The 96,426-nt window shown below is 30.5% G+C and carries 86 protein-coding genes and 1 riboswitch; of the genes, 3 read left to right on the plus strand and 83 right to left on the minus strand.

What is annotated here, in order from left to right; translation table 11 throughout:
- Positions 1-322: HAD-IIB family hydrolase (locus tag CLCHR_RS05560; RefSeq protein ID WP_139376213.1), on the plus strand; the 322-nt coding region annotated here is incomplete at its 5' end.
- A 661-nt stretch (positions 323-983) separates the two neighbouring features.
- On the opposite strand, the gene CLCHR_RS05565 is transcribed toward CLCHR_RS05560, so the two are convergent.
- Positions 984-2,030: a DNA polymerase IV gene (locus tag CLCHR_RS05565; protein WP_079438712.1), complete on the minus strand. Its 1,047-nt coding sequence runs from the start codon at positions 2,028-2,030 to the stop codon at positions 984-986.
- A gap of 283 nt (positions 2,031-2,313) precedes the next feature.
- Here CLCHR_RS05565 and CLCHR_RS05570 point away from each other — a divergent pair, with 283 nt between their 5' ends.
- Positions 2,314-2,745: a hypothetical protein gene (locus tag CLCHR_RS05570; protein ID WP_079438713.1), complete on the plus strand. Its 432-nt coding sequence runs from the start codon at positions 2,314-2,316 to the stop codon at positions 2,743-2,745.
- A gap of 678 nt (positions 2,746-3,423) precedes the next feature.
- Here the strand turns inward: CLCHR_RS05570 and CLCHR_RS05575 are convergent.
- The 31 genes from CLCHR_RS05575 to CLCHR_RS05725 all read right to left on the minus strand — a co-directional run bounded on the left by CLCHR_RS05575 (position 3,424) and on the right by CLCHR_RS05725 (position 34,504).
- Positions 3,424-6,027 carry a calcium-translocating P-type ATPase, SERCA-type gene (locus CLCHR_RS05575; protein WP_079438714.1) on the minus strand — a complete coding sequence of 868 codons (2,604 nt, stop codon included), beginning with the start codon at positions 6,025-6,027 and terminating at the stop codon, positions 3,424-3,426.
- Positions 6,028-6,751: 724 nt separating this feature from the next.
- Positions 6,752-8,398: a putative manganese-dependent inorganic diphosphatase gene (locus CLCHR_RS05580; RefSeq protein WP_079438715.1), complete on the minus strand. Its 1,647-nt coding sequence runs from the start codon at positions 8,396-8,398 to the stop codon at positions 6,752-6,754.
- Positions 8,399-9,033: 635 nt separating this feature from the next.
- A complete protein-coding gene (locus CLCHR_RS05585) occupies positions 9,034-9,801 on the minus strand; it encodes a flagellar hook-basal body complex protein (protein ID WP_079438716.1) in 768 nt (255 codons plus the stop codon).
- Positions 9,802-9,827: 26 nt separating this feature from the next.
- Entirely contained in the window at positions 9,828-10,601 is a 774-nt protein-coding gene (locus CLCHR_RS05590; protein ID WP_079438717.1) for a flagellar basal-body rod protein FlgG, read from the minus strand.
- Positions 10,602-10,796: 195 nt separating this feature from the next.
- A complete protein-coding gene (locus tag CLCHR_RS05595; protein ID WP_079438718.1) occupies positions 10,797-11,396 on the minus strand; it encodes a hypothetical protein in 600 nt (199 codons plus the stop codon).
- Between the two features lie 44 nt (positions 11,397-11,440).
- Positions 11,441-12,169, minus strand: coding sequence for a FliA/WhiG family RNA polymerase sigma factor (locus tag CLCHR_RS05600; protein WP_079438719.1), 729 nt, complete (start codon positions 12,167-12,169; stop codon positions 11,441-11,443).
- A gap of 338 nt (positions 12,170-12,507) precedes the next feature.
- Complete coding sequence (locus CLCHR_RS05605; protein WP_139376214.1) at positions 12,508-13,149, minus strand: flagellar brake protein; 642 nt, start codon at positions 13,147-13,149, stop codon at positions 12,508-12,510.
- A gap of 11 nt (positions 13,150-13,160) precedes the next feature.
- On the minus strand, positions 13,161-14,015 hold the full coding sequence (locus CLCHR_RS05610; RefSeq protein WP_079438720.1) for a MinD/ParA family protein: 855 nt from the start codon (positions 14,013-14,015) through the stop codon (positions 13,161-13,163).
- On the minus strand, positions 14,009-15,316 hold the full coding sequence (gene flhF, locus CLCHR_RS05615) for a flagellar biosynthesis GTPase FlhF (RefSeq protein ID WP_079438721.1): 1,308 nt from the start codon (positions 15,314-15,316) through the stop codon (positions 14,009-14,011). The genes CLCHR_RS05610 and flhF overlap by 7 nt, the downstream gene beginning before the upstream one ends.
- Positions 15,317-17,383: a flagellar biosynthesis protein FlhA gene (flhA, locus tag CLCHR_RS05620; protein WP_079438722.1), complete on the minus strand. Its 2,067-nt coding sequence runs from the start codon at positions 17,381-17,383 to the stop codon at positions 15,317-15,319.
- Between the two features lie 90 nt (positions 17,384-17,473).
- Positions 17,474-19,318: a fused FliR family export protein/FlhB family type III secretion system protein gene (locus tag CLCHR_RS05625; RefSeq protein WP_079438723.1), complete on the minus strand. Its 1,845-nt coding sequence runs from the start codon at positions 19,316-19,318 to the stop codon at positions 17,474-17,476.
- A 14-nt stretch (positions 19,319-19,332) separates the two neighbouring features.
- Positions 19,333-19,602 carry a flagellar biosynthesis protein FliQ gene (fliQ, locus tag CLCHR_RS05630; protein ID WP_079438724.1) on the minus strand — a complete coding sequence of 90 codons (270 nt, stop codon included), beginning with the start codon at positions 19,600-19,602 and terminating at the stop codon, positions 19,333-19,335.
- A gap of 11 nt (positions 19,603-19,613) precedes the next feature.
- Entirely contained in the window at positions 19,614-20,393 is a 780-nt protein-coding gene (fliP, locus tag CLCHR_RS05635; RefSeq protein ID WP_079438725.1) for a flagellar type III secretion system pore protein FliP, read from the minus strand.
- Positions 20,380-20,781, minus strand: a complete 402-nt coding sequence (locus CLCHR_RS05640) for a FliO/MopB family protein (RefSeq protein ID WP_079438726.1) — start codon at positions 20,779-20,781, stop codon at positions 20,380-20,382. Before CLCHR_RS05640 ends, fliP begins: the two co-directional genes overlap by 14 nt.
- A 9-nt stretch (positions 20,782-20,790) precedes the next feature.
- Positions 20,791-21,276, minus strand: coding sequence for a flagellar basal body-associated FliL family protein (locus tag CLCHR_RS05645; protein WP_079438727.1), 486 nt, complete (start codon positions 21,274-21,276; stop codon positions 20,791-20,793).
- Between the two features lie 90 nt (positions 21,277-21,366).
- Positions 21,367-21,558: a flagellar FlbD family protein gene (locus tag CLCHR_RS05650; RefSeq protein ID WP_079438728.1), complete on the minus strand. Its 192-nt coding sequence runs from the start codon at positions 21,556-21,558 to the stop codon at positions 21,367-21,369.
- A 229-nt stretch (positions 21,559-21,787) separates the two neighbouring features.
- A complete protein-coding gene (locus tag CLCHR_RS05655) occupies positions 21,788-22,834 on the minus strand; it encodes a flagellar hook-basal body complex protein (protein WP_079438729.1) in 1,047 nt (348 codons plus the stop codon).
- Between the two features lie 79 nt (positions 22,835-22,913).
- On the minus strand, positions 22,914-23,309 hold the full coding sequence (locus CLCHR_RS05660) for a flagellar biosynthesis protein (protein ID WP_079438730.1): 396 nt from the start codon (positions 23,307-23,309) through the stop codon (positions 22,914-22,916).
- Positions 23,310-24,311, minus strand: a complete 1,002-nt coding sequence (locus CLCHR_RS05665) for a flagellar hook capping FlgD N-terminal domain-containing protein (protein WP_242965993.1) — start codon at positions 24,309-24,311, stop codon at positions 23,310-23,312.
- Between the two features lie 12 nt (positions 24,312-24,323).
- Positions 24,324-25,661 carry a flagellar hook-length control protein FliK gene (locus tag CLCHR_RS05670; protein WP_079438731.1) on the minus strand — a complete coding sequence of 446 codons (1,338 nt, stop codon included), beginning with the start codon at positions 25,659-25,661 and terminating at the stop codon, positions 24,324-24,326.
- A 62-nt stretch (positions 25,662-25,723) separates the two neighbouring features.
- Positions 25,724-26,161, minus strand: a complete 438-nt coding sequence (gene fliJ, locus CLCHR_RS05675) for a flagellar export protein FliJ (RefSeq protein WP_079438732.1) — start codon at positions 26,159-26,161, stop codon at positions 25,724-25,726.
- Positions 26,162-26,250: 89 nt separating this feature from the next.
- The gene (gene fliI / locus CLCHR_RS05680) at positions 26,251-27,567 is read right to left on the minus strand and encodes a flagellar protein export ATPase FliI (protein ID WP_079438733.1); all 1,317 of its coding nucleotides are present in this window, start codon (positions 27,565-27,567) and stop codon (positions 26,251-26,253) included.
- Between the two features lie 28 nt (positions 27,568-27,595).
- Entirely contained in the window at positions 27,596-28,381 is a 786-nt protein-coding gene (locus CLCHR_RS05685) for a FliH/SctL family protein (protein WP_079438734.1), read from the minus strand.
- Complete coding sequence (gene fliG, locus CLCHR_RS05690; RefSeq protein ID WP_079438735.1) at positions 28,365-29,381, minus strand: flagellar motor switch protein FliG; 1,017 nt, start codon at positions 29,379-29,381, stop codon at positions 28,365-28,367. The genes CLCHR_RS05685 and fliG overlap by 17 nt, the downstream gene beginning before the upstream one ends.
- A 5-nt stretch (positions 29,382-29,386) precedes the next feature.
- A complete protein-coding gene (gene fliF, locus CLCHR_RS05695) occupies positions 29,387-30,952 on the minus strand; it encodes a flagellar basal-body MS-ring/collar protein FliF (protein WP_079438736.1) in 1,566 nt (521 codons plus the stop codon).
- A gap of 21 nt (positions 30,953-30,973) precedes the next feature.
- Positions 30,974-31,291 (minus strand): flagellar hook-basal body complex protein FliE, encoded by a 318-nt coding sequence (gene fliE, locus CLCHR_RS05700; protein ID WP_079438737.1) that lies wholly within the window; start codon positions 31,289-31,291, stop codon positions 30,974-30,976.
- 13 nt (positions 31,292-31,304) lie between these two features.
- Positions 31,305-31,712 (minus strand): flagellar basal body rod protein FlgC, encoded by a 408-nt coding sequence (gene flgC / locus CLCHR_RS05705; protein WP_079438738.1) that lies wholly within the window; start codon positions 31,710-31,712, stop codon positions 31,305-31,307.
- A 94-nt stretch (positions 31,713-31,806) separates the two neighbouring features.
- The gene (gene flgB / locus CLCHR_RS05710) at positions 31,807-32,205 is read right to left on the minus strand and encodes a flagellar basal body rod protein FlgB (RefSeq protein ID WP_079438739.1); all 399 of its coding nucleotides are present in this window, start codon (positions 32,203-32,205) and stop codon (positions 31,807-31,809) included.
- Positions 32,206-32,634: 429 nt separating this feature from the next.
- Positions 32,635-32,724: riboswitch (cyclic di-GMP riboswitch) on the minus strand.
- A gap of 218 nt (positions 32,725-32,942) precedes the next feature.
- On the minus strand, positions 32,943-33,779 hold the full coding sequence (locus CLCHR_RS05715) for a flagellin (RefSeq protein WP_079438740.1): 837 nt from the start codon (positions 33,777-33,779) through the stop codon (positions 32,943-32,945).
- 33 nt (positions 33,780-33,812) lie between these two features.
- Positions 33,813-33,998, minus strand: coding sequence for a YjfB family protein (locus CLCHR_RS05720; protein WP_079438741.1), 186 nt, complete (start codon positions 33,996-33,998; stop codon positions 33,813-33,815).
- Between the two features lie 266 nt (positions 33,999-34,264).
- On the minus strand, positions 34,265-34,504 hold the full coding sequence (locus CLCHR_RS05725) for a hypothetical protein (RefSeq protein ID WP_079438742.1): 240 nt from the start codon (positions 34,502-34,504) through the stop codon (positions 34,265-34,267).
- Between the two features lie 218 nt (positions 34,505-34,722).
- Between CLCHR_RS05725 and CLCHR_RS25130 the strand changes: the two genes are divergently transcribed.
- Entirely contained in the window at positions 34,723-34,932 is a 210-nt protein-coding gene (locus tag CLCHR_RS25130) for a hypothetical protein (protein WP_242965994.1), read from the plus strand.
- A gap of 901 nt (positions 34,933-35,833) precedes the next feature.
- On the opposite strand, the gene CLCHR_RS05735 is transcribed toward CLCHR_RS25130, so the two are convergent.
- The 51 genes from CLCHR_RS05735 to CLCHR_RS05980 all read right to left on the minus strand — a co-directional run bounded on the left by CLCHR_RS05735 (position 35,834) and on the right by CLCHR_RS05980 (position 96,205).
- Positions 35,834-36,685 carry a LicD family protein gene (locus tag CLCHR_RS05735; protein ID WP_079438743.1) on the minus strand — a complete coding sequence of 284 codons (852 nt, stop codon included), beginning with the start codon at positions 36,683-36,685 and terminating at the stop codon, positions 35,834-35,836.
- Positions 36,686-36,705: 20 nt separating this feature from the next.
- Positions 36,706-37,950, minus strand: coding sequence for a WcbI family polysaccharide biosynthesis putative acetyltransferase (locus CLCHR_RS05740; protein WP_079438744.1), 1,245 nt, complete (start codon positions 37,948-37,950; stop codon positions 36,706-36,708).
- 24 nt (positions 37,951-37,974) lie between these two features.
- Positions 37,975-39,909, minus strand: a complete 1,935-nt coding sequence (locus CLCHR_RS05745) for a polysaccharide pyruvyl transferase family protein (protein WP_079438745.1) — start codon at positions 39,907-39,909, stop codon at positions 37,975-37,977.
- A 6-nt stretch (positions 39,910-39,915) separates the two neighbouring features.
- Complete coding sequence (locus CLCHR_RS05750) at positions 39,916-41,445, minus strand: CDP-glycerol glycerophosphotransferase family protein (RefSeq protein ID WP_079438746.1); 1,530 nt, start codon at positions 41,443-41,445, stop codon at positions 39,916-39,918.
- A 92-nt stretch (positions 41,446-41,537) separates the two neighbouring features.
- A complete protein-coding gene (locus CLCHR_RS05755; RefSeq protein ID WP_079438747.1) occupies positions 41,538-42,620 on the minus strand; it encodes an acyltransferase in 1,083 nt (360 codons plus the stop codon).
- A gap of 64 nt (positions 42,621-42,684) precedes the next feature.
- Entirely contained in the window at positions 42,685-43,764 is a 1,080-nt protein-coding gene (locus tag CLCHR_RS05760; protein WP_169896764.1) for a glycosyltransferase family 32 protein, read from the minus strand.
- Between the two features lie 20 nt (positions 43,765-43,784).
- Positions 43,785-44,858, minus strand: a complete 1,074-nt coding sequence (locus tag CLCHR_RS05765; RefSeq protein ID WP_079438749.1) for an NAD-dependent epimerase/dehydratase family protein — start codon at positions 44,856-44,858, stop codon at positions 43,785-43,787.
- 9 nt (positions 44,859-44,867) lie between these two features.
- Entirely contained in the window at positions 44,868-45,593 is a 726-nt protein-coding gene (locus CLCHR_RS05770; RefSeq protein ID WP_079438750.1) for an IspD/TarI family cytidylyltransferase, read from the minus strand.
- Between the two features lie 4 nt (positions 45,594-45,597).
- A complete protein-coding gene (locus CLCHR_RS05775) occupies positions 45,598-47,097 on the minus strand; it encodes a CDP-glycerol glycerophosphotransferase family protein (RefSeq protein ID WP_079438751.1) in 1,500 nt (499 codons plus the stop codon).
- A 359-nt stretch (positions 47,098-47,456) separates the two neighbouring features.
- The gene (locus CLCHR_RS05780; RefSeq protein WP_169896765.1) at positions 47,457-49,340 is read right to left on the minus strand and encodes a TPR domain-containing glycosyltransferase; all 1,884 of its coding nucleotides are present in this window, start codon (positions 49,338-49,340) and stop codon (positions 47,457-47,459) included.
- 114 nt (positions 49,341-49,454) lie between these two features.
- The gene (locus CLCHR_RS25420) at positions 49,455-51,086 is read right to left on the minus strand and encodes a flagellin N-terminal helical domain-containing protein (RefSeq protein ID WP_079438753.1); all 1,632 of its coding nucleotides are present in this window, start codon (positions 51,084-51,086) and stop codon (positions 49,455-49,457) included.
- A 254-nt stretch (positions 51,087-51,340) separates the two neighbouring features.
- Positions 51,341-51,670: a flagellar protein FliT gene (gene fliT, locus CLCHR_RS05790; protein WP_079438754.1), complete on the minus strand. Its 330-nt coding sequence runs from the start codon at positions 51,668-51,670 to the stop codon at positions 51,341-51,343.
- Positions 51,671-51,768: 98 nt separating this feature from the next.
- Entirely contained in the window at positions 51,769-54,054 is a 2,286-nt protein-coding gene (gene fliD / locus CLCHR_RS05795; protein ID WP_079438755.1) for a flagellar filament capping protein FliD, read from the minus strand.
- Positions 54,055-54,170: 116 nt separating this feature from the next.
- Positions 54,171-54,545: a flagellar export chaperone FliS gene (gene fliS, locus CLCHR_RS05800; protein WP_079438756.1), complete on the minus strand. Its 375-nt coding sequence runs from the start codon at positions 54,543-54,545 to the stop codon at positions 54,171-54,173.
- An 11-nt stretch (positions 54,546-54,556) separates the two neighbouring features.
- On the minus strand, positions 54,557-54,841 hold the full coding sequence (locus tag CLCHR_RS05805) for a hypothetical protein (RefSeq protein ID WP_079438757.1): 285 nt from the start codon (positions 54,839-54,841) through the stop codon (positions 54,557-54,559).
- A 33-nt stretch (positions 54,842-54,874) separates the two neighbouring features.
- On the minus strand, positions 54,875-55,261 hold the full coding sequence (locus tag CLCHR_RS05810; RefSeq protein WP_079438758.1) for a flagellar protein FlaG: 387 nt from the start codon (positions 55,259-55,261) through the stop codon (positions 54,875-54,877).
- A gap of 42 nt (positions 55,262-55,303) precedes the next feature.
- Entirely contained in the window at positions 55,304-55,522 is a 219-nt protein-coding gene (gene csrA / locus CLCHR_RS05815) for a carbon storage regulator CsrA (RefSeq protein ID WP_079438759.1), read from the minus strand.
- A gap of 11 nt (positions 55,523-55,533) precedes the next feature.
- Positions 55,534-55,953 carry a flagellar assembly protein FliW gene (gene fliW, locus CLCHR_RS05820; RefSeq protein ID WP_079438760.1) on the minus strand — a complete coding sequence of 140 codons (420 nt, stop codon included), beginning with the start codon at positions 55,951-55,953 and terminating at the stop codon, positions 55,534-55,536.
- 16 nt (positions 55,954-55,969) lie between these two features.
- Entirely contained in the window at positions 55,970-57,214 is a 1,245-nt protein-coding gene (gene flgL, locus CLCHR_RS05825) for a flagellar hook-associated protein FlgL (RefSeq protein ID WP_079438761.1), read from the minus strand.
- Between the two features lie 77 nt (positions 57,215-57,291).
- Complete coding sequence (flgK, locus tag CLCHR_RS05830; RefSeq protein ID WP_079438762.1) at positions 57,292-59,253, minus strand: flagellar hook-associated protein FlgK; 1,962 nt, start codon at positions 59,251-59,253, stop codon at positions 57,292-57,294.
- Positions 59,254-59,391: 138 nt separating this feature from the next.
- Entirely contained in the window at positions 59,392-59,802 is a 411-nt protein-coding gene (locus CLCHR_RS05835; RefSeq protein ID WP_079438763.1) for a flagellar protein FlgN, read from the minus strand.
- A gap of 2 nt (positions 59,803-59,804) precedes the next feature.
- Positions 59,805-60,080, minus strand: coding sequence for a flagellar biosynthesis anti-sigma factor FlgM (flgM, locus tag CLCHR_RS05840; protein WP_079438764.1), 276 nt, complete (start codon positions 60,078-60,080; stop codon positions 59,805-59,807).
- A 168-nt stretch (positions 60,081-60,248) separates the two neighbouring features.
- Complete coding sequence (locus CLCHR_RS05845; RefSeq protein WP_341456881.1) at positions 60,249-61,052, minus strand: phage replisome organizer N-terminal domain-containing protein; 804 nt, start codon at positions 61,050-61,052, stop codon at positions 60,249-60,251.
- 603 nt (positions 61,053-61,655) lie between these two features.
- On the minus strand, positions 61,656-62,855 hold the full coding sequence (gene fliY / locus CLCHR_RS05850) for a flagellar motor switch phosphatase FliY (RefSeq protein WP_207652305.1): 1,200 nt from the start codon (positions 62,853-62,855) through the stop codon (positions 61,656-61,658).
- Positions 62,839-63,837 (minus strand): flagellar motor switch protein FliM, encoded by a 999-nt coding sequence (gene fliM / locus CLCHR_RS05855; protein ID WP_079438767.1) that lies wholly within the window; start codon positions 63,835-63,837, stop codon positions 62,839-62,841. The genes fliY and fliM overlap by 17 nt, the downstream gene beginning before the upstream one ends.
- Before the next feature lie 38 nt (positions 63,838-63,875).
- Positions 63,876-64,277 (minus strand): chemotaxis protein CheW, encoded by a 402-nt coding sequence (locus CLCHR_RS05860; RefSeq protein ID WP_079438768.1) that lies wholly within the window; start codon positions 64,275-64,277, stop codon positions 63,876-63,878.
- A gap of 19 nt (positions 64,278-64,296) precedes the next feature.
- The gene (locus CLCHR_RS05865; RefSeq protein ID WP_079438769.1) at positions 64,297-64,656 is read right to left on the minus strand and encodes a response regulator; all 360 of its coding nucleotides are present in this window, start codon (positions 64,654-64,656) and stop codon (positions 64,297-64,299) included.
- 20 nt (positions 64,657-64,676) lie between these two features.
- Entirely contained in the window at positions 64,677-65,279 is a 603-nt protein-coding gene (locus CLCHR_RS05870; protein ID WP_079438770.1) for a chemotaxis protein CheC, read from the minus strand.
- A 187-nt stretch (positions 65,280-65,466) separates the two neighbouring features.
- Positions 65,467-67,545 (minus strand): chemotaxis protein CheA, encoded by a 2,079-nt coding sequence (locus tag CLCHR_RS05875; RefSeq protein WP_079438771.1) that lies wholly within the window; start codon positions 67,543-67,545, stop codon positions 65,467-65,469.
- A gap of 13 nt (positions 67,546-67,558) precedes the next feature.
- Positions 67,559-68,326, minus strand: coding sequence for a CheR family methyltransferase (locus tag CLCHR_RS05880; RefSeq protein WP_079438772.1), 768 nt, complete (start codon positions 68,324-68,326; stop codon positions 67,559-67,561).
- An 8-nt stretch (positions 68,327-68,334) separates the two neighbouring features.
- Positions 68,335-69,426, minus strand: a complete 1,092-nt coding sequence (locus tag CLCHR_RS05885; protein ID WP_079438773.1) for a protein-glutamate methylesterase/protein-glutamine glutaminase — start codon at positions 69,424-69,426, stop codon at positions 68,335-68,337.
- 32 nt (positions 69,427-69,458) lie between these two features.
- Complete coding sequence (locus CLCHR_RS05890; protein ID WP_079438774.1) at positions 69,459-69,947, minus strand: chemotaxis protein CheD; 489 nt, start codon at positions 69,945-69,947, stop codon at positions 69,459-69,461.
- A 9-nt stretch (positions 69,948-69,956) separates the two neighbouring features.
- Positions 69,957-70,406 carry a chemotaxis protein CheW gene (locus CLCHR_RS05895; RefSeq protein WP_079438775.1) on the minus strand — a complete coding sequence of 150 codons (450 nt, stop codon included), beginning with the start codon at positions 70,404-70,406 and terminating at the stop codon, positions 69,957-69,959.
- A 16-nt stretch (positions 70,407-70,422) separates the two neighbouring features.
- Positions 70,423-72,378: a flagellar assembly protein A gene (locus CLCHR_RS05900; RefSeq protein ID WP_079438776.1), complete on the minus strand. Its 1,956-nt coding sequence runs from the start codon at positions 72,376-72,378 to the stop codon at positions 70,423-70,425.
- 113 nt (positions 72,379-72,491) lie between these two features.
- Entirely contained in the window at positions 72,492-73,232 is a 741-nt protein-coding gene (locus CLCHR_RS05905) for an aminotransferase class IV (RefSeq protein WP_079438777.1), read from the minus strand.
- 84 nt (positions 73,233-73,316) lie between these two features.
- Positions 73,317-73,955 carry an HAD-IB family hydrolase gene (locus CLCHR_RS05910; protein WP_079438778.1) on the minus strand — a complete coding sequence of 213 codons (639 nt, stop codon included), beginning with the start codon at positions 73,953-73,955 and terminating at the stop codon, positions 73,317-73,319.
- A 447-nt stretch (positions 73,956-74,402) separates the two neighbouring features.
- Positions 74,403-74,549 carry a hypothetical protein gene (locus tag CLCHR_RS24710; RefSeq protein WP_169896766.1) on the minus strand — a complete coding sequence of 49 codons (147 nt, stop codon included), beginning with the start codon at positions 74,547-74,549 and terminating at the stop codon, positions 74,403-74,405.
- Positions 74,550-74,700: 151 nt separating this feature from the next.
- Positions 74,701-75,894, minus strand: coding sequence for a pyridoxal phosphate-dependent aminotransferase (locus CLCHR_RS05915; RefSeq protein WP_079438779.1), 1,194 nt, complete (start codon positions 75,892-75,894; stop codon positions 74,701-74,703).
- Between the two features lie 305 nt (positions 75,895-76,199).
- A complete protein-coding gene (locus CLCHR_RS05920) occupies positions 76,200-76,571 on the minus strand; it encodes a DUF1292 domain-containing protein (RefSeq protein WP_079438780.1) in 372 nt (123 codons plus the stop codon).
- Positions 76,572-76,804: 233 nt separating this feature from the next.
- On the minus strand, positions 76,805-76,996 hold the full coding sequence (locus CLCHR_RS05925) for a four helix bundle protein (protein WP_079438781.1): 192 nt from the start codon (positions 76,994-76,996) through the stop codon (positions 76,805-76,807).
- Positions 76,997-77,132: 136 nt separating this feature from the next.
- On the minus strand, positions 77,133-80,642 hold the full coding sequence (nifJ, locus tag CLCHR_RS05930; RefSeq protein ID WP_079438782.1) for a pyruvate:ferredoxin (flavodoxin) oxidoreductase: 3,510 nt from the start codon (positions 80,640-80,642) through the stop codon (positions 77,133-77,135).
- Positions 80,643-80,813: 171 nt separating this feature from the next.
- Entirely contained in the window at positions 80,814-81,245 is a 432-nt protein-coding gene (locus CLCHR_RS05935) for a flavodoxin domain-containing protein (protein WP_079438783.1), read from the minus strand.
- Positions 81,246-81,395: 150 nt separating this feature from the next.
- A complete protein-coding gene (locus CLCHR_RS05940) occupies positions 81,396-82,469 on the minus strand; it encodes an undecaprenyldiphospho-muramoylpentapeptide beta-N-acetylglucosaminyltransferase (RefSeq protein WP_079438784.1) in 1,074 nt (357 codons plus the stop codon).
- Positions 82,470-82,690: 221 nt separating this feature from the next.
- Positions 82,691-84,457, minus strand: a complete 1,767-nt coding sequence (recJ, locus tag CLCHR_RS05945; protein ID WP_079438785.1) for a single-stranded-DNA-specific exonuclease RecJ — start codon at positions 84,455-84,457, stop codon at positions 82,691-82,693.
- A 649-nt stretch (positions 84,458-85,106) separates the two neighbouring features.
- Positions 85,107-85,661, minus strand: a complete 555-nt coding sequence (locus tag CLCHR_RS05950) for a DJ-1 family glyoxalase III (protein ID WP_079438786.1) — start codon at positions 85,659-85,661, stop codon at positions 85,107-85,109.
- Between the two features lie 131 nt (positions 85,662-85,792).
- Entirely contained in the window at positions 85,793-88,708 is a 2,916-nt protein-coding gene (locus tag CLCHR_RS05955; protein ID WP_079438787.1) for a DNA topoisomerase IV subunit A, read from the minus strand.
- 26 nt (positions 88,709-88,734) lie between these two features.
- Positions 88,735-90,684, minus strand: coding sequence for a DNA gyrase/topoisomerase IV subunit B (locus tag CLCHR_RS05960; RefSeq protein WP_079438788.1), 1,950 nt, complete (start codon positions 90,682-90,684; stop codon positions 88,735-88,737).
- Between the two features lie 313 nt (positions 90,685-90,997).
- Positions 90,998-92,386: a glycosyltransferase family 2 protein gene (locus CLCHR_RS05965; protein ID WP_079438789.1), complete on the minus strand. Its 1,389-nt coding sequence runs from the start codon at positions 92,384-92,386 to the stop codon at positions 90,998-91,000.
- A gap of 346 nt (positions 92,387-92,732) precedes the next feature.
- On the minus strand, positions 92,733-93,722 hold the full coding sequence (locus CLCHR_RS05970; RefSeq protein WP_079438790.1) for a rhomboid family intramembrane serine protease: 990 nt from the start codon (positions 93,720-93,722) through the stop codon (positions 92,733-92,735).
- Positions 93,723-93,897: 175 nt separating this feature from the next.
- Positions 93,898-95,682, minus strand: a complete 1,785-nt coding sequence (gene pepF / locus CLCHR_RS05975; RefSeq protein ID WP_079438791.1) for an oligoendopeptidase F — start codon at positions 95,680-95,682, stop codon at positions 93,898-93,900.
- Between the two features lie 121 nt (positions 95,683-95,803).
- Positions 95,804-96,205 carry a DUF6762 family protein gene (locus CLCHR_RS05980; RefSeq protein ID WP_079438792.1) on the minus strand — a complete coding sequence of 134 codons (402 nt, stop codon included), beginning with the start codon at positions 96,203-96,205 and terminating at the stop codon, positions 95,804-95,806.
- Positions 96,206-96,426 lie beyond the last annotated feature (221 nt).

Genomic DNA, 96,426 nt, shown 5'->3' on the forward strand with positions numbered 1-96,426 from the left:
AGAAGGTACTAATGATATAGTAAATAGTTCATTAAAAGACACTCTTAACATAGTAGCTACCGCTGACATTTGGACTGATATTTCAAATAAAGGCGTTAACAAAGGAGTTGCTTTAAAACAACTTATGGAAACTGATAATATATCAAAAGAAGAAACTATGGTTCTTGGAGATTATTACAATGATATAGAAATGCTTGCTGAGGCTGAATACAGCTTTGTAATGGAAAATGCTCCAGAAGACATGAAACAATATGGAAAATACATAGCTGCAAGTAATGAAGAGCACGGAGTTTTAAGGGCAATACTTGAATATGCACTTTAAACTATACTTAATTCTATATAATATACCGAAATAAGAAACATGTTTATTCTGTAGGACTAGTGAAAATTTTGCTGGAGAACACTAAAAGAGGTTGCACCCGCTTCTGTTTGCTCCTAATATTCATTGGGACAAGCAAAAGTGGTACAACCTCTAGAGAAAACTCGACTCACATTCGCTCCCTGAGTAAGTGATTCACACCAAATCATAGATTTGGGCTCTCTACTTAAGTGTTTTCATCAGCTTATTTTCACATGCCTATTTCACAAACACGTGTCTTATTTATTTGTTATAGATGACACAATCATAAATTACACTTAAACTATGAAATATCTCCCAACCAGAAATGAGTAATATACTTTTGTGGAATGTTTCATTGGTAATTTTGATGGATGTGATTTTTGGCTATAAGTTGTTCCAAATGTGCTAGTTCAAAAAGTGAGAATCGAAATTTTATATTTCGTTCTTCGAACTTTCTCTGTGAGCGCTTGTTCTTTGAGGCTAGCACTTTGGGTGCAACTTATAGCCTTAAAATCACCCAACAAAATTACCAAGAAACTGGAACGAAAGTATATTACTCATTTCGGTGAGGTATACGCATAAGTATATGTTATAGTTTTGTTATCTATAAATAAGAGAATCTCTAAGTACATTTATACAATAACTATAATAAACTCATCTGCTCCACTTCTGGTTCTTTAAATGAGGATATGCTTACTCCAATAAGTCTTACTTCTTCATTAAGTGCTTCGCTTTCTAGTAATTCTTCCGCGACTTTAAATATTTCTTCTTGTGCTCCAATATAATTGATTAGGGTTTTGCTTCTTGTGTGATTTTCAAAATCTTTTGTTTTAAATTTTAAAGTCACTGTTTTCCCAAGAACATTTTTTCTATTCAATACATCTTCTATTTCATAAGAAAATTCTTTAATATATTCACGCAGCTCTTCTTTATTTTTAGTGTCAAACTTTAATGTCTTCTCTTTTCCCACAGACTTTCTTTCACGTATATTCTCAACTTTCCTGTTATCGATGCCTCTAATTCGTTCAAATATTTCAATTCCATTCTTGCCCAGGTATTCAATATAAAATTCCTTTGGCATATTATATAAATCTTTTATGTAGTATATCCCCATATTATTGAATTTAGCTACTGATACCTTACCTAAACCATGGATCTTTGATATAGGAAGTGGAAAAAGAATATCTGGAACCATTTCTTTTTTTATCTCCTTAATCCCATTTGGCTTATTCCAGTCTGATGCTAGTTTTGCTAGGAATTTATTATAAGATATACCAATAGATAATGTTAATCCTACCTCTCTAAAAACTTTATTTTTAATATATCTTGCAGCCTCCATACCATTTTTAATATGCCCTTGAGACAAGTCTAGGAATCCTTCATCTATAGATACAGGTTCAACTAGAGATGTCACATCATTAAATACCCTAAATATTTCCTGCGAAACCTTGGTGTACTTACCATACCTCCCCGAAACAAATATTCCATTAGGACATTTTTCTCTGGCCATGAATATTGGCATAGCTGAATGTATTCCAAATTTTCTTGCTTCATATGAACATGTAGATACAACACCTCTCTCACTTACCCCGCCCACAATAACAGGCTTTCCTCTAAGTTCTGGATTATCTCTTTGTTCAACTGATGCAAAAAAAGCATCCATATCTACATGCAGTATTTGATTTTCCATTAAAATAACCACCTCATTATGATCACAATTTCTATAATATATTATAGCCTAAACAGAGTGTAAGTTATATAACTTACACCTTCAAAGAAATCATTGCATCTATCTTTTATTGCGTAAATTTATAATTTATATAAGGTTTTGTACTCAATCTTGCTTTTATTAGGTAATTTACTTTATACTTATTAAAAAATTACCTAATTTCATTTGACATATGGTATAATAATAAAGTATTTTAAGTATAATAGCGTTATTAGCGATATTATTATGTAAAGGAGTAATTATTATGGGTTTTAAAGAAAAAATAAGCAGTAAATTTGGTAACTATTTTCAAAATGCTTATATTGAAAAATATGGTGATAGAATAACAAGTATTTCTGGAACTGTCTTGTCTGTAAAGCTTATCGAAAAGAGTTACATTATCTTCAATAGATTAATGGTTGAAATGGTTATTAAGCCTGAAGTTGGTAAGAAAGTTGTTAAGTGCTGGTATAAAAAGAATAGATGGTTTAAAAAACCTGAATTTATACAAGTAAAGCAAGGCAATAAAGTTATAGTCATGGGCGTTACAGGTGATAAAAACAGTAAAAAAGAAAATTCTCAAGAAGTTCAAATTATGAATCTATTAAATCTTACAACAAAGAAAGATCTAATCCCAATTGACCATAGCCAAATAAAAAAATCACGTCAACAAGCAAATGGTATGATGAGAAGATAATCAAAGTATCGTGAAGAACCTGAAATATAAACATACTTGCAGTATGATGATGATTTAAGTTTACTGCAAACAACCGAACGGGAATATATGTGTTTACTCCGGTTCCTAGAAGATTTTGCTGGGTTATTCTAAGATTATAAGTTGCATCCAAAGTGCTTGCCTCAAAGACTACGCTTTTGAACAAGCACATTTGGAACAACTTATAATCTAGAATAACAGCCAGCAAAATCTTCTTATGAACACTCCGTAAAAACATATATTCCCGTTCTTTGTTTTGTAGTAAGTCTAAAATAAGAATATATTAATGCAAGTATTTTTTATATTTCTCTGGTTAGCAATACCTTTAATGAAGAATATTCAATACTTTTCATACAGTTTATATCTTTATAATAAAAGGGTCATATATTAATTGGTAAGTATATATGCAATACTTAAAGTGTTAGCAAGACAAAGAAATAGAATACATATATGTGGAGCAGGCATTGAAAAATGAACTACTGGAATATCTTAATGGAGAGTTGTTCCACTTTTGCTTGTCCTGTGCTCGTCACAGGAGCATGCAGCAGTGGTGCAACTTTCCATTTAGATATTCCTAGTGAGATTTTTCATAGTCCTGAGGAACATATATGTATTCTGTTTCGTTTGTCTACCTCATCATTTTAAGTTCTTCACAATACCTTAATATTTAGATTTAATTAATAGATATACACTATTAATAAATGCAATTATTCCAGAGAAGAACATTACAATAAGCCACTGATTTAATGAAAGCGCAACTGTATGGAATACATTTTGTAAAAATGGTACATATAATACTGAGCACATTAATGATATAGATATTGCAACAGCACCAACTAAATATGGATTTGTGAATAATTTAATTTGGAAAATAGAATGTCTTTCTGATCTACATTCAAATACATGTATTAATTGAGACATAACTAATGTGCAAAGTGCTAGAGTTCTGCATGTTTCCAAATTCATTTTATAATATCTTCCTACCATAAATGATAATAAGGTACATAGACCTATCAATGATCCTCTAATTACTATTTTTTCTACTAATCCTCTTGCAAATATGCTTTCCTTTTTCTCTCTTGGAGGTTGTCTCATAATGTCTTGTTCTGGTGGATCAACACCAAGCGCAATTGCTGGAAGTCCATCAGTCGCTAAATTTACAAGGAGAATTTGTATTGGACTTAATGGATTTGGCAAGTAAAATAATGTGGCCAAAAACATTGTTAATACTTCTCCGAGGTTGCAGGATAGTAAATACCTTATGAATTTTCTTATATTATCGTAAATTATTCTTCCTTCTTCTACTGCCGCAACTATAGTTGAAAAATTATCATCCATAAGAATCATTGATGATGCTTCCTTAGTTACATCCGTACCTGAAATTCCCATTGCAATTCCTATATCTGACTCTTTAATAGCAGGTGCATCATTTACACCATCTCCAGTCATAGCAACAATATTTCCCTTTTTCTTAAAGGCTCTAACAATTCTTAACTTATGATTAGGTGAAACCCTCGCAAAAACTCTTATTTTCTTTATTTTTCCCTCTAACTCTAGATCACTTATTTCTTCTATTTCCTCTCCTGTCATAACCTGATCTGCTGTACTACAAATGTTTAAAGATTTAGCTATAGCAAGAGCCGTATTCTGATGATCTCCTGTTATCATTATAGGCTTTATTCCTGCGAGCTTACATCTTAGCACTGCATCCCTAGCTTCTTCTCTAGGAGGGTCTATACTGCCTGTTACACCTATAAAAATTAGGTTTTGTTCTAATTTATCTCCCTTTGTTATATTCTCCTCTTTATATGCTGCTGCAATACACCTTAGTGCTCTTGAAGACATTGCAGTAACAAAATCAATTACTTGCTTTTTCTTTTGATATGTCAAAGGCTTAATTTTATTATTTTCTAGTATAAAATCGCATCTCTCGATTATTCTTTCAGGAGCACCTTTTACATAGCAAGTATCTTTATTCCCCTCTTTAATTATAACTGACATCATTTTTCTGTTAGAATCAAATGGGATATCAAATGTTCTATTAGCACTGTTAACAAAGCCTTCAAGTCCTTTGACATCGTTAAAAAACATATTTATTAATGCTGTCTCAGTTGGATCTCCATGAAGCGCTTCACTCATTTTATTTTTAGTAAAGTCGTAATTGCAATCATTGCAGTAAACAAGTGTTTTCATAAGCTTTCCATAGTCAGTTAATTTCTCTTTTTCTAACTCATGGATTCTTCCATTTAAATATACCTCTTTTACTGTCATTTTGTTTTGTGTTAAAGTTCCTGTTTTATCTGAACATATCACTGAAGTGCACCCTAGAGTTTCCACTGCTGGCAGCTTCCTTACAAGTGCATTTTTCTTGAGCATTCTTGATACTCCGAGTGCTAACGAAACTGTCACAATGGCAGCTAAACCCTCAGGAATTGCCGCAACCGCAAGGCTCACTCCTAGCAAAAACATCTCTGTTACATCATTCCCTCTTATAATTCCCATTGCAGTAACTGCTGCACATATTATAAGACAAATAACAACTAAGATTTTACCTAGAGAATCTAGTCTTTTATTTAAAGGAGACTTTTCCTCTTCAATATTTTGAATTAAATCTGCTATTTTACCCATTTCGGTATTCATTCCAATACAGTCAACCTTAAATAATCCTTTACCTTTTACAACTGTAGTTCCCATAAATCCTTCATTATTTTTCTTTGATTCCTTTTTTCCGCCTTCAACTTTTAATTTTTTTCTATCAATTTTATAATTACAAGATTCTTTATTTACGCCAACTGATTCTCCAGTTAATAACGATTCATCTACAACAACACCAGAACTTTCAACAAAAAATCCATCAGCCGGTATTCTATCTCCAGCTTCTAGAATAACAGCATCTCCAATTGTCAAATAAATTGAGTTTATTATTTTTATACTAGAATCCCTTAAAACCTTGCAAGTCGGTGCTGCTAATTCTTTTAATGCTTCTAATGATTTTTCAGTTCTAAATTCTTGTACAAATCCTAATATTGCATTGATAACAACTATTATTAGTATAGTAATTGCATCTGCCTTATCTCCAATAACCCCTGAAATTATCGTTGATGCTATTAGCACCCACACTATAAAATCATTGAACTGAGATAAGAATATCTTAAGTGCTGATGCCTTATTATGGTGCTTCAATTCATTAAGTCCAAAGTTCTTAATTCTCTTCTCTGCTTCCTTAGTGCTAAGACCAGATGTCAACTCTTTTTCTTGTATCACAACTTTTCCTCCTAATATCGAACTTTATATTCTATATATATTTACCTTTAGAAAAGTTATGCACCTTTTAAAAAATATTGTGAAGAACTTAAAGTGATCAGATAAACAACCGAAATAGAATACATATATGTTCCTCAGGACTATGAAAAATCTCGCTAGGAATATCTAAATGTAAAGTTGCACCACTTCTGCATGCCCCTGTGACAAGCACAGGACAAGCAAAAGTGGAACAACTTCCCATTAAAATATTCCAGCAGCTCATTTTTCAATGCCTGCTCCACATATATGTATTCTATTTCTTTGTTTTTCCGTCACTTTACATATTTCTCTAACTAAAGCCACTTTATTTAATAATGGAAAACAGAATTCATTAAGGTATCACTAACTAATCGCAGGAATATAAAAATACTTGCCTAAATATCATTTACTTTAAATTTACACTAAACTAGAAAGAGAATATATGTTTTTACGGAGTGTTCATCAGAAGATTTTACTGGTCGTGATTCTTAGAATATAAGTTGTTCCAAATATGCTAGTTCAAATTTATTTTTGAGGCCAGCATTTTGGGTGCAACTTATATTCTTAGAATCACCCAGTAAAATCTTCAGTGAACCGGAGTAAACACATATATTCTCTTTCGATTGTTTAGAAGTAATTTTAAAGCATCTCCAATTTGCAAGTATTTTTATATTTCGCGTTTTTGGTAATACTTTTTTTGAATAAATTATTTCATAGAATTAACTACATTTGTAAGTGGTGGTATTACTTGTTTCTTTCTCGATAATACTCCAGGTAAAAATGCCATTGAATCATTTAATTCAACATTGAATGTTTTTTCAACAAAATCATGTCTTTCACCTGCTACTAATACTTGTGATCCTTCTTTAAGTATGTCCGTTAAAAGAAGCATAACTACATTATAACCCTTGCTATCTGCTTCACTTTGCATGAAACTTAGCATTTCATCTTTTAATGGCATAAATCCATCAATATCCATAGTATTAACTTGAGCTACTCCAACCTTTACTTCTCCCATAGAAAATGGTTTAAAGTCTTGATTAAATATTTGAGATACGCTCTTTCCTTTTAAAGAAGTTCCTGCTTTAAACATTTCCTTAGCAAATTCTTCAAGGCTTTCTATTCCCGCAATTTCAGCTAATTTTTTACATGTTACCCTATCTTGTTCTGTGCAAGTTGGGCTTTTAAATAATAAAGTATCTGAAATTATAGCTCCACATAACAAACCGGCAACTTCTTTAGATGGAGTTATATTATGCTCAAAATAGCATTTACCAACTATAGTTGAAGAACTTCCTAATGGTTCATTTCTGAAAAATATAGGATTACTTGTTTGTATATCTGCAACTCTATGGTGATCTATAATTTCAAGAACCTCTGCCTCTTCTAATCCATCAACAGATTGACCTCTTTCATTATGATCTACTTGGATAACCTTTTTCTTATGATTTGAAATAAGATGATATCTTGAAACAGTTCCAATAACTCTTTCATCTTCATCAATTACTGGATAACTATGATATCTAGTTTCAGCCATGATGTCCTTAATATCGTCAATTAAATCATACTTTGAAAATGATATTAAATTATCAGTAGCCATAACATATCCTACTGGTATACTTTGAATCAATAATCTTGATGCTGTAAAGGAATCATGAGGTGTACTTATTACAGTAACACCATTTTCTTTAGCTTTAGAAAATAAATCTGGTGCAAGCTCATGTGAACCAGTAATTATTATTAATGATGTTTTTATATCAATTAAAGCTTCTTGTACATCGTGTCTATCTCCAACGATTGCGATATCGCCCTCATCAACGAATTCTTTTAAACTATCTGGCTGCATTGCTGTAACAGCAATTTTACCTTTAAATATTTTACAATCTTTATTTATGTATATACTGTTAGCTGAAAGTGTATCCAATATATTCCCAATAGATGTTTTACTTTTCGCTAATATATTATTATCCCATATATCCATGTACGAAGATGTTAAATTTGAAATTGAAAGAATCCCTGCCAATCTTCCGTGATTATCAACTACTGGTAGAGACTTAATGTGATTATCTCTCATAATATTCCAAGCCATTTTCAATGAAATATTTGATGTTATTGGATTTATTGTATCAATATCTAAATCTTCCAATCTAAGTCTTACTGTTTTTAATAATCTCGGAGCTTCAACCTTAAAGTAATCTAAAATAAATTGTGTTTCAGCATTTACATTTCCTAACCTTACAGGTATAGCTGGAAGGTTACTAATCTTATTTTTAAATGCCGCATATCCATAAGCAGCACAAATAGAGTCTGAATCAGGATTTTTATGTCCAGTTACATAAACTACATTTTCCAAAATAATTCCTCCTACAATTTTTTCTTTTATTTAGGCACATGAAAATAGGTTAGCAAATAGAATTGTTATTTTTTGAATGCGCCTTAAATAAATCATACATATTCATTTTACTTATAAACTCAAATTATGTAAAGACTTAATTCTGTTTACAAAAAACACTGTAGATAAATAATGCTTAACTTATACTTATGTGTAGCTTACCGAAATAAGTAACATATTGTGTTTCGGTTTCTAGGAATTTTGTGGATGATTCTACGATTAGAGGTTGCACCCACAACGCTTGCCTCAACATGGGAAACTCGACTCACATTCGTTCGCTGAGTAAGTTCGAATGACCAAATCCAAGATTTGGATTCTCACTTAAGCGTTGAACAAGCATCGTGGAACAACCTCTAATCATAAACTAACTTTATACTTTGAAATATAGCCAAACTAGAAATGAGTAGTATACTTTTGTGTAATGTTTCATAAGGAATTTTTATGGTAGTGATTCTTAGAATGAAAGTTGTTCCAAATATGCTAGTTCAAAGCGTAGTCTTTGAGGCTAGCATTTTGGGCACAACTTTTGTTCTTAGAATCACCCATAAAAATTCCTTAGAAACTGGAACAAAAGTATACTACTCATTTCGGTGAGTTTATCTCATACTATTTATCATACTCCAAAGATCATCAGCTGTTGTAATTGCTTTAGAACTTAATTGGAAAGCTCTTTGAGTAAGTATAACATCTGAAAATACCTCTGCTGTATTTACATTTGATCCTTCTAAAGCTCCTTGGACAACATTATAATCATTACTTAGCGTTACCTGTGCATCTGAAGCAGGAGTGAAATAACTATTTCCTAGAGGATTAAAACTCTTATCTCCTATAGCTGTAAAAATAGGAATCTTACCAATTTTAACCTCGTTTCCATCAACTTGCGTTGATATTCCACCATCTTTGTCTATAGATATATTTTTGCTATCTAACGCAGGATTTCCTTCTGAAAACCCATTTTCATATTCAACATATACCTTTGCTCCATTAGTATCTACTAGACTTCCGCTTGAATCAATTTTAAAACTACCATCTCTAGTATATACTATATTTCCACTAGCTTGAGTAAGTGCAAAATATCCCTTTCCATCTATCGCCAAATCTGTTTTTTGTCCTGTTATTAAAAGATTTCCTTGTTCATTTGTTGCATAATTTACACCTAGTTTAACTCCAGTGCCCGTTACTGAACTTTTGTCCACAAGTGGCGTACCATTCCTATTTAAAGATTCTGTCAATAGGTCTTTAAATCCTACATCTGTACTTTTATATCCCGTCGTTGTACTATTTACTAAATCATTAGATAGATAGTCTAACTTTTCTTGATATGCAGTTAGTCCACTTTTCCCTGTAGCAAAAATATTGAACATAATTATCTCCTCCTCTAAGCTTTAGTTTATACACGCCCTAATTCACTCGCAGCTTTTTGAACAGTTTCGTCTTGCATCTTTACAAATTTCTGATTTGTTTCAAACTGTCTCTTTATCTCCATAAGTTTAACTAGTTCTGCTGACGGATCAACATTTGATCCTTCAAGGAAATTTTGTCTTACATTAACTGTAGAATTATAGATTGGATTTTGCTGAGTGATATAGTTATCTCCAAGTGGCTCCATTGCATTATAATCGCTAAAATCAGCTGTCAGCATTTTATGAGTAACACCTATACCATCAATATTCACATTATTTTCTGCATCTACAGAAAACTTTGAATTGCCTATATATATAGGCTCCCTTGCACCAGTAGCACTATTTACTCCTAACACTTCACATCTGTCATTAGTTATTAAATACCCTTGTTCATTAATCTTAAAATTTCCATCTCTTGTATAAACTTCTTGACCGCTAGGGTTTCTAGCAACAAAAAATCCTCTTCCATCTATAGCAAAATCAGTCATACTATCTGTAGCCTTAAAAGTACCTTGTGTAAAAACTGTTTCTACATCATTAACTTTTACACCCATATTTAAGTTTCCGATATTGTTTTTAACATACTTATCTCCCACAAGCTTCTGTCTATTAGATATCATAACATCTTCAAAGCTGCTTTTAGTGAGTTCTCTTTTTTTATAGCCTGTATTATTTACATTGGCAATATTATTTGTAGTTACTTCTTGTTCATTTTGAAGTGCAATCAAACCTGAAACTGAAGTATAGAATCCTCTAATCAACCTAATCCTCTCCTTTTAAAATAGATTTACGTTCACTCTCATAAATCATTCCTAATCCCCTAGCTTTTTCTTCTATTTGACTATCAGAAAGACTAGCAGTATATTTATATCCAAACATACAGATAACGCCTAAAACTAAACCTATTCCGATTCCTAATAAAATCCTTTTGTTACTGAGAAATACAATAATATCTTTTATTTTTTGAATAAACCTTTTACTAATAGTACTTCCCCCTTACTAACAGATAATTTATGACATATTTCCTCTTCTGTTAACCCTTGATTTATAAGTTCTTTAATTTTCTGTGTTTTATTACTATCCATTTTTCTTGAAAAATCAATTTCGGATATTATGCCATCTTTTATACTTAAATCTAAAGATAAATTTTCATCTACATTATCTGTAATATTATTTTCTTCTTCACTCTTCTCAATTTCATAATTATTTTCTTCACTATTTATATTAATAATATTATTTTCTGTTTCATTTAAATAGTTGATACTTTCTATATCTTCTCTATTTTCGTATGTCTTTTTACTTTTCTTAATTAAATTCATGTTGATTTTTATATCTAATATTTCTTCCTGCAATTCAGTTAAACTCTCAGCTATATCTCTTCTTAATATACCAATCTCCATCTTATAATCGTTTAATTCTTCCTTATTGTCTTCTAAAACACTTCTAAATGATATCTTTACACTATCATCATATTGTTCTTTCTTATCTTCAAGCTTTATAGCACGATAACTATAAACTATTAGGACCACCCCTATAATTAATAATATTAATGGCATAAAACACCTCTTCTAGAATTTTGCTACGCAAAATTAGTGAATGATTAATCAATATAGTGTAATTTTTTCATACAATCTCTTAAGCTGCTAATAGCTCTACTATGTAATTGGCAAACTCTAGACTCAGATACACTCAATACTGCTCCAATTTCCTTTAATGTTAGTCCTTCATGGTAATACAGATTTAATATAGTCCTGTCCTTCTCTTTAAGTAAGTTTATGGCTTCTGCTAATATTTCTAATTGTTCTTTGTCTTGAACATATGTATCCGGACTTGGACTACTCTTATCCTCTAAAATCCCAATAAGATTTACATCCTCATCATCTGAAAAAATAACGCTTTCTAATGATACCATTGAAATATAATTTATGTAATTCTCAATTTCTGCAACTTCATTCAAAGAAATTTCTAAATATTTTGCTATTTCATCATTTGTAGGTTCTCTTAATAACTTCAACTGTAAGGTATCAATAGCCTTATTATATCTATTCAGTTTGTCCATCGCCCCTTTAGATATAGGTCTATTTTTCCTCAATTCATCTATCATCGTCCCCTTAATTCTTATAGACGCATAAGATGAAAACTTCATTCCCTTTGTCTGGTCAAATTTATTTAAAGCATCCATAAGTCCAATCATTCCATAGCTCACTAAATCCTCATATTCCATATATTTGTTTTTTCCAAACATAACCCTAGAGGCAATATATTTAACTAGCGGAATATATTCTTGTATTATTTGCTCTTTTCCATCTACACTTTTCACTGCTTGCATACCCTTATTACCCCCTGCATTTCATCAACTTATCATTTATCCATGTTCTTATATGCTCTACTACCAAAGTTTAAGTATATAAGAACCGATAGACAATAAATATTTTTGTTTACTTTTATATCATAGTCTGCTTATAAGACCTTATTCTCAATTCTTCTTAACAATCTTTTACTAAGGCACTATCAAAAAAATAACAAGTCAATATGCCTGCCTATTTTACATCATCCTGCGTCAGCAGATTGCACTAATAGCCCGCTATGAGCCCAATCTACTTCCTTGCCTAATGCAAAATAGCCTCGGCAAATTTGGACCTGTTATTTTCTTTCATGTGCCTAAATCTATAAATTTGTTCTTTGTCTTCTAGATATTTCAAATAATTCCTGGATTATTTTCTCGCTTTGAGCTGGAGTAATATCAATAAATCTCAAACCACATAACTTCTCTTTATCCGCAGTGTTTTCAATCCTCACAATATCACATTTTATTTCAGCTTGAATCTTACTTAACCTCAGATTAATAAGAAGTAAATCACTTTCTTTAATGTCACGCTTAAGTTTAAGCTTTAATCCGCCACCGCTTAAATTAACCATTGTACCTTCTTCGTAAGGTATATTATCAAAATCTTCTTCATCTATATCAGTGATTATTTTATATTCAACTGTATCTAATACACTAACTCTAAAAAAGTTCCTTCTTTGTATTTTTTTTATGTCAAAAGGAAGTGAAACTTTATAATATATTATGCTTCCTTCTTTTCCCCTAGAAATTACCGTTGAATAAAAATTGAAACATCCACCCTCATCTAAGTAAGAGTTCATTTCAATCTTTTCTCCTGAATGTAACATTAAGTAGTCACCCTCGTAAACAGGTAAATTTATCCTCATGGAATCATCTTCCACATCCATAATTAGAGCTTTATATGGTTTTTCATTTACAACAACTTCTATTCTATCATTAACTTTTAAGGTAAAACCCTTCACCTGAAATCCCCCTATGAAAAAATATTAAATAAACGCTTAAATAGTCCTTTTGCTCCATTTGATGAACTCACATCTTGTCCCATAATTTTCATGGCAATATTGTCAATATTTTTAGCCGCATCGCAATTTGGATACAATACTACAAATGGTTTTTGCTGCCTTACACTTTGTACTAACTTTTTATCTTCTAATATGCACCCTAAATATTCTACATTCATTTTAAGAAATTTGCTCACAGCTCTATTAAACTTGTTAAACGTATCTTGACCTTCTTCTTCAGTAAATGCTTTATTAACTATTATTTTTGCTTCTGACTTTAGTTTATAATGGTCTGTTGCTTTAATCAAACTATAACCATCTGTAAGTGAAGTCGGCTCCGGAGTAATGACAATAATTAAATCTTCGGATGCTCCAATAAATGATAAAATATCTTTATTAACTCCAGCCCCTGTATCCATTAATATATAATCATACTCATCTAGTGTTTCAAGTTTTCCTAAAAATAACTCTTTTTCTTCTTCACTTAATTCTTGAGTCTTACTTAAAGCTGAACCTGCTGGAACTAAGTGTACCCCATTTGTTCCTTCTATAATTATATCCTGTATTTCTAAGTCAGTAAATACAATATCAAATATATTATGCTTGGGATATAACCCCATTAATACATCATCATTCCCCATCCCTAAATCAGCGTCAAATATTAAAACTTTATTACCTTTATCTTGAAGAGTTATAGCTAAATTCACAACAAAATTACTTTTACCAACTCCACCTTTTCCAGATGTTACTGTTATTATTTTGGCATGCTTTTTCTTATCTTCCTCTTGATTAATTAATTTTCTTAATGATTCTGCCTGGTCTAGCATAAAATTTCCTCCCCTAGGATGAAACTTGCAATTTCTTCTTTTGTAGGTACTATTATATCATCTGGTACATTTTGCCCTGTCGTTATAAAACTAATTGGTTTATTAGCAATTCTAGCTATGTTATATAGTGATCCATACACTGAAGTTTCATCAAGCTTCGTAATTATAATATTATCGTATTCAAGTTCTGCATACCCTTTTAAAATACTTTTTATGTCACTATTTTTTGTAGTTGCACTTATTACCATATTTACATGGTCAGGATTTGCTTTTTGAACAAAAGCTCTAAGTTCAGAAATTTGCATCGCATTCTTACTACTTCTTCCTGTTGTATCTATAAGAATTACATCACATTCTTTCATATATTCTATTGCATCTTCCATTTCCTTCATTGTAATCACTACTTTAAATGGAATATTCATTATCTCTGCATATGTTTTAAGCTGCTCTATTGCACCAATTCTATATGTATCTACTGTAATTAGTCCAACCCTTTTCTTTTCGATAAGAGCAAGTCTTCCTGCAAGCTTTGCTATTGTAGTTGTTTTACCCACCCCAGTTGGGCCCACTAACACTACCCTGCCACTTATACTTTTTCTAGATACTAAGATATCTCTTTCAAAAATATCTCTTAGTAACTCTGTTTCATTTAACTCTTCTTCAGAATTTGAATTTATTGATTGCACAATTTCATCTTGAAGCTCCTCATCTACTTCCAAACTCTTTAGTCTCTCTTTTATATAGCTTTCAGAACCACTTTCGTCAGAAGAATTATTCTTTATTACCTTATTTAATAAGTTTTTTAATTCACTCATTTCTTTATGTATAGATTGTATATTTGAATCTTCTCTTTCGGTATTTACCGATATATTTTCTTGTAGTTTACTTGGTATAAATTCTTCCCTTACTGGATTATATTTTGCTGTTTCTTTTTCAACATTTGCATTATGCTCTCTTATCCTATCTCTTATGGCGTCAGCCTTTTCAATCTCTTCATTATGAACTGATTCCCTAGTAATTAATATTTCATCTTGCATAAGCTTTTTGATACTTTCCAAAGAATTTTGAAATTCATCATTCTTTCGGTGATATCTTCTTTCAGCATTATCACGCTCTCTATCTGGACTTGTTAAATTTTCAACAGCAGCTGTAACTTCAATCACTTTTTTCGAAAAAAATCCCTTAACTCCTGGTTTCCTTACTTTTCTTTGATTAATTATAATAGCATCTTTCCCTAGTTCATATCTAATACGAGTCAAACCTTCATTCATGTTTTTCACAAGATATTTCTTAATAACCATCTATATTCTTACGACTCCTTCACTATTAATTTGAACATCATTTGGAATTTCATTTAATGAAATTACCATAATATGAGGAAATACCATTTCAATTAATTTTCTAAATACAGGCCTTATATTGGGAGAAACTAATATAATAGGCTGATTATTGTAAAAATAAACTGATTCCACTGTATTTTTAATACCAGTAAGTATTCTTGTAGTTGTGTCTGGATTTACTGTAGGGAACGAGCCTTGCGCAGATTTTTGAGTATTATTTGCAATTATTTCTTCAATATCTGGATCCAAGGTTACTACCGTAATTGTCCTATTTTCATCTACTACTTGATTGCAAATAGTCCTAGCCAATGCAAATCTAACATACTCAGTTAATAATTCTATATCTCTTGTATTTTTGGAATTATCAGCTAGAGATTCCATTATAGTTACAATATCTTTAATTGGAACTTTTTCTCTAAGCAAATTCTGTAATACTTTTTGAAGTTCTCCAATGCTTAAAAGGTCAGGTATTAGTTCTTCAACAACTGCACTATATTTCTCTCTTGCATTATCAACAATAAGTTTAACTTCTTGTCTTCCAAGTAATTCATATGAGTGAGTTTTTATCGTTTCAGTTAAATGCGTTACCATAACTGTTGTTGGGTCAACTACTGTTAATCCCTTAATTTCTGCCTCTTCTCTTTGATCCTTATTAATCCAAACAGCTGGAAGGCCAAAGGTTGGTTCCATTGTTTTTATTCCTGGTATATCCGAATTTTCTCCAGTTGGATCCATGCAAAGTAACATGCTTGGCATTAATTCTGACGATACAATCATTGTTCCTCTAATTTTTACTATATATTCATTGGTTTTAAGTTGAAGATTATCCCTAATCCTTATAGGTTGCACTACAATCCCCATCTCTATAGCGCATTGCCTTCTAACAGACGCTATTCTTTGTAATAAATCTCCTCCTGAGGCTTCATCTGCAAGTGGTATAAGACCATATCCTATCTCAACCTCCATTGGTTCTACAGATATCAGATTCATAACATTTTCTGGTTCTTTTCGTTCCGCTTGAATGATTTCTTCTTCTTCTGAGACAAACTCCTGTATTTCTTTAGCTGCAGCATCTTTATAGAGCAGATACGTTAATGTTCCCATTGCTATAGATGCAGCGAAGAATGGAATTTTAGGCATACTTGGTATAATTCCTAAGAATAACATTACGGCACTTGCAATTCCTGTTGCCACCGGGAAAGCTGTCAATTGTTGAGTCAAAGTATTTCCTAAGTTTTCTGAACTTCCTGAACGAGTAACTAAAATACCTGAAGCTGTTGATATAAGTAACGCTGGAACTTGGCTCACTAGTCCATCACCAACGGTAAGTATAACATATGTCTGAGCCGCCTGAGCCGCACTCATGTTTTTCTGAAGCACTCCTATTATGATGCCTCCTATTACATTAATAATAGTTATGATGATACCTGCTATAGCATCCCCTTTAACGAACTTAGATGCACCATCCATAGCTCCATAGAAATCTGCTTCTGACTGTAAGTCCAATCTTCTTTTTTTGGCAACGGCTTCATCAATCATACCAGAATTTAAATCCGCGTCTATACTCATTTGTTTACCTGGCATTGCATCAAGTGTAAATCTTGCAGATACTTCTGCAACTCTTCCTGCACCGTTTGTGATTACCATAAATTGTATTACCACAATAATTAAAAATATAATAATACCAACTACATAATTCCCACCAATAACGAAATTACCAAATGCTGTTATAATGGTTCCAGCATCTGCCTCTGTAAGTATTAATCTTGTTGATGATATATTAAGTGCCAATCTAAATAAAGTAGTAACAAGCAGTAAAGTCGGGAAGACTGATAGCTGCAATACATTCGTTGTGAACATAGTTATTAAAATGATAATTATAGAAATTGTTATATTTAGCGCTAGAAGTAAATCCAGTGCAAACTTTGGTAGTGGTATTATTATCATAAGAACTATAGTTATTACACCAAAGGCCACTATTACATCAAAGTTATTTTTTATATCTAGTTTTCTATTACCAAATTCCAATACAATAAACCTCCCATTCTTAAATTATCTTCTCTATCTTCGAGGATAATTTACTAATCAATTGAATATGATGTCTGTATCTTGATTGAACTATTTATCCTTTTTAAGTTTCATTACAATTACCAAAATTTCGGCAACTGCTTGATATAAGTCTTGTGGTATGTCTTCATCAATTTCTACCCTATCATACATTAACCTTGCAAGAGGTTTATTTTCAATCACAGGAACATCATTTTCTTTTGCAATACTTTTTATTTTAAGAGCAACATAATCGGCTCCTTTAGCGACAACTTTTGGAGCTTCCATATTGGTCCCTTCTTCATATTTTATAGCTATTGCTAAATGGGTTGGATTTGTTATAACAACTGTAGCATCTGCTACAGATTTCATCATTCTTTTCATCCCCATTTCTCTTTGTTTCTGCTTTATTTTTCCTTTTAATTGTGGATCTCCTTCTGATTGTTTATATTCATCCTTAATTTCCTGTTTTGTCATCCTCATATCTTTATTATGCATTCTAATTTGAATGAAATAATCTGTTGCAGCAATAATTACAAGAACTATACATATTTGCTTAAAAATTCCTACCACTAAATTTTTTACTTCATTACTCAATGAAGGTAAATATAGATTAGAAATACCTAAAATATTTTGATAATTAGATGAAATATAGTTATATGCTATTACCGATACAATCGTTATTACCGTTAAGTTTTTCAGTAAGTCTACTACGCTTCTCTTTGAAAGCATATTTTTCATTCCAGATATAGGGTTCAACTTTCCAAATGACGGCTTTAAAGGCTCTTTTGTTATCAAAAATCCTGTCTGAAGCAAACTAGCAGCAATTCCACCAATCATTATAGGAATGGCAAAAGGAAAAAGGTAACTTGCTATTTTTATGAGAACTGTAATTACTAAATATGAAACCGTTGCTTGATTGAACTCAGTTAACATAGGTAATGATAGAAAATAAATAATTATATCTTTAAAACCATTAGTTAACATTCCCCAAAGTGAGCTAATAAGCAATGTACAAACTACCATTGTAATAGCAACTGATACATCTTTACTTCTTGCTATTTGTCCCTTATTTCTGGAATCTGATTTTTTCTTAGGAGTGGCTTCTTCTGTTTTATCATCACCTGCAAAAATTAATGCTACAGGAACTGCCGGTACTAAGTTTATTATTTCCCGGAAAATGTTCGGCAAATTATATATAGCAGTTCCGACTAATTTTAAAATTAATGGCATTAATATAATATATGTAATAAGTCCTAGTAAATTTTTAATAGGTACGCCAAAAATCATAATTGGAATTGTTGGTACTGTCCTCGAAATTAATCCCAAACATACATCGGTTATAACTATTATCAATACTAATGGTATAGCTATTTTTATCCCTAAAGCAAAAAAGTTAAAAATATTTTGCATAACACCCATTAATGTCTCTTGATATACTATAGTCTTACCTATTGGTACCACATTTGTACTTTCTACCAACATATTTATAACCACATGGTGGCCATCTACAATAAAAAAGAATGCAAGTGAAATAAAATATGATAGATTTCCTAATAATGTGGATGATGTATGAGTTGCCGGATCCAGTATGGATATCATAGAAAATCCTGCATGAATATCCATCCATTCACCTGCTAGTTTTACTATCTGAAAAACTAAATTAGTTATGTAACCTAATATCAATCCAGTCATTATTTCGCTTACTGCATAAAAAGCTAACAAATAACCACTGTTCATAGCATTCAATGTTGAATAATCTATTCCTGACATAATTCCGAAAGATAATATAAGAGAAAATGCCCCCTGCATTATTTGAGGCGTTCCAGCTGGAAAAAATATTTCAACTGCTATAAAATATGAAGTTATTCTTAAAAAAATTAAGAATAATGCAAGAAAGTAGGCTACATCTACCATAGCTCCTTACCTCCTTATGTAACAACTTTTGAGATTAAATCAAATATTCTATTAGTAAACGACATAATTGTTTCTAACATCCAACTTCCTAAAAATATTCCTACAACCGCAGCTGCTATCAATTTTGGAACAAAAGTTAGTGTCTGCTCCTGAATTTGAGTAGTTGCTTGTAGAATACTTATAACTAAACCTAGTACAAGAACTACTATTAATATTGGCGCTGAAACCTTTGCAGCTGTAACAATCGTATCTTTTACTACCGCATTAAGCATAGTTTGTGTCATACTATTTCACCTCACATAAAACTCTGTATCAATGATTTCACCAATAGGTACCATCCATCTACCATTACAAATAATATTAATTTAAACGGCAAAGATACCATAGTAGGAGGCAGCATAAACATACCCATTGACATTAAAACACTCGATATAACCATATCTATTACTAAAAATGGCAGGTATATTAAAAACCCTATTTGAAATGCTGTCTTAAGTTCGCTAATTGCGAAAGCTGGAATTAATGTAGTAAATGAAATATTTTCTTTTGTTAAGTTCTCTTTATCTGCTTTTCCTATTTCAACAAATAGTTCTAAATCTTTTTCTCTTGTTTGCTTAAGCATAAAAGTTTTTAAAGGTTTCGAAACTTCTTCAAATGCTTGGTCCTGATTTATTTTATTTTCTAAATAAGGTTGAATTCCATTTTTATTCATTTCATTGTAAACTGGTGTCATAATAAATAAAGTTAAGAATATAGCCAGTCCAGTTAAAATCTGATTTGGAACAGCCTGCTGTACCCCTATTGCACTTTTAAGAAATGAGAATACAACAACTATTCTGGTAAAAGCTGTCATCATTATTACAATTGATGGCAGCAACGCTATTATCGTAAAAAATATTAAGATTCTAATACTACTTACATAATCCTGCGGTGCACCATTATTATCTCCAAGAGAGATATTTAATTGTGGTAAATTTGTACTACTTGGAGCAGCATATGCATTTACTGTATGAAACATCATAATTCCTAGAGCCATCATGAGCGTAAATACAATCATTTTCTTATTTTTTTTCATGCTTCTCTCCCTTTGATTTTATATTCTTCACTATCTTAAAAAACTTTTTTTCTGATTTTATTAATAAGTCCTTATAATAATTTGTAATTTCTTCTGCTGCTTTTTTCTTATCTTGTTCAATTATAGACATTTCTTCTTTTGATAGTTCCGACAGTTTTTCCATATGTCCTGCACTACTAGTCATTACATATCCTTGTTCCCCTATTTTAACTATTAATATGGCATTTTCTTTAGTTATTTGCACTCTCTCAATAACCTTAATATATTTATTATTGTTAATTACATTAAATTTTGATCCCATTAACCTAAAACTTAAAAACATTAATCCTATTGTAACTCCTAGTGCAAATATGAGCTGCATAATCATTCCAAAAAATCCAAAATCCATTTTTCTTACCTACTGTACTATCATGCTTTTAAATCTTACATCAGTAATTTTGCCCTTAGTTAAATCCTTATTAATAGCATCAATTAATTGCTTCTTTATAGCATCTCTATTAACAACATTATTTAAATAATCTGCTTTCTGACTTTTAAAGAAAAATATAATATCATCTCTAACAACAACTTGATTAGCTGTTAGCTCTTCAAGAAGTTTGGTCTTGCTCTTATCATAGCCTATAGATATCTCTCCTTTAAAATATCTTTTTCCACCTTCATCAGCTAGATTAACAGTGAACTCTTGTAAATCTATATATGCATTTTCAACTACCACTTCTTGAGCCTCTACTGTATTTTTAGTTTTCATAAATAAATATACTCCGCCAAAAGTTGCTGCTCCAAGCACTAATAATCCTAATATAAATAGGACTATCATAGATCCTTTACCACCTTTGCCTGAATTCTCACCTTTTTCCTTATTTTTCCCTTTTCCAAATGCCATTGCTATCACTCCTTATTACTTGCAACAATTAAAATATCGATTTTTATATTTTGGGTTCAATTTAGATATTAACGATTAATTATAATTTATCTAAATTTTGTATGTAAATATCTTATTCTTATATTCTATAACTAATCTCCTTACCTCTTCTATACTTTCTAAAACTATATATTTTCTTCCATTAACCAAAGTAATTATGGTTTCAGGCACTTCTTCTATTTTTTCTATATGATCTGCATTTAAAATAAAGTGCTCATGGTTCATCCCTGTTACATCTATCATAAACTCTCACCCCTTTAAAATAATGTACAATTCACAATACATAATATAATAATATTATATATGCTTAATTTTTGAAAGATTTAATTATTTGAAAATAATACAACAATTATCTAATTATACATTGTGTATTGTGCATTACAAAAACTATAATTGTATATTTTGCTACTAATGAGTGTAAGTTGAGATTCCCCTCAACTTACACATCATTGTAATTATTTAATATTTTAAACTATCTCATTAATCCTGTAATTGTTTGAAGAATTTCATCACCAGTAGTTACCATCTTTGATGCAGCTTGGAAACTTCTAGTTGCTGTAATCATATCTGTAAATTGTTCTGTTAAATCAACATTTGAACCTTCAAGAGCGCCTTGTATAAAATCTCCAAAACCGTTACTGTTATCAGTAGTAGTTGTTGATGTACTGTTTGCGTCTAGTTTTCCAGTTTTAATTAGTTCTGTTCCTGAATTAGCGGATTTTTGAAGTAAGTTTCCCCCTACAGAAGTCAATCCTTCTGGATTCTTAAAATTAGCTAAGGCCATTTGTCCAATGGCACTTCTACTACCATCTCCAAGAATAACTGTAATAACACCATCCTTACCTATTTCAAATGTCTTAACTGTTTTACCATTTGCACCAGTCGAATCATAAACCGTATCAGGAACTTTTAATGGTTGTAATTTCCCTGCTACTGCTGATACAACAGATTTTTTTGAAGTAGGATCTACCTTGTCGGCATCAACAAACAAAATCTTTCCACTAGGATCGATACTATTAGTAGTTCCATCGGTCATTACATACCCCATAATTCTACGGCCATCAGAAGTCAGTAGATTACCTTCGTGATCTAAAGTTAAATTTCCATCCCTTGTGTATAGAATATCCATATCTCCTGTGCCTAATGCATTTGTAGTAGTATCTACTGTTGTTCCTCCATTGCTGCTATAATCTACAACTCCTGATCCAGTAATTAAATATCCATCTCCATCTATACATACATCTAATGATCTTCCAGTTGATAATGCATTTCCTTGTCCCATAACTTTATTTATACTTGCTAATTGTGCACCAAGTCCTACTTGTTTAGCATTTGTACCACCTTTTGTTGATGTAGGTGAAGTTGCTTCCCCTGCATTTTGATACAACATATCCTTAAACCTCGCACTTGAAGCTTTAAATGATGTTGTACCTACGTTTGCTATATTATTACCAATAACATCCAACTTTGTTTGATTAACCTTCATCCCGCTTATTCCAGCATACATACATCTTAACATAAACGTACCTCCCAATCATATTTTTTATTTTACTTGTTTCTATCGTTCAACAAGTTGAGGCTTCCTTTTAAGGTCCAGCCTATAAAATCACTACACTATCTACATTTGTAAATATATTATCTTTTGCTCTATCCTTTTCAACAGCTGTTATTAAAGTTTTGTTTTCAACACTAGCAATTAATGCCACATCCTTATATAACATAACTGTATTTTTTGAATTTTTATCCTTTGCTATCTCAAAACCCTTTTCAATTTGTTTCATATCTTCTTCTGTAAAATTAATTTCATTCAATCGTGAAGCAGCATGTTTTGATACAGTAAATCCTTCACTTTTGCTTTTGATATTATCTAATACATTTCGAAAGCTTGTCTCTTCTTTGTCAATAATTTTACTATTTCTAGTATCTCGAGGATTAACAATTTGACCAATATTTCCTACAGAGTATGCTTGACCATTAATAATTCTATAACTCATTTATACACCTGCTATTTTAGCCAAAGTTGCATTTTCTGCAGCTATATCATCGCTAGTTGTACTTGAAATAGTATTTATAGTCTCATTTGATGCATCTGCTTCTGTAGATGTTGCCGTATTGTTTGTAGTACTTGTGGAATCACTTGTAACTGACTCAGTCTCTGTATTTGTAGTAGAATCGCTTGTATTTGATCCTGTTTTACTTTCACTTGTTGTCGTAGTATTTAAGCTAACATTCATCTCATCATCAGTTAAATCACCAGCTCTTACTATATCGCCATAGTCATAGGTTTTAGTTTTCCCAGTTGAATTTCCATCATCATCCAAAACATCAACCTTTATTTTTACTGTTGCACTGCTAACAGTATCAATATAAGCACCTACAACTTTTCCTTTTATAAGTACAGTCTTATTCTTGTCATCTACTGTTGCTATAACGATATTTTGCTGTTTATCTGCTAAAGCCGAAGCTGCTAAAAAATCCGAATTAAGAGCTGCTCTGTTATTTGCAGTTGTATTGCTATCTGTTGTTTGTACACTTCCTATTATCTTAGTGACATCTATTTCTTCTTCTTTCCCATTAATTGTCATGGTAGCATAAGTCCCGCTAGACTTTTTTGTTATCTTAGTTACATAACCTTCAACATTTGTGCCATCATCATACTTCTCGTTTATTATTGCCTTTTTCCCAATCATTTGTTGGTAAGCATAATCTGACATAGTTGTATTTAAATTCTGCATTTGTTCCATCGATGCAAATTGAGCCATCTGTGCCACATATGCACTTGAATCTTGATTTTGAGTCGGATCTAAGTTGCTAAGCTGAGCTGAAAGAATCTTTAAAAATGCGTTCTTATCAAAAGTAGTAGTTGATTTTGTAATAAGAGTTCCTCTATCTGTTGTTGATTGTCCCACAGCTTGTGCTGCTTTAGAATTTTTAGCATTTGTTACAGCATCAGCCCCACTAATATAATTATGATTCATTTCTGTTCCTATAGACATAAGTTTCACCTCCTAAGCAAATAAGTCTAAATTGCTATCATTGAATACATCACTGGATTCTAGTTCACTCTCAACACCTATATTTTCATTGGATATAACATTGTTGCTTCTACTATCAGCTCCTTCTCTATTGTCAGAAAACTGTCTATCAAAGCTCTGTCCTCTATAGAATGTTGTATCATCTTGATAAAGCTCAATATTAACATCCGATATTTTTAGATTTTGCTCACCTAATTGTTTTTTGATATCTGACAAATTCTGCGAAAGTAAATCGGCTGTTTCTTTTGAATTTACCTTGAAATTAGCTTTCATCAGCCCATCTTCTTGAACTAATTTAATTGTTATCTCACCTAGATTGCCCGGATTAATTTTAACTGTCAATTCTTTAAGTGAGTTATTACTCATAAATTTGACATCCCTAATTAAATCATCTGTTAATGTAGCTTGATTAACTGTAAGTCCTCTAACATTGTTTACTCCCTGATTCTGAATAGCTGAAGTTCGTGTTCCAAATAAATTTATTTTATTCAATGAATCATCTTTATTGTCACCAACTAAAGAATTTAAAAACTTCTCCTCTTTTGAGATTCCATTACTATTTCCCTTTGAAGTTTCAGAATTATTACTATTAGTTGAACTTTCACTATTTTCTTGTGAGTAATTCTTACCTAACACATCTTCAAGATTTAATATTTTGTTATCTTTGTTTTCTCTACCATCTAATATATTAGATATTTCGGACATTAAACTTTTAATACCTTTTGTAGAATTTATATCACTATCTCCAAGCTTAGCGCTTAAATTACCTAAAATCTTCTCAATAGTTTTTAGTGAATTAACATCTAACTTATCTTTCACCGAATCATCTTTTAATAGTTCCATTATCTTTTCCATGATATTGCTCGTACCATTCGATGATTTATTATCAATACTTCCAATTAAAGCTTTCAAATCATTAGTATTAATATTTTCGTTTAATTTTAAATCTTCTTTCTTAATACCTAATCTAGTAAGTAAATTCAACAATTCTGTTAATATGTCACTTGCATTTTCCTTAGATGATGATTGACTTTCCTTTTCTAATTCCTCGAGCTTTTCCTTATCATCACCAACCTTGTTGGTATTAGTATCATTAACCTGACTTATTGATTCCTTATTATTAGAATTATCTATTTTTTTATTATGTTCTTGCTGATTAGATCTTGAATTTAATACTTTTTTAAAATCGTTACTCGAATGAATATCTTTTTTACTATCGATTTTATGAAATTCTGATATAGACTTATTATTTGAACTTGTATCTAATGATTTTAATAAATTATCAGCACTACTTTTTGTATTTACAATCATTATTTTCACCTCCTTTCACATACTATAACTATAAAAAATTTAATTATATATTCTTTAATTTTTTACATCTTTTGATTTCTTACATATGCATAAAGAGCTAATTCATCTAGATTTATTTGCTCTAGTCTATCTTGCTCCTTAATATATTCAGAATACTTTTTTTCTTTTAGCGTTTGTACAGTTTTTCTTTCCATTTGTTTTGCTGTTAAATCTTTTCTTCTTTGGTCAACTTCTTGATTTTTAATAACTAAATCCTTCTCAGCCGTTTTAATTCCATTTTGAACACCTTGAATATAATACCTTTTTAGTTTTTGGTACACTACATCCTCATTAGGTGTTATCCCCTTATACTTATTATAACTTGAGTTAAGTTCCTCTAGCTTTTCTTCTACCTTCTTTTTTTCTCTCTGACTTTCAGTAAATAATCTCTTGCTTTCTTCTTCATTAGTGACTCTCATTTCAAGAAGTTTTTCTAATCCAAATTTGAATCTTTCAGCCAAAACTAAACCTCCCTTTGCCAATTTTCACTATTAAGATACTTGTAATTATAATTAGTTTTAGCTGTTTACTAGCTAAAACTCTATAATTTCTATCTAAACATTGACATTAAAGTATTTTCTGTTTCTTTGTAACTTGATTTTTCATCAATTCCCTGACGTAAAAATTTATTTAGCGCATCATTATAACTAATTGCCATATCTATTTTTTTGTTACTTCCTTTAACATAAGCACCAATATTAATTAAATCCTCTGAATCTTTATAAGTTGCTAAAAGGTCTCTTGCGAGTGATGCAGCTTCTTTAAGCTCCTTGGGTGCGATCTGATTCATAAGTCTACTAACACTATTTAATATATCAATAGCCGGATAGTGATTCTTATGAGCTAAGCTTCTTGATAAAACTATATGCCCATCTAATATACCTCTAACAGCATCAGCTATAGGTTCATTAAAATCGTCCCCATCAACCAGAACCGTGTAAAAAGCTGTAATTGATCCATCTGACGATGTTCCCGATCTTTCCATAAGCTTAGGAAGTTTTGCAAATACAGAAGGAGTATATCCTTTTGTTGCCGGAGGTTCTCCAATAGCAAGTCCAACCTCTCTTTGAGCCATAGCAAATCTTGTTACAGAATCCATCATAAGGATTACTTTCTTACCATTATCTCTAAAGTATTCAGCAATTGCTGTAGCTGTTAATGCTCCTTTAAGCCTTATTAGGGCAGGTTTATCTGATGTAGCACATACTACAACAGATTTTTTCATCCCTTCTGGTCCTAAGTCTTTCTCTATGAACTCTAGAACTTCTCTTCCTCTTTCCCCAATCAATGCAATAACATTTACATCTGCTTCAGCTTCCCTTGCTATCATACCAAGTGTTGTACTCTTACCAACTCCACTACCTGCAAAAATCCCTATTCTTTGTCCATCTCCGCAGGTTAAGAATCCATCTATCGCTCGAACTCCTGTCGGCATTATTTCTTTAATTCTTTTCCTTCTCAAAGGATCTGGAGCATCATTTTCTAGTGGGTATTCCTCTCCATCTATAAAAAGTTCCTCACAGTCTATAGGCTTTCCAAGGCCATCAAGAATATGCCCTAGCAGCTTATCTGAGCATTTAACACTTAATGGTTTGTGTTGTGGTACCACTCTGCACCCCGGAGAAATACCTATAAGTTCATCAAGAGGCATAAGAATAACAAACTCATCTCTAAACCCCACGACTTCGCAATTTATTGGAACATTTTTCTGATTATATATAATACAAAGTTCTCCTATAAACGCTTTAATACCTTGTACTTCTATAGTTAGCCCTATTACCTTTTTAACAACACCTTCACTATATATTGTAGAGGTATTATTCACCTTTTTAATCAACTTGTTATAATCCAAGTTTAAATCTAGCATATAGAACTACTCCTTTATTTTTTTACACTTATCCAAGTATTGCCTTCCGCATTTGTTCCATTCCAGTTTCAATACCAACTTTAACTATCCCACTACCTTTTTCTAAAACAGCATTTCCTGGCTCCATAAAGTCATCAACTAATATGAATATTTCATTTTTTATACTGTATGCTATTTTCCATTTTTCTACTTGAGTTTTTAACTCTTCAGCATGAATGGAATTGACCCTCAAAATAACATTGTCTTCTCCTTTTGATATTTTAAAAGCCTCTTCAACAATTAAATTTAATGAATCTTCTTTACTTAGTGATTTTTGTAAAATGCTTTCTGCTATATCTAATGCTAATTTTAATACATCTGACTTTTTATCTTCTAAATACTTTTCATAGTTTTCATGAGCTGATCTTAAAAGAATCTCTGCTTTACTTACAATTTCTGCTGCTTCTGCTTTTGCTGTTTCAATTGTTTCATCATATGCTTTCTTATAACCATCATCATATCCATTTTCAAGGCCCTGAGCATAACCTTTTTCATAGGCTTTCTTTTCAGCAGCATTCGCATCCATTTGAGCTCTTAAGGCAATCATTTGTTTTTCCTGTTTTGCGTCTTGTATTATTCTTTGTCCAATATCTTCATAACGCTTTAGTAGTTCTTCTGGATCAACTTCTGGTTCCTTTACTACTACTACTTCTTCTTCGCTAACTACCTCAATTTCTTCAAATACTGGCATTTTAATATTATATTTAGTAGAAATAATTTTACTTTCCCCTTGTTTCGCCGAGGCTTTTTTAATTAAGTTATACGATGATTGCATCTTCTCCACCTCTTGCAATGATGATTTCATTTGCATCATCTAGCCTTCTAATAACAGCAACAATCTTCTGCTGAGCTTTTTCAACATCCGTAATTCTTACTGGTCCTAAGAATTCCATATCTTCTTTTAATGAAGCAGCAGCTCTCTTTGATTGGTTTCTATAAATACTGTTAGCCACTTCATCAGAACATCCTTTAAGTGCAAGAGCAAGATCTCCAGCTTCCACTTCTCTAAGAATTCTTTGAATAGATACGTCATCAAGTGAAACAATATCCTCAAATACAAACATTGAACTCTTAACTTTATCAGCAAGTTCTGCATCTTCTCTTTCTAAACCTTCAGTAATGTTCTTTTCAGTAGTTCTGTCAACAGCATTTAGTATACTAACTAATGTTTCCACTCCACCTAAACTTGTCATCTCTGTTCTTACTACTGAAGATAACTTGCTTTCTAATACAGCTTCTATTTCTTTAATTACCATAGGAGATGTATTATTCATGGTAGCAATTCTATATGCAACTTCACTCTGTGTTTCTTCTGGTAATTCCGCCATAACTTGGGCTGCTTTATCTGGTTGAAGATAACATAATATTAAAGCTATAGTTTGTGGCTGCTCTGATATAATCACATTTAACAATTGATGAGAATCCGCTTTTCTAGCAATTGAAAACGGTCTGTATTGAGCTGTGGCTTCTGATACCTTTTCCAATATCTCCCCCGCTCTTTGACTTCCTAATGCCTTTGACAATAATACCTTAGCATAGTCCATTCCGCCTTCAATTATATAATCTCTAGCTTTATTTATTTGTAAAAACTCATTTAATATTTCTTCTCTTTGCTCTGGTGTAACAGAAGTAATATTAGCAATTTCATAAGTTATCTTTTGAATTTCAGCTTCAGGTAATCTTTTTAATATACCTGATGAAACTTCTGGTCCAAGGGTTATAAATAAAATTGCCGCCTTATGAACTCCTGTTAATTGCTGGTGTTCTTTTGCCATAGCTATCACCTCTCATTTTCAGTCAACCATGACTTAATTATTTCTACAACTTGTTCTGGTTTTTCTTTTGCATATTTCTTAATTTCTTCTTCTAAATGAGACTTTTTAGTCTTAACTTCAAATTCTATTGGGTCAAAATCCTCTGGCTCTTTTGGTACTATACTATCGTCAATTAAAGTATTTAATAATTGTTCATTTTCAACTTTCTTCTTCTTTCTTCTTCTAGTTAGTAAGTAGATAATTATTCCGAGTAGTAATGCCCCTAGAACACTGGCAATTATTATCATTTGATTTCTGCTTGCTGTAGCTGCATCTGCATTCATAGAATCTATTTCTGCTTTAGCCGCTTGTTGCTCAGTTGTATCAAACGCCATTCCAAGTAACGAAACTTCATCTCCTCTAAGCTTGTTTAAGCCAATCGCATTTCCAATCGCGTTTTCAAGAGTTTGTCTAGTTGCATCATCCAAACTACCATCAACTACAACTGACGCTGTAAGTCTCTTTACTTCTCCTGGTGCACTTATAACCTTTGATTCGCTTTTACCAACTTCATAATTCGTCTTTTGATCTTCTTTAGTTGAAACTGAATTATTATTGTTATTTGTCGTTGCCTGATTACTCATATTATTATCTACAGGACTTTGGCTATTTGTTCCTGTTGTTGAATTATTTGATTCTTTCGAATTTTCTTGACTTACAATTACTTTATTGGGATCTACAACTGTTTGTGTCTTTTGTTTCGAATCAAAATCCAAATCCACGTTAACAGTTGCCCTTACTTTACCTTTACCTACAACTGGCTCTAATAAATTTACTATTTCTTTTTTTAATTTATCTTCATATACTTTTTCTGCATCTTGTTGTTTTGCAATTTCTTCTGAACTTACTTTATCCGTCTCACTAGAATTAATATCTTTTGTAAGTAATTTCATATTGTCATCTACTACATCAATATTTTCTTTTGGAATATTCTGCGTAGCACCTGATACCAATGCGACTATTGATTTAACTTGCTCTTCATTAAGTGTTGCGCCCTTTTTTATCTTTAAATAAACCGAGGCTTTACCTGGCTCCTTGTCCTTCACAAAAACAGAATCTTGAGCTTCAGTTATATGTACTCTTGCATCTTCCACTTGCGGAAAACTTTTTATAGTTTTCTCTAATTCACCTTGCTGCATTCTAACCTTTTTTATCTTAAACTCCTCATCTGTCATTCCAAATGAACTAGCATTATCCATAAGTTCATAACCCTTACTTCCAGATGTCAAAGTTGGTGCCAATTCTAATCTTAATGCATCTACTTGATCTTTCGAAACCCAAATTGTATTATTTGCACTATCAATCTTTGTATCAACTTTCTTTTCATTTAAAGTATTTACTACCGTTTGAGCATCTGTAGGATCAAGGTTAGAGAATAATACCTGATATTTATTAGAAGATGAATAAAAAAATGAACTTATTATTGCGATAATAACTGTTAAAACTGCAATTATAACAACAATCTTTATTTTCTTACTTTGGGATTTAAACTTTTCCAAAAGCCCCTTAACTTTTTCTAAAAGTTTTTTCATTATTTAGCTCTCCTCACCTTACTACAATTGCATCTTTGATAATTGGTTATATCCCTCCAATAACTTATCTCTAGTTTGAGCCAGAAATTGTAAACTTAAACTAGCTTCTTGGTTCTTAACCATTACTTCATCGATACTTACATCCTCTCCCCTAATAAATTTCGTTGAAGTTATATCGGCATTTACCATTTTATCATTGGTATCATCTACCGTTTTTTTCAGAACATCTCCAAAGCTAACGACGCTCATATTTTCACTTTTAGCTTTATTATCATTTATATTTTCAAACTTTTTATTAAATAAAATCTCGTTTTGTGCAAACCTGTTTTCTATTCTCATTTATAAATCACTCCTATTTCCCAATTTCTAATGCCTTAGAAAACATACTTTTTAAAGCATTAAATGTATCTACATTAGCTTCATAAGATCTTGTTGCTACCATCATATCCGCCATTTCATTTAATACATTTACATTAGGCATAGTAACATATCCATTTTCATCTGCATCAGGATGAGTTGGATCGTATATTTTTCTTAAAGGTGATGAATCCTTTTCAATTTTTACTGCTTTTACTCCGGCCATTTCTTTATTCGCGTCAAGCGCCTCTTGGAATACAGCTACCTTTCTCACATATGGGCCGCTTCCATCAGCACTTCTTGTAGTACTTGCATTCGCCATGTTTGCGGTTATTGTATCCATTCTTAGCCTTTCTGCTGAAAGCCCTGTTGCACTTATCTGCATCGAACTAAATGCGTTCATTTACATCCCTCCTTGTATATCTTCTGATAGAATTCTTCAAATGTCTTATTAACTTATAAATTTTGAAAATCTTTATGTTTCAACCACTGTACATTTACTTCATAACAGTTCTTAAATTATTGAACTTGCCATTAATCTCTGTTATTAATGCATTATATTTAAGAGTATTCGCCGCTTGATTTACTTTTTCTATATCTAAATCAACATTGTTCCCATCACTTCTCATACTAGTGCTTTTATCTTGCTCAATTGATATATTTTCCTTTTCTGAATTTGTGCTAGAAAAATGTAGGGGGTTTGTCCTTTTTAATTCTAACGCTGAGGAATTTTCGTTCTTTAAATTTTCTTCAAACACAACATTAAATCTCTTATAATCTTTAGTATTAACATTCGCCATGTTATTAGCAATTGTCTTAGCTCTAATATTTGATGCTTTAATTCCTGATTTAATCAAATCATATGTAGAATCAAAATTAATAGATTGTATACTCATAAATTCACATCCTTATTTATTCTCATTTAATATCATAAAATTCAAAAACTCTAACTAAAACATTAACCTTATATCCAAAATCATAACTTCAATTATTTGCTTAGAAGTTATATTATAATTTAATTATTTTACAAATAACTCATTAATAATTTAATTATAAAATAATTAAGACATTTTATCTATAATTTTTTTTCAAATCCTCTCCAAACTATTTACTATTATATGTTATTTATACATCGTTTGTAATTTTATTCCTTGATTCTATCAAATATGACATGACAACATATTCCTAAACTTTATTTCCTGTATACACATAAATAAAATACTAACGGCGCGCCATCTTTTCAAAATAAAAAAATGACTATTAATACATAGTCACCAAAATATAGAAAAAATTAATAAATATAAAATTTATTATAATAATTATACTTTGGCAACCTGACAATCGTAGAAAACAAACTTTCCCTTAGACTCATAGCTTTGCGGCCTTACTTTTCAATAAGTGTGCTAGTATCATTTATAATTTATAGTTCATAATTCATTCTTTTTATTATAAATCATTTAGTAAATTTTCACCACAATTATTTTCATATTTTCGATAAAATTCGTATAATTATAAATTAATATTTACATATATCTCATAAATATTTATAAATCAGTACAATAAAAATAAACTAATAGTAGATTATCCAATTCTACTATTAGTTTATTATTTAAATTATTACATTGCTACTGTCTTATTTAACATTACCTAGAATATTCAAACAATCTTTAGGAAAATTATTGCTTTGCGCCATTAATCCAATTGAAGAGTTAACCAATAATTGACTTTTTGAATAATTCATCATTTCTTCAGCGATATCTGCATCCCCTATTCTACTTTGAGTAATTTGAATGTTTATATCTTTATTACTTAAATAATCAGCTGTACTCTCTAATCTATTTTGTATCGATCCATATTTACTTCTTACTCTACTAACCATTTGAGTAGCTATATCAATGGCACCTACAGAGGCATCAACATTATTTATATCAAGTTCGCTAATGCCTAAATTTGATGCACTTACATCAAAAAAAGGTATATCAATACTCTCATCATCCATATTTCCAATACCACTTTTTATTATTTTTGTAGGCTCCAAATTTAAGCTTGTCGTACTAGAAACTGATAATTTAATACCATTAAATTCTGTATTGTTAGCTAGCTCATTTATATTTGATTTTACGTTGTCAATTTCACTTTGAATAATTTTCTTATCTTCAGCAGTTAATGCACTTGATCCAGCACTAACAGCTAGTTCTCTCATTCTATTCAAACTATCATTTATTTCCTGTAGTGAACCATCAAAAGTTTGAATCATAGAATTAGTATCTTGAATATTTTTACTTGCCGCATCATTTGTTAATACTTGTATTTTTAGAGTTTCATTCTTTCCTATATTATTAGGATTATCTTTAGCTGAGCTTAATTTGCTCCCCGTACTTATATTATTTAGCGCTTTAGCATTATCTTCAATTCTGTTTTTGTATGTTTTATATATACTCAACGAAAACATATTATGAGTAAGTCTCACTTTACAAAACCTCCTTTACTCTATTATTGTAAATTATACTCTTGCATCTATATTGGTACCTTTACTTGTATCTACAGCCATATTTGCATTCATCATATCTGTAATTTGAGTTGTTGCTGCTTCAACACCGCTATTCATAGCAATTTTCATAACTGATATTGAAATTGCATTTTGAAGTGATGCTTGATGCATCCCCATTGACATTGCACCTATATCCATAAAATCATATCCTTTCCTTGTTATAACTCCGTAATCTTTATTTAAAAATCAAATTAATAAATAAGTCTATTATTGAGGCTTACATCTAACTATAGTTTATTGTCGTAAATATTAAAGTTATCTTTAGCAATATGATTTCATTATTTTCTGAGTATTACCATAAACTTGAATTTCACAACTTATATTTCATCAATAAATTTTCAATTATTTATATAATCCTCTCAAAATAAAAATGTGCATAGAAATTATCTATCAAGTAACGATACTCATTCATTATCTATATTTTCATCAACTTTTCTGCTTTCTCCATCTAATGCTCTAATTTGCTCTGCTAAATTATTGAATTCCATATTTATAGATTCAATTTCATCAGCACTAAGATTAGATTCTTTTATAATCTCTGCAATCTGTCTCATTCTTAATAGCTTTTCTTCAATAACATCTAACATTCTGGTTCTATATTTGATCCATTGTAGCTCTGCTGTTAGCTCTTCTCTTTCATCCATATTTTATTACACATCCTTTAATTTAACTTGAAGCCTGTTGATATTAGTTACCTTATAAATTCACATACAAATATCTCGTTTATCTAAACTATTATTTAAATTTATATTATTATAAGCTGTTGAGTAAACAAAATTTATAAAAAAATAAATAAGCCATTCCTTTGTAATATGATAATTTCGCTAAAGCCCAAATACATCACATAAGGAATGACTCAAATATGATTACACCATCACAGATTAAAAACGAAAATGATAATTTCAAAATTTTGAAAGCTGTCAAAATAGCATTTACTAAACTAAATTCAAATATCAAAAATACTAAAGGCCGACCACGTAAATATTGTGACGAACAAATAGTTGCTTATATTTTATATGGTAATAAAAATAGTATATTCCGTCTAAGTGAACTTGAATATGAAATAAAATAAAATTATGTATTTCAATCTATAATTAATCTTAATCAAATTCCTGATTATTCTACATTTTCATTAAGAGCTAAAGCTTTAGAGAAACATATATACTATGGTATTTATTCTATGTTTATTGAATTTATCAATCCAGAAACTAGATTGTGTGCAATTGACGCTACTGCCTTAAGAATTTCAAAATACGATAGCGAAGCTAAATCCAGTAAATGTACACGTCTAAGATATTATTAAGGTTATAAATTACACTGTATTGTAACAGTTACTGATATTATTCCATTAGTTTTTTGATTTAACAACTGCTATTGTTCATGATAATCAAGTTCTAGATTTATCATATAAAGCTAAAATTTATAACCCATTTTTAATACTTGCTGATGCAGCATATCATTTAACTGAGTAGTTTGAAATTGCCACAAAACTAGAATTTAATTAATTAACTGATATAAATATGTGTAAAGCTAAAAGTATTGAGGCATTAATTGATAAACTATATGAAAATGCTTTGCTTTTCGAATCTCCTATCGCAGTAAATCTATATAAAAACAGGTTGAAAATGGAGCAATTATTCTCTGTATTAAAAGGTTTATATAACTTAGAAAATCCAAGACTTTATGGCAATCCCGATACGAACGTCATATAAAATTGGTTTTGTTAGCCTATTTAATAGATGAATTTAATAAAAAACAGATGGAAATAAAATCGATATAATATCCTTAAAATCTTTGATTCCTGAGAACACTTTCTCAAATAACCATTCATAAAAATTAATTATTCAACAACCTATATTAAAATGAATCTAATCTCTGTGATTATAATTATACTATATTAATTATAGGCATATAACATTCACTATTTTCTTCACGTCATCGGCAACTTAATAGGAATCATTCAATTCTTATTGCTAATTTTTAAATAACTTGATGGCTGAACAAGGAATATGACTTACTCTATCTTCTTCTTCTGGCAACTTCATATAATCTCCATAAATAGACTCTAAATACCAATCATAATTGGAGAAACCATAAAATAATTTTCCTTCAAACTCATACTCTGATAATTCTTCAAAAAGCTTGCGTGGAAAACCATACGAATGTTTTTTAGGGTGCGGAGAACACATGTGACAAATCAACTCTGTATTATTCTTATTACACTTTCTCGCTAATTTATTTTGAAATATAAAAATTTCGTCTCTCGAAATTAAAGATAACACACTATACCATTTTCTCATAAAATAATTCGGATGAACTACTTTCCCCGCTTCTGACCAGAGAATTTTTCTTATACCTAGGCATAAAAATTTATGTATTCGTCGAAATAGAACATTATCTGGTACTCCATCCATTATAAAAATATCTAAAAATACTCCATTCTTAGCTGGGATATGTTCATAACCCGCTCTAACATATTCTGTACCAATAAGTAATAACCTTGAATATCCCCAACGATAATATCTGTCTGTTGTATAATCTTGCAAAAAAAAACTAGTTTCATCCATTTCTTTCTTACATGCTTCCAAAAAGCGAGTATAATCGTCACGCATAATTACAACATCTGCATCTGTATCCCACGGAATAAATCCCTTGTGCCTTACTGCCCCTAAGAACGTTCCACCATCAATAGAATATTTTATGTTATACTTCCGGCATATCCTATCAAATTCTATTAAATTTTCCAAAATATTCAACTGCAAATTTCTCAACTCATCAGAAGTAAGTTCTAGTCTTGTAATTGTATTCTTCATCTTATATTTCATTGATAAACCTCAAATCTTCTTTAATCATAACAATAATCAATAAAAGTTCTCATGTATTCATCAAAGCTTCTTATCTCCATATCAATCAATTTATTCGCAAAAAAAGAATCCAAATAATCTTCTAAATTCAACGCCTTAATTACCGACGGATATATCACTAAGTCCTGGCTTCTTAAAGAATAATGAGTATCCAAGTATCTCTCATGTTTAAAGAATTTTTCTTGAATTTTCAGCACAGTTAAAATTCTTTTAGCACATTCTTTTAATAATTCATTATTAGGATGACCTGGAGCATAAAATAGCTGTCGCTCTTTCCAATGCTCTTCTATATAATCATACATTTTTACAGTGCAATCTTCCTCCCTCCTTTTTAATTCATTCAATGACTTCTCACCTGTTTCAAGTATATCATCTAAACAGTAAAAATTTTCATCGCTTATTTTACTAATTATTTCGTCTGGAGTATATTCACCATGTTCCATCATTTGATCCACATTTTTATCTCCATATGGAAATAACCCTCTAAAGCTAATTTCTTTTAATGGTTTGGCGTTTGGTTGCTTACACTGTGGCCAATATCCCACAAAAAACATGTTAGCTATTATTATTTTTTGACAATCTTCCCTTAATTGAGACACAATGTATTCTGTTGCAAATTCTTTTGCAAATTCATTATTCAATAATATTTTTTGTGAAATAAATAAATCACATAATTGCCATAATTCAGGCATAGCAATCGCCGCCAAATTAACACCACTTCTAGCTTCACAAACACGAGGAATCTGTATAAAAATAAAATTTCTATTAAATTCCTTGTTGCTTTCCAAATATCTTTGAATACTTGTGGTATTACAATTCCCATTGATAATTGCTAGCTTTTTTCCTCGAGTCATCTTTCGTACTATTTGTACTAAATCAAACTTTATTCCCATATCTTTAATCTTAACAAGTTTCATCCAATCAATGTACGTATTCTCAATAATCCAATAAGGAAAATAATCCTTAAAGAATTCATATCCCATACTATCTATTTGAAGAACAATTTCTTCCCAGTATTTTTCACTAGCAATAATAATCAGGTCCTTTTTTGAAATTTCCTCAAGACTTAATACCGGCTTATTGTAAATAGTTTTCACAATGCCTTTTACCATTAAATTTTCAGTCCAACCACGAACATTATGTATGTGTCTCAATTTATAATACAGTTTTCTTGCAGTATTTCCAGTTCCCCATATAACTATATTCTTTTCAGTCTCAAACAACATTGAAATCCTCCCATTACTAACATTCTAAATTTTTTCAAAATTCAATAGTACCTGATACGGATAAAAATATCTAGAATCATTTAATCTAAATCCATATTTCTGCACCAATGTAATTAATTCTGCCGTAGTATATTTATTCACAAACCCTTCAGTTTTTCTAAATCCACATTCCGGTCTTAGCTCAAACGCATTATAAGATATTATAAATTGATTACAGCATAAGCTAATTTCATTTATAAACCACTCTGTATCAACTATATATTCAAAAACACCACTCACAAAAGCTGTGTCTACTTTCTTTTTAGGAAATTCTCGATTATTAAAATCACATACGATAGTATCTTCTTTTCTCTTTATATAATCTACACCTACATAGTTTATCGTTGGCCTTAAGTATTTTTTTAATTTTTCTTGCCCACAGCCTAAATCAAGGATAACTTGAGCAGATTCATCAATAAATTGAGACATTGCTGCAATTCTATCATTCCACCTTGAACTATTATTAACGGATACTTCTTTACTTTCTTCTCGCTCTTTCCATGCTTTTGGTAAATACACATCTATGTCATTCTTCATACAATAATATTCAAGCGAACCAAAATGTACATTTTCTTGAAGCCCAATCTTTTTTAATGTTACAGTCATCTCTTTATAGAAAACAAAAGTATTGACAATAACAAAGATATTATTAAAATCTTCTTCTAAAAGCTTTTCTGGAGTATATATCATCTTTCCAAACAGCATATTATTTTTTTTATTTTCATCGCTATCAATAAAATATTCTATAAATTCATAAAAATTAGAATTTGTTTTAATTTGGGTTACAGTTCCTGTCCCAAAAACGATTATTTTTTTCTTACTAAAGCACTTTCTCTTCTCAATATAGTAAATCTTATTATCAATAAACTGATTTATATATTCATTTAACGATGTATATGTAGTTTCTTTATAATCATTAAAGAATTTACGATCGTACCCTTGATTGATGGCATTTTCAAGCTCATTTACTATATTTATTGCATTACACTTATCTATCTTAAAGAATCTATTAGTTGCACTTATAGTCTTACCAAAGAATTCCAATTTAGGGTTCCATACTATTCCAATTGTCGGTATATCTAATGAATATGCAATTATATTTGCATGCATTCTCGCAGCAATTATACCCTTAAAATCAGAAATAGTTCTTACAAATTCCTCATCATCTACTGGAAGCTTTATGATTTTATTGCTTATCTCCCCACTTCTTCCTATATATTCAAGGATCCTTACTGCAAATTCATAGTCTACTTCCAATCCGTTAGTAAACAATACCCATTCTTCTTTTTTTTCTTCAAGTTCAGATATAATTCTACTCCAAAGTTCTAATTGGCGCATCTCATTAAAATCTATACCGTTGTCTTCAAAAACACCACTTCTTATTACTCCAATTCCAATTATATTAGAGAATTTATTCTTTCTTATGTTATATACTTCACTTGTCCATACTGCCGAATCAGCTACCTTTAATGATTTTATACGTGAATTATCTGTAATAAACTTTTCATTTAATAAATCAATATCATCACGTGTAGAAATGAACTTCACGCAACTACGATTTAATGCTCGTATTAATATTTCACATTCTTCATTATCTCGGTATCCCTCAATTCCTACTGCATTAAATATAACACTTGTACCTACTACATCAGCCAACATAGTTACCTCATTAATATGCTTAACAATAGTCTCATATTTATCAGAAATCAATCCCCCTCCTGCAAAAACCACTAAATCAGCCTCACAAATTTCTTGCCTATATCCCCCACTAAATAAATCCCTAGAAATCAAATCATATTCAACATCTTTTTCTTTTAATATCTTATTTAGAATATACCTGGTAGAATGTCCAATTACAGCATCACCTAAGTTTTTCCCTGTCTCTAATACTAAAATTAATACGCTTATCCGCTTAATCATAAATCACTATTCACTCCCTATACCCAAAAATTCAATAACACGTTTGCTATTTTCTCCATCTTGATATTTATGAACAAAATCACAAATCTCCTTACGCTTTTCTTTATATCTATCCTCAGTATTTGCAATATCTGAAATAAAATTAAACAAATCATTTTTTGTTAGCAAATGATGCCCCGGCATAAATTCCAAGGGATTATCCATTGCAAATCCTAATTTGTATTCTTTCATATCATCAATCGCATATGCAATAGGCTTATTCAATAACATATAATCAAAACTTACTGATGAATAATCTGAAATAAGTGCATCTGTGTCTTTCATTAATTCATACAAATTTATATTCTTGTCAAGTAAAGTTTGTGATAAAACAAACTTTATATTGTCATACTGATTTAAATCATATACGGATAACCTTTGAAACGGATGTGGTTTTACAACCAATATCATATTTAACTCTCCTAACAAATTATTCAATTGTTCAAAATCCTCTTTTCCCTCTAATAAAGGTAACCCATGAGCAAATATCCTTTCTGAATCTTTTCGCTCAGACCAACTTGCTTGACGCATAGTCGGCATCCAAATAATAATTTTCTGATTCTTATCAACTGAAACTACTTTATCAATCACTCTATTCTTAGAAAATAAGATATCATTTCTTGGACAGCCACAAATAAATATTTGATCTTCAAAAGCTCTTGTTTGATCACAAACACCAGCTATACACTTTTCTGATGGACATAAAACATAGTCTACCATCCGCGAAGTAACTATAATGCCTTTTGATTTCTTCAACGAATATGCTCCATGTCCTAGAAAAACTAACTTTTGTTCATCCCGATATTTAGGTATAGGTGCACTTTCATAGAATATATATTTTGCCGTTGAAAAATAGTAAACATATTTCAGAATTTCTTTGATTGATGTTGAATATTTCAAACAATTTCTAACTATATATTTTTCCTTTGTAGTATCCTTACACTTAATATCACTATTAACAATCCATACCAATTTATATTTTTTCATAAGGCCAGCTGAAACTAGATAATCTCTTATTGCATAGCTATTTTCATAAAAATCACCTGGTCCTTGAAATAGTAATGTGTTACTTAATGGAAACTTTTTAGCGAACCATTGAAAAAATGATGCTATTCCTCTTTTCTCATTTGGGTAAAAGTAACATTCTACATTTTTCAATTTTTCTGACATCATTAACTGCTTAGCAATTTCATCAGAATAATATTTATTTGAAATTAAAATAACATCATTACTCTTTATATTTTTAGTTAAATAATCATACGAATGAATGATAACATCTTTTCCATTCAAATTCATAATATTTCCAACTTTATTCTGGTCATTATCGACAATATATTTAATATATTTTTCAAAATAAAAATATCTATAATTACTACACAATGATTTCAATGCATTCCCAGCACCAAAACAAATTATTTCCCTATTCTTTATTATTTTATTTAACTTATGTATAGTGCATTTCTTAATTTTCATCCAACAACCTCTAATTTTTTTCATTCTTATTATTGATTTCAATCACCATCTATAATTCTAACTCAATATTCGCACATTTTCATAATTATGCTGATACTATTTTTAAACACTTTCAATTATAAATTGCCAATAAACTCGTTAAATTTAAGATTATTTCGCCTATCCCATTTTATATTTTCTCTAATTACTTTTGCAGCATTACCCGCAATAATGCAATTTGGCGGAAACTCTCCCTTTACCAGGCTATTAGCACCGATAACACTTCCTTCTCCAATATCAGAATTAAATAATATAGTTGTCGCCATACCTATCCATACATGATTACCTATTTTTACATACTGCTCATTGCATAGAGATAGATTCTTTTCTTCAATCATATCAAATATACTATGCCCATTATCTGATCGAATTCGGATTCCATCAGATAGCATACAATCATTTCCTATATTAATTGGTGCATTTTTTTCGCATACTAAATACAAATTGCTAGTAACTGTAAATGAATTTCCTATAACTAGCGTTTCTCTACTACATATATAAGAATCATGCCCAACACTACAATTATCTCCTAAATAAACAGCTCCATTTTCAATATATATGTAATCATTACAGCATCTAAAATTACTTCCAAACTTAATTGTAGAACCATATTTCAATTCAATTTGAATACTCCCATCAACGCGGAACTTACTACCAATGAAAACTTTATTATTATAGCCTGTAAATTTAATATTAACACAATCAATTCGTCCATTTGAAATTATCACATTTCCATTATAATCAGAATAGTATCCAGATACTGATATAATTGTAACATCATAATCGATATAAATATAATCTGAGTTCTCCTCATACCCATTTTCATTAAGAAAACTTAATATCTCCTCTCTTCGAGTTAGTGGTATTATAACAAACTTATCCCTACCCCCTCCTTGCTTTAGAATCTTGGGTTCATAAACTTGTAAATCCCCAAAACAATTACCACACTTCTTAGAATCAATAAACGCGCTAACTGAAAATTTATTTTTAATTAAGAAATCATATATATACTTTCCTTGTTCATAAGCTCCCCAAATATATATTTTTCTTTTATTAATTGTTTCGCGTAATTTATTTATGTCTACAAAATCAGTCCAATTTTTGTTCATTTCATTTATCATATTTTTTCCTCTACCCATTGCCTCAAAGCTTGTTCTCATAAACAGATGTTAATAATATTGCTTACTTTCTTCACCACATTTTTATTATTCATTTAAAATTTGATTATTTTTGCGTTGTGCGCTTCATTATCTCTTTCATACTCAAAAGTGCAGTCTTTCTCTTCCGTAGATTTATATCACTAACCCAAGATTCCCTACTATGATGAATTGCATATGTTTGTTCTACAATATTAACTATCCCAGTAATAGGACACCTAGGCTGAAAATAATCTTGCGGATAAATCATCATACCATCAATCATTTGATTTTTTCCATTTTCTTTAAAGCCATGCTTTTTTAAAACTTCATTTTGATAAAGTGTACATGGAGTTCTATTCAATGTTCCATCTTCATTTATGAAACTGACATTATCATAGTAATCTCTCATTTCTCCAATAATTTCCATTCCTTTCTCAGCTCCAAAGCCTAGCCCTGTATTAACTCTAGTATTATGTTGAAATCCTGCAAAAGCATGATTCTTTAATAATGAACTTAAAGGCCTAATTACCTCGACATCTGTATCAAAATATATACCTCCATATTTGTAGACTACATCTAACCTAACATAATCTGATACAAAAGCATATTGTTTATTATCATAAGCTTCCCTAACATACGGTTTTTTATGTACATCATAGTTATCCTCATTCCATAATTTCACTTCATATTCTGGGCAAAACTTTTTCCAACTTTCAATGCATTTCCGTTCAAATTCAGGAATTTCATTACCACCAAACCAACAATAATGAATAATTTTAGGAATCTTATCATTTCCTTGATTATCAACGACAATTTCGGTATTTCTATCCGTATAATGCATAATCGGATATATGTAGCATTCTATATTGTTAAATTCTCGAATATTGTCCAATTGATTTACAATTTCATTAAAGAATGCTGCCACAATTACAATTATGCTTTTATCTGTTATACGCTGTTTCAATGAATCTACAGAAATAACACCTATACTCCTTCCACATACATCCATATTTTTATTCTGTTTATCTAATTTGTTGTCTACAATAACAGTAATTAAATCTAAAATATTATACTCATCATATAAACAACACATATCAATAAGCATCTGAGAAGCTCCAAAACATATTAATTCTTTGTCCTTAGTATACTTGCAAAACTTTTCCATTGAACAATTCTTTAGTATCATCAGACTATTCCTTCTCCTTTTTGCGATATTTTCATACTTTCTATCATATCTTCATACATATCTTCTAATGAAAATTTAGGTGTCCACCCCAATTCATTTATTTTTTCAGTATTTAAGTTAATCTTTACTACTGGATTAAATCCTCTTTTCTCAATATTTTTATCTACTTCAAATACTACTTGACTTTTGCTTTGCGGATAATTTTCTACTAACCTCTGTGCCATATTCGCAATAGATATCATTGTATCTTGATTAGCTGCATTATAAGCTTCTCCATTTTTCCCTTTTAAAAGTACTGTAATTATCGCATATGCCGCATCAATTGTATGAAGATAACTTCGCATTGTTTCACCTCTTGTATATAGAACAATATTTTTATTTTCTATAATGCCACGTGCAAATTGAGCAAAAACTCTATTATCATCATACATGACTCCACTTCCAAATGATTGAGTAAGCCTAATAATTTTTACTGGAACTTTATATTCCTTGTAATATGAACAACATAAGCATTCTGCCATTCGTTTTCCTTCTGAATAACTACTTCTTACATTCAGATGTTCAATGTATCCATATTCATTCTCTTTTATATCTATTTCTTTCGTTATTCCATATATTTCCAACGACGAAATATATATGATACTTTTAACTTTTTTGTCTTTTGCAAGTTTCAACATATTCTCTGTCCCTGATAGTGCAGTATGTATTGTTTCAACTGGATATTCAACAAAGTCTTTAGATGCTGTAATAGATGCACTATGTATAATATAATCAATTTGTTTTTCATATTGAATATCATTTAAAATATCTCCATAAATAATTTCTAATTCAGGATATTTTGCCAAGTCTCCAAATACCTTTGATACTTTACTGGCATTTCGTGCAAGTGCTATTATTTTTATTTTCAAATTATTTATTCGGTTAACAGCAGCCAAGAATTTAACTAATTGAGATCCTATTAGTCCTGTTGAGCCCGTAATAAGTATAGTACTCCCTCTCAAATCATCAAATAAATTATCTATTTCATTTACATATTTTTTTATTTTATTCATTTCATCATTCACTAAATTCATATTTTTCTCCTATAATCCTAATATTTGCGAATTCTCTCTTGCTTCGTAAATTGCTCTAAATATATAATAATCAAAAGAAGTAGTTATCTTAATATTTTCTTCCACACCATCAATTGTATGCAATTTATATCCATATTCCATCATAAGCGATGCCGAATCTACCATATTACTCTTATTGTCTTTTATTGCTTCGTTATGTACATACCAGATATCTTTCAGATAAAAGCTTTGAGGCGCTCTAGCCATTTTTAGGTTATTTCTTTTATGAATTTTCTGAATTTTATCCGAATCATCTGTCGATATAATACTTTCTTTAACAGGGACTACCGTTATAGCCGATCCAAATTCTCTTACTGACTGGATACTTTTTGTTATAAGTTGGCTTGATATTAACGGTCTAACTCCATCATGTATAAGAACAATTTCTTTATCTGGATTTGATGAATTTCGGTATATTTCTTTAAGACCATTATAAATGGATTCCTGTCCTGATTTACCGCCTTCAACTATACTTTTTACTTTTGTAATATAATTTCTCTTTAATTGCTCCTTCAAAGTATCAATCCAATCAGCTAAACACACCACTACAATATTATCCACTTCTTCATTTAATTCAAAATATTCTATTGTATATATCAATATAGATTTTCCATGTAACTCTAAGAACTGTTTCGGTTTTGCTTTACTATTCATACGCGAACCAGTTCCACCTGCAAATATCAAAGCTGTAGCCATATATTTACACCCCTTTCTTTAATAACTTCTCCAAAATAACTTTGTGAATATGTAAACCAGATGTTCCGTCACAATTAGCAACTGAATTTTTCATTCTGCTTAATCGTTCATCTTTCTTATAATCATTGACATTAATCACAATATCAATAAACTTTTCTACTGATAACCCTTCATAATAATGATAAACTCCGAGCCAATCCAATGTCAGATATTTCTTAGGTTCATCTGTCAGAATTATATCTAATACCGGCTTTTCTGTAACAATATAAAGTTTTAGAACAGAACTTGTATCTGAAATCAATGCATCTGAAAAAGTAAATGCTGTATGCATATCACTACTTATATCGTAAACAGCTCTTTTATGATTTGAAACATGCTCAACCAATTCATTAAACACATCCATATATTCTGGTCTTATAGCACTTAATGTTTCTCTCAATAATGGATGCGGTCTCCAAATCACCGCACATTTATCATTGCTTAGTATTTTTGAAATAATAATTTGTATCATTTTAATTATGTTCTTATTAGGGGATAATGTAGATGCAATACTTGTATTTATTAAAAATACTTTTTTACCTTCTAAATATTCTTTCCATTCTTCAGGCATTTCTCTATAATTTTTTAACGAATTTAATACAGCATCTATTTTAGGTGAACCAAGTATGAGAAACTTCGACAGTGGGATTCCACAACTTGATACCGCTTTTGCCCAAACTTCCGATTGAGCAATAACATAATCCGCATTAACCACGCCACTTGTAGCATGATACATATCTCTTTTTGCCTCATCATAACTATTAAATTGATTTCCTGCTATAAAGTATGGTACAAATACTAGCATATCTGTATATTTCTTTAATTCAGATGAATAGAATGATGGATGAACTGATGTTACATAATTATGCTGATCATATGGATTATGAAAATATATAATATCCGGTTTTCTAACTCTTAAATCATATTCTAAATAATTAGTAATAGGCACATATCCAGGCATCATATCCCCCTCATAGTGCATTCCATCAAATCCACCACCTGAAGTGCGGTCGAAATACGGTATAGGAATCACATAACACTCACAATTCGGATCTTCCTTTGCTTCTAACCATATACTTTCTAAGGAATCCCACATGGATGCCTTGTATGGAAGAAATACAATTTCACGCTTTAATTTAATTTCATTTTGAATACCAGTTTGAATCTTTATCATATGCTTATTAAGTAGTCTATAATCTTTATTGGCATTTACACTCGATTCCACCGTAAGGCTCACCTGATATACTGCTTCACAATATTCTTCAATAGATGTAATAACTGCTAATCCTTCTCCTTCTGATTTTTCGATTGAATTTCCTATATGAATGGCCGCTTCCTGACATTCAATAAGCATTTCTTTTACTCTTTCATAGTTATGATTTTCTATCTGCTTTTTAATTTCTTTATGCGCTTTATGAAGAGTTGATACTAATTCTAATAATTGATCTCTATGATACTTTCGCATGTAACTTATGCTCCTCACTTTCTTTAAAAATATAATTTTTTTAAATTATGTTCTTTAATAGTTTTACTATATGTACTCAATTAATTAAATTATTTCTTATATATGCACAATAAATCTCTGAGTTACATATTTTTTTAAACTTATTTCTTAAAAAATATTGCAGATATCAATCATCTTTTTCTCCTATCCTATATGTTAAAAATCAGACTTTAAGATAATTTATCCTATAGTGATTATTTAGTACCCTTTTGCTTTTTATTATTATCTTAGCATCTAATTTTGGTACTCTAATTTATAAATTGCTATAAATATTTAATTAACGTAATTCGAATTTCGACAACTTATAAATCTGAATATTATTACAGTCTATGTTTATTGACTGCATTATTATACCTTTTAATAACATAGTCAATATCAGTATCAATTATATTTTTATCAAGGTCTTTAATCCAACTTAAATAACATATTATCTGCTCTATTGAATAGCCAAAATTCAAGGTATCTTTAAAGTATATAATAGCATTATTATAATCCATTAATTTATAGTAACAGTATCCCATTTCAAAATATATTTTGGGGGCAAACTTATCCTCATATTTTAAAACATCAGACAAAATATTAATTACATAATCATATAAATTGTTTTCTTTTAGTATTTTTACAATTGGGAAGACCATCTCTGCACTTTCAAATCTATGTATGCTACTTAGATACATATTTAATACTTCTTTATTATTTGAAACTAATACAATTTCCTGTAATATTTTAGTATAATGCATCAAATTATCTTGTTTAAGTAAGACTTTTTCTTTTCCCAAGTACGAATTTATTATATTTATGTATATATCATCTACAATATTAATTATTTTTTGAATTAAATCAGTTTTTTTACTAAATATAGCTGAAACAATAGCCAGTACTTTGTATTCTTCTGATTTTTCTATCAAAAATGCATTATAAAACATATCGAAAGATTTTTCATAATAATTATTTGAAAAAAATACAAACATTAATGATATATCTTCATTGTTGTAAACTTTATTCCATATATTATAATAGTGCAACAATAGCTCTCCATGTTTTATTTTTATAAATGCGGTAATAATAATTCTTATATCCTCTTCAGAATTATTATAAATAGTATTTAATAAAGCAACAATATCTCCAACTTTTTCATTTTTCAAAAGTCTTATTAACGAAATAAACGTTGATTCATTATATTTATTTGCTTTTAACGATTTATAATAATAGTCAAAAGCATTTACCATATCATTTTTTAATTCAAATATTTTACCCATATAATAATAGATAATATGTAAAGATGAAGGAATTATATTCATTTCTATCCCATTATATTCATTTTGGTATTCCAAAGTCATATAAAAGTATTCAAGCGAGTTCAAATAATTACCTTCCAAATAATCTACTATAGCTTTATAATAATAAAACATTGGATGTTTATTAAATTTATCCATAGCTTTATTTATTACTATTATTACTTCCTCACTATTATATTCCAGATTAATCATTGATTCTATTACATTCTTATAGACCTTGCTATTAAAACCAATTAATGCTATGTCACTATCTATGAACTTATTTCCATTTTCTATAGCAAGTTCATATTTACCTAATGCAAAATAGCTATCACATAGATAATAATATCCAGTATAATCATTTTTCTTTATCATTGTTTCTTCAATTAATTCTATATTTCTTTTAACTTTGTTTTCTATTATATCTGAAGAGTAACCTGTATGATATATAATAATGTCATCATTTTCAACGATATATCGAGATAAAGGCCTATCTTGTCTATATAAAACCTCATGTATATCATTTTTGAATTTAATCTTAGGCGAATTTCTAAAGATCCTAATTGTTGGATTCACATCTTTTATTAAATCTAAATTTCTATCTATATTAATTAACTTGCTTACTATGCAATCTATTTTTTTCATACTTAAAGAATTCAAAAGATTTTCTATTTTATCTGTGCTATCAAAATATTCATCTGCATCCAGAAATATAATCCAATCTCCTTTTGCTTTTCCAAGTGCAAAGTTCTTAGCTCTACAAAAACTATTATTCCATTTATAATAAAATACTTTTGCACCTAATTCTTTTGCAATAGTGACAGTATTATCATCTGAACCAGTATCTACAACAATAATCTCATTTACAATATTCTTATAACTTTCTATACATTTCCCTATATTTTTCTCTTCGTTTTTCACAATCATGCATGCGGATATTTTCATTTAAATCTCAGAACTCCCTTCTTCCAATTAAAGGGCCAGAGTTTACACCCTGACCCTTTAATATAATTTTAACAAGTTAAACTTTATTATTCAAAATTATCTTAATAATTGAAGAACTTGTTGAGGTTGTTGATTTGCTTGTGCAAGCATAGCTTGAGCAGCTTGTGAAAGAATATTATTCTTTGAGAATGTTGACATTTCTTTTGCCATATCAACGTCTCTTATTCTTGATTCAGCTGAAGTTAAGTTTTCACTTGATGTTCCTAAATTATTGATTGTGTGTTCCAATCTGTTTTGAATAGCTCCAAGTTTACCTCTTTCAGCCGAAACAGATGCAATAGCCTTATCTAAAGTATCAAGTGCTGATTGTGCACCAGCTTTTGTAGTTACATCAACTCCTGATATTCCTAAAGCAGCTGATCTCATATCATTAATACCAAATGTAATAGTTTGGCCTCTATTTGCTCCAATTTGGAATGTCATTCCACCATTTCCACCAGATTCTGTTTGAGCTTGAGTTAACCCTAAATCTTTAACTGCTGTTTTTCCAGCTAAATCTGATAAACTAATTGGACCAGATTCACTAACAATTTCAAATCTTCCATCATTTGTTGCATTTACCTTAACATCTGCAATATATCCTGGCTTATCTGAAGATGTAGCTCCTGCTGCAGTATTATAGGAAGATATTGCAGCATTTATGTCATGTTGTAATTGAGTTGCTGCAGATGACATAGTATCTCCAGCTGATATAGCTGTTGTTATACTAGCTTGTAAATTAACATCCCCTATTTTGAAATTTATTTTATCTGTAGTTGCTACGTTTGATCCATTATAAGTACTATCACCAGTATCTCCAGTAGTTCCAGCTGTACCTAAGAATTTTCCACTTATACCTGTAGCAGCACTTGATTTTATAGCTGATGTAGTTCCTGTCGAACCGCTTTCTATAACTAATTTATTAGTACCATCAACATATCCACTAATATGTGCTACATTAGCTCCTGATTGATCAATAGCTTCATTTATCTTTGAAACAATTAAATCCTTAGCAGCATTCATGCTAGTAGTTGTTGCACCTGAACCTGTACCAGCTTTTATAGTTGTTTTTTCAGCTTCACTAAAATTTTGCCAATTAACAGTAATTTCACTTCCATCTATTGTAAGCTTACCTTGAACAAAATCTGAATCTGAAACCAATGCTGTTGATGAATTCATTGCTGATGTTGCAGTTACTGATGCCGAAGTAAGTTTAGCTACTTGTGTTCCTGTTGTCGTATCTTGTCCAACAGCAGCTCCAGAAGTTTTTAAGCTACCATTTAATAGTTTTTGAGTATTAAACTCAGTTGTGTTACCAATTCTATCTACTTCACTCTTTAATTGAGTAACTTCATCTTGAATTGATTTTCTATCGGCATCTGTATTTGTTCCATTCGCTGATTGATCTGCAAGTTCTCTTATTCTTTGAAGAATGCTGTGAGTTTCATTTAATGCACCTTCTGCTGTTTGGATCATTGAAATACCATCTTGAGCATTAGCTGAAGCTTGATCTAAACCTCTAATTTGTCCTCTCATCTTTTCAGAAATTGCAAGACCTGCCGCATCGTCTCCAGCCTTGTTAATTCTTAAACCTGAAGAAAGTTTTTGCATTGAATTACTAGCAGTTGCTGCGTTAGTATTCATCCTGCTGATTGCATTAGCTCCTGGTAAATTGTGATTAATTATCATAATAAATTCCTCCTTGATTTTTAAGTTACGGACTTCCCTGTCCATACTTTATATTTTTTTATTTATATCAACTCTTAAGAGTTAATAGCTTATAAGCTTTATACTTTTATATTCGATTTAATTGAATATTACTTTAGTCTTTATTTATAATTTTTAAAACTTTTTTATCAATTTTTAAAGTAATAACTATTTAAATCTTATATTTATATATTCGTTACTAAATGGTAGAACTTTATAGTCATTTAAATTTTATTTTAAACACTTTTATTAAAAACCATAGCCTTATTTTCAAAGCTATTGTAATTTACATTTGCTTGTCTTACCTTCTTTAAGTTCTCTATTTGTTTTTTTATTTCAACTTTTTCTTTTTTTACTACGTTTTGCAATTCTTCTTCTAACTCTAATAATTTTAGTGAACTTTCAATAGACTCAATTTCTTCTTTATCAAACTCAAGAATACTTATTGATTCTAAAATTTCTTCTCTTTTTTGAATTAAATCAGTTAGCTCACTACCATTTCTGGCCTCATTGATTAAAGCTAAAGTTAGAGTTTTATATTCTTCTAAATATTTACTTAAGTTCATAAATTTCATCCTCGCATCATTTTAATTTTAAAATAAGGCTTCTAAAAAAATACTACATATACAAAAAACATTTTATTGAATAGTATCAATTATCATCTTTATTTTCCTAGCATGCTTGCTAAAGATGATTGTTGTGAATTTAATTTCTGCATAATTGTTTCTAGATCGGAATATTTTTTATATAATGCATTTTCTTTAACTGTAAATGATTGATTCATATCAGCTATTAGCAATTTTTTCTTATATATATTCTTAGTTAATGTATTACTGCTCTCTGTACTACTTCCTGTCAATCCTGCTTTCTTGGCTAACGATGAAGTACTAGTTTTAAATTCGTTGTATAAAGCTGTTTTAAGCTGAGTTAATGCTCCACCCTTATCCGTAGTTGATGCTGCTCTTGTAAATAAATCTTTTACATCCCCTGCATTTTCTTGCAATGCTTTTGTTAATTTATCTTCATCTATAGTGAGCATTCCATTTTTGTCTGCATAATTTTTAATTGGAGATATTCCAATTTTCTCCAAATTCAATCCTGATCCCGATACAACCGTTGAAATAGCATTTTTCATTTCACTTACTATTCGTTGAAGATCATTATCTTTTCTAAGCAATCCTGTTTGCGCTTTCTTTTCCCAAGCAGTAACTTGAGATTCTGTCATTGCTGACTTTTGTTCATCTGTTAAAGGCATATAATCTTTATCTCTTGTTTCAAAGATTTTTGTATTCATACTTTGTAATAGTGTATTATAATCATTAACAAACTTTACAATATTGTCTTTTAAAGACGTAACATCGGTTGATCCTGTTAATTTTACCGAAGTATCTGCTGATGTTGTTAAGCTACCATCACCTTTAATTGTCATTATAGTTCCATCAGCCATTTTAAAATCCATTGTAGCAGCACCAAGTGGTATTCCATCAGGTTTTGTTATGGTAGTTGTTCCATCATCTGCTATTGTTATTTTACTCTTGTCAGTAAGTGTATATTCAGTTTGGGTAGACTCTGCTACTTTAGTAATATTATTACTAAAAATACTAGTCACTGATGATGATGTTATATATTTGGTAGTTGTCAGTGGATTTGTCGTTATATTTCCATCGCCCGTAATTATCATTTGGGTTCCATTAGTACTTGTGAAACTCATTATATCAGTAGCCCCAAGTGTTGTTCCATCAGGTTTTGTTATAGTTGTTGTTCCATCATTAGCTATTGTTATCTTACTATCATCCTTAAGTGTGTATTCTGTACCATCGGTCACAGACGTTGTATCCTTAACATCAGCATTAGTAAAAAGACTTGTCATCAATGATGATGTTATATTTTGTATCGGCACTAAAGTCCCATCACCTTTAATTCTCATTTTAGTCCCATCGTTGCTTGTGAAATCCATTGTATCAGTAGCTCCAAGTGTTGTTGTTCCATCAGCGTTTGTTATTGTTGTTGTCCCATCATCTGCTATTTTTATTTTACTTCCATTAGTAAGAGTATATTCTGTATTACTAGATTTCGCTGTTTTAGTAATATTATCTCCAAAAAGACTAGTTATTGATGATGATGTTATATATTTATTTGTTGAAGTTGTATTATTTGTTAATCCTTTAAAAGTAAATTGTACATTATCAACAGTTACAACATTCTCAGTTGTTTTATTTGTAATGTCATCAATTGTATAAATATTACCGCTGCTATTTTTTATAGTAGCATGAAGATACTTGTCTGTTGCTGCCGTATGATTATTAAGTGTAAACCCGCCTCCACCAAAAGCACTTGCCGCAAAATTTACACTATTAGTAAATTGACTATAAGTTGCTGTTATAGTATTCTTATTCAAGTCATCCAATGCTGTTTGAGCAGTTGTTTTATCTCCAGCGGTTGTTCCATTTATAATATTACTATACGTCAATTTCTGAGCTGCTACTGCCGCATTATAATTAGCTACTGTTTTACTTCCATCAACGTCTACATCAAAGGTTATTGTTGCTGTACCAATTTTTATTGTTTTCCCAGCTCCAGTTTCAGTTGCCAGATCTAGTTTATCTGTTGCCTTGGCTGCTAATTGAGTAACACTCACTGTATAATTATCAATACTTGCTCCTGCTAATCCTTTCGCTGTTACCTTGTCACTACTACTAGAATTATAGGTTTGCGTTTGATAAGTACTGCTAGACATCAAACTGCCTGTCTTTATTATATCAAGATATTTATCATAAAAGTCTGATGCATCGCTCATTATTTTTTTATATTGCTCTTGTTGATATTCCATAACTTTTTTATTTTGAACTTCTTTATCAATCTTTGTTTGATATCCTTGCATTGCACTTTTAACTAGAGCATCTACATCTAATCCTGAATTAGTTCCAGTTATTCTCTGTATTGTTGACATCTTTTTCACTCCTTTTGTACAATTTGCTTATAATTCAGAATTACAGTTATTAATTTAATAATACGTCTCAAAGCCATTTCTTTATTAAATCAAAAATTCGTAATTACTAATCATTTTTATTTCTTAGCTCTCTTATAAGCCTCTTTCCATGTTTCATTAATATCTTCTATAAGTGGAAGAATTTCATCTATTATTTCTATATTTTTAGTCATATTAGCCTCAATCAATCTATCTTTAATGAAAGTATATACTCTCAATAACTGAACTGCCCACTCACCTGCACTTGTATCTAAACTAACCATGAGTTCTGAGAATATATCCTGAGTTCTTACTAGCGCATCATGTGCTTTTTTTATATCTTTATCCACTATAGCTTGTCTAGCTATTTTGCAAAACTTAACAGCACCTTCAACAAGCATCAGCAACAATTGTTCTTTTGATGCATAATTTACAGAATTGTTTTTGTAAACATTATATCCATTAGAATACATTCTAATTCCTCCTATTTCGTTGTATCTAAAATTCTACCTTTTGAATTACTTTCATTTATTTTTTCCATTTTCTCCACTTTGATATCTATATTTCTATGGTTATCTTTTATACCATCTATTGTAATATATCTCTTCTCAAATTCTTTATCGGTAGATTCTGCTATATCTCTAGCTCTTTCATCTTTTACATCTTTCTTTATGCTTATGCCTTTACCCGAATGCACCTTGTCTTCTTTAATTTCTTCTTGCATCTTTTTTCTAATATCTGTATCAATCTTATTTAACTTAAACTCCAAGCAAGTATTTCCCCCTTTGAATCTTTTATTAAACTAAGCTTTTTTATCTAATAACCCTACTTGCCTCAGCATACTAGCTACCATATCTAAAATCTTTTTCGGTGGGATTTCTAATACAACTTCCTTAGTATTTTCATCTATTACTTTTACCATCATTGTTTTCATTTCCTCATTATAAGTATATTCTGCATGAGTTTTGTCATCTTTTAAAAAGTTATTTAATTTGTTTAATGCATTATCTATGTCTTTTTTGCTATATTCTTGCTTTTTATCGTTACTTGTCTCTGAAGATTGTTCTTCCACCTTTTGAACTTTAGGAATTGCTCTCTCTGCATTTGTTTCTCCATATTGTGACGTATTTGAATTCGTACTATATGAATTTATATTAATTAAGTTTTTTCCTAGGTTATTAACATCCATGTTTATACTACCTCCTTGTTAGTTGCTCTTAATCTATGATACTTATTTTTTCTTTATATTACTTAATACACTCATATCAATATTTATTGCCTCTTTATTTTCATTTTCTACTTCTTCATACAATTCTTTTCTTAATATAGATATATCTTTTGGAGCTTTTATTCCAATCTTTACACTACCATCATCTATTCTACTTACAATAATTTCTATATCATCTCCAACCATTAGAGATTCGCCTTGTTTCCTAGTTATAATTAACATCTTTTACCTCCTTACATTAAAGGACTTTTTACCTTATATTTAGAATTGTCTAATATTATTTGTTCCCCAAGATTATTAGAAGTATTTATAACTATAGGTCCTTGTAGATTGGTAGTTATTTTCTTTACATCTGAATTCAATGTTACTGTAGTAATTATATTTACTTGTTCTGGCGAATCTACATTTAAGTTTTTAATTGTTTCTTCACTTAATTTAATTTCATAGTCCTTAAAAAATTCATATGGTGACGTTACTATTAAAGAAATTTCATCATCTTCTAAAGATTGTAGTAACTTGAAAGGTTCGTAATTCTGCAAATCTAAAAGTATAAATTTTCTTAATCCATTAAGTCCTGGAAGTCCTTTCTTAAATGTGATTATATTATTTTCTTCATACTCTATTTCACCATTAATTTTAGAAATAAATTTCATATTTATCTTCTCCTAACTATAAATAACTTAGTATAGTCATTGGCAATACCTTTGCACTTGTTTGTAGTGCAGCAGTATATACAGTTTGCATTATTGAATACTCCATAGTTTTATCTGCAAAATCTATATCTTCTGTCTTTGATAAAATATCTGTCATATTATAATTCTGAGTTTCATTGTTTGCCTGTGCTGAATCCATTCTATTTTGCATCGTTCCAACCTCTGATCTTTTTTGCAATAAATTTGCTGTCACAGATTGTATATCAGCTAAGTCTGTAGTAATTAAACTTTTGGAATCCCCTCCAGCATTTAAATGATCTATTATATTTGATAACAAATCAGAAACGTTTATACTTTTTCCATTCTTATCTTTAAATTCTAATATATCAACTGCATTCTTATTATAGACAGTTTTAACTCCTTCAGAAATATCTACATTTAAATCTGAGTTTATTTGGTCAAATGAACTGTATGAAGTAACTACTTTATTAACATCGTTGGAATTAAAATTCGGAGCCAATGCGGTTGCAAATAATGATTCCAATGTTTCAGGCTTAGTTGCAGGCGGAGTTACAGTACCAACTTTAGTAAGATCAACTGTAGTCGTTGACGTAGTAGGAGCAGTTGCAGTAGTATAGTCTTTGATTGTTATTGTTACATTATTCCCTGTTTTATTGATTTCTTCTATTTTCATATTATTTGAAGGTATAAGACTACTCTCGATTGGACTCGTAGATAAATCTATGCTCATGCCTGTACTTGTTTTAGTTATTCCATTACCATTTTTATCAGCATATTTTAAAACTCCGTCTACTACTGTAGTAGGTTTAGAATTTGTTTTTGTCCCACCAAATATGTACGAACCATCAAAGCTTGTATTTAACACTTGCGATAATTCATTAATCTTTTCCTTTATTTCATCTTTAATTGCTGATTTTTCATCATCTCCATAAGTTCCATTCCCGGCATTTACAAGCAATGTCTCTATTCTCCCAAAAATATTCCCCATTTGTGACAATGCAGTATCTGTGGTATCAAGCCAATTTGATGTATCTTTTATGTTTTCATTGTATTGAGTGTTATATGAAATTTCTGAATGTAACTGCATACTTCTTGATGCTTTATAGGGGTTATCAGATGCTTTATTAATTTCTTTTCCTGAAGCTAATTGATTTTGTAATGTTTGCATATTATTCATATTTCTTTTCATATTTCTCAAGTAATTTGAGCTTAACATATTACTTGTTATCCTTGATGACATAACTTTCCTCCTTGTCCTTAAGCTAAACGCTATTTTCTAAAGTATTAGGTAATCTATATCTAAACTTGTATTTTCACTTATCTCTTCAATCCATTAATCACCACATCTAATAATTCATCTATTGTCGATATCATTTTTGCATTTGCCTGATACGCATGCTGAAATTGTATTAAATTAGTAGTTTCCTCATCTAAAGATACCCCCGAAACTGAAGATCTTTGATCTTCTAGGTTTGATAATATTTTCTCTTGATTATCTACCTGCCTGCTAGCTTCCTGGGTAGTTGTTGCAATATTATTTATAATTGTTTTATAATAACTATTTACTGTAGATCCGCTTGTTCCTGCATTTAAGTTTATACAAGTACTATCTGTAAATCCTGTTGTAGTAGCAGTAGTATTTATTCCAATTTTGCTTAGAAAACTTTTTCTATCCATTGTACTTAAATCATCAGATGATGTTATGCTACTTAAATCAAACTTTACAGAGTTAAGATTAGCTATTGCATTAGCTCTCTTTCCATCCCCTTCTCCACTAGTTGATGTTGTATTACAGTTTAGTAAAGTCGGATCTGTTACTAATGCTTTATTCACTTTTATTGTAGCAGCTGTAATTCCTGTATCAGTCGTACTGCTAGCTCCATTTGTTATGAATATTAGATTATTGCTCAATCCTTGCGATGAACCGCTTGCATCTATGCTTCCTGTTTGAATTGCATTAACAGAATAAGCTAGTGCCGCTGCAAGCCTGTCTAGATTATCCATATATCCTTGTATTTTTTCTTGAACTGATTGATTTGCCGCTATTTCTCCTTTTATATGATTGTTATCTACACTATTTACGCTACTTTCATATTCATATGTTTGGAATGTTCCACCTTTTAATTGTTCCACAGTTGTTGGTGGCGTTGATTTTACTAATGTTGTATATGTTTTTGAGCCATCTGCATTTGTAACAGCTGTTACTGTAGTTGCTGTCGTAACTCCACTTACTGTCGAAGTTGTTGTTCCTAATGTAGGTGGTGTAGTTGTTGTATCTGTAGCAGCTATTGTTAATTGAGTTTTGGCTAGACCTAATGCATTGCCATCCTTATCTCCAATTATTATTCTATTTTGTAGTAATCCTTTAGCTAAATCAGTAGCTTCTGCAGCATTGGATGCCGTTATTGTAAATGACTTAGTTTGAGCATTTTCATTTCCCAAAGGATAATATTCTACATCAACTGTACCGTCAGCATTTGCTACAGCACTCTTAACATACGAAAGTCTGGAATAATCAGTATCTGTTGGATTTGACTTTACCAAAGCTGCATCTGGATATTCTGTTGATGAAAGATTTATAGTATCAAGATTGTCTCTATCAACTTTTATACCAAATTTGTAACTTAACTGATCTAAAAGATTATCCCTTTTATCCATAAGGTCATTTGCAGTTTGTCCAACCGATGAAATACTTCTTATTTGTTTATTTAATTCATTTATTTGATCTAAATAACTATTAACATCAGTAACATTACTTTGAAGAAGCGATTGATTATCTTCACAAGTCTTTTTTAATTGATTATAAGTGTAATTCAATGCATCCGCTAAAGTAGATGCATTTTGAATAGCTACTGTTTTAACATCTGATTTATCTGGACTTTTTGATACCTCTTGAAATGCATTAAAAAATTTATTTGTGAGTTCTTGTATTCCAGTATCTGATGGTTCTCCAAAAATATCTTCAACTTTTGACAAAGTGTTGCTTGCCTGTGCATAATAACCTGATGTTCCTGATTCGTTTCTTACCTGATAATCTATAAAATGATCTCTTATCCTTTGAATAGCAGTTATCTGTGCACCTGTTCCAACTTGTCCAGCACCTATCGTATCAAATCTTGACATCCCTCCAAAAGGTGTAGTTGTCTCTGCTACTGCTCTCTGCCTTGAATATCCCGTTGTATTCGCATTAGATATATTGTGAGCTGTTGTATTTATCGCGCCTTGTTGTACATTTAACCCTCTTTTAGCAATGGTAAATGTATCAAATAAACCTGCCATGTGTTTTCCTACCTTTCAACTATACCAACTTCCATGTTATACGTATTGTAACATCCTTATTACTATTCATTTATTATTTCTTATTAGTTATCAATTCATAGCTTCAGATAAACATTATGAATTGATAACTAATAATTATTACCTCGATAAATTTCCATAAGAATTGTAAGTTCTTATTTCTCTTCTAGGATTTATTATTTCTAACATTTTATTGTTAAATATAATTTGCTGTTTTAACAATATATCATTTGTTTCTTTTTGAGATGTAACTTTATTTAATGTGTCTCTTATCTTAGCATAGCTTTTCTTCAATTCTTCGTTATCTGAATTATTCACAACATCCGTTATGCTGCTATCCCCTAATATATTTCTTCTTTCTATTTCCTGTTTTGCAATTTTCTTACCACATTCATTAATCTTATCAACTAATCCTTCTAAACCAAATACATCTTTACCCATTATCATCTCATACTGAGTTTCCAGCAATTCTTGAAGTTTCTTTAACTCTTCTTCTTGGCTTTGTATTAATTTAATAAGTTCATTTATCATCTTTATGAATTACTCTCCTTCATTGCATTTAATAGACTTTTTGCTGTAAGTCTTGCATCAACATTGTATGTTCCACTGTCTATTTTACTTTTAATTTCTGCTACTTTTTTTGCATTTGTTATACTTTCACTAAATGAATAATCTTTTAGGCTCTTCCCTAATTCCGAGATTTCAATTGTATCTACACTCTTATTTTTCTCTACCTTATCAGCGACTTTAGCGCTATTTGATTTATAAGTATTTATATACGTCGATCTATTAATTCTATCTATACTCATAGTGCATTTCTCCATTTCTTATTCTTCTACTATTATAATTATCGTACTTTTCCCATATAAGTTTATAGAAAAAACAAAGAAAATTAGTTATATCAAATTAATTGTTTGCAATACTTTAAATTATAATTAGTTATATTTTACAAGTTTAGCTTCTACACTTGTTCTTAATTAACTAAAAACCCATTCTTCTATTTTCCTTTCCCCTTCTCCTAACAATATATCACCCTCACTAAACCAACCAATCAAGTCATCGTTTGTTCCTCCTCTTATACAATCAGTAACATCCACATTAGTCTCAATAATTCCTTCTTCATTTTTCTTTCTGGCTGTTTTCTTATTTCTCTTTTTATTTTTTTCCTTCTCACAATTTACCTCTATATTATTATGTTGAGTAATATCACTATTTTTTTTATCTGAATCCTTGTTACTTGAGTTAGACTTTTTATTCACATCTTCTAATTTAGTTATAACATTTTCCTTAGGTTGTACTACATCATAATTTGCGACATTACTACTAATTGTATTCTTATGATCCCTACTCATAATTTCACTTAAACTATCTTCTACTTGAACTTCATATTTCTGTATATTATTTTCAGTATGTTTTTTTTCATCTTCATTCTTCCTAATTTCAACCTTTTCTTTAACTTTAATATTTTGGTGCTTTGCAAAGTTTTTTACTCTATACACCTTATTTTCTGCAAGTTCTATCATTTCTAACTCCATTAATATATCTAATGCAGCTTTTATTTCGTCTATTTCTCTATTAAATTCTATTCCTAAAGTCTCTACAGTGTATGGAATACTTCTTGAAAGATATAAATCCCCCTCTTGATTTACCTTCCCAGCCAAAACAACTATTCTATTCCAAACATAATGAATAAGATCTCTTTTAGGCATTCTATCTATTATTTTGAATTTTGTATCCTCATACATATCTATTCGGAATTTTACATATCTTCTTTCTCTCATCCCCATCATTTCCCTTCATATTTATTTACTAACAAGTTGATCCACATAAATGTTCTCATATGCAGAAAAGTTATGTATTGTAGCATAGCTGCTTTTTCTAAATGTGAAATGTTCTTAGTTGCAGCATAGCTGCTTTTTTTCAAGGTGTAAAAGTTGTTAATAGCAGCATAGCTGCTTTTTTTCAAGGTGCATATTAAATTTTTATCCCTCTATTTAATATATATGTAAAAAAAGAAATCTATAAAGACTTTAACGAAAAATTTTTTCCAACAAAATAAGACATACTTTAACTTTTATGATACAATTCCAAACGAAGAACTTAAAGTTATGTGGTAAATAACCTAAATAGAATACATATATGTTCCGCAGAGCTGTGAAAAATTTCGCTGAGAACATCTAAATAAAAAGTTGCACCACTTCTGCATGCTCCTGTGACGAGTACAGACAAGCAAAAGTGGAACAACTTTCCATAAAAATATTTAGAGCAGCTTATTTTTCAATACCTGACTCCACATATATGTATTCTCTTTCGGTTGTTCATTGCCTGACTTTAAGTTCTTAACAATACCTTTATTGCATAAAAAAACTCCCTTTCGGGAGTTCTTATTTCAGTCTCTTTATTCTTTCAACACTGCTTACTATATTAGTAATTCTTATTCCAAAGTTTTCATCTACGACAACAACTTCTCCAAGTGCTATTTGTTTTCCATTCACTAGTATTTCTACAGGTTCCTCTGCAAGCTTATCTAATTCTATTAAAGAACCAGTTCCTAAATTCAAGATATCCTGTATGCTCTTTTTAGTTCTACCTAAAACAACAGATATATCTAGAGGAACATCTAGTATTAAATCTATATTCTTTATAGGTGGAACACTATTTTGAGGCACTAACGGTTCAAATGCAGCCGAATGAACTTCTACCGGCTGTTGCATTCTTTGTGGTGGTGCTTCATATTGCTGCTGCTGTTGATAATTATACTGTGGTTCAGGATTAAAGTTATTATTAACAGACTCATAGCTAATTTCTTTGCTCATAATTTGTTCTTTTGGCGCAGCCGCTTTAGGAGGATCTACCTTCTTAGGCTCTTCTGCTACTTTATCTTCCCCAGTCATTATCGAAACAATATTCTTAGCCGTTTCTATTGGAAATATTTGCATTATATTACTATCCACGATATCTCCAATAGTCATTCTAAACGATACTTTAACTATTGGTTGATCTTCTGGTATAGAATCTGAAATCGGCATAGATGCATCCGTAACTAATTTTGATGTTGGTGGAGATATATCAACTTTTCTTCCAAACATTGTAGCCATAGAAGTAGCCGCTGAACCTATCATCTGGTTCATAGCTTCTGACACCGCACTAATCTCTATCTCTGATAAGTCGTGAGTTTCAGTAACTTTTCCATCTCCACCCATCATAAGGTTTGAAATTACTAGCCCATCTATAATTTTTATAATTAAAATGTTTCTTCCTATTATTCCAGCAATATATTCAATATCCAAAACAATATTAGGAGTTTCAAACCCTTCTTTTATCTCCCTCAACGTTGTAACACTTACTACTGGAGTAGTTATGTTAACTTGTTGATTTATAAGTTGATATAATGCAGTCGAAGCTGAACCCATTGATATATTTCCAATTTCTCCAAGTAAGTCCTTGTCAATTTCAGTTATACTTTCCGCTGCTGATTTAACTTCATCAGATAATGTATTTCCACTTTCCTCAGAAGCCAGATCCTCCCCAGCTAATAGTGCGTTTATTTCTTCCTGTGACAAAAAGTTATTGCTCATACCCATTCACTTCCTTATCTGTTATATCTAAAATCATAACGCCCATATTTTTTCCTACTACACCTGGTTTAGCATAGTAACATTCTTCATTACCTACATACACTTTTATTGGGGATGAACTCTTATTATCAAGCTTTATTACATCACCTATTGTTAATTTTAAGAAATCATCTACAGTTATACTCGCATTTCCAAGCTCTGCTATAACCTCAACATCAACTTTGGTAATTCCTTTTTCTATTTTTTCTCTTGATTCAGCCATTAAAGCTTCATCATCATTTCTAAAGGCATACTGCACTACTAATTTATCCAATATTTTTTCTATGCTTAAATATGGAATACACATATTAATAAAAGTGCTACGCTTATTCATTTCTACTGAAAATGTTATTAAAGCTACAGGGTCATTAGGTGCTAATGTCTGATTAATTGCCGGATTAGTTTCTATGGTCTCAACTTCAGGCTCAACCTCTAAAATAGAATCCCAAGCTAACTTTAGGTTATTTATCATTCCAGTTGTAATTTGACGCATTATATTCTTATCTATATCGGTGAATTCTTTCGTTAAAACTTTCCTATCACCTTTTCCACCAAGTAAAACATCAATTATTTGAAGTGAAAATTGGGGATTAGTTTCAAGTATTATAGTACCTACTAATGGTGCCATTTTAAATATTGTCATTATAGTAGGATTTTGTACTGAATGAATGAATTCCTCATAAGTTATCTGCTCTACAGTTTCTATTTTTACCTTAACATTTTGTCTTGTTTGACCAGTTAAGTAATTAGAAATAACTCTTGCATAATTATCATGAATCAATTCTAAAGTTCTTATATGCTCTTTTGAGAATTTTTGAGGACTTCTAAAATCATAAAGTTTTATTTTATGTTTTTCTTCCTCTTTATTAACTTCATCTGACTCTAATTCACCTGTAGATAGGGCGGATAACAAGGCATCTATTTCACTTTGCGATAAGACATCTGCCATATATTCTCTCCCTCATTTCAATAATTTAATTCAATAATTTAATTCAATAATTTATCTATATCTATTATCGTAAGAAGTTTATCATCATAATTAAATATACCTTTTATATAAGGTTGCACCTTATTAGTATTTTTATCAACTTTTTGAATATTCTTCTCGTCAATATCTAAAACTTCTTCCACTTCATCTACTGATATTCCTATTTCTTCATCCTCAACTGTCAAAATAATTATGTTGTTTTGTTCCATACCAGGAGTTACATCTAATAACAGATTTATATCAACAAGAGACTTAATGCTTCCACGTAAATTTATTAATCCTTTAATATAACTTGGAGCTTTTGGAACTTTAGTAATTCCCATGGTATCATTGATGCTTTGAACCTTCTCAGTTTCTACAGCAAAATGTTCTTCCCCTAATTTGAATACTACTATTTGCATTTCTTAACCTCCTTACTGGTTAACCTACAACTTTCTTTATAGCTTCCAAAACTCTATCTGCTTGGAACGGTTTTACTATAAAATCTTTTGCTCCTGCTCTTATCGCATCCATAACCATTGATTGTTGCCCCATTGCTGAGCACATAATCACTTTAGCGTCTGGATCGAAAGCCTTTATTTGCTTAACAGCCTCAATACCATCCATATCAGGCATTGTTATATCCATTGTAACAACATCTGGTTTCTCTTTTTTATACATGTCTACTGCTACTATTCCATTATTTGCTTCTCCAACTATTTCAAAGTCATTCTTTTCTAAAATATCCTTTATCATCATTCTCATAAATGCTGCATCATCTACAATTAAAACTCTAGCCATTATTCGTTTACCTCCAAAATTTAATTTATTCCTATAGATTTCAATATTTTTTCTAATGATCCTGGCATAGGGATATAATAAAAATGTCCCCCTATATTTTCTTCTGTATCATCATCTAGAAAAACAGTTTCTATATCTAATATATACTCATCATATTGATTAGATTCTATAAATGTCGTTGTGAGTATTGCGCCTAACATATCATATGAAGTAGCTGGTACTGATGGTGCCATAGCGAGATTAGTTAGTTGTGATATAGAATTCATATAAGATGCCGATATTATATTTGCTACCTCGCATAATACAGAACTCCCCATTTCACTTTCTGGCGATTGTTTACTTCCCACCAATTTCTCTATCATATTTTCTGCTATGGGCTTTTCAAATACAAGAAGAATATTTCCTGAGATATCTCCAAGTACTCGTACAACTGTACCAGCAACTTCAGTTTCTCCATTTTCTTCAACAATATCTTCTAACTTTATGACATTTACCGCTGGTACTGTCATGTCCACTTTTTTCCCTATCATCATGGAAAGAGCAGTTGCTGCATTTCCTGCACCTATGTTAGAGACTTCTTTAAGTGCATCTAATTGTAAAGCGCTTAAATTAGAATACTCCACTTATAACCCTCCTTCAAATTTTATACCCAAATGGGTACCTAACATAATGTCAACTTTCTATTATTTTACAATTTTAAACATATGACATTTTTTAGACTATATTCAGCTCATTGGTGCGAGTTCCCCTTAAGAAGGTAATTTCGACTCATTTCAACTAATTATAACACCTTGTTCTAAAAAATTCACGCTATAATAATGCTCCTATATCTAATATTAGTGTTACTAAACCATTTCCAAGTATAGTTGCACCAATATATTGATCTAAATTCTTAAGCGTTTTACCAAGAGGCTTAATTACGATTTCTTGTTGTCCTAGTAATGAATCGACTAATAAACCTATAGTTTTATCACCTACATTTACTATTATAACAAATTTCTTATCAGTTTCGCTAGCCTCTATATCTAAAGATTCATTTAATCTTATTAGCGGAATTACATTTTCTCGGTAAACTATGACTTCTTTACCATTACTCTTCTTAATATTTTCTTCCCTATAATCTATAACTCTATCAATAAAACCTAAAGATATTGCAAGTGTTTCTTCTCCAACTTTAACAAGTAAGGCTTGTATTATTTGTAGTGTAAGTGGAAGCTTAATTACAAATGATGAACCTTTTCCTTCCTCACTTATTACCTCAACAGTACCACCAAGTGCTGCAATTTTTGTCTTAACAACATCCATTCCAACTCCTCTACCTGATATATCTGTTACTACTTCGTTTGTGCTAAAGCCTTGGGCAAAAATTAAATTCTTAATGTCACTTTCTGACATTCCATCTGTATTAATTCCTTTTTGTTCAGCTTTCGCCTTTACTCTTTCTACATTAATTCCTGCACCATCATCTATTACTTTTATTAAAGCTTTTGTTCCTTCTTGATATGCAACTAATCTAATTGTTCCAACTGGAGGCTTACCTTGAGAAACTCTCTTTTCAACAGATTCTATACCATGGTCTGCTGCATTTCTAAGTAAGTGTATTAATGGTTCTCCAATTTCATCAATAACTGTTCTATCTAATTCTGTATCAGCACCCTCAATGACAAAGTTGATTTCTTTATTTAATTCTACCGATATATCTCTTATCATTCTTGGGAATCTGTTAAATACAGTATCTAATGGTAACATTCTAATCTTCATAACTAAATCTTGAAGATCTGATGTTGTTCTTCCAACTTGTTCTAATGTTTCATTTAATTCTTGCGATTTTTGAACATTTACAATTTGTTCTAGTCTTGTCCTATATATTACAAGCTCAGAAACCATGTTCATTAAATTATCTATTCTTTCCAAATCAACCCTTACAGATTGATGTGCTTTTTTAACTTCTTTCTTTTGAGTTGTTTTCTTAGCTTGTTCTTGTTTAGGTTCAACTTTTGGAACCACTGGAGCTTCTACTGAAACTTTAGGCTCAATTTTTTCTTCTATCTTAAGTTCTGCTTGTTTAATTACCACTGGATTTTGTTCTACTTCCTTTGGTGCCAAATCGACATTTTCAAATTCAATCAATGCAGCTTCAACTTTTGATACTTCAGAAATACCATTTACAACAGATAATATTTCATCTACAGTATTTTTAGTTACTAATACAAATTTCAACTCAAAATCGAATTCTTCATTCTCAATTTCCTGAGTTGATGGTTCTGATTTTAATATTTCTCCATGATCTTCAAGATCCTTAACAATCAAGAATGCTCTTGCTGATTTTAATAGAGTATTTTCACTTAGTGTCACTTTAATTTCAATAGAGTTAAATCCTTTTTCTTTTGCTTGTTTAATTACAGACGCATCATATTGATTTAAATCTAAATCAAAATCATCCTTAGCGATTAAATTACTACTATCTTTTAATTTAACTTGAGTTTCTTCTTGTACATCATTTTGATTACCATTGTTTTTTATATCCGCCAATGCTCTAATAATATTATCTATTTCGACTTTTTCTTCTGATCCTTCTTGAACGTTATCTACCATCTTCTCTAAGGTATCAAGACAATCAAATAATACTGTTACTACCCCTTGAGTTACTTTTAGTTTTCCTTCTCTAAATTCAGCTAGTACATCCTCCATTTTATGTGTAAGTTCAGCAAGGTCTGTAAATCCCATTGTTGCTGCCATCCCCTTAATTGTATGGGCAACTCTAAATATTTCATTTACCTTATCTGTATCATCTGGATTTTGTTCTAAATCTAATAGTGATGCATTCAACGTTTGTAGATTTTCTAATGATTCCTCTAAAAACATTGACATATATTGAGATGTATCCATCTTTGTTCCTCCTTTATACTTTTTTATAAATAAAGGTCGATGCTTTTTCAAAGCCATAATCTCTATAATTATAAATGCTTTCTGTAGCTCCTACAAATAAAAGTCCACCTTTTTTTAATGAATCGCTAAATCTTTTGTAAATATCTTGCTTTACATCATTGTTAAAATAAATAACAACATTTCTACACACAATTAAATCAAAGTTATTTTCGTATCTATCTAAAATTAAATCATGTTTCTTAAATGTTACCATATTCTTGACTTTAGATTCGATATAATATTTATCGTCCTTTATTTTAAAATATTTACTCAAATCTGAATTATTTACGCCTTTCATTTCATTTTGCGAATATTCACCAAGTTTTGCTCTTGAAAGTATAGTATCATCTATGTCAGTTGCTACTATATTATGTCTTCCATTAGGCGATATTTTATCAAGTATTATTCCCAGTGTATATGGCTCACACCCTATTGAACATGCGGCACTCCATACTTTTACGCTATTATTATTTGGTAATAATTCCTTTACTATTTGTTTTTCTAGATCAGCAAATAACTCAGGGTTTCTAAAAAATTCCGTTACATTTATTGTAATAAAATCCAAAAACTTTTGTTTTTGTTCAGGGTTAGTTTTTATTACTTTCGTATATTCCTCTAATGATTTTATTCCAACTCTTGTCATTAAACTATTAATTCTTCTATTAAGCTGCTCTGGTTTATACGCTGATAAATTTATCCCTAGTTCCTTATGAACCCATCTATGAAATTCATTAAAATCCATGTTTCCTCCTATACCCCTTTTACTATTCGTATTATATTATGAGCAATTTCGTTTAACGGAACTACCAAATCTACTTTTCCAGTTTCAAATGCAGCCTTTGGCATACCATAAATTGTGCAAGTCGATTTATCTTCAGATATTGTTATACCGCCATAATCTTTTATATTGGCAGTTCCATCAGCTCCATCTCTTCCCATTCCAGTTAAGATTGCCGAAACCAAATTACCTCTATATACTTTTATTGCAGAATTGAATAACTTATCTACAGCTGGCCTTACCCCCCAAATAGGTGGCTCTTCATTTAGATGTATTGTATTATTTGAACCAACAGTCATATGCTGACCACCCTTTGCAATGTATATTGTATCATTGCTTATTTTCATACCTTCCGCTGCTTCAATTACCTTCATATTACAGATTTTGTCTAATCTCTCAGAAAAAACTTTTGTAAATCCTTCCGGCATGTGTTGAACCACAAACACCGGTACTCCTAAATTAGCGGGTAATTTAGTTAACACTTCCTGTAATGCCTTAGGCCCTCCAGTAGATGCACCAATAACAACAGCATCTATTTTTTTATTTTTCGGCACAGACACTGGACTATTCAAAATTACCTTTGTATTTCTTTCTGGACTTAAATTATTTGTTGTATAGGCTTTAGGGCTATCTATACTAATGCTTCTTTTTCTCGAACGCACATTACTAGTTATACTTTTTATCTGTTCTATTAAATTATACTGAACTTTCGCTATATCTAATGATATAGCGCCTGAAGGCTTAGTTATAAAACTGATTGCTCCGTTATCAAGACATTCTAAAGTCACTTCCGATCCTTCTGTCGTTGCACTGCTAAGCATTATTATCGGATAACTTTTTCCAAGCTTCTTTAATTCTTTCAGCGTTGCGAGCCCATCTAAGTCCCTCATATGTACATCCAATGTGATAAGGTCTGGAGCGTATTTATCTACCTTTTCAATTAACTCTCTTCCATCTCTAAATTTAGCTACAACTTCAAAATTGCTTTCTGACTCAATCATGTCTGAAATTGCTTTTCTCATAAATGCAGAGTCATCAACAACTATAATTTTTATTTTTTCCACCTAATCACACCTCTCTTTATACTTCTATAATATTATAATTCTATGATACCACAACCCACAACCTTAAGTACTACTTTACCATCACTTGCATAGCCAATCATCGTTCTTCCCTTATTTCCGCCTATTTCTTCAGCAACTATTGGGATAGATTGTTCTTTCAACGCTTTTTTAACCGCCTCACTGTTTCTCTTACCTATATCACTTATTATGCTTTTGTCAGAAAAGTTGAACATAGAAGCTCCTCCTGCAATTTTTGCTATGAGGTTTCTCTTTTTACATCCTTGCTGCTCCATTTTTTCGATTAACATCGGAATAGCTAAATCTGCAAATTTCATGGGGTTTGAATTACTTTTAAATTGAGTACTATCAGGAAGCATTATATGGGCTAATCCTGCGACCTTAACCGTCCTGTCATATAAAGCAATTCCAACACACGATCCTAATCCTATTGTCATTATTGATCCTGGATCTAGTACCAAGTTCAGATCAGCTATTCCAACTTTTATTTCTGTGCTTACCATTTTTACCCCCTAAAAGATATTCTTTTCATCCTCTGATGATAATATCTTTACTAAATCTAATAAAATAACAATATTATCTTCTAATTTAATCAATCCTGCTATATATCTTTTATCTATTGTTGATGTTATTGGAGGTGCTGATTCCATTAACTCACTATTAACATCTCTTACTTCATAAACATTTTCAACTATAATCCCGAATTTATTCTCATCTCTTTTTACAACTATTATTTTTCTATTTTCACTTTGCTTATCTTCTCCAAAGTTGAATTTTTTTGATAAACTTATTATTGGAAGTATACTTTGCTCATAGTTTATTACTCCCTTTACAAAAGCTGGAACATCAGGAAGAACCGTTGGTTCTTGATAACCTAAAATTCTTTCCACTTCTTTTATATCTGTAGCATAATGCTCTCCATTCAATCCGAATATTAACATTTTAATTTCATTGCTAGCCATTACCTTTTTAAACCTCCTATAAAATAAACTTGTCTATTACTATTTCCCCAGTTTTATCTACATATGCTTCTACATTCTTTGATGAAACTTCCAACATAACCTGCTTTTCACCAAAGCAAAAAATTGTATTATTATAAGCTATATCAGCTTTAATACGACCTTTTTTAGATACTTTTAACATAGTATTAACTCCTGCAGTACTTCCCACAGTTTTTAACTTTATCTCAGAGCCTGCAGCTAATACCCCGCCTCTACACACTGCATTATCACTTAAAAATTCTATATTATTCAATGCAGTTATTTCAGATGTATATTGACCTTTTCCTGTTATAAAAACACTTCCTGATGCTTCGATAGTTGAACCTTGTGTATATCCTACATAAACATCAGTTGGAATTACTATCAGTGTTTCAATTTCATCTATTTCCTCTTTCAAAATTTCGTCAAATTCTACTAGTTCTTTATAATCTTTAATTTTCAAAGGTCCAAGTCCCAATAACTTATTTATTATAAATGTTGTTACTTCACTGTGTTGAATTCCCCGAGACATATTATAACTTAAAATATGTCTTGCAATATCAGGAAGTGATTTAAATTTATTTTCTATTAATATTTTAATTATTTCTCCATCATGTCTTTGACCTAATAAATTATTATCTTTAACTTGTTCAGTCGAAGAGGTTAAATCATTAATAATACTTTTAACATTCTGTAAATAATTTAAGTACAGCCTTCTTTCAACATTTTCACTTCCGGCAGTCACAGTTGAATTTAATACATTTCCGAGAATAGTTATTTGACCCGAAGCTCTTAGTATAGCGGATTCTACATTTTTGCCAACATACAATTCATTTCCCGCTCTAACTTCCATCGCTTCTGAAACTACACCTACAATTTCAACATTTCCTACAAAATCTATATTCCCACTTTTCAAGTCAACTTGATCAACCTTATATAGCTTGTTCACAGTAAATGTATTACCTTTAAAATCCGGTTTACCTTCAGAAGTGGCTATAACCTTATCATTCTCAAGTTTACATCCCTCTCCAATTTTCAACGTCAGCTTTTTTGCGGTTTTTTTGGCTATAACCATCCCAAGTATATCTTTTCCATCATTACCTGATTTACCTGGGACTATTTGAGCAATTATATCACCGCTCTTGACATTGGCAATTAAAAATGTATTCCTATAATCAACTTTTCCAACGGACTCATCATAATTTAATTTGTGTGATTCCTTAAATAATAATTCAATTTCATCCGGTATATCGTTTTGAACTGATAACCCTTTCGCTATTAGTACATTTTCAGCATTATGTTGACCACAAATCACTTCGATTTCCTCTTCAATTATTCCATATACAACACCCTTACTTTTCAACAATTCTTTTAACTCTTTTGGAGTATATTGAGGCGGATATTTATCTTCAATTTTTCTCTTTACAAGAATTAAATTCTTGTGATACTCCTGATCTGCCAACTCGTATATATGTTTAGGGGTAGTTTTTATGTTAATATATGCTTCCATTCTGTCATTTGTAATCGATATATCCACACTTCTAACAGGTTCTATTTCTTCAAACTTATATTCTATCTTATCTTCTACTGTTACTGGAGTTATTTGATCGCACTTCTGACCATTAATTAATAAAATTATTCCAGGACTTGTTTTTATTGTGATAATATCATCCTTATTTTTAGGTTCCGTTACTATTATCTTTCCATTCTCTACTTTTGCACCAAATACTTCCTTTTCCACTTCTGAATCTTTTAGGTTATTGACCACTTCTTTTTCATTAGGTTCTATTTTATTCTCATTACTTTCCAAAACTTCTATTTCAATTTTCCTTTTAAAAAACCTTTTTTCTTCCTTTGTCACTTTATATTTTAGATCTTCTTTAGGAATGTTCAATTCAAGAGATGCTTTTTCAAGGCATTCATCTACAGAAGTTGCAGAAAATTTCAAACTCATAAATACTCCCCCTAACCGATACTTCTTACCTTTAAGTATACCACAGCACGGTTTAATTTTATATGAATTATTTATATAAATATATATACTTTTACATGAAAATACAATTTTCTTTATTTTTTACTTTCCTCTATATAATTCATAATTTCTCTGTCATATTCCTCCATTAAGCATCTAATAATTTTATTAGCCGGATCTAATTTTATACTATTTACCGTTTTTATAGGCAATACCTTTGGAGATGTACCTGAAATAAACATTCCATCCAACTTATCAATATCTGTATACTTATACTCTACTTCTTGAACTTGAATTCCAAGCCTTTGGGCTAATTCTATAATTTCTCCTCTAGTAACTCCTGGCAAAACTGCCTTGGTAGGTGATGTCATAAGTATATTATTCTTTATCATAAATATATTAGATTTACTACCTTCTGTTACGTTCCCATTATTATCAATCAATATAGCTTCATAAGCATTATTATCTTTTATTTCTTTATTCACTTTTTCCCTAAAACTATCATTAACTATTTTTGCATTGGGATTTTCTCTTTCTCCAAAGTATAGTATCGTATCCACTCCATTTTTGTACATTTCATCTGTAGGATAAAAATGTTCTATAAAAAATACCTTTAGTTTTTTTTCATTAATTCCATAGGTTATTTTAATATTGCCATTATATTTATTCTCATCTTTTATAACATTTTGTATTTTAGTACTAATTTCTTCATAACTTAACGGAAACTCTTCATTAATTAATTTGAAAGAATTTTTCATTCTTTGTAAATGAGCTTCTAGAAATATAGGTATACCATTTATAACTCTCAATACCTCATAAATTATTTTGTCCTCCATATGAACCTCGCCACCTTTTTAACCTTTAAATAAAATTATTACTAGCTCACTTTTCAATAAATTTATCTTGTTAATTTTGATATGTTATTTCCACTTTAATATCTCAATCTGATGATTTTTTTTATAATTTATTAAATACGGCTTTCCTACCAGGTCTAATAAAGGCTTATCTGATAAGGAATCTGAAAACATATACGATTCTTTAAAATCCACTTCTATTTTTTCATTTTTAATAACTTCCATCAGCCTCCTTACCTTTTCTTGCCCTTTACAATTTTCCCCTTCCATTTTCCTCGTAAAAATACCTTCTTTAAAAGTAAACTTAGTACCTATTATTTTATCTACTTCTTTTATCTTATAAAATTCATTAATATAAAATTCAGGAGATGCTGATATTAAATAAATATCATACCCCTCACTCTTTAGTTTTTTCATCATTGTTAATGCATCTTCGTATAATATTGTCTGCAACTTTTCATCATAAAACTTTTTAACAAGTTCCGCCAAGTCTTTCTCATGAATTTTATCTATAAACTTCAAAAATGTCTCTTTTACCTTTTTCTCATCATATATTTTTATACTATACATAAGTCCAGAGAATACTGCTCTTGGTAAAAATCTAACATTCCTCTTATCATTCTTTATTACATATTTAAATAGTTCCATTAATGTCTCTTTTTTTGTGATAGTATAATCTATATCAAATATAGCAAGTTTCTTCAAAACGCAATACCTACCTTTTAATATTTAATTCTTAACACTTATTACTTAGATTTATGTGGTGACTTACCGAAATTATAAATATTTTTGTTCCGGAAAACTATGAAAATATCGCTGAAGGTTCTAAGTTGCAGGTTGCATCCACTTTAGCATGCTCCAACTTTCAGTTTGACAAGCTAAAGTGGAACAACCTACAACTAAGAACCTTTAACAGCTCATTTTCAAATGTTTTCATCACAAAAATATTTATAATTTCTAGTGAAGATACCATCTTAAAGTTCTAGCAAATTTGTAAATATATTTATCTAATAAGTCAACTGCATAAACTTCATATCTTTAACTATATTATTTGCCATTTCTTTTAAATTATTAAGTGCTTAGAGATAAATATTATTAATATATATTTCGATGTACAATTTTCGTTCAGTAACTCTAATCATTAAAATAAAATCATAGATACCCAAGTTCTTTACTAAGTTTATGCCATACAATACAACCTATACCAGAAAACGACTGTACTCTTTTGTGCAGTGTTACATCTGAGAATATAGCTGTAGGTATTTCTTCAGTAGAAGTTGTTCCATTGTTGCTTGTCATGAGCTCGCTCAGGAACATGCAGCAGTGGGTACAACTTCTACTGATAGAAATCCACAGCTATATTCTCTAGTAACCGAAACAACAGAGTACAGTTGTTTTCGGTTATTTATACACATAAACGTAGTTTCCATCTTGGGTATCTATTCATTAATTACTTAATTTTACTTAAGAATGTTGAGATTCTATCTATTCCATTTTCTATTATATCCATTGATGTTGCATATGATAATCTTATATAATCATCTAAACCAAAACCTGCTCCAGGTATCACTGCAACTTTCTCTTCCTCTAATAATACTCTTGCAAAATCTACTGAATTGTTAATATCTTGATCTTTAAATGTTGTATTTAAATATGCTGATATATTAACCATAACATAGAATGCACCGCTTGGTCTTATAATTGATACTTCATTTAATTTTTCCAATTTATATATCATGAAGTTTCTTCTATTTTCGAATTCCTTAATCATATTATTTAATTCTTCCACTGGACCATTTAATGCTTCTATTGTTGCATATTGTGCTATAGTATTCACATTCGATGTCATATGACTTTGAATGCTAGTCATTAGTTTTGTTATCTCCTCACTCGCTGCAGCATATCCTAATCTCCAACCTGTCATGGCATATGTTTTAGATACACCATTTATTACTATTGTTCTGTTATAAGCATCTTCATTTAAAGCTGCTATGCTTATATGATTTTCTCCATCATATATTAATTTTTCATAAATTTCATCTGATACAATTAAAAGATCATGTTTCTTAGCAAAATTAGCTATTTCCAATAATTCTTCTTCGTGATAAATTGTTCCTGTTGGATTATTAGGACTATTTAATAATAGTGCTTTTGTATTGCTAGTTAAAGCTTTTTCCAAATCTGATATAGTATATTTATAACTGTTTTCTTTTGATGTTTCTACAAATACCGGAACTCCATCTGCTAGCTTTACTAACTCTGGGTAACTAACCCAATATGGTACTGGAACTAATACTTCATCACCCGGATTTAAAGTGGCCATAAAAACATTTGCTAAACTTTGCTTAGCACCTGTTGAAACTGTTATTTGGCTTGGTTTATATTCTAACCCATTATCTGCCTCAAATTTCTTACATATAGTTTGCTTTAACTCTAACAATCCTCCTGCTGGAGTATACTTAGTTTTTCCATCATGCATTGCTTTTATAGCTGCTTGAATTATATTTTCTGGTGTATTAAAATCTGGCTCCCCCGCGCCAAAACTTACTACATCAACACCTTGACTCTTCAACTCATTTGCTTTAGCTGTAATTGCCAAAGTGATTGATGGACTGATATTCCCCGCTTTTTTAGATAACTTCATTGCTTTATTCCCTCCAGTTTAGACATCTTCAAAATAACTTATTAAAAGATTGTACAATACCTTTTATTCATCCAAGGAGACAATGTTTAGTTCTAACAATATCAGAATTAATTCACTTATCAACATAGTATGCCTAAAAAATAAATACCATATTATTATTGTTATTTCTAAGATGCTTTGATACAATTGTATATTCTTGTCACATAATAAAAATATATCATTAATATATTGAATTGTAAACAACGCGAATACATAAGACATGCGAAAAAAAGACTTTAGTAATTAATTACTAAAGTCTTTCATTTTTATTCTTCACCTACTAATTCATCTTGATAGTAAGCTGATACTCTATCAAATTCCTCTTCATCTGGAACTACAAGTTCTTCATCATCTAATCTAAAAAGATAAACTGAATCCTCTGCTGGATTTTGAGCTAAATAATATACTTTTTCTTCATATTCAAACTCATCAATTATTGGACATGTAACTACATTTCCATTTTCATCTTCTAAATCTATAACGAAGTTTTCCTCTTCATTGCATCCACATCCACATTCATGATCACCATCATGATCATGTCCGCAGCCACATTCATGACCTTCACCATGATTATGTCCACCACATCCGCAGCTTTCTTCTTCACTATTACATCCACATTTGTCTAAATCTTTTTCCATTTTTCAACCTCCTTTTGGTTCATAATTAATTTTAACCTTAAAATAATAAAATTACAATGTAATTTTATTGAATGAATGATTAATGATGAATAAAGAATGATTAAGGATGAAATCTCCAAGGAAGATTTCTAAAAAATATATACCTTAAGAAATTACGGAGTAATTTCGTCCTTCATCATTAATCATTCATTTCTTTTACAAGTTTTAATAGATGAAATTAATATACGTTCTAATTATAGACACTTATTTTTTATATCACATTTATTTACTTCTATGTATCCTGATTTTTCTAAAAGTATTATCCAACATTCTGTTTCAGCCGCCTCTTTTAATGCAATATACATTTTAGCAATAAAATCAGCCTTACTGATTGCATAATTAGCTTCATTATCTAATCCTTCAATGAAAGTTTTAGTATTTTTCATTAATTATATACATAATAAAAATATACTATTCAAAACTCTATAGAAGTTTTTTCGTTCATCATTCATCAAAAAAAGAAGCCACCGTAGTGACTTCTTTCTTTTTGCGCAAATTTAGTTATTTATATTTTTTTAATTACTATTGTTGATTAGCTAATTTCTTGTATCCTTCTAATCTTTCCATAGCATCTTGTTTAGTCTTTTCAAATAAAGCGTCTGCTGCTTCTGGGAATGCCTTAGCAAGTGAAGAGTATCTAACTTCTCCCATTAAGAATTCCTTAAAGTCTGCTGTTGGTTCTTTAGAATCTAATACAAATGGATTCTTTCCAGCTTCTTTTAATTCTGGGTTGAATCTGTACATTTGCCAGTATCCACATGCAGTAGCTCTCTTAGCTTCTTCTTGGCTGTTACCCATACCAATTCTTAATCCATGGTTGATACATGGAGCATAAGCTATTATTAATGATGGTCCTTTGTATGCTTCAGCTTCTGCAAGAGCTTTCATAACTTGGTTCTTATCAGCACCCATGTTAATTTGAGCTACATATACATAACCATAACTCATAGCCATCATACCAAGATCTTTCTTCTTAGTCTTCTTACCACTTGCAGCAAACTTAGCGATTGCAGCAGTTGGAGTAGATTTAGATGATTGACCTCCTGTGTTTGAGTAAACTTCTGTATCTACTACTAATATATTTACATCTTCTCCTGAAGCTAATACATGGTCAACTCCACCGTATCCGATATCGTAAGCCCATCCGTCTCCCCCGAAGATCCATTGTGATCTCTTAACGAAGTAGTCTTTTTCTGCTAATATTTCGTTAGCTAATTCAGTGTTAGAAGCTTCTAAAGCAGCTGTTAATTTATCAGCTCTTTCTCTAGTTCCTTCACCTTCATCAACGTTATCTAACCATTCTTGTAATTCAGCGCTTGCAGCATCTCCTGCAGCTATAGCAGCTTTAGCTTTTTCTGCAATTCTTTCTCTTATAGCCTTAACTCCTAAGAACATACCTAATCCATATTCAGCATTATCTTCGAATAATGAGTTAGCCCAAGCTGGACCGTGTCCACATTTATTCTTAGTGTATGGAGTTGAAGGAGCAGATCCTCCCCAGATTGATGTACATCCAGTTGCATTAGCAACCATCATTCTATCACCAACTAATTGAGTTATAGCTTTAACATATGGAGTTTCTCCACAACCTGCACAAGCTCCTGAGAACTCAAGTAATGGTTGTTCAAATTGGCTACCTTTAACTGTCTTCTTATTCATTGGGTTCTTCTTAGTTGACACTTCATAGAATAAGTAATCAAAAACTTCTACTTGGTCATGTTGAGATTCTTGTGGTTTCATAACTAGTGCTTTTCCTGGTGCTGGACATATTTGAGCACAGTTTCCACAACCTGAACAATCAAGTGGTGTTATACCCATAGTGTATAATAATGGTTCTTCAGTCTTTAATCCCTTAGCAGCTACAATTTTAGCAGCATCTGGAGCAGCATTCTTTTCTGCTTCAGTTAATAAGAATGGTCTTATAGCAGCATGTGGACATACCATTGAACATTGGTTACATTGAATACATTTTTCTGCATCCCATTCAGGAACATTTACTGCAATTCCTCTCTTTTCGAAAGCTGCAGTACCATTTTCAAAAGTACCATCTTCCATACCTGCAAATGCTGAAACTGGAAGTTGATCTCCTTCTTGTCTGTTCATTGGAATAACTATATCTTTAACGAATTTAGTAGCATGTTTAATTTCTACTTCTTCTTCATCTTGAGCTGTCTTCCAAGCTTCTGGAATATTTATTGCAACAATTGATTCAACACCCTTATCTATAGCAGCATTGTTCATGTTAACAACTTTTTCACCCTTCTTACCATAAGAAGATACAACTGAATCTTTTAAGTGCTTAATAGCATCTTCAACTGGAATAACGTTAGCAAGCTTAAAGAAAGCTGATTGCATTATCATGTTGATTCTTCCACCAAGACCTATTTCTTGAGCAATTCCTACTGCATTTAAAATATAGAACTTAATGTCGTTGTTTGCTAAGAATCTCTTATATGCTGCAGGTAATTTTTCTTCTAACTCTTCTGGAGTCCAGATAGTATTTAATAAGAAAGTTGAACCTGGTTTTAATCCATCAAGTACATTGTATTTGTGGATGTATGATTGGTTAGAACATGAAACAAAGTCTGCTTTGTTTATTAAGTATGGTGACTTAATTGCTTTCTTACCAAATCTTAAGTGAGATACTGTAATTCCTCCTGATTTCTTTGAATCATAGAAGAAGTATGCTTGAGCATACATGTCTGTATTATCTCCAATAATCTTGATTGCACTCTTGTTAGCTCCAACAGTACCATCTGATCCTAATCCCCAGAACTTACAAGATGTAGTTCCTTCTGGAGTAGCATCTATATCTTCAGTTACTTCTAATGAAGTATTTGTAACGTCATCATTGATTCCTAATGTAAATCCATTTTTTGGTGCATCTTGTGCTAAGTTAGCATAAACTGCAGCAATATGTCCTGGATTTGGATCTTTTGAACCTAAACCGAATCTACCACCAACAATTACTGGTACATCAGCTTGACCGAAGAATGCATTTCTTACATCTAAGTATAATGGTTCTCCAGCAGATCCTGGTTCCTTAGTTCTATCTAAAACAGCGATTTTCTTAGCTGTCTTTGGAATAGCTGCTAATAATCTTTCATTTGAGAATGGTCTGAATAATCTTACTTTAACAACACCAACTTTTTGTCCGTTAGCATTTAAGTAATCTATAGTTTCTTCACAAACGTCAGTAGCTGAACCCATAGCTATGATTACTCTATCAGCATCTGGTGCTCCATAGTAATCGAAACAGTGGTATTCTCTACCTGTTAATTTAGTGATTTCAGCCATATAACTTTCAACTGTTTCTGGTAATTCATCGTAGAATTTATTTACAGATTCTCTTTCTTGGAAATAGATATCTGCATTTTGAGCAGTTCCTCTAGTTACAGGATGATTTGGGTTTAATGCTCTTTCTCTGAAAGCTTTAACTGAATCCCAATCAAGTAAACTTGCTAATTCATCATATTCTAAAACTTCAATTTTTTGAACTTCGTGAGAAGTTCTGAATCCATCAAAGAAGTTTAAGAATGGAATTCTTGTTTTAATAGCAGTTAAATGAGCAACTGCTGCTAAGTCCATAACTTCTTGAACTGAACCTTCTGCAAGCATTGCAAAACCAGTTTGTCTTGCTGCCATAACGTCTTGGTGATCTCCAAATATGTTTAATGCAGAAGTAGCTAATGCTCTAGCTGATACATGGAATACTCCTGGTAACATTTCACCAGAAATTTTGTACATGTTTGGTATCATTAATAATAAACCTTGTGAAGCTGTATAAGTAGTAGTTAATGCTCCAGCTTGTAAAGATCCGTGAACTGCACCAGCTGCTCCAGCTTCTGATTGCATTTCCATAACTTTAACAGGTTGTCCAAATATATTTTTTCTTCCTTGTGCTACCCATTCATCTACATGTTCTGCCATAGGTGATGATGGTGTAATTGGGAATATTGCAGAAACTTCAGTAAATGCATAAGATATATGAGCTGCTGCAGTATTACCATCCATAGTTTTCATTTTTCTCATCGCGTTGACCCCTCTTTCTAATTTAAAACTTAAATTTTGAATAATTTAAATTTTTTTATATAAGTAAGTCTATAAGACCACCTAATAAACACACAAAATATTAGCTAATCAAAGCTACATTCCAACTTTACACACAAAAACTAATTTAACCTTACATAATTTAGCCAATCACTAGTTAGCTAAATCTTTTCCTAATTTCTTAATAAGGTTTGTCTGTTTTTTAGTTGGTGAATCTTTAACTGCTAAATCTCCCATTACATTAAAGCCATAAGATGTCATTTCATCTTTCCATATTTTCATAAAAGTGTCTTCAATCCATCCATAGGTTGCAAATAAAATACAGTTTTTCTTCTTATTATCTTTACTGTAATCCTTCAACTGTTCCAGAAATGGTTTCATTTCTAATTGTTCTATTTTAGCGGCATCTACTGCAGGACTTCCAAATGCAACAGAATCAGCTTCTAAAACATCTTCTATCGTAGCATCCGCAACGTGCTTTATACGCACTTCTGCACCTTGCTCTCTAGCACCATCTGCCATAGTATTTGCAAGAGCCTCTATATTTCCTCCACAACTCCAATAAATGATTGAAACTTTTTTCATTGAAATAGCACCTCATCTTCTTGTTAAATAATTAACTTATGTTTTCACTAAAAAGAACTTACCCTTTTATTATATCTCACATATTTTTTTTTGCAAGATTTGATTGCACAAATTGTTTTTTTTTAACTAATAAATCTACTTTTTAGTAATCTACCTTCTTATGCTCGCTAATAGTATATTTACTATTGCATCAACTCCGTTTTTAGCTTCACTTTTTTCCATACTCTTAATTAAAGATATTCTATTTTCCTTAAGTTCCATAACTTTCTTGTATAATATATCTCCATTAATTTCTTCCTCTTCCAGCATTAACGAATAACCTTCTTTTGCAAAAGACCTTGAGTTTAGAATTTGATCTCCCCTACTCGCTTTTCTTGAAAGCGGTATTAATAACGTTGGCTTTTTCAACGCTAAGAATTCAAATATTGAATTTGCTCCAGCCCTCGAAATTATATAATCTGCCGCCTTCATTAAATCCGGCAATTCTTCACTTACATATTCAAACTGCTTATATTCACTCATATTTACATAATCTTTGTGTATATTTCCTTTACCGCAGATATGAATTATGTTAAAATCTTTCGATAATTTATCTAAATTTTTTCTTATCTCTTCGTTTATGAGCTTTGATCCTAGACTTCCTCCCATTATAAGCAATATTTCTTTACTATCTTTAAATCCACATATTCTTTTCCCTTCATTTTTATCACCATGAAGTATTTCTTCTCTAATAGGACTGCCTGTAAGTACTCCCTTACTATCTTTTATATATTTTAGACTTTCTCTAAAAGTCACACATAACTTATCACAAAAAGGAGCGGATAATTTATTAGCAAGACCCGGCGTCATATCTGATTCATGAGCGATTACTGGTATTTTTTTTAATGATGCCGCTATAACAACTGGTACTGCTACAAACCCTCCTTTTGAAAAAATAACATCTGGTTTTTCTTTAGATAATATTCTTAAGGCCTGAGTAATACCTTTTAAGATTTTAAACGGATCAGTAAAATTCTTCACATCAAAATATCTTCGTAATTTTCCACATGAAATCCCGAAGAAAGGTATATTATTTTTTGTTATTATTTCATTTTCTATGCCATCAAAACTTCCGATGTATTTAATTTCAAAGCCTTCTTCCTTTAATTTAGGTATTAATGCAAGATTTGGAGTAACATGCCCTGCTGTCCCCCCTCCTGTCATTATTATTTTATATTTAGACAAAAAACCACCCCTTCTTAAATAAATGAATAATTAATGATGAATGATTAAGGAGATTTTACTCTGCAAAATTTAAAATCATTAGGTGCAAAGCACCTTTAAATATAAAAATTCCCTAAGGAAAAGTGAGAGTCCAAATTTTATATTTAGGTTCTCGAACTTTCTCTTTGAGCTTTTTACATTCATTTTTCATTATTCATCGAAAAGTGCTTTGCACTTTTCCTCTATCTATAATTTTGAATTACAACTTGAATACTAGTATTACCATTATATTCATTGATACTCGGATAAAATACTAAATCCATTACCACATCATTATACGCACCATCGTAAAGTTTCTGCAATTCCCCTTTTCCGTACTTACTACCTATTCCATCTTCAAATTCATTGATATCACCAAAATAAATAGCATCTAAAGCCTTATTTAATTTAGTTTTTAACTTTAACTTCAATACATTTCTATTCTTGCCAAGTACTGTTGCTTTTAGTATATTGATATTTTTTTCTGCAAATAAAGGTTTAGAATTTGACCTACCAAACGGCTCAAGCCTACCTAAATCATCAATTAACTGATAATTTATTTCATCCAATGGTAACACACAGTCAATAGTAACTTTTCTTAATAATTCTTCATCACTTAATGTCGTATTTTCATTTAATCTTTTTCTAAACTCATCTATGTTCTCTTCCTTTAACGAAAATCCTGCTGCCATAGGATGACCACCAAATTTTTCAAGGAGATCCTTACATTTAATCAGTTCTTCAAACATGTTATATTCCTCTATTGATCTGCCTGAACCCTTTGCTCCATGTTCTGCTTTTGTAATTATTAAAGTTGGAACATTATACTTTTCTTTTATTCTACCTGCTATAATTCCTGCTAAACTTTCATGTATATCTGGAATATATATAACGAAAACTTTATCCTGTATCATTCCATTCTTCTCTATAATTTCTATTGCAGTTTCAACACCATTCATAGTCATTTCTTTACGTTCTGCATTTAACTTAACCAATTCCTTAGCAAGCCTTACTGCATTTTCTTCATCCTCTGAAAGCAATAGTTCTAATCCCCTCTTGGCTGAATCTAACCTTCCTGATGCATTTATACAAGGTCCAATAATAAACCCCAAGTGATATACTGTTAGTGTTTTATCAGTAAGTTCACATTCTCTTATCAGCTCTTGCAAGCCTAAGTTAGTTGTTTTATTTATAAACTCTAACCCTTTTTTTACAAACACTCTATTTTCATCAACTAAGTCTACAACATCACATACTGTAGCTATAGCTAAAAATTCTATAAATTTATAACATTCTCTTTTATCTATATTAAGCGTTTCATAAAGAACTTCTACAAGTTTAAATGCCACTCCTGCCCCACATAATTGCTTAAAGGAATAACAGCATTCACTTTGCTTTGGATTCACTACTGCATCAGCACTTAAACTGACAAATTCTCTAACATTGTTTTCATTTTCAACGAATGGTATATCGTGATGATCTGTAACTATCACGGTAATTCCTAAATCTTTAGCATACTTTATTTGTTCAATAGCTGATATTCCGTTATCGCAGGTAAGAATAGTATCAACACCATCTTCCTTAGCCTGTTTTATTATATCTATATTGATTCCGTATCCATCTTTTATTCTATCTGGAATTTCGTAATCTACATTTGCATTACACCTTTTCAGCGCTTTATATAAAATGTAAATACTTATTACGCCATCTACATCATAGTCACCAACAATCCTAATTTTGCTATTTTGATCTATTTTCTCTTTAAGTATATCTACTGCTCTTTCTAAATCTTTCATTCCTCTCGGATTGTGGAACTTATCAAAGTCTGGATTTATGTAACTTTTTATCATTTCATCATCTATAATATTTCTATTCACTATAAGTTTACACACCAATTCTGTCAGTGCGTATTTTTTAGACATATGTTTATAATCAGCTTTTATATTCTTTACAAACCATCTTTCCGCCATGTTTCCTCCTTTAATTTTTCGTAGCCGCGAAATATAAAAATACTTGCAGTATGAGTATAATTTATAGTTACATCTAAACAACCGAAATTGAATATATGTGTTTGCTCCGGTTCCCTGAAGATTTTGCTGGATGATTCTAAGAATATAGGTTGTGCCCAAAGTGCTTGCTTCAAAGACACAGCTTTGAACAAGCACATTTGGAACAACTTATATTCTAAGAATCACGACCAGCAAAATCTTCTATAAACACTGTGCAAAAACATATATTCAATTTCTTTGTTTATTGTAAATTTAAAGTAGATCCTTTTATTCAAGCAAGTATTTTTATATTTCTTTTGTAAGCAATACCTCTTCATTAATGTGCATTCTCAATTTTCTGTGCTAGGTATTTGTGTAGTACCTAAAGTAAATTGGATACAAAGAAATAAAATACATATATGTGAAGTCAGGCATTGAAATATAAGCTGATGGAATATCTTAATGGCAAGTTGTTCCACTTTTGCTTGTCCTGCGCTTGTCACAGGAGCATGCAGAAGTGGTGCAACTTTCCATTTAGATATTCCCAGCGAAATTTTTCACAGCCCTGCGGAACATATATGTATTTTATTTCGGTTGATTACCACTTCACTTTAAGTTCTGCACAATACATTTATTTCATGAACATTTTATATAACATTCCAGATGAAATTCCTTCTACTTTATGATCATATCCTAGAACTTCTAGTAATTTATATGAGAATGCCATTGCTGTTGCCGGCCCCCTACTAGTTATAATATTTTTATCAACTACTACTGCATCTTCTAAATATTCACAATTTGGCAATTCATCCTCGTATCCTGGATAAGATGTTAAGTTAATACCTTCTGTGATTCCTGCTCTCCCAAGGACTATTGGTCCTGCACAAATTGCCCCTATTAACTTACCTTCTTTATTTTGTTTTTTAATAAATCTTATTACTCTATCATCATCTCTTAAGTTAGTTGCTCCAGGCACTCCTCCTGGAATTACAACCAAATCATACTCCATATCTTCATCAAAAATTTTATCTGCCTGAACTGATAACTCATGACTTGATTTTACCACTTTTTCTTCTCCAATCGATACTAAATCACAAGTCACATCTGCTCTTCTCATTATATCTGATACAGTTAAAGCCTCAATTTCTTCAAACCCTTCTGCTAATAATACGCATACTTTCTTCATGAAAATTCCTCCTTTAATTTAAATAAAAAGGATATTCTAAATCATCTTTAGAACATCCTCATTCTATAATTTCTCTAATTATACTTACATTATACCACCAGCACATACAAGTTAAAAGTTATAATTTATAATTAGTTTAGTGTCACATCTTTTATCTCATCATCAAGTACAATCATCATTATGTTCGTACCTCTACCGGCTCTATTTTGTAATTTAACATCATCTATTTTAACCACTGATTTCACCTTGGACTTAGAAGTTAGAAGTACTTGAGTACTATCAGACGATAAAGTGATACTATTTTCTTCATTGCTTGTGTATTTACTATGATATTTTCCAAAAATAACTGCATCCTCGTCTCTCAAGCTTATTCCTGTAACTCCTGAAGCCACTTTTCCCATAACACTAACATTTTCAACTGGGAATTTTATAGCCATTCCTTTTTTAGTTATCATTATAAGATGACCAAATTTCATTTTATTTATTTCTACTGAGACAACTTCATCATCATCAAATTTAAATTTATAGAATACTTGTCTAAAGAAGTCACCTTCAAATTCCTTTAATTGAGTCTTTTTCACCATACCCTTTTTAGTAAAAGTATATATACCTGACTCATCATCATAAATATCAATAGAAACTAAACTAATAATCTTTTCACCTTTTTCTAACTTACCTAAAAATGATTCTACTGAAATTTCTTCATTTAAAACATTCTTCATTAGAAATACCGGAACTTTATATACATATCCTTTGTTACTAAACATCAATAATTCTTTTAGTGAGTTAGTTTTAACTTTTAGAGAATCTTCTTTAATTCTTTCAAAAGATTTAAGTTTATTTTTATCTGTAATCCCCAGACTTAATTCAAAGTATTCGATCTCATCGCTATCTTCTATATTTACTATTTCATCATTTTGTGAGAAGTTGAATAGTTGAACAGGTAGTATATTTCTAGGTGTATCTTCAAGAGCTTTTACTTCAAGAGTAAACTCCAACCCTTGTTTACTTTTAACCTTTAAGAACTTATTTTCATCTTCAATCGATCTAATTGACACATCAACTAAATCATCCTCATCCCTAAGCTTTAAAGCTTGCAGCTTTGCATAAGCGGTTTGGAATTTATCCAGTGAACTTAATTTAATTCCACCATGTTTTGTTATAAATCTAAATGCTTTATTGGGGTTGAAATTTTCTAAAGATATAACCGAAACTATCTTCTCGTTTTCAAGATTCAAAGTCTTAATAATTTCATCTAATCTTTGGCCCTTTTCTTTCCACTTTAATTCCGGAATATTAATCCCCTTAGTTTGATACATAAATCCTTTATCTGTAAATATAAGAACCGTATCTTTTGTATTTGAGCTTATTAAATATTTAAGTGAATCTCCCTCTCTATATTCAATATCTTCCGGATTTGAACTTGACCTATTGTAATTTTTAAGAGGTATTCTCTTAGCAAATCCGTCTTTCGATACAGTAATCATAACGTCTTCTACTATTATCAGCTCTTCAATATCAATTTTACTTTCATTGTCATCGTGTATTATTTCAGTTCTTCTTTTATCTGAATATTTATCACTTACTTCTTGCAATTCGCTTTTAACTACTCTTAATAGTTCCTTTTCGCTTGATAATATTTTCTCAAGTTTCTTTATTAGTTTTTCAAGCTGAGCATATTCTTTTTCGAATATCTCTATTTCAAGACCTGTCAGTCTATATAACATAAGTTCTAATATTGCCTGTGCCTGTGCTTCTGAAAATTTAAATTTACTTATCAAATTATCTGATGCATCTTTCTTTGATTTTGATGCTCTAATAGTTGCTATAACTTCATCTAGTATGCTTATAGCCTTAATGAATCCTTCAACAATATGATGCCTCTTTTTAGCTACATCAAGCTCTTTTTGTGTTCTTCTTGTAATTATTTCTTTTTGATGTTCAACATAATATCTTATTATAGCTTTTAAGCTCATAGTTTCTGGTTTTCCATTAGCAAGAGCAACCATATTAAAGCTTATATTACATTGTAAATCTGTTTTCTTAAATAAATATTTCAGCACCTTATCGGCTATATCTTCATCAACGTTTTTCTTCAGTTCTACTACAGCTCTTATTCCATTTCTATCAGATTCATCTCTTATATCTGTTATAGATTCTAATGCCTTTGCATGCCTTTTATCTCCAGTCATTTCAGATATGGTCTGAAGTATCCTAGCCTTGTTTCTTCTGTATGGAAACTCAGTTATTACAATACCTAATCTTCCATTCTCTAATTTTTCAATGTTTGTTTTAGCTCTATATGCGACTTTTCCTTCGCCTGTTTCATAAGCAGACAATATTGATTTTTCACCAATTAAGATACCACCTGTAGGCAGATCTGGCCCTTTTATATGGTCCATGAGCTCTGCCGTAGTTATATCATTATTATCTATATAAGCTAAAACCCCATTAGTTACTTCTCCTAAATTATGTGGTGGTATATTAGTTGCAAGACCAACCGCTATACCAAACGTACCATTTACCAAAAGATTAGGATATCTGCTTGGCAAAACTTTTGGTTCCATCTCACTATCTGAATAGTTTGGAACCATATCAACAGTATCTTTTTCAATATCACGAAGCATTTCCATAGCTATAGGCGAAAGCCTTGCTTCCGTATACCTCATTGCTGCAGCTCCATCACCATCAATAGAACCCCAGTTTCCATGACCCTCTATTAAAGGTGCTCTTGTTGAAAACTCTTGCGCTAAGATTACCATGGACTCGTACACTGATGAGTCTCCATGGGGATGGTATTTACCTAAGATATCTCCAACAATTCTTGCAGACTTATAGTAAGGTCTATCCGGAAAAGCCTTCAGCATATATGAACCGTATAAAATTCTTCTATGAACAGGTTTAAGACCATCTCTAACATCTGGAAGCGCTCTATCTTTAGCAACTTCTATCGCATATGGTAAATAATTTTCTGGCATTGCTTCCTCTAACGGTATGCCAATTATATTATTATCCCTTGGAATAAGGGGTTCATTTTTTTTTGCCATAGTTTTTCTCCTTTTTAGTTTATAAATTAAAATTCTCCGTATTTATACATATAATTCTTTCTAGGTTCAACAATATCACCCATTAAAAGTGAAACCATTTTTTCAGCTTTTGCTGCATCGTCAATAGTAACTTGAAGCAATGTTCTACTTTCTGGATTTAATGTTGTATCCCACAATTGATCAGGATTCATTTCTCCAAGTCCTTTGTATCTTTGGATTAATGCTCCTTTACCAACTTGTTTTTTTACACTTTCTAGGTCATCATCGCTATATGCATACTTAGCTATAGTTTTTCCTTTTGTTTCTTTATACACTTTATATAAAGGAGGTTGAGCTAAATACAAATGCCCATTTGCTATTAATGGCCTCATATATCTATAAACATAGGTCATCCAAAGTGTCCTGATATGATATCCATCTACGTCAGCATCACTCATTATTATTATCTTGTCGTACTTCAAATCTTCTTCTCTATAATTATCTAGAGTTCCAGTTCCAATCGCAGTATTAAATATCTTTAATTCCTCTGATGCTAAAACATTTTCAAGTTTTTGCTTTTCTGTATTCATTATCTTACCTTTTGAGGGCATTATAGTTTGGAATCTTCTGTCCCTCGCTTGTTTCGCGGAACCTCCTGCTGAATCTCCCTCAACAACTATAAATTCATTTACAGTTTTATCCCTCATAGTACATACTGCAACCTTACCTGCTAGCGGTGCAGTTCCCTTACCAATTTTCTTCTTTTCTGCTTCATTTATCTTTTTAATTTTGTCTCTTCTTTTAGCAGCCTCTAAAGCATTATTTATTATACTTGTTGCTAAGGTTTTATTATCCTCAATCCATTCAGAAAATTTTGTAAAAACCAAATCATTCATCATAGTATACGCTTCATTATTACCAAGCTTAGTCTTAGTCTGACCTTCAAAAACAGGATTAGTAATTTTTATTCTTACTATAGCCGTCATTCCTTCTCTTAAGTCATCACCTTCAAACTCTTTATCCTTCTCTTTAACTAACCCAAGTTTTTTGGCCCATTCCTTAAAAGCTCTCGTCATTCCTGTTTTAAACCCTGTTTCATGAGTTCCAGCTTCAGTTGTCGGAATATTATTAACATAACTTGCAATAGTCTCAGTTGTAGAGTCAGTAAATTGAATACAAACTTCCCCATACATTTGAATATTTCCAACTGTTCTCTCGCCATCAAATATTATAGGCGTTTCATGAATTGGTGTCTTACTCTCATTTAGATAATTAATGAAATCTAAAAGTCCATTTTCTGAATAATACTCTTTAGTGATTTCTTGTCCTTTTCTTTTATCTATTAATTCTAATGTTATTCCTTTATTTTGAAATGCCAGCTCTTGTAACCTGCTGTCTATTATGTCAAATTTAAATTCAGTTGTTGAAAAAACTTCGGCATCTGGTTTAAATGTTATCCTAGTCCCAACCTTATCTGTCTTTCCAATTATCTTTAAGCCTCCGACGGCTGTTCCTGGCATATCCCTTTTTAATTCTTTGTCAAAGGCATATTCAAATCTTTGTCTATATATATTACCATTTTGATATACTTCAACTTCTAACCATTTTGATAATGCATTCACAACAGCTGCTCCAACTCCATGAAGTCCACCAGAAGTTTTATAGTTTTTATTATCAAACTTTCCTCCTGTGTGCAACTCAGTAAATACCATTTCCACTCCAGATTTCTTTTTAATTGGATGTATTCCAGTAGGTATACCTCTACCATTATCAACCACTGTAATACTTTTATCTTCATTTAAAATTATAGTAACTTTATTTCCATATCCATTTGCTATTTCATCTATGGAGTTATCAATTATTTCCCATATACAATGATGTAATCCCTTACTTCCAGTAGAACCAATGTACATACCTGGTCTTATTCTTACAGGTTCTAATTTTTCAAGTGATGTTAGATCTGTTACATCATAAGCATTAGTATTCTTTAATTCCATAAAATTCCTCCATCTTGAACACCAGTTCGTATTTTATCAAAAATTCTTCTACTCTTAAGAATATACTTCCTTTCTGCTTCATTGTCAAAAGAAACTTAGGCAGATAAGTGAGAATCCCAAAAGTTATTACTCTTATTTTATTCAAATTCCTAAATAATATTAATATTATTATCTCTCAAACTAATAAAGAGTGTACTATCAAACTCAATAATACACTCTTAAAAATACAAATTTATTAAATTTCATTAATAACTTCTTTGTAAATATAACTCAGAAATTAAAATATTACTTAGAAACTACAATTTTCAAAAAACTATACATCACATATTTCTATCTTTCTAACATGCTTAGTATGGCTCCATTCCTTATTGTTTTTATTTAAAATACCTTGAATTGTTATTGGGAACCATGTTAGTGTATAGAAACTATATAGCCAAAATCTAAAGAATAAAATTAATTCTTTCTTTCCGAGCAATATTCCTGTTAATATTAAAAATACTATGTTATATCCAAATCCTATTACCCATGCAAGCATCCAATTTTGAATACTAGTAGTTAAATACGGAACTAAAAAAACATTGCTTGAATATAAAACCATCATTATCATAAATGGTTTAGTAATTTTTCTATCAATCGCCAGTGTCAGTGGAGTAAGTAAAAATTGAATAACTGCAAATGCTTTAAATCCAAAATCACTAAATAAATAATTTATAATAAATATGTTTACACCACTAGTATTTGCCTGTATCAATGTTAATATTGTTGATATACCAATTAGTAATGTAACAAAAGGCTGTAGCACATATATTGCGCAATCAAACATATAAAATTTTCTTTGAACTATTGATTTCATAAGCAATTTAAAGAAATATCTTGAAGCAACATCTGCAAAACCTTGCATCCATCTCTTTCTTTGTGACCATGACTGCTTTAATTTTAGTGGTTTTTCATCATATATTATAGCATCATGAGCCCAACCTACTTTTTCTCCATTTAAAACAAGTTTACACGTAAACTCTAAATCTTCTGTTAAACATGTAGCACCCCAGCCCAATTTCTTTAATGTAGCTGTTTCTATCGCAAATCCTGTTCCTCCAATTTGGTTTGAAAGTCCCACATTTGCTCTGGCTAATTGATACATTCTGTTTTGAGTCCAAAAAGCTATTGAGTACGATGCTGCAATCCAAGAATCTTCTGGATTTTTACTATCTATATAACCCTGTACAACTTTATATCCTTCTCCCATTTTAGAGTTAATTTCCTTTAAGAAATCTTTATGTACTAAATTATCTGCATCAAATATTGCTATAGCATCATATTGTTTTTCCATAGCAAACAATTTTGAAAACATCCACTCTAATGCATAACCTTTACCTCTTTTGTCTTTTGCAAATCGTTCACAAACATTAACACCATAGCCTTTAGCTATTTTAGCTGTATTATCTGTACAATTATCTGCAATAACGAAAACATCATACATGTCCTTAGGATAATCTAACTTTAACATGCTCTCAATAAGACTACCAATTACAACTTCTTCATTATGTGCCGCAATTAACAATGCAAATTTGTTTTTAGGTGTATAATTCTTTTTTTCTTTTCTTCTAAATAATCCTATAAACCCTAAAACTAAATAATAACATATTATTGCAAAAACAAAAATTTGAAAAAATGCTGTTATGGTAAAAATATATTTTCCCATTACATTCACTCCTAATATTTAATGAGACCTATTCCCATTTATTATTTATATATTTACTTCGTACTATACCCATTTAATAATATTTCAACAGAAATAAAAAATCAACCCCATATTTATTAAGATAAGATTAATATTTGCCGGATTTATTTTTCAAATCCTTGTTTTCTTCTTTATATTTTTTTACTCACCGTCATTTCAGAAAATATATGCAAATTGAATATATTGAACTTTTTAACAATCAAACCATAATATACTTTAATCAAAATCTCATTATTTAATATATTGTTATTATTCTTTCTTATCTTTATAACTTTTTCAAAATATATTCTTGAATTTAAGTTTTCGATTATTCATTATATTTTCTCATAGTTCTATAAGTAATGTAACCTGCTGTTATACCTCCAATAAGCCCTCCAACATGAGCAAAGTTATCGATATTCTTTATACTTAACCCTATAAAGAGGTTTATTATTATTATTTGAATTAGACTTGATATATAATTCTTATTTATTCTATTTCTTTCTATAATTGCAAAAGCTAAAAGTGCTCCAATAAGACCAAATATTCCACCGGAAGCCCCTACCGACAAGCTATTCGGACTCATAATATAACTTAATATCGATGCCGCTATGCATGAAAAAATATACACTATGAAATATCTGTAGGTTCCATAAACTTGCTGAATTTGAGGTCCTATTATATATAGTGAATACATATTACAAGCTATATGTATTAGTCCTGAGTGCAAAAAGGCACAAGTTAATAACCTCCAAAACTGCCCTTGTTGAATTAATATATTATATTTAGCACCAAAGTATAATAACACTTTTGAATCTATGTCTATGAAATTACCTGACAAAAACGCTGTTAGTAAGAATACTATTATATTTATCCCCATTAATATTAACGTTAGTGATTTGTCCTTAAAAAATTTTTCTTCTCCTCTAACATTTTTCTCATGATTAGCATTTTCGAATATATGCCTTATTGGAATACATGAATTATCACAATAAATAACGCTAGATCTATTCCTATTTATAACAAGTTTATTTGCCATAGGTGAATTATCTGTATGTGTATATTCCTCTTTATCAGATAAAATTATCATATTTAAAGAAAATGCTTTTCCTAAAGTTTTTATATATTGAACTGCTTCTAAACAATCTATTTGTTCATTTTCTTCATCACATATCAAAATACAGTAGATACCATCTTTTAATTCCTTAATTGCAAGAAATATTTCCTTTTTGTGAAAATTACTATAATATTGTTTCATATAGAAATTTTCTCTATCTAATAAAATTTTATAAATTTCATCTCTTTTAATCCTAATCATCTTTGCCTACCTACTCTTTGAGATATTAATATGTTATTTATTAATATTATATTTACACGTTGTACTAAAGTTTAAAATGCATTTTTACTGCATTATATTAACATAGCACAACGTGTTATAGATTTTTATTAATTATATTTTTTAACGTAATAGATATATTCTTAGTAACTCTTAATTATTTTTCTATCATATCTAAAAGTTCATTAAATCTTTTAATAGTTGCCTCTATTGGCACATTCGTAGTCATATCTACTCCTGCATTTTTCAAAATATTGATTGGATAGTCACTGCCACCTGCTTTTAAGAAACCTTTATATTTCTCAACAGCCCCTTCCTTTCCTTCTAAAATATCTTTTGAAAATGCTGATGCTGCCGCATAACCTGTAGCATATTGATAAACATAAAAATCTGAATAAAAATGAGGTATTCTTGACCACTCAACATCTATTTCTTTATCAATTATTATTTCATTTCCAAAATATTTAACATTTAAGTCATGCCATGCTTTATTATAATCTTCTGCTGTTAATGGAATTCCTTGTTCTAATGTTTCATGAGTATAAAGCTCAAATTCTGCAAACATTAATTGTCTAAATACTGTTGTTCTTATTTGCTCTAATTCCTGATTTATTAAATAAAGCTTTTTCTTTTGATCAGTCTCTTTTTCGATTAAATAATGAATAAGTAATGATTCATTTGTTGTTGATGCAACTTCTGCACAGAAAAGTGTGTAATTCGCATAATAATATGACTGTTCTTTTCTTGAATAGTATGAGTGAATTGAGTGACCCATTTCATGAGCCAATGTTGATACATCGCCTAATTCATTATTATAATTTAGTAACACATAAGGCATAGTGTCATATCCTCCCCATGAATATGCTCCACCTCTTTTGCCCTTATTTTCATATATATCTATCCATCCATCATTAACTCCGCTCTTAAAAATATCTAGATATTCTGTTCCTAGCGGCTTTAATGCATCTAATACAATATTTACACCTTCATTAAATTCTATTTTTTCTTTTGGAATCTCAATTACAGGAACATATAAATCATACATATGAATTTCATCTAGTCCAAGTAATTTCTTTTTAATCTGAACATATCTATGAAGAGAATTTAAATTATCGTTAATTACCTTGACTGCATTTTTATAAACCTCTAAAGGTATGTTATTAGGTTTTAGCGAAGCTTCTAATGCACTATTATATTTTCTTACTTTACTACTAAAGTTGAATGTTTTTATTGATGCAGTTAGTGATGTTGCTAAAGTATTCTTCAATTTTTCATATTCTCCGAATAGTCTTTCAAATGCAGCTTTTCTTACATCTTTATTTTTACTTCTTATAAACGAAGAATAATTTCCTTCTGTTAATTCAACCTCATTACCATCCTCATCTTCTATTTTTCCAAATGTCATATCTGCATTTGTTAAAATACTGTGTATTGCTGAAGGCGCATCTAAACAATCAGAAGCTGCTGCTAATAGTTCTTCCATTTCTTTTGATAATATGTGTGGCTTTTCCTTTAATATATCTTCAATTAAAAATTTAAAAGGTTTTAATCCTTCTACTCTATTTATTTCATCCTCAATAAACTTATCATCTAAGCTTAAAATTTCTGGAACAAAAAATGCTGTATAACTTGCAAGTTCAGCCATATATATATCTACTTTACTCATTAAGCTTTGATATGTTGAATTTGAAGTATCCTCATCATACTTTAGGTGAGCATAAACATATAAAGTTTCTGCTTTTCTAGATATCTTTTCATTCAATGCAAAGTATTCCAAGATACTTTCTCCATTTGTTAGCTTTCCTGAAAACTCTCTTAATTTGACCGCTTCTTTCTTTAGATCTTCAAAATCATTTTCCCAATCTTCTATATTTTTATATACTTTATCAATATTCCACTTAAACTTGTCTTCAATTTCTTCTCTTTTCTTTAATTCACTCATCTTAACACACCTTTCTTTTTAGTTAATAATTCACAATAACATTCGATTCGTAACATTTAAAACTTTATTTTCTCTACTCTTCATGCTTAGTGAGAATTAATTGTTAATTATTAATCTTCTATTATTCTTGATATTCAGCTTCCTTACCTTGAATAGCTTCAAATACTAAATTCATTTCTCTTTCGATTAATGATACGACCTCCTGTATCTTTTTTTTCATAGGGTCGTAATCATCTTCATATTTAAATTTTATTATATATGTTGGATTATATTCTTCTAAGTCTTCCTCTAACACATAACCTTTTTCTGTAAATGCTTCAGTATTAAATAAATCATATATTGCTGAGTATTCCCATTCTTCTACATTTTTATTTGTATCAAAATACATATGTACTGTTTCATCTAATACATATAATTTTTTAACAAATAAAGCTCCCTCATTTACTTCAAAGCTCCCTAACTCTCTTTTTATGAATCCTGTTTCCTTATCTTTTTCTATTAATACTAAACTTGAAAAATCCATAATTTCACCATCCTATTGTTTATATCTTTTTTTATTTTTTGCAAATTATAAAACATATATAAGTTTCGATAATTTTCATATCAACCACCTTGGATTAAATATGACAATATTATTAGATACTGATGCTTATTATATGCTTAGGTAATTTCTTTATATAAAATTATATCAAAAAAGACATTTTATAACCATATAAATAAAAGTTGGCAAATTACAATCCATAA

This window comes from Clostridium chromiireducens (assembly GCF_002029255.1).
GTDB classification, from domain to species: domain Bacteria; phylum Bacillota; class Clostridia; order Clostridiales; family Clostridiaceae; genus Clostridium; species Clostridium chromiireducens.

Coding starts and splice junctions, on each gene's coding strand:
- fliS (WP_079438756.1), bottom strand. CDS start 54,545: ATGTATTCTAATGGATATAATGTTTACAAAAACAATTCTGTAAATTAT.
- CLCHR_RS05900 (WP_079438776.1), bottom strand. CDS start 72,378: ATGAGTTTGAAATTTTCTGCAACTTCTGTAGATGAATGCCTTGAAAAA.
- CLCHR_RS05650 (WP_079438728.1), bottom strand. CDS start 21,558: ATGATAGATGTAACAGGGATGAACCATGAGCACTTTATTTTAAATGCA.
- fliD (WP_079438755.1), bottom strand. CDS start 54,054: ATGTCAACAATACAGAGAATAACTGGAACTAATTCAGGATTAGATGTA.
- CLCHR_RS05570 (WP_079438713.1), top strand. CDS start 2,314: ATGGGTTTTAAAGAAAAAATAAGCAGTAAATTTGGTAACTATTTTCAA.
- fliP (WP_079438725.1), bottom strand. CDS start 20,393: ATGAAAAAAAATAAGAAAATGATTGTATTTACGCTCATGATGGCTCTA.
- flhF (WP_079438721.1), bottom strand. CDS start 15,316: ATGGTTATTAAGAAATATCTTGTGAAAAACATGAATGAAGGTTTGACT.
- CLCHR_RS05735 (WP_079438743.1), bottom strand. CDS start 36,685: ATGAAATATAAGATGAAGAATACAATTACAAGACTAGAACTTACTTCT.
- CLCHR_RS05980 (WP_079438792.1), bottom strand. CDS start 96,205: ATGGATTTTTCAAGTTTAGTATTAATAGAAAAAGATAAGGAAACAGGA.
- CLCHR_RS05685 (WP_079438734.1), bottom strand. CDS start 28,381: ATGCAATCATCGTATAACTTAATTAAAAAAGCCTCGGCGAAACAAGGG.
- CLCHR_RS05860 (WP_079438768.1), bottom strand. CDS start 64,277: ATGCAAATAGTAGTATTCAAATTAGGGGAAGAACATTTTGCTGTAGAA.
- CLCHR_RS05915 (WP_079438779.1), bottom strand. CDS start 75,894: ATGAAGTTATCTAAAAAAGCGGGGAATATCAGTCCATCAATCACTTTG.
- CLCHR_RS05600 (WP_079438719.1), bottom strand. CDS start 12,169: ATGCAAGCAGTGAAAAGTGTAGATGGAAAAGAGCAAATAATACAAGAA.
- flgC (WP_079438738.1), bottom strand. CDS start 31,712: ATGAACGCATTTAGTTCGATGCAGATAAGTGCAACAGGGCTTTCAGCA.
- CLCHR_RS05740 (WP_079438744.1), bottom strand. CDS start 37,950: ATGTTGTTTGAGACTGAAAAGAATATAGTTATATGGGGAACTGGAAAT.
- CLCHR_RS05655 (WP_079438729.1), bottom strand. CDS start 22,834: ATGTTAAGATGTATGTATGCTGGAATAAGCGGGATGAAGGTTAATCAA.
- CLCHR_RS05875 (WP_079438771.1), bottom strand. CDS start 67,545: ATGGATACATCTCAATATATGTCAATGTTTTTAGAGGAATCATTAGAA.
- flgB (WP_079438739.1), bottom strand. CDS start 32,205: ATGAGTATACAATCTATTAATTTTGATTCTACATATGATTTGATTAAA.
- fliE (WP_079438737.1), bottom strand. CDS start 31,291: ATGAGAATAGAAAACAGGTTTGCACAAAACGAGATTTTATTTAATAAA.
- CLCHR_RS05565 (WP_079438712.1), bottom strand. CDS start 2,030: ATGGAAAATCAAATACTGCATGTAGATATGGATGCTTTTTTTGCATCA.
- CLCHR_RS05905 (WP_079438777.1), bottom strand. CDS start 73,232: ATGGAGGACAAAATAATTTATGAGGTATTGAGAGTTATAAATGGTATA.
- flgK (WP_079438762.1), bottom strand. CDS start 59,253: ATGGCAGGTTTATTTGATACATTTACCATTGCTAAAAGAGGGTTAAAT.
- nifJ (WP_079438782.1), bottom strand. CDS start 80,642: ATGAGAAAAATGAAAACTATGGATGGTAATACTGCAGCAGCTCATATA.
- CLCHR_RS05765 (WP_079438749.1), bottom strand. CDS start 44,858: ATGAATTTAGTGAATGATGAAATGAATAAAATAAAAAAATATGTAAAT.
- CLCHR_RS05890 (WP_079438774.1), bottom strand. CDS start 69,947: ATGGTAAGCACAGAAATAAAAGTTGGAATAGCTGATCTGAACTTGGTA.
- CLCHR_RS05670 (WP_079438731.1), bottom strand. CDS start 25,661: ATGATTGTAAATACAAAAAGTAGTGCTGATAATTTATTAAAATCATTA.
- CLCHR_RS05775 (WP_079438751.1), bottom strand. CDS start 47,097: ATGCGAAAGTATCATAGAGATCAATTATTAGAATTAGTATCAACTCTT.
- CLCHR_RS05610 (WP_079438720.1), bottom strand. CDS start 14,015: ATGCTAGACCAGGCAGAATCATTAAGAAAATTAATTAATCAAGAGGAA.
- CLCHR_RS05780 (WP_169896765.1), bottom strand. CDS start 49,340: ATGATTGTGAAAAACGAAGAGAAAAATATAGGGAAATGTATAGAAAGT.
- csrA (WP_079438759.1), bottom strand. CDS start 55,522: ATGTTAATTATAACTAGGAAACAAGGCGAATCTCTAATGGTTGGAGAT.
- CLCHR_RS05660 (WP_079438730.1), bottom strand. CDS start 23,309: ATGAGTTATAGAATTATTAATGGTCAAGCATACTCTGTAGGAAATATT.
- CLCHR_RS24710 (WP_169896766.1), bottom strand. CDS start 74,549: ATGACAAGCAACAATGGAACAACTTCTACTGAAGAAATACCTACAGCT.
- CLCHR_RS05935 (WP_079438783.1), bottom strand. CDS start 81,245: ATGAAAAAAGTTTCAATCATTTATTGGAGTTGTGGAGGAAATATAGAG.
- fliQ (WP_079438724.1), bottom strand. CDS start 19,602: ATGACACAAACTATGCTTAATGCGGTAGTAAAAGATACGATTGTTACA.
- CLCHR_RS05955 (WP_079438787.1), bottom strand. CDS start 88,708: ATGGCAAAAAAAAATGAACCCCTTATTCCAAGGGATAATAATATAATT.
- CLCHR_RS05960 (WP_079438788.1), bottom strand. CDS start 90,684: ATGGAATTAAAGAATACTAATGCTTATGATGTAACAGATCTAACATCA.
- CLCHR_RS05895 (WP_079438775.1), bottom strand. CDS start 70,406: ATGGCTAGCAATGAAATTAAAATGTTAATATTCGGATTGAATGGAGAG.
- pepF (WP_079438791.1), bottom strand. CDS start 95,682: ATGAGTGAATTAAAGAAAAGAGAAGAAATTGAAGACAAGTTTAAGTGG.
- fliM (WP_079438767.1), bottom strand. CDS start 63,837: ATGGCAGATGTCTTATCGCAAAGTGAAATAGATGCCTTGTTATCCGCC.
- CLCHR_RS05810 (WP_079438758.1), bottom strand. CDS start 55,261: ATGGATGTTAATAACCTAGGAAAAAACTTAATTAATATAAATTCATAT.
- CLCHR_RS05770 (WP_079438750.1), bottom strand. CDS start 45,593: ATGGCTACAGCTTTGATATTTGCAGGTGGAACTGGTTCGCGTATGAAT.
- CLCHR_RS05965 (WP_079438789.1), bottom strand. CDS start 92,386: ATGGGAAAATATATTTTTACCATAACAGCATTTTTTCAAATTTTTGTT.
- CLCHR_RS25420 (WP_079438753.1), bottom strand. CDS start 51,086: ATGATAATTAATCACAATTTACCAGGAGCTAATGCAATCAGCAGGATG.
- fliY (WP_207652305.1), bottom strand. CDS start 62,855: ATGGGTATGAGCAATAACTTTTTGTCACAGGAAGAAATAAACGCACTA.
- CLCHR_RS05760 (WP_169896764.1), bottom strand. CDS start 43,764: ATGGAAAAGTTTTGCAAGTATACTAAGGACAAAGAATTAATATGTTTT.
- fliT (WP_079438754.1), bottom strand. CDS start 51,670: ATGAACTTAAGTAAATATTTAGAAGAATATAAAACTCTAACTTTAGCT.
- CLCHR_RS05950 (WP_079438786.1), bottom strand. CDS start 85,661: ATGAAGAAAGTATGCGTATTATTAGCAGAAGGGTTTGAAGAAATTGAG.
- fliF (WP_079438736.1), bottom strand. CDS start 30,952: ATGAAAAAACTTTTAGAAAAAGTTAAGGGGCTTTTGGAAAAGTTTAAA.
- CLCHR_RS05925 (WP_079438781.1), bottom strand. CDS start 76,996: ATGAAAAATACTAAAACTTTCATTGAAGGATTAGATAATGAAGCTAAT.
- CLCHR_RS25130 (WP_242965994.1), top strand. CDS start 34,723: ATGATTACACCATCACAGATTAAAAACGAAAATGATAATTTCAAAATT.
- CLCHR_RS05755 (WP_079438747.1), bottom strand. CDS start 42,620: ATGAGAACAAGCTTTGAGGCAATGGGTAGAGGAAAAAATATGATAAAT.
- recJ (WP_079438785.1), bottom strand. CDS start 84,457: ATGGCGGAAAGATGGTTTGTAAAGAATATAAAAGCTGATTATAAACAT.
- CLCHR_RS05835 (WP_079438763.1), bottom strand. CDS start 59,802: ATGATAAATGAACTTATTAAATTAATACAAAGCCAAGAAGAAGAGTTA.
- CLCHR_RS05595 (WP_079438718.1), bottom strand. CDS start 11,396: ATGCCATTAATATTATTAATTATAGGGGTGGTCCTAATAGTTTATAGT.
- CLCHR_RS05585 (WP_079438716.1), bottom strand. CDS start 9,801: ATGTTCAATATTTTTGCTACAGGGAAAAGTGGACTAACTGCATATCAA.
- fliG (WP_079438735.1), bottom strand. CDS start 29,381: ATGGCAAAAGAACACCAGCAATTAACAGGAGTTCATAAGGCGGCAATT.
- CLCHR_RS05970 (WP_079438790.1), bottom strand. CDS start 93,722: ATGATTAGGATTAAAAGAGATGAAATTTATAAAATTTTATTAGATAGA.
- CLCHR_RS05745 (WP_079438745.1), bottom strand. CDS start 39,909: ATGATTAAGCGGATAAGCGTATTAATTTTAGTATTAGAGACAGGGAAA.
- CLCHR_RS05640 (WP_079438726.1), bottom strand. CDS start 20,781: ATGGATTTTGGATTTTTTGGAATGATTATGCAGCTCATATTTGCACTA.
- CLCHR_RS05720 (WP_079438741.1), bottom strand. CDS start 33,998: ATGGATATAGGTGCAATGTCAATGGGGATGCATCAAGCATCACTTCAA.
- CLCHR_RS05725 (WP_079438742.1), bottom strand. CDS start 34,504: ATGGATGAAAGAGAAGAGCTAACAGCAGAGCTACAATGGATCAAATAT.
- CLCHR_RS05880 (WP_079438772.1), bottom strand. CDS start 68,326: ATGGATTTTAATGAATTTCATAGATGGGTTCATAAGGAACTAGGGATA.
- CLCHR_RS05665 (WP_242965993.1), bottom strand. CDS start 24,311: ATGTCTATAGGAACAGAAATGAATCATAATTATATTAGTGGGGCTGAT.
- CLCHR_RS05645 (WP_079438727.1), bottom strand. CDS start 21,276: ATGGCATTTGGAAAAGGGAAAAATAAGGAAAAAGGTGAGAATTCAGGC.
- fliW (WP_079438760.1), bottom strand. CDS start 55,953: ATGAAATTTATTTCTAAAATTAATGGTGAAATAGAGTATGAAGAAAAT.
- CLCHR_RS05750 (WP_079438746.1), bottom strand. CDS start 41,445: ATGAAAAAAATTAGAGGTTGTTGGATGAAAATTAAGAAATGCACTATA.
- CLCHR_RS05625 (WP_079438723.1), bottom strand. CDS start 19,318: ATGGTAGATGTAGCCTACTTTCTTGCATTATTCTTAATTTTTTTAAGA.
- CLCHR_RS05865 (WP_079438769.1), bottom strand. CDS start 64,656: ATGGCTAGAGTTTTAATTGTAGATGATGCAGCATTTATGAGAATGATG.
- fliI (WP_079438733.1), bottom strand. CDS start 27,567: ATGCTAGATTTAAACTTGGATTATAACAAGTTGATTAAAAAGGTGAAT.
- flgM (WP_079438764.1), bottom strand. CDS start 60,080: ATGAGTATAGATAGAATTAATAGATCGACGTATATAAATACTTATAAA.
- CLCHR_RS05920 (WP_079438780.1), bottom strand. CDS start 76,571: ATGGAAAAAGATTTAGACAAATGTGGATGTAATAGTGAAGAAGAAAGC.
- flgL (WP_079438761.1), bottom strand. CDS start 57,214: ATGTCATCAAGGATAACAAGTAATATGTTAAGCTCAAATTACTTGAGA.
- CLCHR_RS05845 (WP_341456881.1), bottom strand. CDS start 61,052: ATGAGAGAAAGAAGATATGTAAAATTCCGAATAGATATGTATGAGGAT.